We start from the raw sequence: 115343 nt of genomic DNA, 5'->3' as shown, positions 1-115343 counted from the left end.
GTCCTCCTCAACACCGACGCGATAGACAATTCGGCCGGCGTGGACTGCTCGGACCACGAGGTCAACATCAAGATCTTCATCGACCGGATGATCGCCGCCGGGAAGATGGGGCCTGCTGAACGTGCGGGCTTCCTGCGTTCCCTGACCGATGAGGTAAGCCGCCTGGTCCTGGCAAACAACAGGGACCAGAACGTCCTCCTGTTCAACGACCGGCACCAGGCACTGGAGCTGAGTCCCGGCTTTGAGCGGATCATGGACTGGCTCGAGAACGCCGCGGACTTGGACCGCGGCTTGGAGGGGCTGCCGAGCACGGAACAACTCCAGGACCGGCTGCGGGCAGGCACCGGGCTGACCGCCCCCGAACTGTCGGTGCTTGCCGCCTACGCAAAGATCGAACTGGCCAAGGAGCTCACCGCGAGCGACCTCGCCGACGATCCCTGGTTCAAGCGGATCCTCCGAGGCTACTTTCCCCGCCAGCTGTCCGAGCGCTTCGATGCCGAACTGGACTCCCACCCCCTGCGCCGGCAGATTATCTGCACAGTAGTGGCCAACGACATGATCAACCTTGGAGGGATCACGTTCGCCTTCCGCGCCATCGAGGAAACCACGGCCACCGCCGCGGCCGTGGCCAGAGCCTTCGTGGTAGTCCGCGAGGTGTACGGCCTGCAGTGGATAACGGGCAGGATGGCCGCCCTTCCCGTCGGGTTTCCCCGCGAACACGCCGCAGAAATGGCACTGTACATGCGCAGGGCCCTGGACCGGGCAACCCGCTGGTATGTGACACACGATCATCGGGACCAGCCTATCGAGGATGCCCTTGCGAGGATCGCGCCGACTTTTGGGCTGCTGCGGACCCGGACCCTGGACTTTCTGCGCGGCTCCGATCGTGACCACACCGAGGACCGGCTGGCGCGTTGGGCCGACGTCGGGATGCCGGATGAGCTGGTACGGCGCGCCTCCGATCTGCTGGAAAGCTTCGGGCTCCTGGAGATCTCCTTGATTTCGGAACTGGTTGAAGAACCACTCACCGCGATCGCAGATCTGTACTATGCGGTTTTCCACCGGATCGGTGCGTTGAGTCTGCTGCTGCGCATCACCGACCTGCCCCGGCAGAACCGCTGGGAAGCCCTGGCCCGGGCCTCGTTGCGCGACGATGTGTACTCCGCCGTGGCAGACATGACCATTTCCGTCATGCAGACCACCCAGAGCCCTAATGCGACAGGTGCCAATGCCGTGGAACGCATTGTGGAGTGGGAACGCGGACACCATGAGCAACTGGGAAGGATCAAGGACACCTTCGCGGAGGTCACCAAACCCGGGCAGGTGGACCTCGCCTCCATCTCCGTGGCCCTGAAACTCCTGCGAACCATAGTGCGGCGGTGAGGGACCGAGCAGCGCCTACTGACTCATCTACTTAGGCGGAGCATCGGTCTGGTTGAGTCAACGTGACAGGAGCAGCGCTTCGCCCTGGCCGCCGCCGCCACACAGTGCTACCGCTGCCTTGCCGGTGCCGCGGCGCATGAGTTCGTACGCGGCGGCGACCACAACCCGCGCACCGGAGGCACCGAGAGGATGGCCAATCGCGATCGCTCCGCCGTTGACGTTGACTTTGTCCATGCCGATCCCGAGCTGTGCCGCCGAATGCAGGGCCACCGAGGCAAATGCCTCATTGATCTCCACGAAGTCCAGATCCTCCACGCTCCAGCCGGCCGTCTGGAGCGCCTTGCCGATGGCGCGGGCGGGTTTGTCCGGCAGCGAGGTGTCCGGGCCCGCTGTCTGTCCCGGGGCGCCGAGCACCGCCAGGATCTCGAGGCCGTGGGCGTCCGCATAGCCGCGGGTTGTCAGGACCGCGGCGGCCGCGCCGTCATTGAGGGGCGAAGCATTGCCGGCGGTAACCGTGCCGGTCGGGGAGAAAGCGGGCCTGAGCCTAGCGAGCGACTCCTCGTTGCTATCCGGACGTACGCCCTCGTCGGTGCCTGCCAGCTGGGGCTCGCCGCGGCGGCGCGGCACCTTGACCGGGACGATTTCCGCGTCGAAGAGCCCGGCGGCCTGGGCTGCAGCAGCGCGCTGGTGGGAGTCGGCGGCGGCTTTGTCCTGCTCGGCGCGGGAAATGCCCAGAGCGTCATTGGCACGGTCGGTGGCCAGGCCCATGGCCTCGTGATCGAAGGCGTCGGTGAGTCCGTCGTGAGCGGCCGAGTCAATCAGCATGGCGTCGCCGTAGAGGTGGCCGGTGCGGGAACCCGGCAGCAGGTGAGGGGCGTTGCTCATTGATTCCTGTCCACCGGCGACAACCACCGCGGCTTCACCGAGCCGCAGCAGCCGGTATGCGTCAATAATGGCACTGAGTCCGGACAGGCACACTTTGTTGACGGTGGCGGCGTGGGCGCTGAGCGGGATGCCTCCGGCGACGGCGGCCTGCCGGGCAGGATTCTGTCCAGCCCCGGCCTGGAGCACGTGTCCCATGATGACGGCGTCGACGGCATCGGGACGGATCTTGGCCCGGTCCAGGGCCGCGGCGATCGCGGCGGCGCCGAGCTCGACGGCGGACAACGGGGCCAGCTGCCCCATCAGCCTGCCCTGTGGCGTGCGGGCGGCTCCGACGATGACGACATCAGCATTGGTGGGTCTCATTTCTCTCCTCGGGCGGGACGGGCGGTTCGGGGCCGGGCTGGGACGGCCACGCGCAGCTCCGGATGGAAGGCGGTGCCTGCTTCCCGGTCCAGCAGTGGGGTCAGGCCGCCGGTGTGGAAGGGGTAGTTGGCGCCGAGGATCATGCACAGGTCGATCTGCTCGGGTCCGGCCACCACACCTTCGTCGAGCATGGCCGTGACTTCCTGGGCCAGTCCGGCCAGGATTCGCGCGCGGATGGCGCCGGCATCTGCCGGGTTGGACGCCGGCAGCAGGGCGGCCGCGGCAGGTGAGAGGCCGCCGTCGTCGTCCAGATAGCCGGGAAGCCCCGCGGCGACCAGCTTCGTGAGGCTGGTACTCACGGCGAACCGCTGCGGATACGCCCGTTGCATGGCCTCGCAGATATGCAGCTGCACGGCTGGGCCGATGAATTGCAGCAGTTGCAGCGGGGTCATGGGCAGGCCCAGCGGATCCAGCGAATGGTTCACGACGGCGGGATCGGCGCCGTCGTCGATCAGGGTGAGGATTTCGCTGAAGAGCCGGGTCAGCACGCGGTTCACCACGAAGCCTGCCGTGTCCGTGGCGAGAACGGCTGTCTTGCGCAGCCGCCGGGCCAGCTCGAACGCCGTCGCAAGCGTGGTTTCGTCCGTGTGTGGCGCGGTGATGATTTCCACCAATGGCAGCACGGCCACAGGGTTGAAGAAGTGGAAGCCGATCAGCCGCCCCGGGCGGGCAAGGTCGGCGCCCATGGCCTCGATGGACAGCGAGGAGGTGTTGGTCAGCAGCAGGGCGTCCGGCCGCAACAGCGGTTCAAGCTCGGCGAACACGGCGCGTTTGAGCTCCAGATCTTCGAAGACGGCCTCGATCACCACGTCGCAGTCCGCGAAGGCTGCTTTGTCTGTGCCTCCGGTGACCAGGGCGCGGACCGCCTCGGCATCGGCGGTCCCCAGGCTCCCGCGGCCCACGAGTTTGTCCAGTTGTCCGGCGGTCCACTCCAGTGCCTTGTCGATGCGCTCTTGGGACAGGTCCGTGATCCGCACCGGTACCCGCAGTTGCTGCGCGAGGACGAGGGCGAGCTGGCTGGCCATCAGCCCGGCACCCACGACGCCTACCGAGTGCACCGGCAACGGTGCCGCGGCCGGCCTGCCCGCGGGCTTCTTCGCCAACGACTGGGTGAGGTGGAAGGCGTAAATACCGGCACGGGCCTCATCGGAGAGCAGCAGCTCACCGAAAGCCCTGATCTCCGCCGCCCTTCCGGAGGTGGTGGCAGTGCCGGCGGTACCGGCGGGGGTGGCCGCCGCCGCGATCAGCTCCAGGGCGCGGTAGGGGGCGGGCGCGGCGCCGTTCAGGCGGACGTCGAGCTGGGCACGGACAGCCTCCACTGCGACGGAACCAACTACGACGGAGGGGTCCTGATCCGCGCTGCGGGCAGCGCGGGAAGGCGCCGCGGCCGTACCGGAGAGGATACCGACGGCGAAATCCAGCGATGCCGCCAGGAATCCGTCTTCCCGCAGTATGGCATCGACCAAGCCAAGCCCGGACGCGGCCCGGGCGGAGAGGTTCCTGCCCGCGAGTGAATCCGTGACCGCCAAACGGGCCGTCTGTGCGGGGCCGAGTAGCGCCAGTGTACGCGGGATGCCGCCCCAGCCAGGGACCAGACCGAGGCGGACCTCGGGAAAGCCCAGGGCCCGGACCGAGTCCGCGGCGGTGCGGTAGTCCGCATGCAGGGCAAGTTCCAGCCCGCCGCCCAACGCGGCCCCGTTGACGAACGCGAAGGTGGGCACCGGCAGCGCCGCCAGCCGGCCGAGCGCCGCCAGACCCCGGAGCGCCACGTCCTCGGCCTGCTCCGGGGTGGCAGCCTCCGTCATCGTCTTCAGGTCCGCACCGGCACAGAAAACCGGGCCTTTGCCGGTCACGGCCACCGCATCCACCCCGGACAAGTCCAGGGCGCGCACCGCGGCCTCGAACCCGGCGAGCGATGCCGGGCCCAGGGTCACGGGACGGTGGCCGGAGTTCTCCAGGGTCAGGACGGCAAAGCGGAAACCGGCATGGTCAAGATAGGCGGTACGGGTCTCGGTAACTGTTTCAGCGGCTGCGGCCCCGCGGCCCGGGACGGTTTCGCGCAAAGCCGGCTTCCCGGTCACGATGCTCCCCCGCATGCTACGAGAAGCTCGGGATGCCGGTGATCGCGCGCCCCATGATCAGCGTATGGATCTCGTCGGTGCCCTCATAGGTTCGCACGCTCTCGAGATTGTTGGCGTGCCGAAGGGGTGAGTGCTCGAGGGTGATCCCGTTTCCGCCGAGGATCGTGCGGGCGGAACGGCAGATCTCGATCGCCTGGCGGACGTTGTTGAGCTTGCCGAAGGAGATCTGCTCGGGACGCAGACGGCCGTCGTCTTTGAGCCGCCCAGTCTGGAGGGCCACGAGCGTTCCCTTCTGGATTTCCAGGACCATGTCCACCAGCTTCTGCTGGGTGAGCTGGAACGAGGCGAGCGGTTTGCCGAACTGCGTGCGCTGACTCGCGTAGGCCAAGACAGTCTCGTAAGCATCACGGGCGGCGCCCATGGCACCCCACATGATGCCGTACCTCGCTTCGTTGAGGCAGGAGAACGGACCACGGAGGCCGGCCACGCCCGGTAACGCGGCGCTGTCCGGTAGATGGACGTCCTCCATGGTGATATCGCACTGGATGGACGCACGCATCGACAGCTTCTCGGAGATCGGGGTGGCCGAGAACCCTGGCGTATCGGTCGGGACGACGAAGCCGCGGATGCCGTCCTCGGTGCAAGCCCAGATGATCGCAACATCGGCGATGGAGGCAAGACCGATCCAGCGTTTGGCTCCGTTCAGCACCCAACCTGACGCTTCACGCTCGGCCCGGGTGAGCATGTTGGCGGGGTCGCTGCCCGCAGTGGGCTCGGTGAGTCCGAAGCAGCCGATCAGCTCACCTGCGGCCATTCCAGGCAACCACCGCTGCTTGTGCTCCTCCGAACCGAACTTGGAGATTGCGCTCATGGCGAGCGAGCCCTGCACGGACACGAAGGTGCGGATGCCGGAGTCGCCGGCTTCAAGCTCCATGGCGGCGATCCCGTACTCGACGGCGCTGCGGCTGCCGCAACCGTACCCCTTCAGGTGCATGCCCAGCAGGCCGAGACTCCCTAATTCCTTGACCAGATCCTGGGGGAAGACCGCGTCTTCGTACCAGGACTTGATGTTGGGCCGGATCCGGTCGTCGACGAACTGGCGGACCTGGCTGCGCAGATCGATCTCCTGCTGGGTGAGCAGGGAGTCGATGTCGAGGTAGTCGGTGGCGAGGTCGGTCACTGGTGTGCTCCCATTGGCTGGTGGTTGAGGCTGCTGTGGCGGTGTTGCGGAGGTTCGTTGGTGGTCGGGCTGTGAAGCCAGGCGCGCACTTCTTCGGCGTGCTGCCCGAGCCGTGGTGGCCGACGATCGTAGGTGACTGGCGTTTCGGACAGTGTGATCGGGTTGGCGGCCAAGTCAACGCTGTCCTGGCCGGCCCCCACGGCGACGCGGGCGTTGAGGCCCAGCTCGCTGGCCATCGCGAAGGCACCGGCGATGTCGTTGACGGGGCCGCAGGGGACTCCGCGGGCCGACAGGACCCGGTACCAATGCTCGGCGGGATGCTCGATGGTCCGCGCCGTGATGGCCTGATCGAGTTCGTCGATGTGGGCGACACGGGCCGGGTTGCTCGCGAAACGTGGATCGTTCGCCGCCTCGGGGATTCCGAGTTCCTCACACATCAAGGCGAACTGCCGGTCGTTCCCGACCGCGATGACGACCGGCCGGTCGGAAGCCGGGAACAGCTGATAGGGCGCGATCGAAGGGTGCCTGTTCCCCAGGATGCCCGGGACCGCGCCTCCGGCGGTGTAACCGACGCTCTGGTTGACCATGCTGGACAGCAAGGTACTGAGCAGGTTGACCTCAACGAGTTGGCCCCGGCCGGTTGTCTCCCGTGCACGCAGCGCGGCCAGAACGCCAATGGCGGCGTGCAGGCCGGTCAGCACGTCGACCAGGGCGACGCCGGCCTTGACCGGTTCACCCGGGCCCGGGCCGGTCACGCTCATCAGTCCTCCCACGGCCTGCACCAGCAGGTCGTAGCCGGGCAAAGCCGCGGCGGCCTCCTTCGAGCCGAACCCGGTGATCGAGCAATACACCAACTGCGGGTTGATCGCGGCAACCTGCTCGTAGGACAACCCGTGCCGTGCCATCGTGCCCGGACGGAAGTTCTCGATCAGCACGTCAGCGCGCCGAATCAGCTCGATCAGGTCGTCGTGGTCTGCCGGGTCGGACATGTCCGCCGTGAATGATCGCTTGTTGCGGTTCACCGACAAGAAGTACGTCGCCTCGTGATCATGGGTGAACGGTGGACCCCACTGGCGGGTGTCGTCACCAAGACCCGGACGCTCTATCTTGATCACGTCGGCGCCAAGGTCACCGAACAACATTGTCGCGTAGGGTGCGGCGAGTACCCGGCTGAAGTCGGCAACGACGATCCCGGTCAGCGCGCCGAGAGCGCGATCATGCGAACTGGCGTCAGGCACTTGGTTCTCCTTCCGTTGTGATCACGACGGTGATCAATGCGTGGCCGCCCGGGCTGCGTTGTTGAACAGTGATGTCCGCACGATCAGCATGATCGCGGCCGCCACCAGGGGCAGCACGGTGACCTGCAGCAGGCCGGCTCCCTGCCAGCCAAGCATCGGGACCAGCGCCGCGAACAGCAGCCCGGAGAAGGCGGCCGATCCGTAGTAGCAGGTGACGAACAGGCCGGCGGCTCTCCCGACCTGGTGCGGTCGGACCGCCCGCTGGATCGCGCTGTTGGTGTTGGGGAAGAAGACACCGGTACCGAACACACCCATCAGGCAGGCGAAGACGCACTGCCAGACGAACGAGGCCTGCACCACGTAGATCAGCACACCGATCACCGCCATCACGACCAGGGAAATGATCAAAAGGATCCGCTGGTTGATCCGGTCGCCTATCCAGCCCCCGAACAGGCCGGCCAGTCCTCCCAGGCCCACGAAGCTGAGCGCCAGCGCGGACTGACCGGTGGACACGTGAAGTTGAGTGGTCAGGAAGGTCGGATACAGACCAAGAAACCCGTAGAGAGCGAGGGCGCCGCAGCCGGAGGCAGCGGCAATCGCCAAGGAGTTGCGGTTGTAGGCTTTGGCCGGCATGTAGTCGTAGGAACCTTCGACGCCGGTCAAGCTGATCGCCCGCTCGGTGAACTTGCGGCTGACGGTCAACGCGGCCACCAAAGCGACCAGCAGGCCGAGCAGCCCGAAGATGATGAACGGGGACCGCCACGATCCGAACTGGCCGGTGAACGTGACACCGAGCGGCGGACCGAATATGGCACCCAGTCCGAACGCGAAGCCCAAGACCCCCAGGGCGAGGCCGCGACGGTTGTGGAAAAACGCGCCGACAGCGGCGAAAAGGGCCGCGGCCTGCATCCCCTCACCCAGCCCCGAGATGATCCGGTAGAGGGCCATGTCGCCCCACGAGGACGCCAGCGGGGTAGCCAGGGTTCCTAGGGAGTAGATCACGATGCTGAACACCAGGACGGTTTTGCGCGAGAACCGCTCGACCAGGAACCCGGCGGGGATGCCCGCGACCGCCATCCCGAGGGTGAAGATCGTGGCCAGCAGTCCACCGGACTGCAGGGTGAACCCGTACTCGTTGCTGATCGTGGTCAGCAGGGGCGGGAAGACCTGCCGGTCCATCGCATTGAGCATGAACGTGAACGCCAGCACCCCGAGCGAGACGGCGGCGACGGCCTTGGTGGCTTTGCCTTCGGGGTTGTTCTTCACCCGGGATGGCGCCGGGCTGGCGGGGATCGCGTCCACGGAGATCGCATCCATAGGCTCGGGGTACGTGGGTACGGCGTGCTCAACGGCGGAACCGACTACACCGGCTGCACGGGGGGTCCGGCTGGCACCGGAAGGGATCGGGTGGGACATCATTGTCTCCTAGTTGAGAGGGGATTGTGTTCGCATGGCTGAGGATCGAGCACTGATGTGATCGGGGCCGACCTCGCGCCGGCACACCGGCCGGGTTGTCCGAAGCACGTCCTCGAAGGGTGGAACGGGTGTGCGCTGCGTACTTGTGCTAACGATAGCATGCCGTAAGCCAGGGTCAAGAGGGATCTTTCCGAAGGTCCTGACAACGTCCGGCGGCAGCTGGACAAGGGGATGCCCGGACTTACCGCTATCCCTCAAAGGGCGGGAATCGCAGTATTCCGGGTGAGCCGGCCCGCCCCGGCCGTGACACCAAGGCCCCGGCACCTTCTTGACCGCGCCCAAAACCGTGCTATCGTTAGCACTGGAATGACGGGTCGGCTCGGATTGCATCAGTGCCCGGTCCTAGGCCATTCGCCGTATACGATGATCAGCTAACAGACTTGCGTCAGGAGGAACGATGGTCACGACAAAGGATATCGCTGCACACCTGCAGCTGTCGGTCTCCACCGTCGGACGGGCGCTGGTCGACGACACCCGCATCAGTGAGCAGACCAAGGCCCGCGTCCGTCAGGCGGCCTCCGAGCTGGGCTACGTGGGCAACCACGCGGCCCGGATGATGCGGGGCGCCCCGAGCAATGTCGTGGGGCTGGTCATCCCCGACATCCGCAACAGCTTCTACTTCACCATCGCCCACGAGCTGTCCGCGATCATGGCCGCCGAGGACTACCAGCTGATGCTGGCCGAGACGTTCGACGATCGCCTCATCGAGCGCCGCCACCTGCGCGAGCTGTCCGCCAGCCGCGCGGCGGGCGTGGTGATCGCACCGACCCCGAGCCCACACGGTGACTCGGTCAACCTGCTGCGGGGCATGCCGCATGTCCAGCTGCTGCGCAGGCACGCGTCATTGGGCGCGCAGTGGTTCGGTCTCGATGATCACCGGGCCCTGCACGATGCCACGACGCATCTGCTCGATCTCGGCCATACCCGGATCGCCTACATCGGTGCTCCGGCTGACCTGCCGACCGGCCGGGAGCGACTCGAGGGCTACCGCCAGGCGCTCCGTGACCGGGGAGTTTCGCCACGCTCCAACCAGGTCGAACTTGGCGCCCCGGCCTCGCCCGAGCATGCTCGCGAGGCGGTGCGTCAGTTGCTGAACCGGCCGAGCCCGCCGACCGCTGTCGTCCTTGGGTCCGTCCTGCACACCGTCGGCGCCTTGGATGGCTTGCTGGAAATGGGCGTCGACGTTCCCACCGAGCTGTCCGTTGTCGGCTTCGGCGATCAGAGCGGGTTCTCCTGGTGGGGACCCGGACTCACCACTATCAGTCTCCCCATCGGCGACGTGGCCACCTCCTGCGGACTCTGGTTCATCCGCCGACTCAACAACCCGCCGACCGGCAACGATCCTTACGAGTCGGTGTCGGTGGGTTGGCTCGTACGGCGCGGCAGCACCGCTGCACCGCCGGCGGCGACGCGCCAGCGTTCCGCCTGAACCGCACTACCCAACAACAGATGCACGCCTGCGAGCGTACCAAAACAAAAAATTGCTAACGATAGCACCACCCTTGTGCCCATTGGAGGACATCTTGCTACCACCGGTCGATCTGCGCCCACCGTTCAACATCAGCCGAACCAGCCACCTGCGACTAAACGTCGCCGACCTGGCGGCGAGTCGCGACTTCTACACCAAGGTCCTCGGCCTTGTGGTTAGCGAGGAGGACGAGTCGACGGTCTACCTGCGCGGCCTGGCCGAGGCCTGTCACCACAGCCTCGTGCTGGAGAAAACCCGCGACGGCGGCACGGCCCGCCGGATCGGATTCCGCGTTTTCTTCGAGGAGGACCTGGACGAGGCCTACCGCTACTTCCGCGACCGCGAACTCCCTGCCGAGTGGGTGCAAATGCCGCACCAGGGCCGCACGCTGCACGTGTCCGATCCGGTCGGGACGCCGCTGGAGCTGTGCGCCACGATGGAGACCCGGCCCCGGCTGCACATCAATTTCGAGCAGTACCAGGGGGCCCGCGCCCAGCGGCTGGACCACTTCCAGCTGCTCACACCCGACGTCTATGAGTTGTGTGCGTTCTACAGCGCCCTGGGGTTCCGCAACTCGGAGTACCTGGAGCACGGCGACGAGCTGATCGGTGCCTTCATGTACCGCAAGGGCACCTGCCTGGACCTGGCCATGGTGACCGGCGACGGTCCCAGTCTGCACCATTTCGCCTACACCGTCTCCGAGAGCCATGACATCTTCACCGCCTGTGACTTCGCCGGCATCATGGGCTACGGAGACGGGGTCGAACGCGGCCCGGGCCGGCACGGGCCGGGCGGGATGCTCTTCGCCTACCTTCGCGATCCGGACGGCCACCGTGTGGAGGTCTTCAACAGCCACTACCAGACCATCGACATCGAGACCGAGCCGGTGCGCTGGGACGCCGAAGCGGTCAGCACCAACGCTCGCTGGGGACTCCCTGCCCTGGAGAAGTGGTACTTCGAGGCCTCGGCCTTCGTCGACATCCCCCTGAAGTCCCCGGCCGTTCCTCCTGCGCCAATGACGCTGGAGAAGTTCCTGGCCAACCCCCAACCCCGCTGAAGCCCGACCCTGCTGAAGCCCAGCCCCGCTGACCCCCAACCTGACTGGAGTATATACATCATGTCCCGAGTCCCCTCCCTGTCCCGCGACGACGCCGCTTCGGTCCACCAGCAGCCGCTGTGGAACCGCCTCGAGGCCGAGCGCAAGGTACCTACCGCCAACATCTTCCGTGCACTGGCGAACGCCCCGGTCCTGCTCGACGCATTCCTGTCCTACGCCAACGCCTTGCGTGACGGCTCACAGCTGAGCCCGAAGCTGCGCGAGCTGGCGATCTTGTCGGTCGGCCACACCACCGGCTCGGAGTACGAGATCGCCCACCACCAGTCCCACGGCCACAAGGCCGGACTCACCGACGAGCAGCTTGCCGCCGTTGCTGACGGCGAGAGCTCGGAGCTGTTCGACGACGGCGAACGTGCCGTAATTGCCCTCGCGCGCGAGTCAACCACCAAAGTGCAGGTGTCCGACGCCACCTGGGCAGCCGCGGCCGGGCACCTCGACGACCAGCAGATGGTGGAGCTCGCGCTGACCATCGCCTGGTACAACTCCGGCGTACGGATCATGGGCCTGCTCGACATCGAGCTTGAGGAGAGCTACCGCAAGTAGCTCCCCCACGGACCCACTCCCCCACAACGACAACCCTTTTCCTAGAAGGAGCCCGTCAATGGCGACGATGCGCGCAGCCCGGCTGCACAAGATCGGCGAACCCATGTCGATTGACACCATCGAGGTACCCAAGCCCCGAGCTACAGACGTACTGGTCAGGGTCAAGGCCGTCGGCATTGTGCCGAACATGGCCAACGTGATCAACAACTGGCCAACCTGGTTCCCCCACCAGCCCATCCCTGCTTTCCCGGCGATCTTCGGGCTCGATCCCAGCGGCGTGGTGGAGGAGGTCGGAGAGTCGGTCATCAACGTCAAGCCCGGTGACCGTGTGTACGTGAGCCCGATGCGTTCGTGCGGCAGCTGCTACGCCTGCTCCGCGGGCACCCCCAGCCGCTGCCGCTACTACACCCTCAACGGGTACTTCAGCACCTCTCGCGACGGCCAGCGGATCTTCGATCTCTACCCCTACGGCGGGTTCAGCGAGTTCATGACCGCGCCGCAGCAGGCTCTGGTCAAGATCCCTGACAATCTGCCGTTCGAACTTGCCGCCCGTTTCGGCTACATCGGCACCGCCTACGGGGCGCTCCGTCTGGCCGGCGCCGGACCGGGAACCGTGGCCTTAATCGACGGCATCACCGGCACGCTCGGCGTGGCATCGACTGTGCTCTGCTTGAGCATGGGCGTGGCCAAGATCCTGGGCACCGGCCGCAACGAGGAGCTGCTTGAACGGGTGAAAGCCCTCTCACCGCGCAGGATCGAGGTCTTGAAGCTTGGAGAGCAGTCGACCGCGGAGTGGACCAAAGCCCGGACTCGTGGCGACGGAGCCCACTTTGTGATCAGCGCTCTCGGGGCCCGAGCCGACGCGGCTACCATGGTCGACTCCATGCACGGAGTCCGGCGCGGCGGCCGCGTGGTCAACGTCGGGGGGGTCGCCGACGAGGTCCCGGTCGACATGAAATGGCTGATGGACGAGCAGGTGCAGATCATCGGCTCGAACTGGTTCACCGCGGCCCAAGGTCAGGAAATGGCCGACATGATCGAGACCGGCACCCTCGACCTTAAGTACCTGGAGACCGAGGCGTTCCCATTGTCGGAGGTCAACACCGCAATCTCCGGACGGCTGAAGGATCCGCGCGGCGGCTTCAGCAACTACGTCGTCACCCTCTGACGACACGGACAGTCTGACGACAGTCAAGCACGGACGACGGCGGTGGCCGGCAGATCTGCCGGCCACCGCCGTCGTTCCCCATCACAAGGAGTTAGGCGCCGACGCCGGTGAGCACGAATGCCACCGTCGCCGGCGCCTTCGTCTTGTTCCGCCAGGCATGCCGGGCGGCGAGCTGCACGACAGTGTCGCCGGGCGTCAGCCGCACCTGCGCGCCGTCGTCCAGCTCGAGCCACACCTCCCCTTCCAGCACCACCCCGTAGTCGACGCTGCGGGTGCGGTGCATCCCGTCCGGCTCGAACACCTCAGCCAGATCCGGCGCGTAGGTGGCCAGCTCCTGACCGGCCGCGGCCGGATCGAAATCCGGGCTCTTCACCACGGAGTCGGGGGCGTAACGCACGATCACGAAGCTTGCACCGCCGGGGCCAGGGACCACCGGGCCGTGATTGTCGGTGGGCTCCGCGTCGGGTGGCATGGTCGACGGCGCCCCGGGGGTGAACCAGACCCGGATCTGAGCCTGCCCCGGCATGGTCTCGAAGTCGTGGCTGTGGGGTACCGCCCCGTCCGAGACGAACACCGACTTCCCCGCGCCGTCCGTGCCGGTGACTACTCTTCGTACTGTCACTTCGGTTCCTCTCAACGAATTTATGCGATCGTTAGCACTATCCCTCGACCAGACTGCCCTGTCAATGGGCCACCCTGTGAGCCGCCCCTGACAACGCGGGCGAGCCTGCAGCTCGAGAGGGGTGAAATCCCAAACCCGCTATGCTATCGTTAGCACATGCTTGAAGATGACGGCAGACAAGCCGACCTTGCCCCCACGGGGATCGTGTTGGCCCAGACAGCTCACGCGGTGGAGACGACGGCGGTCTGGCTGGTCCATCGCGACCGCGCCCTCCCACTGCGGACCTGGGCGGCGGACTGGGCGTGCGCAAGGTTCGCCTCAATCACCGAACTAATCCGGCAGTGGGGCGCCCACCACGCCGAGCTTCGACGACTGACCGAGTCTCCACAGACTGCCGAGGCGATCGCCGAGCACGGCCTGCCGGCCGGCACGCTGCTGTTTGAGGCACCGCTGCGGCCCGCACAGCTGTTCTGCACCATCGGCAACTATCGGCGGCAAGCCATCGAGGCTGCCGTCGACGGCGCTGACCCGGGCGACGCCGATCGCGTGCGCGCCGCCATGGCGCAGGCTTTGATGCAGCGACGCCGCGACGGCAGCCCCTACATCTGTCTGACCAGCATCGACCGGGTCGGCACCCCTCTGGGTGAACTGGAGCTGGATCCGGACGTGGACACCCTGGACTGGGAGGTCGAGATCGGTGCCGTCATCGGCGGGTCCGGCTCCCGGCTAACACCGTCCGAGGCGCACGCTGCCATCGCCGGCTACTGCGTGGTCAATGACCTGACGATCCGCTCCCGCGTCATCCGGCCGGACCTGCCCGCCCTAGGCAGCGACTGGTTGCAGTGCAAGAGCTTGCGGGGATCACTCCCTCTCGGACCGTGGTTCGTTCCCGCTTGGCAGGTCCCCGACCCCTCCGGCCTGCGGCTGCGGCTGTCGCTCAACGACACACTCATGCAAGATGACACCGCCGACGACATGGTGTTCAGCATTCCCGAACAGCTCTCGTACCTGTCCCAACACATCCGGCTTCGCCCCGGCGACCTGCTGTGCACCGGCTCCCCCGCCGGATTCGGCCTCCACCACGGCCGCTTTCTGCGCGCCGGAGACACCGTCAAGGCGTCGGTGACCGGGCTCGGCGAACAGATCACGCGGTGCGTGGACCAGACATTCCATCAAAACCGATCCTCACCAAACCCGGCCGTTCCAGACCGGACCACGAAAAAGGAGCACGCGTCATGACCCCACAGCAGACCGTCCTGCTGACCGACCGGGCCTGGCCCGACGACAGCATCGAACGAGGCATCCTCGAAGGCGCCGGCTTCCGCCTCGTCGTCGGCCCGGCCGACCCGGCACCGGTCGAGACCATCGACGCCCTGGTCGCCGAACACCAGCCCGCCGCCATCCTCACCTGCTGGGCCACCGTGTCCGCTAAAGCGATCGTGTCCTCGGCCCCGCTGCGCGTCGTCGCTCGGATGGGGGTGGGCCTGGACAACATCGCAGTGTCCGCCGCCACCGATTGCGGTGTGCAGGTCACAAACGTCCCGGACTACTGCGTCGCGGAGGTCTCCGATCACGCCGTCGGGCTGGCCTTGGCCTGGACCCGCGGCCTGGTCGCCGCCGACCGCGAGGTCCGTGCCGGCAGATGGAACCCCGCCGGGGTGCGGCTACGGCGCCTGTCCACCCTGACCTGCGGTGTCGTCGGATACGGCCGGATCGGCAGAGCCACTGCGGCCAAGCTGCGGGCGCTCGGAGCCCGCGTCGTGATCAGCGACCCGCACCCTCCGGCCGACACCGGCGGCATCGAGGTAATGCCCCTTGACGGCCTCCTCGCCGCCAGCGATATTGTCGTCCTGCACGCGCCGCTGATGCCGCACACCCATCATTTGATCGGCGAACGGGAGCTAGCTCTGTTGCCGACGGGCGCCTTCGTGATCAACGTCAGCCGCGGCGGACTGATCGACACGGACGCCCTGCTCGCCTCCCTGCAAACCGGGCATCTCGGCGGAGCAGGCCTGGACGTCTTGGAAGAGGAGCCGACGGTTCCCGCCGAGCTTTTGGCCCACCCCGGGGTGATCGTCACCCCGCACATCGCCTTCGCCTCCGACGCGTCGGTCATCGACTTGCGCCGCAGCGCCGCCGAGGAAGTCGTCCGCGTCCTGCACGGCGAACCAGCTCGCTACCCCTGCAACACCCCGTCCCCCCTGACCACAGGAGTGTCCTCTTGAGCACCATCCGCACCGTTCACGGCCGCCAGATCTTCGACTCCCGCGGCCGCCCGACCGTCGAGGTCGACATCGTCCTCGACACCGGCGCCATGGCCCGCGCCTCCGTGCCCTCCGGAGCCTCAACCGGCACCCACGAGGCCCACGAGCTGCGCGACGGCGACCGGTCGGTGTTCGACGGCCTCGGCGTCACCGCCGCAGTCGACCACGTGAACGGCGAGATCGCAACCGCGCTGCGCAGCCTCGACGTGGAAGACCAGCGGACCATCGATGAGCGACTGCGGGACTTGGACGGGACCCCTACGCTGTCGCGGCTCGGCGCCAACGCCATCCTCGGCACCTCACTGGCGGTCTGCCGCGCCTCCGCCGCGGCCAGGGGGCTGCCGCTGTACCGGCGGATCGCCCAGCTCGCCGACGTCGACGAGCCGGTGCTGCCCATGCCGATGGTCAACATCCTTTCCGGCGGCCTCCACGCCGGCCGCGGCATGGACGTCCAGGATTTCCTGGCCGTACCGGTCGCGGCCACCTCCACACTCGAAGCGATCCAGCTCACCTCCCGCGTCCGGGCAGCTGCCGCCACCCTCTGCGCGGAACGGGGACTGCCGACCCTGCTGGCCGACGAGGGCGGCCTGAGCCCGGCCTGCCGCACCAGCGAGGAAGCCCTCGAGCTGATCACCCAATCCATCGAGGCCGCAGGTCTTCAGCCCGGCACCGACATCGCCATCGCCATCGACGTCGCAGCGACCTCCCTGTACGACAGCAACGCCGGTGACTACCACCTGCGCCGGCAGGAACGGCATCTCAGCACCGCCGAGATGATCGACATGGTGTCGTCCTGGGTCGACCGCTTCGCGATCGTCTCGATCGAGGACCCGCTCGACGAGGAGGACTGGGAAGGCTGGCAGGCGCTGACCAAGCGCCTGGGACATCGGATCAGGTTGATCGGCGACGATCTGTTCACCACCAACAGCCAACGGCTCGCCAAGGGCATCGCCCGCGGCGTTGCCAACGGCGTCCTGGTCAAGGTCAACCAGAACGGCACACTGACCGGCACCCTCGACGTGGTCGCCGAGGCGCGCGCCGCCGGCTACGCCCCGGTGGTGTCAGCCCGATCCGGGGAGACCGAGGACGACTTCCTGGCCGACCTCGCTGTCGGGACCGCGTCCGGGCAGATCAAGATCGGGTCCGTGCGGAACTCCGAGCGACTGGCCAAATACAACCAGCTGGTGCGCATCGCCGAAGACTCCACCCTGGGCTTCAGTAATCTGCCCATGCTGGCCCCGTCCGCGGTGTCTGTCCAGTGAGCGGCGCCGAGCCCGAAGCCCGCGTGCAGGATTTCCTGCTCCGCCACGGACTGATGCGGCCATCGGAGACTGCGATACTGACCCCCCTGACCGGTGGCGTGAGCTCGGACCTTTGGCAGGTGGACCTCCCGGGTCGCACCCTCTGCGTGAAGGGAGCGCTGGCGCAGCTGAAGGTCGCGCAGGAGTGGCTCGCGCCCACCTCCCGCAACCGGGTCGAGTACGAGTGGCTGCTGTTCGCCGGCACCGTCGCTCCCACGCAGGTCCCGCAGGTGTTCGCCTACGACGAGCAGGCCGGACTGTTCGCGATGCAATTCCTCCCGCCCAAGGACTACCCGGTCTGGAAGGCCCAGCTCCTTGGCGGGCACGTCGACCCGGCCGTCGCGCACGCCGTCGGCGACCTGGTCGGCAGGCTGCACGCAGCGAGCGCCAAGAACCCCTCTGCCCAGGGCACGTTCGCCACCGACGACAACTTCTACGCCCTACGCATCGAGCCGTACTTCCGGGTCACCGCCCGGGCGAATCCCGACCTGGCCGACCGGATCGAGGGGCTCGCCGCGGTGACCGCGGGCACGCACCTGGCGGTGGTGCACGGTGACGTCAGCCCCAAGAACATTCTTCTCGGTCCGCACGGTCCGGTTTTGCTCGACGCCGAGTGCGGCTGGTTCGGTGACCCGGCGTTCGATCTCGCGTTCTGCCTGAACCACCTGCTGCTCAAGGCGATCATTCTGCCGGACCACACTGAGCGGCTGTACCGCTCCGCCCGCCTGCTGCTGGACAGCTACGCCCGACACATCGACTGGGAACTGCCGGCGGACCTGATGGGACGCGTCGCGGCTCTTGTGCCGCTGCTCGCGCTGGCCCGCGTCGACGGCGCCTCCCCGGTGGAGTACCTGTCACCCCCGCAACGCGATCAGGTGCGCGCCCTCGCCCGGGACCTGATGTCTCGGCCCACCGGGACCATCGAAGCGATCGTCGACGGCTGGATGTTGACGGTCAGTGCGGCCACCGCTGGCACGACACAAATCAACACGGCGCAAATCAAGGAGCAGACCCCGTGACGTTCTCACTGTCCACCGTCCGGATCGATGGAACGCCCACCCCCGTGATCCGACTCCCTGACGGCCCCCTGTACCGGCTCGCCGACCTCGCCCCCGAGATACTGGCTACCGATCCGGCAGCCGGGCTGATGACCGTCTTCGCCAACTGGGAAACCGCCGAGCCCGTACTATTCGCAGCCGTCGAAGCCCTCTCGAGCAGTGCAGTCGGTCCGGTCGACGAGCCGACCGAGCCTGAGGACTGGCTCACCCCGCTGCGATACCCGAACAAGGTCATCTGCACCGGCGCCAACTACTACGACCACGTCATTAACGATGGTGGCCACACGGGCTTCTCGAAAGAGGACAACATCCCGGTCTTCTTCCTCAAACCGCCCACCACCACCCTCGTCGGCCAGGGCCGATCCGTCCACTACCCCACCCAGACCGAGAAGTTCGACTACGAGCTCGAACTGGCATTCGTCATCGGCCGACGCGGCCGGCACATTCCGGTGGACCGGGCCCGTGAGCACATCGCCGGCTACACGATCGCTCTGGATCTCTCTGCCCGCGACTGGCAGCGCCACCCCAAGCACCTCGTCAGGTTCGACCTTTTCGGTGGCAAGGTCTTCGACGACAGCTGTCCGCTCGGGCCCGGCATCGTGCCTGCCCGCTTCATCGACGACACCAACCTGCAGCTGCAGTTCTGGCTCAACGGCGAACTCCGACAGAACGCCAACACCTCCGACCTGATCTGGCCGGTGCCCGAGCTGGTCTCCCGGATCAGCGAGCACGTAACTCTCGAACCGGGCGACATTGTGCTCACCGGCACCCCCGCCGGGGTCGGACTCAGCACCGGGACCTGGATGCACGTCGGCGACCAGCTCAATGGGCAGATCAGCGGCCTCGGATCGATCAGCGTCCAGATCATCTCCGCCGACACCGACCGGCCGAGCTGACCCTCCCCGCCGGCGCACATCACCGAGTGCGGACCGCCCACACCAAGCCAGACACGAAGGAGCACACCATGAAAGCAGCCGTTCTGACCCAAACCGGAACTAAGCCCGTCTACGCAGATTTTCCCGATCCCCAGCCCGGCACCGGACATGTCGTCGTCGACGTCACCGCGGCCGGCGTCCACCATCTTGACCTGGCCAAGGCCTCCGGCGCCTATGGCGACCCGGGCACTCTACCGTACGTGATCGGGGCCGACGGCGTAGGCCGGACCGCCACCGGCCGCCGGGTCTTCTTCACCTCACCGGTGGCGCCCCACGGCACCTGGGCCGAGCGCACGCTCGTCGCCGAGCACGACCTGCTCGACCTCGCCGACGGCGTCGACGACATTACCGCGGCCGCGCTCGGCAACACCGGACTGGCCGCCTGGCTTGCCCTCACCTGGCGCGCGGACCTTCAGCCCGGCCAGAACGTGTTGGTGCTCGGCGCGACCGGCGCTCTCGGATCGGTCGCCGTCCAGCTCGCCAAAGCCCTCGGCGCGGCCAAGGTGGTCGCCGCCGACCGGGACCCCGAGCGGCTCGCCCGCTCCCGCGAGCACGGCGCCGACGCCACGGTGACGATTTCACCGGACACGGACCTGGCGGGCGCCTTCCGCGACGCCTCCGGTGGCCACGGCTTCGATATCATCATCGACCCGGTCTGGGGCGACCCGGCCCTCGCGGCTATGCACGTCGCCGCACGGGGCGCCCGTCACATCCAGATCGGCCAATCCGCCGCCGCAACCATCGAGCTGCCCGCCAGCATCGTCCGAGGAGCACGCCTGGAGCTCCTCGGGTTCGCCCACGTCGACCCGCCGGTCCACGTCCGCCGAGACGCTTACCTGAAACTAACCGAGCTCGCCGCCACCGGCGCACTGACCGTCGACACGACTCCGCTCCCGCTCGCCGACTGCCAGCGGGCTTGGGAGCTGCAGCAGCAAGGCGCCCCCCGCAAGCTCGTCTTAACCCCTTAACCCCATAACCCCGATCAGAAGAAGAAACACAATGATTGACCAGAAGATGAGTTATGCCGTAAAGGTCAGGATCGCCCATCGCAAGGAGCTCGAGAACAAGCTCGACCGGGCCGTCGTGGGAGCAATTCGGGAAGCTCTCAAGGAGCCCGGGCGCGGCGTGCTGGTGACCCGACATGACCACCAGACGTTCACCGTGGAGCTTTCCCACGAGGTTCCACACGGGACCATCTCCGAATTAGCCCTCTACCCATCCGTCTGAGAGCCCGTAGAGGAAAAAGACACCTCCACACAATCCACGGTGCGCTCACTCACTTAACACACACCGCATGTCTCGCGGACCCATCGAGTGCTCCGTTCTACGTGCATCTATCAAGGAGACGCGATGTCCGATTCACGCATTGAGGAAAACAAGGAAGATACCGACGAACTGTCCGTGAGGGCCCTGCTCGAGGAAGAGTTCAGAGCCGTGTTTGGTGGCATCACGCCGGTCGCCACTGCCTGGGCCGGCCTGACATTCAGCTGACCCCCGCACGTCAATCCAGACGCGCGGCGCCCGGCGTCGGAATCCTGCACGGCAGCGAACACCGGCGCCAGGATTTCTAGTCAGGAGTCTGCAAAGTTAATCTTCTGGTCGGGGTGGTGCGGGTCGTTCGCCACTGGCAAATGCGGTGAGGCGGTCGAGCATCTCCTCGTTTGTCAGTAACTTCCGGCGTCCTTCGTCCCGCCGACGTGCAGGTTCCGATCGTGTGCGGCGGCCGCCTGATTTCCCCCGGGGACGTCATCGTCGCCGACGATGACGGTGTCTGCGTAGTCAGGCGCGAGGACGCGCCCACTGTGCTCGACGCGGCCATGCGCCGAGAGGCCGATGAGGAGCAGAAACGCACGCTCTACGCCCAGGGCGACTTAAGAGGTTCCGCCGTTTGGTGGCGGGTCGGTGTGCGTCATTAAGCAGCGGGGGCACGTCATTAACGGACAAAGCAGGCACGAATCCTGTTAAACACGGATTGTCTAGAAACGCGTTTAGCTCAGGAAGTTCGTGCCTGCCCTCCCATCATCCGTCATGAAACCGCTCTGGGCCCAATTCGAGGCCCTGATCCCACCCGTACGCCGCGAGCACCCGCTGGGGTGCCACCGGCCCCGGATCCCGGATCACATCGTCTTCGGGAAACTCGTCCAGGTCCTGGTGCTCGGTGCAGCCTACGAGAAAATCGCCGACACCACCTGTTCGGCCACCACGATCCGGCGCCGGCGCGACGAGTGGATCGCCGCGGGCGTCTTCGAGGACCTCGAACAGATCTGCCTTCAGGCCTACGACCGCATCGTGGGGATCGAGTTCGAGGACCTCGCCGTGGACGGGTGCCTGGTCAAGGCCCCCTGCGGCGGCGAGGCCGCGGGCCGGTCCCCGGTGGACCGCGGAAAACAAGGCACCAAACGCTCCGTCCTGGTAGACGGGAAAGGCATCCCGCTCGGTGTCGTGGTGGCCCCGGCGAACCGACACGACTCACCACTGCTGCGACCAACCCTGGAAAAGCTGTGCCGGTTCGGGTTCCACCTGCCCACCACCATCACGGTGCACCTGGACGCCGGCTACGACTCCCGCAAGACCCGCGAGCTGCTCGCCGAACTCGGGTGCACCGCCGAGATCGCCACCAAAGGCAAGCCGGCACCGATCCAAGTAGGCAAACGCTGGGTCGTCGAACGCACCAACTCCTGGCACAACCGCGGCTTCAGGAAACTGGCCATCTGCACCGAACGACGCACCGCCGTGATCAACGCGCTGATCGGACTAGCCAACAGCATCATCGTCATCCGCAGAATCATCCGCGAAGCCTGGACCACCCACCGCTGGGACACCAGACCAAACCGCAGACCCTGACCAATCGGCGGATCCTCTAAGTCTTGACCTTCAGGACGGTATGCGCGCGCGTCTGGAAGCCAAGGGACTGCGATACCTGCCCTAGACACCGCAGGAGCTGGCCTGCAGGTGGGAGGTTGCGTGCTGTGTCGTTGTGGCTGCAATGCAGCGGCAGGCGCCGGTAGCATCCGAGGATGGAACCCACAGACGCGCAAATCCGTGTCCATTTCGGCAGGAACCTGGCGGACAAGGGGGCCTGGCGGCAGGCCACCACCCTTATCGCCACGGGAGAACTGACGGCACGCTGACTCGAACGGACGAGCGAGTACCAGGCGGCCACCTTCACAACCCGCTACGACGACGAAACGGGTCCGATCGCGGGCGAACTGGCCAGCCTCAACAGGAACGGACTGGGTGCTGCGCGGGCCCAACGGAGCCTCCGCCGGCCGGGCGTCCTCGTTCCCTTCCCCCGCCTCTCTGGACTCGCTGCCGCGGAATCCGAAAACGCTCCTGGAGGACACCTACAAAAAGACTGCCAGGCAGGGCCAGTCGGTTGAGGGCCAGGCACTGGTGTTCATCGCAGACCTCCTGCGCACGGGAGTCGTGCCGGGCGAACTCAGAGCCGCACTGTATAAGGCAGCAGCCCTGATACCTGGGGTGACAGTGACCGATGAACAAGCCGCCCTTGATGGGTACAAGGGCATAGCCATCGGCCGGGTCGAGAACGCTTCGCACATCCCCCAGGACATCATCATCGATCCCAAAACCGGGATGCCGATCGGTGAACGCCAGGTTCTCACTGAACCACTCGGGGAAGTGCCCGCAGGTCGCCGTAGTATCGGCCGAAAATCGGGCGGATATGGCTGGGGTAGGCTTCTGAGCTGGGAATTTGTGGGCTCGTTGGAGGTCGTTCTTGGCTACGCAGGTGCTCTCGGATGAAGAGCTCGATCGGCTTCGGGGGTTTCCGGAGATCGGCAGGGACGAGCTGTACCGGTTCTTCACTCTGACCCCGGCGGATGTCGCGTTCCTCGACCCGGGCCGGGGGCGCGGGCCGGGTGACCGGCTCGGCTTGGCGGTGGCATTGTGCACGTTGCCGTGGCTGGGGTTCGTTCCGGACAAGGTGTCTTGCGCCCCGCCCGTGGCGGTGGCCCGGCTGGCTGAGCAGCTCGGCGTCGACCCCGACGAGTTGCGGTCGTACGGGCGGCGGGCAAAGACCCGGACCGAGCACCTGCGGCTGGTCGCGAAATATCTGGGCTGGCGGCTGCCCACCACGATGGAATTCAAGGAGCTGGACGAGTTCCTGCTGGCCCGGGCGTTGGAGCACGACTCGCCGACCTTGCTGTTCCGGCTGGGATGTGAGTACTTGATCTCGGCACGGGTGCTCAGGCCCGGGCCGGTGACCGTGCTCGAACGGGTCGGGCATGCTCGCACCGAGGCGCAGCGGGAGACGTTCGACCGCCTGGCGGCCGAGTTTACCGACGCCCGGTGCACCGCGCTGGACGCGCTGCTGGTGACCGACCCCGGGATCGGCATGACCCGGTTGCGGTGGCTGTCGACAGGCCCCGTCGAGGCATCCCCGGCCGCGGTGAAAGCCGAGGTCGCCAAGCTGGAATTCCTGCGCGGCCTGGGCGCGGACACCCTCGACTTGTCGGGTGCTTCCGGCCGAGCGGCGTCGATTCCTTACCACGGTCGGGCGCCGGTTGACCGCACAGGCGCTGGAACGACGCGATCCGCAACGCCGCTACCCGATCCTGCTTACGGCGCTGGGACAGTCGGCTACCGATGTGCTCGATGAGGTCGTGCAGCTCTTTGACCAGGCCGTCTCCGCACGGGAAAGCAAGGCCGGGCGGACGATGCGCGACGCACTGGCCGAACGGGGCAAAGCCGGGGAGGACCGGCAGGCCCTGCTGGCCATCATCACCGACCCGGCCGTGCCCGATGAGCAGATCGGCGGGTTGATCCGTGGCGACCGGATCGGGTGGCCCCGCCTGCGGGCCGCGGTGGCGCAGGCCGTTCCGCGGTTGCCGCGCGATTACGGGCACCTGGCGGCTTTGGACGGCTCCTACGGGTATCTGCGGCAGTTCACCCCGCAGGTCCTGGCAGCGGTGACGTTCGCCGGCGGCACCGCCGCGGCCGGACTGCTCGATGCTGTGGATATCCTGCGCGGACTCAACGCCACCGGCGCCCGCCGCGTCCCTGCCGATGCGCCGGCCGGGTTCGTGCCCGCGCGGTGGCGCGGCTACCTGGAGACCGCGGCCGCGTCCGGCAACACCAGCGCCTACCGGCACTACTGGGAGCTGTGCACGCTGCTGGCCCTGCGCGACGGACTGCGCAGCGGGGATGTGTTCGTGCCGGGCTCGCGCCGCTACTCCGACCCGGCCGCCTACCTGCTCACCCCGGAAAAGTGGGGGTTGCAGCGCACGGAGTTCTGTCAGCTGGTGGGCAAGGCCGCCGACCCCGCGCGTGCGCTGGCCGCGGCCGAGGACGAACTGGGCGAGGCGCTCGGGCAGCTTGAGGTGGTCCTAGCCGCCGGAGACGGACCGGTGCGCCTGGACGAGGACGGTGATCTGGTGATCTCGCCGCTGTCGGCAGAGGACGTGCCGGCCGAGGCGACGGTGTTAAAGGCGGAGCTGACCCAGATGCTGCCGTTCGCGCCGATCGTGTCGTTGCTGATCGAGCTCGACAAGCGCATCGGCTACCTGGACTGCTTCACGCACGCCGGGGGCAAGCAGGCCCGTAGCCCGGAGTTGAAGCGGAACCTGATCGCAGTGCTGATCAGCAACTCCACCAACCTCGGACTCACGCGGATGGCTGACGCGTGCGGGATCTCCTACGACGTGTTGGCCTGGACCGCCGAGTGGTACGTCCGGGAGGAGACGCTGCGCGCAGCGAACCTGGCGCTCATCGACTACCACCAACGGCTGCCGCTGGCCCCGGTGTTCGGCACCGGCACCCTGTCCTCATCCGACGGCCAGCGCTTCCCGACCCGCGGCAAGTCCATCACCGCCAGGGCCCTGAGCAGGTATTTCGCGAACGAAGGGCTCTCAACGTACACGCACGTAACCGACCAGCACACCACCCACGGCACGAAGGTCATCGTCGCCACGAAACGCGAGGCCCATTACGTTCTCGATGAAATCCTGGGGAACGCAACCGACATTCCCATCACCGAGCACGCAACGGACACGCACGGGGTGACGCTGGTCAACTTCGCCCTGTTCGACCTGCTCGGACTCCAGCTCTCGCCCCGCATCCGGGATTTGGGCAAGATCACCCTCACCCGCATGGGATCCCGCCCGCAGGCCGATGCCGGATACCCGAACGCCGGGCCGCTGCTGACACGCAAACTGAACACCGGCCTGATCACCGAGCACTACGATGATCTGCTGCGCCTGGCCGGGTCGCTGAAATTCGGGCACGCCACCTCGTCCCTGCTGGTCGGCAAGCTCTCCGCCTCCGGCAGGCAGAACGCGCTGGCGGCGGCCCTGAAAGAGTACGGGGCGCTGCCGGACCATCTACGCCGCCCGCTACCTGGCCGACCCTGCCTACCGGCGCAAGATCTCCCGGCAGTTGAACAAGGGAGAGTCCCTCCACGCACTCAAACGGGACCTGCTCTACGCGCACGAGGGCGCCATCCGGGCCCGGCACCTGGAGCAGCAGAGCGAGCAGGCATGGTCGCTGACCTTGGTCACGAACGCCGTCGTCGCGTGGACCACGGAGTACTACGGCCTGGCCGTCGAGTCGATGCGGACTGCGGGGCGGCGCATTGATGACGAGCTGCTGACCCATATCTCCCCGGCACACAGCGAGAACATCAACTTCTTCGGATCCATCGACGTCGACATCGAAGGTGAGCTGGCCCAACTCGGGCCCACAGGCTACCGGCCGTTGCGGCTGCGCGACACGTTATTCTGACATGCGGGGTCGTGGGGCGGTGCGGGCGTTCAGTCGGTGTCGGGGCGGGTGGCGAGGATGTAGTCGGCCGCGGCAGGTCCGGTCATGGCCAGGCCGCTGTGGTGGACATCGATGCGGCGGCGGCGCATGGCAACCCGGAATTCGGTGTCCGGTATCGGGTTTATTTTGTGGAGCAGGCACCAGCTGATGTACAGGCCGTAGAAGCTCTCCGGGCCCACCAAGCTGGGCCGCCTCGGGATCCCGGATGGTTGCTTCGCTGAGGAATTGTTGAAAGTGCGAGGTAACCATGGCTCACCCTTTCTGAACATCACTTGTTGCAATCGTGTACCGGATTCCTGCGAACCGCGTCCGGGCGGTTTGTTTCGACGGAATCTACCACGCCCGGGGGCCCAGGGGTCGCCTGGGTGAAGGCTGAGATCGCGAAGATGGAGTTCCTGCGCTGCCTGGGCGCAACCGCAGTGGACTTGTCGGTTTTGCCGGCCGAGCGGCGTCGATTCCTGGCAACGATGGGCCGCTGAATGACCACCCAATCGTAGGCCCGGCGCGAGCCGGAGCGCCGCTACCCGATCCTGTTGTGAATTCCGTAGCGATCCTCCTCGGGCCGGTTCCCGCGTCGAAGGTTTCAGCGGCCACCATTTATCTCTGCTTTGTCCTCTGCTGCACTTTGGCCTGCTCAACAAGTTCGGCCATCCACGGTCGGTGCCCGCGGTGGAACACCATGCCCTCCGGCAGCCCGTGGACTGAAGCCCTGGAACCGGCAACGTCGATGGTGATCCGCCCCCCGGCCAGAGGCGCGTTTTTGATGTGCAGGCCGCCGTAGGTTTTCGGGAGTGCCGGGTCCATCCACAGGCCGCCTTGGGATACGTGCGCGTCATAGCGCATCAGGCTCGTCACCAGATGAATCGGTGTGGTCGCTGCCCACGCCTGCGGCGAGCACGCCGTCGGATAGGGCACAGGTGCGGCTAAATGCTCCCGACCAAAGCCGCAGAACAGCTCCGGCAAGCGGCCGCCGGAGTACTCGGCCGCTTCCAGCAGGGCGGTCGCGATCCGCTGCGCTTGCTCCACGAACCCGTAGCGCATCAACGCGAGCGTGATAATTGCATTGTCGTGCGGCCATACCGATCCGTTGTGGTAGCTGGCGGGATTGTAAGCGCCCATGTCGCTGGCCAGGGTCCGCAAGCCCCAGCCGCTGAACATCTCCGGGGACATCAGCCGTTCAACCACCTGTGGGGCCTTGTCCTCATCCACCAGGCCGAGCCACAGGCAGTGGCCCATGTTGGACGCGCATGCGTCGACCTGTCGCTTCTTGCCATCGAGGGCGATGGCGTAGTAGCCGCGCTCGGGGATCCAGAACTGCTCGTTGAACTTTTTCTTCAATTGCGCCGCCCGGCCGACGAGTTCGCCCGCGAACGCCGCGTCACCGGCGTCGTACGCCATCCAGGCGCGGGCCATGTACGCGGCGTAGACATATGCCTGCACTTCGCAGAGCGCGATCGGCGGCTCCGCCAGGGTCCCGTCGGCGAAGTTGATCCCGTCCCAGGAGTCCTTCCAGCCCTGGTTGATCAGACCCTGGTCATTGAGGCGCTCATACTCGACGAACCCGTCGCCGTCCTTATCCCCGTAGTCCCGGATCCACGCCAGCGCCCGGTCCGCGTGCGGCAGGAGCGCCGCGATGGTGTCCTTGGCGAATCCCCAGCGGCTGACCGCCCCCAGCACCACCACAAACAGCGGGGTGGCGTCGACGCTGCCGTAGTAGGCGGACTTGCCACCCAGGGACAGTCCGCTGGAGACACCGAGCCTGACCTCGTGCAGGATCTTGCCCGGTTCCTCCTCGCTCATCGGATCCACCACGGTGCCTTGGCGGTCCGCCAGCGTCTGAAGCGTCCCCAGGGCCAGAGAGGGGTCCACCGGCAGCGCCATATGCGAGGCCAACAGCGAGTCCCGGCCGAACAGGGTCATGAACCAGGGCGCCCCGGCGGCCACCACCACACGGTCCGGATGGTTCGGATCCTCGATGCGCAGGGCGCCCAGGTCGTCATAGCTGCGCCGCAACGTCCGTTCGATGGAGCGGTTTCCCATCTGCAGCACCGGGATTTTGGCCACCCACTCCTGCCGGCGCCGGTCACTCGGGGACAGCTCACCGGCGGCCGGATGCACAAACAGCATTCCGGGGTTGATTCCGTCAACGAGGGGCACCACGCTGACCGCCGTGCTCCACTGCCCGTGGGGCGGGACAACCACCCGGTACGTCAGGGCCTCAGCCGTGACATCGGCCCCCGCCGCTTGGATGACGACGCCCTTCCGGGTATCCTGCCACGCTGCCCGGATGGTCAGCGCGTCGCGATGCGGAGATCGGGTCTCATCCCAGCGCCGCAGGATCCGCGCCTCTTTCACCTCGAAAAGGTCCGCGAAATCGGACTCGATGCTCAGGGAAACAACGCATTCCGCAGGATCCAGGCCATAGTTCCGTACCGTGATCTGCTCCAGGATCCCCGCGCCCACCTCGCGCAGCCGATCCACGAGCAGCGGGCTGTCCGCGTACCCGTCCAAGCGGGCAACACGGGAGACAAACAGCGCCCGGTACGGCTCCTTCGTCTCCGCAGCCAACGGCTCCAGCCCGCGACCATTTATGGTCAGGCTCCAGCCGGACAGGATGCGGGTGTCCTCGAAGAAAACCCCGTGCGGAGATTCAGGATGGATATCGCCGTTCGGCGACGAGATACAGAAGGACGTGCCCTCCACCAAAGTGACAGTCCCGGCACCTAACGGCCCAGCGGCCGTATCAGCGTTCCACCCTGCCATCCAAGCTCCTTGACGAGAAGGCCTGAGACACCCAGCGCCCAACGCCGCCTTCATGGTTTTAATGGACGCTACGCCGGTCTTCCCCCTAGCGCCAGAGAAGCCCCGGTCCCGGTGCGACATCGAGAGGGTGCATTTCAGGTCGGGAGCCGAGGGACGGGCCGGGCGGAAGTAACGAGGCACCCACGAGAGCGAACGCGCATCGGTTGGCCGGACAGGTCGCCTCGAGGTGTCGGTTTGCGACCCGGCCTTGTCGCTGACCGGATGTCCACTTGTTGGGTTTCCAGGCTGTCCAGCCGGGGTAGGGCTTTCGGTCCACCCGGGGCCGTGTTGGGCAGGCTGGCCGGTTCGTCGGGACTGTCCGGTTGTCCAGTGAAAAGACACCTTCACAGTGATCGCTTCGAAGCATGCATCCTGGGAGCGGAACCGGTGCGTGGAGTCGGATCATCGCTAGCCCATCGCTGACCCGGATACTGCAAGAAAGAGATCTATGGGCCGGCAGCCAGGGCTGAGAAGCGCATGACTTTCAGGGTGCCCAGACTGCCGAAGGATGACGGGTGCTTACGCGGGAGGGATTCGGTCGCGAACCGTGGGATACCGCGCGGGTTCGCGCAGACCTATGGCCCTTCCGGCAGGTCATGACGCTGGGGCTGTACTGTTTCCGTAAGGTGGTGTTTGGGGATGCGGTCGCGGTCATAGCTGATGTCCGTGTAGCCGTGAGGCTCCGGTTTGCCTGACAGGCTGAGATTTACGAAGATGATCTCTTCGATTGTGAGGATGCTTTGCCGGGTGATCATGTTTCGGACCTCCGCCCGCATGGTCAGAGACGTCCTCCCGAAGCGGGTGGCCGTCAATCCCATCTCAATCAGGTCCCCCTGTACGGCAGAACTAACAAAATTGATCTCCGAGATGTATTTGGTGACTGCACGGCCGTTGCCCAACTGCAGGATGGCATAAATCGCGGCTTCCTCATCAATCCACTTCAGCAGGCTTCCGCCAAAGAGCGTCCCGTTAGCATTTAGGTCTTCCGGGCGGACCCATTTGCGGGTTCGGAAAGTGATGTCAGCAGATTCCATAACCTGACCCTAACTGAGACGGGGCGCCGGGTCCCCGAACGCTCGGAAGGCTGCCCTGGTCATGTCCTGCCACCCCATCCGATGAGAGCCCTCGAATCATGTTTGCGGACCCCGGATTCCGGCTGTTGATGGATTTGGCAGATGTTCGCGACGCATCGCTCGTAAAACAGTTTGCATTGTGTATTTGTGTTCGCAGGATAGGAGATCTCTATTCGCAGGGTTGGCGCAAGACCGTGATCGGCGGTCCAGGCTCCACAGAAGACGATTCTTACCTCAGCAGTTCAACGTCGGAAACGAGTTCGATATGGGAGAGCATCGCTTCCGCTGCGGCATCCGGGTCCTGCACTCGGATTGCATCGGCAATCTTGCGGTGGGAGGCGAGGGACTGCTCCGGGCGTCCTGGCTGGCCCAGGGATTCCATACGGGTCTCCAGAATCATTTCTGCGATGAAGGTCATGAGTTGGGCCATGACCGCGGAATGGGCTGCCGCCGTGACCGCCTGATGGAACAGTTCGTCACCCTGCAGGCCCCGTCCGCCTCCTGCGATGTCGACGGCCATCGCTTCCAACGCTGAGTCGATGGCATCGAGATCGGCATCGGTGCGCCGGATCGCGGCGAGGCCTGCGAGCTTCACTTCGAGCGTACTTCTCGCCTCAACGATTTCCGGAAGCCTGTTCCGATGCTCCCTGAGGCTCTTGATCACTGTGGCAATCCTGGGCCGGTGCACGAGCACGGCTCCGGTGCCGTGCTGCACGTCGATGACTCCTAGAACCTCCAACGCCACCAGGGCCTGGACCAGGGTGGCCCTGGACACACCGAGCCTCTCCGCCAAGTCCCTTTCCGCCGGCAACAGATCCCCTGGGCCCAACTGTTGGACCTCTATATAGTCCAGCAGCTGTTTCACAAGCTGCTCATAGAGACGCGGCCTGGGGACGCGGCTTAAAGGCTCTGCCGCCCGGTTTTCTTTCACTGTGCCCCCTCGAATACAACGTCTTGACACAAGTCTACACGGAGGAGTATTGACAAGGTCACCAGCTGTACTAGAGGATAGTCCAGTGAGCCAGTGCTTCGGGTCACATTTTTTTCACTCCGGAGGAACAAAGATGTTCGCTGATCGGTCTCCAGGCCCCGACCCTGTCCGTGCTTATGGGCCGGGGAGCTGGCGGCGGTGCGCTGGCATTGCTGTTGTCCCCTTTCCGCCGGAAGGGGCCAGCGGCATTGTCCACCGCAGCACCGAGTTTGCCCCCGCCTGTCCGCCGCCCAGGGTGGGTGTGACCGTCGCATCGCTCTCTGCCGATGGTCACGTCGACGACATCGTCGACGAACGCCACGACGCCGGTACGAACGTTCCACCCTGTCCGGCACCAATGTGGACATCCTGCTTCCCCAAAGGATCAGGAAGTATCGCGAACCAGGACACCGGGACCGGCGGCGGTACCACGACCACCGTCGTCCCCAACCGCGTAACCGACGGCTCCGGCGAATCCCGGGACTGTAGAGCGGGAGACTCGCCCGTATGCCGCCCCCGAATGGCGGTCGGGACCATAACCAAAGTGGAATCAGCATCCACCACCGTAGAAGGAGACATCACATGACGCAGAAACAGAATCAGCAGACCATGGCGCTGGACGCCAGGAACCTGGAGCTTGAGTGGGCTGCCGACCCGCGTTGGGAAGGCGTCACCCGCGATTACTCGGCCACCGACGTCGTCCGCCTCCGCGGCCGCGTCTCCGAAGAACACACCCTGGCCAGGCGCGGCTCCGAGAAGTTGTGGAAGCAACTCACGGAAGAGCACAAAGAAGGCAAGTACACCAACGCCCTCGGTGCCCTGACCGGTAACCAGGCCGTCCAGCAGGTCAAAGCCGGGCTGCGGGCGATCTACCTTTCCGGTTGGCAGGTAGCCGCCGACGCCAACAATTCCGGCCACACCTACCCGGACCAGTCGCTCTACCCGGCCAACTCGGTCCCCACCGTCGTCCGCCGCATCAACAACGCCCTGCTCCGCGCCGACCAGATCGAATTCTCCGAAGGCATCCAGACCGTCGAGGACTGGCTGGTCCCGATCGTCGCCGACGCCGAAGCCGGCTTCGGCGGCCCCCTGAACGCCTACGAACTCATGAAATCCATGATCCAGGCCGGCGCCTCGGGCGTGCACTGGGAAGACCAGCTCGCTTCCGAGAAGAAGTGCGGCCACCTCGGCGGCAAGGTGCTCATCCCCACCCAGCAGCACGTCCGGACCCTGAACGCCGCCCGTCTCGCGGCCGACGTCGCGGGCACCCCTTCGGTGATCATCGCCCGCACCGACGCCGAGGCAGCCACCCTGATTACCTCCGACGTCGACGAGCGCGACCAGGAATTCACCACAGGCGAACGCACGGCTGAGGGCTTCTACAAGGTCCGCAACGGCATCGAACCCTGCATCGCCCGCGCCAAGGCCTACGCCCCGTATTCGGACCTCATCTGGATGGAAACGGGCACCCCGGACCTTGAGCTTGCCCGCAAGTTCGCCGAGTCCGTCAAGGCCGAGTTCCCGGATCAGATGCTCTCCTACAACTGCTCGCCGTCGTTCAACTGGCGCAAGCACCTGGACGACGCCACGATCGCGAAGTTCCAGCGCGAACTCGGCGCCATGGGCTTCACCTTTCAGTTCATCACCCTGGCCGGCTTCCACGCCCTGAACTACTCGATGTTCGACCTCGCCCACGGCTACGCCCGTGAAGGCATGAGTGCCTACGTCGAACTCCAGGAAAAGGAATTCGCCTCCGAGTCCCGCGGCTACACCGCAACCAAGCACCAGCGCGAAGTCGGCACCGGCTACTTCGACGACATTGCTACTGCGCTCAACCCGAACGCATCCACCCTGGCCCTGGTGGGATCCACCGAAGAAGGCCAGTTCCACTAACGGCCCCTCCGTCCCGTCCCGGTCCCGCCCCTGCGGCCAAGGCGACCTGGTTTCAGGCCTTGGCCGCAGGGCCATCCAAACTCCACCCGAATCAGGAGCGCCCTCCATGAATAGCTTCACCGACACCTTCACCCTTAACGGGGTTACGTTGACTGCCCAGCCCATCGGCCGCCAAAGCGAAGTCCTCACACCCGATGCCCTCGAGTTCGTGGCACGGCTGCATCTCGCAACGGAAGACCGGCTTTCCGGGCTGATGCAGCTACGGGAGGAGAAACAGCAACAGGTTTCCACAGGTCAGGATCCGCGTTTCCTTCCCGAGACCGCGTGGATCCGCAATGACCCGAACTGGCGTGTCGCTCCTCCGGCCCCGGGCCTGGAGGACCGCCGCGTGGAGATCACCGGGCCGGTTGACCGGAAGATGACCATCAACGCGCTGAACTCCGGCGCCAAGGTCTGGCTGGCCGACATGGAAGACTCCTCCACCCCGACCTGGCGCAACGTCATCCAGGGCCAGCTGAACCTCACGGACGCCCTGGAACGCCGCATCGACTTCACCTCGCCCGAGGGCAAGGAATACAAGCTCCGTGCCGCCGGGGATCTGCCGACCATCGTGGTGCGGCCGCGCGGCTGGCACCTGCCCGAGAAGCACATGCTCATCGACGGGAAGCCCGTCGCCGGTGGCGTGGTGGACTTCGGTTTGTTCTTCTTCCACAACGCCCGCCGCCTGCTCGCCCAGGGCAAAGGCCCGTACTTCTACCTGCCCAAGATCGAGAACCACCTGGAGGCCCGCCTCTGGAACGACATCTTCATCCAGGCCCAGGACCTCCTCGGTATCCCGCAGGGCACCATCCGCGCCACGGTCCTGATCGAGACCATCACCGCGGCGTTCGAAATGGAAGAGATCCTGTACGAGCTGCGCGATCACGCCTCGGGCCTGAACGCCGGCCGCTGGGACTACATCTTCTCCGTGATCAAGAACTTCCGCACCCGCGGCCCCCGCTTCGTGCTGCCGGACCGCGCCCAGGTCTCCATGACCGCCCCGTTCATGCGCTCCTACACCGAGCAACTGGTTAGGGCGTGCCACCGCCGCGGCGCCATGGCGATCGGCGGCATGGCCGCGGCCGTTCCCAACCGCAAGGACGAGGCTGCCAACACGGCAGCGTTCGAAAAGGTCCGTGCGGACAAGACCCGCGAAGCCGGCGACGGCTTCGACGGTTCCTGGGTTGCGCACCCGGACCTGGTTCCGTTGTGCCGCGAAGTGTTCGACGGCGTACTCGGCGATCGTCCGAACCAGCAGGACCGGCTGCGTGAGGACGTCGCACCGGATGACCTTGCGCTGCTGGACGTGGCAGCCACCCGCGGCACCATCACCGAGGCGGGCATCCGGACCAACATCGAGGTGGGCATCCGGTACATCGAGTCCTGGCTGCGCGGCAACGGCGCCGTCGCCATCCACAACCTCATGGAAGACGCCGCCACCGCGGAAATCTCCCGCTCCCAGCTCTGGCAATGGATCCACACCGGAGCCATCACCCAGACGGGAATGGTCATCACCAGGACGTGGATCCTCGAAACCATCAACGGGGAATTTGCCAAACTGGAACGCTCCAGTGGGGACCGCTTCGTCGATGCCCGGGACATTTTCGAAGAAGTGACCCTCGGGCAGGATTTCGTCCCCTTCCTCACCGTCCCGGCCTACGCCCGATATCTGCACGAGGACAGGGGTCGCGAGTCCGCCGACCCCGTCGACTAGAAGGGGCCTGAACCGTGTCTTCGGTCGGATTCCCGCACTCCGTCGCAACAGGAAGCCCGAAAGCCGGGCGCAGGGAGTCCGGCCGATTCGGTGGACGTATCACGATTGCGATCCGATCTGCCGGCACATGTTCCACGTATCGTCCGCCGATGGGCGATACGTGGGGCACGAGCCCACGGTGCTCCTGTTTCCGCGCTGATCTCCCTCACCGAACAGCGGTCGTCCTGCTCTCCCTGCAGCGGGCATGCCTGCCCAGGACCGCCACTCCAACGGAAGGCAGTCCTGAACCGCCCATGCAACGAAAGCCACATCCTGCCTCACCGCCGAGCTAGACAAGGGGCCACAACATCAGAAGAAAGGAATACTCATGCAACGGACAATAGCCATTGCGCACCTTCAACCGCATCCAACCCCCGGCGCCCGGCAATGCAACTCCGGCCATGGGAAAGCCACGTTCGTCGCAGACTGGACCGCGCTCAAAAGAGGCGACCGGATCTGGATCCGCCACAAGGGACAAACCACCGTGACCGGGAGCGTCGACGATCGAACATACGACGGAAATATCCTCTGGGCCCTTCCGCACGGCACATCAGAACGCAAAATGTACCACCGCAGCGACGGGGATGAAGTCTGGAGTCCTCAGGAACCGGCTCAGGCCGCAACCCAGCTTCAACTCTCTGCTCGACGCCGCCCAGACCTGACAGAGCCGGACGCCATAGCACCAGCCACTCGAAAGTGAGACCCAAATGATCAAGATGACCTCCGACTCCGTTGTGGAAGTCACCGCCAATACACGAAAGGCACTCGAAAAGGAGCTGGACAACGCCGTCGACATCCTCTCTCGACAAGCTCGGGAGCTGGGTCGACAGGGCATCATGGTTACGCGACACAGCTACACGACATTCACTGTCGCTATCAGCGAAGACGTCCCGTATGGACGGACCGAGGAACGAGAGCAGTGGCGGCCGACACCCTAGTGCTGCCCCGCCGCTGCCAAACGGGTTTCCTGGGCTCGTAAGGTCCCCTTGGACGCCACCCGGTTCGCCAGGCCGCCACAAGGACCGCGCTTTGGCTCCGGTGCATGTACCTGGCGCCCTCGCAGAGCATGGCAAGTGGGACGGAGAATTCGCCCTCTCGTAAGTTCAGGACGGCTTCCTCTACGCGTAACGTGGCCCTCCGTAACGCCCGGCCCGGCCCATTCGTAGGTGCGATCGATCTCAAATGAGACCTCCTCAAATGTTGGTTTGGAGACCGTCGAAATGTCATCCAAACAAACTGAATTGGATGTTCTCGCCCCAGGGGGCATCTGTAGTGGGCCCCACCCCAAGACTTCCGTGGATCGAGATTGATCGGTTGTGACCGGTCCTAGGTATGTCAGCCTGATCCAGAACCTGTGGCCAGATCGTAAATCAAAGCCTCAGCGGTTTCCCGGTCAGAGAGCCCCTGCAACGTCTGCAACACCAGCACCGACCCGACCACCGGCGCCGGAACTGAAGGCCGGCCCCGCCGCGATGGAAAGAGGTCCTCCATCATGGAATCCGGGAAGAGACGTCCCCGATGCTTGGCCAGAAAGGCGAAGACACTGGCCGGAGCCAGCAACTCTTCGGCCAGCGCCTCCACATCCAAATACCCGCGTTGTTCGTCCTCCCGTCTCCTTGCCGTGTGGGTCGCGCGGCGTAAGGGGGCATGGGGGCGGACGGAGGAAGCCGCCAAGGCCCTGCCTTGGCGGCCCTGTTCCTGTCGAAGAGCTGTTATCCAAGTAGCCCGTTATCCTGCGACAGGCGCCGCGACCTGACTGTAGAAGTGGTGGATGTCGGCCGAAAGTGCCTCCGGCGACTCGTGGGCCGCGTAGTGGCCATGGTCCGGATACGCGGTCCAGGCCACGATGTTGCTGTGGTCACGCTGGGCGAAGCGCCGGATCGACTGGAAATCCCTGCCGCCCGCGGCGAGGGCGACAGGCACCGTGGTTGGTCCTTCCGGGCGTTCCTGGGACTTGGCCATCTCGTAATAGAACCGCACCGACGACGCCAGGGTCCGGGTGAACCAGTAGACGGCTACGTTGGCCACAATGAAGTCGTCGTCGAGTTCGTCGCCGAAGAGCTGGCTGTTCCAGCCAAGTAGGCCTGCCGGAGAATCAGCGAGGGCATGGGCCAGTGTCTGCGGAGCCTGGGACTGCAGCTGGTTGAAGGCGCCCATGTTCTGCCAGAACCAGTTCAAATGCTCGATCGCGGCTTCTTCCTCAGGCGTCAGATCGGTAAATTCGACCGGATCGCCGGTGGGGAAGGAGAAAAGCTGCGTGACGTGGACACCAGCGACGTGCGTGGGGTCGATGCGTCCGACTTCCGGCGAGATGATGGACCCGCCGTCATTCCCCACCGCCCCGTACCGTTCGTAGCCAAGCCGCGACATGAGTTCCACCCAGGCCTTGGCCACGCGATACTGGTCCCAGCCACGCTCCGTTGTGGGGCCTGAGAAGCCAAACCCGGGCGTCGACGGAACTACCACGTCGTAACCGGCAGCGACAAGAGGTTCGATGATGTCAAGGTATTCCACAACCGAACCGGGCCAACCATGGGTGAGGATGAGCCCCGTTGCACCCGCTTTGCCGCTTCGGACGTGCAGGAAGTGGATGTTCTGGCCATCGATTTCTGTGGTGAACTGCGGGTAACTGTTCAGCCTGGCCTCGAAGGCACGCCAGTCGAAGCCGTTGCGCCAGTGGGCCGCGAGCCGCTGGACCCGCTCCACCGGAACTCCATAGTCGGCCCCGGAGTCCGGGATCTGATCCGCCCAGAGGGTCCGGTCCAGCCTCACATTGAGGTCATCCAGCTCCGACTGGGGAATATTAACCCGGAACGGACGGATGCTGCTGTTGCTGACTTCCGTTGATGCCTTTTCCATGTCTACTGCTCTCCTTGGCCGAGGGCCTTGCTACCGGATTGAAACGGAACGGTTTATTCCGTTCTGGTTAACCATAACGGAACGAAGCATTCCGTTCAAGTGTTATTCTTTAAACCATGAGCACTTCACAGGAACTGGCGGGATCAGCCTCCGGCCAAGACGCGACTGCGGGCCTTAGCGGCCGCAGGGCCGAGGCCGTCCGGAATGACCAGTCCATCCTGGCCGCGGCTCGGGCCGTCTTCATGCAGAATCCGCAGGCGCCCGTTGCTGCGGTGGCGAAGGCGGCGGGCGTGGGCATCTCCGCGTTATACCGCCGTTATCCAGGAAAGGAGCAGCTGCTGCAAAAGCTTTGTGCTGACGGGCTCAGGACATTCATCTCGGTTGCCGAGCGGCATTCGGATGCACAGCCGGACCCCTTCACGGCGCTCAAGGAGTTTGTCCGGGGCATCGTCGATGCGGACGTGCATGCACTGACCGTCAAACTAGCGGGAACCTTCACGCCAACCCCGGAGCTCGGCGAGCTATCCTCTCAGGCAGGCATTCTGGGCGGGGAGATATTCAACCGCGCCCTCGAGGCCGGAACGCTGCGGGCAGATGCCGATGCCAACGACATCCCCATGATCTTTGAACAGCTCACCGCCATTCGGCTTCTCGACCATGCACGCACAGCAGCCCTCCGCCACCGTTATCTGGACGTTCTGATGGACGGGCTCCGCGCCAACCCGGCTGCGGGCACTCTCTCAGCGCCGCCTCCCAGCAACGTGGAGCTCGGCGAGCGTTGGGTACCCCGCCCGGGGTCCTGACGCGGTCCACGTCCTCCCGCCGCTACGAGGCGTGCCTGGTGCAGCTGCTTCGAAGCTCCACCGGCGGAAGTTAACTAAGGATCAGACCGGCCCTAGTAGCCCGGATGAGCAGGCTCGTGGACGCCCTCCCAACCACGCGCGGACGTTCCTGTTCCGATGTTCGAACTCCAAGCCAGGGGGCTCGCGGCCGGCCGGACGTCAGCCTGGCCACAGGTTCCTATGAAGCAGGCCGCCTCGAGACATACCCCTCCCTACGGATACAGTGCGGCCACGGGGAGAATCGTGTCGCGGAAATCTCAGACAGTTTTGGGTGAACCGGCACCTTGAGCACTGTTCCAGTTCCAAGGTTCTCTCGGGGTCCGACAGGACTCCGGCAAGTAATGGACATCGTTTGTGCACGTCAGGCAGGTCGGGCGCCACTCTGCCGTGGGCCACGGGTGTGGTCCTTGTGATTACAGCCGTCGGAGGCCCGGTAGTCCTGAAGCTGTCGTACCGTGCTCATGTGGGTGAGGGGTCTGGGCGTCATAGGCCGATGGCGCGGAGTTGGAAGTCGTTGGGAACCGAGAAGCTTACGAGGTGGAGCCGGTGCTCGCCTTTGACGGAGACTGCGGCGTGTGCCGCTCCGTCGGCGAGGAGGGCAAAGTCGAGGATGTCGCCGGGTTTGGGTTTCGGTCGTGGGCCTCCGTCTGTGAAGTCCATGGTGAAGATGCGGTCGTTCCCCGTGGTGTCCTGGGCTTCCAGGTACAGCGTCGTGCCGCTCTTGGACTGCGTCCGGCCCCGGACGGTGGCGAGGAGTTCCTGCCATGGCGTCTCTTGGGAGAACAGGCGCTTTGTGTTGCGGTAGGACAATGCCGATAACAGCAGGAATAGGCCCAGGAACCCGGCCATGATGGAGGCGATGATGGCTATGACCTTCCATTCATTCTCCCGGGGGTACCCGTGCCCGAGGACGGCGACGTCACCTGGGTTGTCGGAGTTGAGAGCGAGCTGGACCTGCGTGCCGGGTTGGAGGGCTGCCTTGCAGGCTTTGCCGGAGTCGATGGTGGTGTGCTGCTGCTGCCCGCCCAGGGTGTAAGCAATGCCGAGAGTACACAAGTAGTCGCCGCCCTTGTTGCGGTAGGGCTGCTGGCTCGTCACGGTGCCGCCCGTGCGGACGGACCCGGCTGTGAAGGGCGCCAGTGCCGCGCTGAGTCCGAACCCGGCGGCGATCACCACAGCGGTGAGGGCAACGGCGAACGCCGCCACGGTCAGCCGCATCCTTCGACGCAAGGAACTGCCCGGCCAAGCCGGCGTCTGGTGCGCCAGGTGCGGGCTGGCCTTCAGGTGAACACTGTCCGGCAGCGCGACAGACCAGGACTCCTCGCCACCGACCATTTCGCGCGACGACGGCAGTACCTCGCCGACGGGCTCAACGGGCACATCGTTCCCCTGCCGATCCTTCATTCCCCCACCTCTCGTAGAACCACGGGCAGTCTATTCCACGGGTGCCGGGGCCCGGCGGGGCACGCCGCGCCCCCTCAAGACCACCGGTGCCGGCCTTCGAGCGCATGGATCGGTATTTCCCGGTGGGTCAGCAACCTTCAATGACACTTTCGGTTTACTAACTGGTAGGTTGTCGGAATTGGGGGCGCAGTGGGCGCTCCGCGCGCTGAAACGGACTTCCCTGATGAGTGGTTACTACCCGCAGAACAATGACCTGCCGCAATCGTACGGGCCGATGGCGTCGCTCTCTTCCCCGGAGATGAAGCGCCTACGCTCGCTGCGGACCACGGTCGGGGTCTCGTGCCTGATCCTCACCGCCGGGGCCGGGTTCTACACGGGCCTTGACCTGTCTTTGCTAAGTCGCTTCGGCGGCGCCACGGACATGGTCTTCGCTACGTCCGCTGCAGGCTACGCTGCCGCTGCCGCCGCCTACCTCGGAATCGGCATCTGGGTGCTCGTCACCCGGAAGACGACGTCGAAGGCTCCACTAATTGCCGCGGCGGCGGTCGCCTGCATTGCCGCGGTCCTTCTGCTGCTGGGGCTGGTGACGTCCCCTGCCGGGAACCATGCACCGCAATACGGCAGCCTCACGGTGAACCTCCTGATGTTCATGCGCGCCATCACGGCCCTGCGTATCCGGCCGGTTCCCGTCGCCGCACCCGCCGCGCGGTTCTAAGGGAAGCCAATGTTCGCACGGGCAAACCCGCAAGAAACTGCGCAACTCATCGGGCGGATTCTCACAGCCGCCGCAGTTGCCCTCACGGCAGCGGGCTGCACCTATGTCGCACCGGCAGCCCAGCCCAACAACCCAACCCCGGCGGTGTCTGGAGCGTCGACTCCCGGTCCGACCCCGACCTCAGTGGCCGCCTCGTGGGGTGCCCCGTTGTCGGGCCGGTTCATTAGCCAGGGCACCCGGACTGTCGGCGTCGTGCACATCGCGGGAACAGCAACGGGTGCCACCCTCACGCTGGAGGGCGTTTCAACAACCCCGAACCCGGATTTGAAGATCATCCTCAATGAAGGAGCCCTGTCCAAAGACACATCAGGGGACATGGTGGTCCAAGACCCGAAGTTCATAGACCTCGGAGCCCAGTTGAAACCCGGGCCCGGCTCCCAAACTTTCGAGCTGCCCCCGTCCCCGCCCTTCACAATCCGAAGCGTCACGATCATGGACCCGCGGACGCACATCGCCTACGGGACAGCCGACCTGACCCCCGACCCGACCATCAGGTAACCGCCGCTTTGCTCAACAGGCGTTTGACGAGCGGAAAACGTGGAGGGCGCATCACGACCGGTTGGAATTACCCAACCGTCGTCATTGGCGTGGTGCTCATGCTCCGGTTCTTTGCGGTCGCTCTTCAGTTGAGACAACTGGGGCAATTGAAACTCGACACCGACGAATCAATTTCCGCGGGCACTCTTCTGCCCATTTGACGTGAGCTGAGAGCGTCTGGTTTCTTCGTTGCGGACAGCGAGAACGCCAACCCATCCGCAACGAAGAAACCAGACACGAAGCACTTCGTGCACCACACAGCACAGCGGGCACGGGCCGGGACTGATCCCGGCCCGTGCCCCGGCCGGGCTTACATTATGAGAACAGAAAGCCCGCACGCCACCGGCATCCCTCGTTGGTCAATCCTCCAGGTGTGGACATGGGCGGGAGGCCGTCGCACTTGATGCGTTGCCGGGCAACGACGCCAGGGTTCGACGGACGGCCTGAGTGAGGAATCACCGTGTTCCTACTACTTGGATACCTCCGTCCGGAAAGGCGGAGACGCCCGGAGCGAACGGAAGATAGACTTGCCCAGATGCGCTGTCTACAGCCACTGAATGTGCGTTAGCGCCGGTCGGTAATGTATAGCTGAGGGCATGGGTGGCCCCGTCCACAACTCCAAGGGACGGCACCTGCCCGGTCGCTGAGGAGACTCCACCGGGAACCCAATGGCGTCCTGACAAGAAGTACTTGTTTGAAGCGGCGTCATAATCCACTTGATCCTCGCCGGCGAAGGGAACCTTGGCAAGGGTTGCAAGGGAGGACCTGTCGAGAATGAGAGACGTCAGGGCTTTCCCCGCAGGCGGGTCGCAGCCGATCAGCATTTCATTGTTCGGCCCCAAGACCATGCCGGTCGGATTGCAGTCGCCGAGCGGGGCTGACCTGCTGACGGCTGGAGCACCGGCGACCACCGAGCTGGCGGGAATGGCGTCGATTTGACCGTGCGGGTTGGTGGGGGTGCCGTCGTTGTTGATGTTGAAGGTCTTGGACTTGGCGTCATACTTGCAATCTTCAAGGCCGACTGAATCTTTGAAGTCGAGGTGTCCGACGATGGTTTGTGTTTTCGTGGAAATGAAGGTTACAAAGGGCGGCGAGTCTCCCGGACTGGCGAACATGGCGAGGTTGTCATCGGGATCGTAGCAGCCTTCATCAACACGGAAGCCGTTCGCACTGACGGGAATGTTTTTCGTTACTTTCTGCGTGGCAGTATCAACCACCTTCACTGAATTGACATCTCCGACATATATCGTTCCGGCGCCCGGGACTGCGACGATTCCGTCAGGGCCCGAGGTGTCAGGGTCCTTTCCGTTTCCGGCGAAACCGCCGGTGATCTGTGCCTCCAGCTTGTTGGTCTTGGTGTCGATGACATCAACGGACTTGTTGTTGCGGTCCGTAACGTAGTACTTACCTGCTTCGACGGCGCCGATGTCGAAGCTGAAGGGCGGGGTTTTCGAATTAGGCACGGCAATGGTTGCAACGGTACGGGGCGTTGAGTTCCCCTTGTCTCCGACCGCACCGGCAGCAGTATTTCCGCTGCCGCACCCAGTCAGTGCAATTGAGCCTGCGACGAGCAACGCGGATAGAATTCTGATCTTCAAAAGATTCTCCTTGTTCATGGATCTGCAAAGCCGTTCTTTTGCCCTGCAAATTTCTTGCGGAGGCTGCATGCTCCTTTCTTCATGGATCACTGCAGGTCGTCATAGACCGCTGCAGGGTGAAGCGGAAGTCCGACCGAAATGTCCGCCCGGTCGCCAACCCGGGTTGGCGCAGGGTAATAAGGTCTGACCCGCGCTGGAAGACCGCCTCTCCTCGGCCAGGACTTCCTTTTCCGGATGGTCGAATTTGTGGTGTGTCGTCGGGGCGTTTTCGTTCAAGATCCGGCCTGTCCAGTGCGCGGTCCAACTGGTGCCGGTCGATTTCACTGGTCCAGATGCCGCCGCCCGTCCCTGATGGCTTAGCCCCGGGGGTGCCGGGTTTCACGACGCGGAGTTGTCGCCGGATCTGCCGGGCAGCCAGCGGAGAGGCTTGCGTTTCTGCCTAGTGTCGGGGGCTGTGGCGGTGCAGGAAGGAGTTCACTCGCCAGGCGAATTCCTGCGGGTCGGATGCGGGGCCTTGTGGCGCATGCCGGGCGGGTTGAGCCACCGGGCTCAACCCAAGATCCACGGCGGCTTTGGAGGCCCGTAGTGATGCGCCTGATAGAGCGTCCCAGCGGGTGAGGAGTTCTCTTAGTGCCGCGTCGATGTCGTCGTCAGCTACCACTGTGGTGATGAGGCCGATGTCGTTGGCTTGCTGGGCGGTCAGCAATCGTCCTCCGTAGAGCAGGTCTTTGGTCCTCGACGGGCCGATCCGTAGTGACATCCGGTTGGCGAAGGTCGCTGGCACCAGGAGCCCGAGCCGGGCGATGGGCATGCCGATTTTGGCGGAGTGGTTCATGAGTTGAAGGTCGCAGGCCAGTGCGAGTTGGCATCCTGCCCCGGTTGCGAAGCCTTCCACTGCGGCGACGGTGGGGACGGGAAGATCTTCGATGGCTTGCAGGGCTGCTTCCATGCCGGCGAAGCTGGCGCTGACAGTGTCGGGGGAGGCGCCTTCCCATTCCCGCAGGTCCGAGCCGGAACAGAACACACCTCCCCGGCCCCTGACGACAACGGCTTTGAGCGCTTCGTGTTCTGCCAGTGAGGTGGCGGCGCGTTCCAGGGTTTCCCATTCCTGCTGTCCGAGGGCGTTGAAGCGTTGGCCTGTTCCGATGGTCAGGGTCGCCACGGACCCGGAGTCGTCGAGGGTCATGGTGTCCAGCCCTGCCGGGCTCGGTGCGGTCATTGGACTGCACCGGCCTCGCGCAAGGAGGCAATGCGGTTTGTGTTGAAGCCAAGGCCGGACAGGATGTCATCGGTGTGTTGGCCCAGCAGGGGTGGGGCGGTCCTGATGGAGGCGGGGGTGCGGGTGAGCCGGACCGGGCAGCCGACCATTTTCAGTGCCCCGACGGTGGGGTGCTGCAGTTCGGCCACCATGCCTCGTGCGATGACCTGGGGGTCTTTGAGGGCCTGGTCGACGGTCTGGATGGGGCCGACTGGTACGCCGGCCAGGTCGAGGGCCTGTACCCATTCGTCGGTGGTCCGGGTGAGCATGATCTCCTCGAGGAGGGGGATGAGGGTGGTGCGGTGCGCGACTCTGGACGGGTTGCTCGCGAACCGTTCGGCGGCGGCCAGATCTGTGCGGTTCAGGGCGGTGGTGAAGCGTCTCCATAATCTGTCGTTTCCTACGGCGACCATGACGAATCCGTCGGCGGTGGCGAATGCCTGGTAGGGGGCGATGGTGGGGTGCGCCGAGCCGTAGCGTTGGGGTGTCTGGCCGCTGGCAAAGTACCCGCTGGAAACATAGGTCAGCCAGGACACGGAGCCGTCGAGCAGGCTGATGTCGACCCACTGGCCGGCCCCGGTGCGCTTTTTCTCGTGCAGTGCGGCCAGGATGCCGATGGTGGCCCACATGCCGGCGACGAGATCGGCGCTGCTGACGCCGACCCTGACGGGCGGGCCGTCTGCTTCGCCGGTCACGCTCATGATGCCGCTGCGGGCCTGGGCGATCGCGTCGTAGCCGGGACGCAGGGCATCCGGGCCGGTCTGTCCGTAGCCGCTGATGGACGCGTAAACGAGTCCCGGGTTCTGCGTGGAGAGTTCTTCGTAGCCCAGGCCCAGGCGGGCCGCGGTCCCGGGGCGGAAATTCTCCACCAACACATCCGCTTTCAGGGCCAGTTGGCGTACGGCGGCCAGGCCTTCGGCTGACTTGAGGTCCACTGCGAGGCTGCGCTTGTTGCGGTTGACGGAGAGGAAGTAGGCCGCTTCTTCGCCTTGGAAGGGCGGGCCCCACTGGCGGGTGTCATCGCCCTGGCCGGGCTGTTCGATTTTGATCACGTCAGCGCCGAGGTCCGCCAGCGTCATGGTGGCGAAGGGGCCGGAGAGTATCCGGGTCAGGTCCAGCACCAATAGGTCCTGCAGGGCTCCGCCGGGTCCCTCCTCGGAGGGGGCACCAAGGGGGCGCAGGTCCTGGACGCTTTCTTCTTGGATGCTCATGCGGGGTTTCCTACGGTTTTCCGGGCGGTGGCGGCCAGGGCGTGCGCGGCCTTGGGCAGCAGGATCAGGGCGGCCATGCTGATGACGGTGCAGATGATGATGTAGATGGAGATTGCCGTGGAATCCCCGTAGTGCTCCAGAAGGGCGGCGGCAATCAGGGGCGCCGGGCCGCCGGCAACGACGCTGGCGAGCTGGTAGCCCATGCCCGCACCCGTGTAGCGGATGTCTGGATCGAAACTCTCCGCAATCAGTGCTGCCTGCGGTCCGTACTGGATGTCGTGCAGGAGCAGGCTCACGACGACGGCGATTCCGACCAGGAGTGCGTTGCCGGTGTTGAGGAGCCCGAAGTAGGGGAAAGCGAACAGTGCGGTCAGGACGATGCCGGTCCCGTACACCCGGCGGCGGCCGAAGCGGTCCGAGAGCCGCCCGAACACGGGGATGCTGATCAGTCCCAGTGCTGCCGCGATGAGGGTGTCATCCAGGATGGAGTTGCTGTTCAATTTCAGATGCTTGACGGCGTAGGTGAGCACGAAGGTGATGAACAGGTAGAACGGGGCCTGCTCCGAGGTGCGCAGCAGGGCCGAGAGCAGGATCGCCTTGGGTTGGCGCCTGATGGCTTCCAGTACCGGGTTCTTGATCACCTTGTTGGACAGGCGGACGGCCTCGAATTCCGGGCTCTCGACGACGCGCAGCCGCACGAACATGCCGACGCCGATCAGCAGAATGCTCAGGATGAAGGGAATCCTCCAACCAAAAGCGGCGAATCCTTCTGTGCCCGTGACTGCCGAGGTGAGACGCACAACTCCCGTGGACAGAACAAGGCCCAGCGGCACGCCGATCTGCGGCCAACTGGCGGACAGGCCCCGTCTCTTCTGGTTTCCCCATTCCATGCTGAGCAGGACGGATCCTCCCCATTCTCCGCCGACGCCGATGCCCTGGATGATCCGCAGCAGCACCAGCAGGATGGGAGCGGCGACACCGATGCTCTGATATGTGGGAAGGAGTCCGATCAGTACGGTGCCGAAGGCCATCAGGAACAGGGTTGCCATCAGCGTGGTCTTACGGCCGATGCGGTCACCGTAGTGGCCGAAGATCGCAGCTCCGACCGGACGTGCCACGAAGCCGACAAACTGGGTGCCGAAGGCCGCCAGAATGCCGGCAAAGGCGGATTGGCCCGGAAAGAACAGCTGCGGAAAAACCAAGGCAGCCGCCGTTCCGTAAAGGAAAAAGTCGTACCACTCAATTGTTGTTCCAACCACGCTGGCCACGGTCGCACGCCGTACGGCCTGCTCCCGGGTCACTTGTTGAACAGTCATCATCACTCCATTGGTCTGACGTTCCGGGCGTGGTGCCCGGTAGGGGTATTTGGGTTGGCCAGGCGTCTAAGAAGAAATCATCACAACGGTCCCCGGCGGGCAGCTTGGCCTGCGGGGACCGGAAGCCGATCAAATACCCCGAACAGGAACGCCATCGCCGGAACGAATATCGATATGACGCGACCGGTCATCGTTGTTCCTCCACGGAAGGATCTGATGTGATGTCGATTACAATATCACTGGACTAGCCTCTAGTACAGAGAGTCACCTTGTCAACATTCCTCCGTGTATTTCTTCTTACCCAGAGGACTATGTGAGGACGCAGAGTGCCGAGAGTTGCACCCCCTGACCGATCGGCACGTGTTTTCCAGACTTCGCCGCGCCTCAGCTCGTGCGCGCCGCCGCCTCGGCGCCCGCGTGGCCTCTCCACACTGCACTTCCATAGAAGATTCACCCTGGTCGGCCGAGCCAGCCCAGGTAGTCGCCGTCCAGCTCGCCAAAGCCCTCGGCGCGGCCAAGGTGGTCGCCGCCGACCGGAATCCCGACCTGCTCACCCGCTCCCGCAGGAACGGCGCCGACGCCTGCAGAGAGGGTTTTGCCCATCTACTCACCGCGCCGGGACTACTCCAACTGGACCTGCTGGGGCAGCACGATATCGCACCGATCTCCGGCTTCGTCTGAATGACCAGATGATACGCTCGGGAGCGTCAGTACAAGTCAGGAAAGCTCGGAAGGCTTCGGCCATAGCCGACGATGGGAACCGATTCGAGATGGTAGTGCACGATAAGCAGAATCGGACTTCCGTGCGACGTGTGACGCTCGAGGATGTCGCCAAACAGGCTGGTGTGTCACGTGCGATGGCTTCCCTTGTCATTCGGGAAGAGCCCGGCCCAACCTCCATGACTCGCCTCCGGGTTCTGGCCGCCGCCCGAATGCTCAACTACAGGCCGGACCGCCGTGCCAGGTCCTTGGCCAGCCCGACGTCTCGCCTGATTGGCGTGACATTCGGCGGAGCCGGCCACTTCCACTTCGATCTCCTCGAAGGCCTCTACGCGGCGGCTGCCGATCATGGATACGACCTCATCCTCAGTGCCGTCACCCCGGAACGGGGCGAACAACAGGCGCTGGATTCACTTGCCGACTTCAGGTTCGACGGTCTCATCATGCTCGGACCGCCCGTGGCGCATCCGGCCATGGCCGGGACCATTCCCATGACAGTAATGGGCTGGAGTGTCGATCACGAGTCCGTCGATGTCGTCCGGACCTCCGACGAACACGGAATGGCCTTGGCGGTGAACCATCTCGCCGATCTTGGGCATCGGCGCATCGCCCATTTGGACGGCGGTCGTGGCCTCGTCGCCAACGCGCGCCGCGAGGCGTACATCAAGGCCATGGGACGGCGTGGACTTAGCGGGGAAACTATGGTGGTCTCCGGCGGGGAAGATTCCCTTGACGGGCTCAGGGCGGCGGGAGAATTACTTGCCGTGGCCGAATTGCCGACGGCGGTGGTCGCTTTCAACGACGATACGGCGGCAGCTGCCGTGAGCCTCTTCGCCCGCGAAGGAATCGACGTCCCGGGCAGCATCTCGGTCGTTGGGTGGGACGACAGCCATCTCGCCCACAATCCTGCCTTCGACCTCACCAGCGTTGCCCAGCGGCCGCACGAGATGGCCCGTGCCGCCATCGAGCGGATCGTCGCCCGATGCGATGGCTCGGATGTTCAGGGGCGGGAAATCGTCCTCGAGCCAACACTCGTCGTCCGTTCGAGCACGGGGCGCCCCAGGGTGATGCACCGCTGATTGACCTCTGCTCGACGCTTGGAGCCGCCTAAGGTCGTCGACGACTCTCGCGAGTCTTGGGGGCGCGGATAGCTTTCGGGGGTCCCCGTGTCTCAAGCCTGCTCGGTTCAGATATGGCCCCCGCTCCTAGCTGATGGCCGGCGCGCTCCAGCCTCAACAGCACTCCGCCGGGACCTATCCCGGCCATTTCGCCTCCAGACGCGCAGAGATCGCGTTCATCTGCCCCTAAGGCGCTCCTCCGCACTGCGGCGGATAAGCACTGGGGAGCCGCCCACCCCAAAGCTTGGCGGCTGCCGCGTGTTTGTCAAGGCCTCCTTCAAGCGTCGCCCCCGGTCCAATCGAGATTGATCGTAAGAGCGCTCCAAATTGTTCTAACAAAGTATTGACATCGGCCATAGCTATGCGCCATTGTGTGATGGGCGCCACATTGGAACGCCTTGGATTTGGACCGCTCCATAAATCGGTCCGGCTCTGTGAAAGGGAATATCTGATGACGATGAAGTCAATCGCCCGAATGGCAAGGAACCGCCGGGTCATGGCCGCAGCAGCGGTACTCGCCGTACTGGCGACGAGCGCGTGCTCCCAGTCCGGTAACGCGTCCGGCTCGAACAGCGGCGCGGCCGCGGGAGGAAACGGCAAGGCCAAGATCTTCGTCATCGGGGGCAAGTCTGATGACCCGTTCTGGTCAAAGGTCAAGCGCGGCGTCGACGACGCAGGCAAGGTCGTGCAGGCCCAGGGCGGCTCAGTGACATTCCTCGGCCCGCAAAACTACGATAACCTCGGCCCCGACGCGGCCAAGCTGATCGAATCGGCGCTGAGCCAGGGCGCGACGGCGGTCATCGCCCCGGACTGGGTGCCCGACGCCGAAGATGCGGCCCTCAAGCACGTGACGGACCAGAAGATCCCGCTCATCATCTACAACGCCGGAGGCCTCCAGGCCGCAGACAAGGCAGGCGCGATCAACTACGTCGGCAGCGAGGAGTACACCGCCGGCTCGGCCGGCGGCAAGTACCTCGGCCAGCACAGCGTCAAGCACTCCCTATGCGTTAACACCCTCCCTGGTTCGACGAACACCGAGGACCGGTGCCGCGGCATTGCAGACGGCATCAAGGCCAACGGCGGAACCTCAACCGAGCTGCCGCTGCCCTCCTCCCAGTTCGGCAACCAGACCGCCGTCGCCCAAGCGATCAAGGCGGCGGTGCTCAAGGATCCCAGCATCGACTCGGTCGTCACGATCGCCACCTCTGACGCCGGCAGCGCGGTCAGCGCGGTGCAGCAGGCGAACCTGACCGGGAAGGTCAAGCCGGCGACCTTCGACATGGACACCGCGACGCTGAACAACATCAAGAACGGGACCGTCCTGTTCGCGATCGACCAGCAGCCTTACATGCAGGGCTACCTCTCGGTGTCCATGGCCAACTCCTATGCTTCATATGGCCTCAACCTCCCCCAACGTCCCATCCTGACCGGCCCTGCGATTATCGACTCGCAGAACGTTAACCAGGTCCTCGCCGGCGACCAGGCCGGCGTCCGCTAACGACGAGCCGGGCCCTGAACCCACAGGGCCCGGCTCCCGACTCCCGGGCGCGTCAAAGCCGTCGCGTCCCGTATTGAAGGTGGTAATCCAACCATGGCAGTTAACATGACCCACGGCCCGTCCGAGGTCTCCGCCAAACGCAAGGCGCGAACAGCGCCTGCGGTATCCTTGTCCTTCCTCCGTCGGCCCGAGGCCGGTGCGCTCATCGGCACGCTGGCGGTCTTCGTGTTCTTTGCCATCTTCGGCGGAGCACAATTCCTCTCCAGCGGCGGCTCGGCCAGCTGGCTCAATGTCGCCGCCGAGCTCGGCATCGTCGCCATCCCGGTCGGCCTCCTCATGATCGCGGGCGAACTTGACCTCTCGGTCGGCTCAGTGATCGCCGCAAGCTCGATGACCACCGCGATCGTCTCCGGCTATTGGGGCCTGCCTACGATCGTCGGCATCGTCGCCGCCCTCGTCGTCGGCGGCGCAATCGGGTTTGTCAACGGGCTCCTCGTCACCAAGACCAACGTGCCGTCCTTCGTCGTCACCTTGGCGACGAACTTCGGCCTCGCAGGCATCACCTTGGGCTTCTCCCGAGTCATCACCGGCACCACCAGCGTCTCGCTCAACCCCGATGAATGGGCAAAAGGCCTGTTCGGCACCCTCATCGCGGGCCAGTTCGAGGTCGCCATCTTCTGGTGGATCGCCGTCGTCCTGGGGGTCGGGTGGTTCCTTCACTTCGCCCCCCGCGGGAACTGGATCGTCGCCGTCGGAGGTGACACGATCAGCGCCCGCTCCACAGGCATTCCCGTCGAGAAAGTCAAGATCGGGCTCTACATGAGCTCGGCGCTGGGCGCGTCGCTCGTGGGCGTGATCCAGACGATCCTCTACAACGGCGCCCAGGTCGCCAACGGCCAGGCGTTCGTATTCAACTCGATCATCGCCGTCGTTGTCGGCGGCGTGCTCCTTACCGGCGGCTACGGATCGGTGGTCGGCGTAGTACTCGGAACCCTCACGTTCGCGATCGTCAGCCAGGGCATCTACTACACCGGCTGGAACTCCGACTGGGCAGCACTCATCCTCGGCATACTGCTGCTCGTTGCGGTTCTCATGAACAACACCTTCCGGAAGATGGCCCTGTCCTCCGGCACCCCGAAGAAGAAGGCCTGACCAAATGAATGCCCCATTCCTGAAGCTGACCGACGTCTGCAAGTCGTTCGGCTCAACCCAGGTTCTCAACGACATCTCCCTCGAGGTCAAGCGCGGTGAGGTCCTCTGCCTGCTCGGAGACAACGGCGCCGGCAAGTCCACCCTGATCAAGGTGCTCTCGGGCTTCCACGAGCCGACCTCGGGAACCATGGACGTCGAGGGCGAGCGTGTCGTGTTCAAGAGCCCCCGGGACGCCAGCGACCGCGGGATCGCCACGGTCCACCAGTTCGGCGGGACCTTCCCCCTGATGAGCATCGGCCGATGCTTCTTCGTCGGCGCCGAGCCCAAGAAGGGGTGGGGACCCTTCAAGCGCTTCGACCGCAAGTTCGCAGGCGAGGTCGCCGTGCGCGAGATGCGGAGCCTCGGCATCACCCGCATCACCGACGGGGACCGCCTTGTCGGCGGCCTCTCCGGCGGCGAGCGGCAGGCCCTTGCCATTGGCCGCGCCGTGCACTTCGGCGCAAAGCTACTCATCCTTGACGAACCCACCGCTGCGCTCGGCGTCAAGGAGGCGACCCACGTCCTGCGCATCATCATGCAGGCGCGCCAGCAAGGCCTTGCCGTCATTCTCGTGACCCACAACGTCACGCACGCGATGAAAGTCGGAGACCACTTCGCCGTCCTCATCCACGGTGCACTGGCCGCCGACTTCCGTAAGGGCGAGCGCACCCGCGAGGAGATCACCGACCTCATGGCCGGGGGCGAGGCCATGGCCGAGCTCGAAGCCGAGATCTCCGCCTTTGAGCAGGCCCACGACGGACACGCACCTGAACCAGAGGACCTCGAAAGGATTCTGAACGAGAAATGAGCCCAAGCGTCCCGGAGCCGGGCCGGCAAGACCGGCCGATCCGATCAATCGCGCCGTCCCGGCTCCGGGACTCACGGCATCAGGAGGGCTCGGCAGTACAGAGCCCAAAGAGGACATCCTCTGGTCATTCCAAGAGGATCGAAGCCACCGTCGCGCCGCAGCGGGGAGCAACCCGAGCAACCGTCCCGGATAGCCGCGGCTCCGATCGGGAAAAGGAAGGAGGCGCGCCCGTTCTCGGCCCGAGCCTACTTTTCAGCCCCGCCAAGCTCCACCTCCTGTCCCTCCTTCTGGAGGGGCTGGACACGGTCGGCGCCTTTGCAGCAGCGCTGGGTATCTCGCCGTCCAGCATCTATCAGCACCTGGCCGCGCTGCATGGGCGGGGCTTCGTGATCAGCTCCGCCCACGGGCGGAGCAAGACCTACACATTTGCTCCCGCCGTCGACCAGATCGCCCTGCGGCGTGCGCTGCTCGACGCGACTCGGGACGGCACCGCCACGCGGAGCGGAGCCGACCACTTGAACCACCTGCGCGACTGGGCCGCTGCCTCAGCCGCTTCCTGAGCTTCCGCGCGCTCGAACCCCAGGGGAAGACATCAGGCCCAACGAGAATTGCCTAATCCGCGAACACACCACAAAACCGGCCGGATCCCATGGTGCCACTGGGACCGACCGACGAAGGGCAGCCTGACGTCCCCTGCATGCACTCCCCATGGATGTTCGTACCCGTCCCGGCAAGCGTGTCCGGAGGCCGGGCCTTGCGCCCGCAGCGGACAGCATTGCCGGCAGGCGGGCGGGAAAGGAACACCGTGGAAGAAGCGAAGTCGGAGCGAGCCGGGTGCCGTGCCGTATACCCGCTGAACGCTCTTGTGCGCGCCGCAGCGGGCGCCAGCCACACAACGGTGCCCGCCATCGGCCAGGCCCTCGCTGTAGGCGAACAGGACGTATACCTCCCAGCCTTGATGGCCGGTGCCACCATTCTGGCGCAGGCCGAATTCCGGGACCGTCCCGAAGGGCTCAGCCTCGCCATCCTCGACCGAGCAGAGCAGATCCTGCACGACACAGTCCACCTCCGCCCAGGGCCGGCCGAACCAGTGGGCCCACGGTTTCATGTCTCATGCTGCATAGACGAAGAACCTAGTATTGAAACCGATCCGGCCCCGGGTCCCGTCACCAGGCCTGGGCCAGGCTGAGATTCACCTGACCTCGCACGTCAACCGGGACACCCGATGCCCGACGTCGGACCTGGACCGCCGCGAAGACCGGCGCCGGACTTCAAACTAGGAGTCTGCAAAATCATTCTTCTGGCCGGGGTGGTGCGGGTCGTTCTCCGCTGGCAAAAGCTGTGAGGCGTTCGAGCATGTCCTCGTTTGCCAGTGACTTCCGGCGCGCTTCGTCCTCCAACGGAAGGCCTTCGGCAAGTCCGTAGCCGCCCGATTCCAAGACCAACTGACGGTCTCCACGGAGGCTTTCCTGCGGGTAGGTTGCGATGTGCTTGGCGAGGGTAATGGCCCGGCTCAGCGCTTGGCCGGTGGGGACGGTTTCTTGGACGAATCCGATTTCACGTGCACGGTTCGCATCGATGCGGATCCCGGATTCCATGAGCCAGAGGGCGTTGCCCAGCCCGACGATTCGTGGCAGCCGCTGGGTGCCCCCGTCGAAGAACGGAACACCCCAGCGGCGGTTTAGTGCGCCGAACTCCGAGTGCGCCTCGGCGATGCGGAAGTCACACCAGGCCGCGAGTTCAAGACCGCCAGCGAAGCAGTACCCGTTGATGGCCGCGATGGTGACCTTGCCCGGGTCGAGTTTGGCGAAGCCCATCGGGCCTACCGAGTCGCAGAACGGTTCATTCCCGAGAAGGCTTGGAATGTCCTTGAGGTCGGCCCCGGCGCAGAACGAAGTCGGACCACTGCCGGTGATGACGAGCACATGCGACTGGTCATTGTTTTTGAATCTGCCGATCGCGGCCGCCAGTGCGACAGCGGTTTCGGAGTTCACGGCGTTGTGTGCCTCCGGGCGGTCGATGGTCAGTATGGTGACGGCTCCGTCACTCTCTTCGTTTACGGTCACGGTTGACTCCTCTGGTGTTGGCATGGGTGAGCAGAATAAGCCTGGTTTGACGTCGGGTATCCCTGACTCCCCACCTGCGAGTTGCGGCAGGAGGCATTGACCCTACTCTTCGATCTCTCCCCCGATGGAGCGGAGGTGCTGCCGGAAGGTCACGTCCGGGTTCGCGTCCCGGGCTACGAGGTATTCCGCCAGGCGCGCCTGATTCCGGAATGGGGTGCCCGTCAGCATGCGTGCCGCCTGCGCTCGTTCCGTATCCCGGATGGAGGCCGCGGCGTCAGCCACCTCCCGGGCCCGGGCCAGCGGTACAAACACGACACCATCGTCATCGCCGAGGACGAAGTCTTCCGCGGTCACTTCGTGCGGGCCGACCATCGCAGAGGTCTGGGCTTCGGGATGACGGGGGTCGAGGCGTTGGGGCCCGACAGGCAGGGAACCCTGGCTGAACACGGGGAGCCGGATGGTCCTGAGCTCGGACGCATCGCGGTGCAGTCCCCAGATAGCAATCCCGGACAGGCCGGCGCGGCTTGCTTCGAGTGCCACCAAGTCCCCGACGCAGGCTTCATCCTGCCTGCCGTCGTTGTCCACCACCAGGACATCCCCGGGTTCGGCGCGGTCGATCGCCTCCAGGAAAACGTCGACGCTCCCGGTGTGTCGGGCCGGTAGAACACGACCCACCAGATGGCTTCCCGTCCAGAGCGGGGCGGTTCCCGCGGGGGCGCACCGGACCGCGATGCCGAGGCGCATGCAAGCATCGGCCACGTGAGGGGTCGTGAGGTCCAGATAGGTTCGGTGGAGCAGTTCTGAATGCAAGGCTAGGGTCTCCAAAGCTTCTTGGTTGTGGACGATGGCAGCGGGCTCAACAGCTTTCGGCAAGCCTACGATTTCCAGTGGAGTACCTGTTCCATCAGCAGGACCACTCCGATGAGCATCATGGCAGCCCCGGAAAACCGGGACACCGTGCGGGCAGCGGTGGGCCGGGCCCGCAACACCACTCGGGCCCCGGCCCCCACACCGGTATAGATGACTGCGCAACTGGCAACGTGCACCAGTCCAAGTGCCACGATCTGCCCGGCGACAGGCCACGAATTATGCGGGTTCGTGAACTGCGGCAAGAGCGCGAGGAACAGGAGAAAGACCTTGGGGTTCAGGCCGCTGATCCCGGCGCCCTTCAGTGCCTGCCGGGCCCAGCCGCCCTCCGCGTGATCCACACCTGCCTGCGGGACCGACGGGTGCCTGAACATCCCCAGACCCAGCCACACCAGGTACACTGACCCGACGACTGTCAGGACGGTCAGCACCACGGGCGAACCGGCGACCAAGGCACCCACCCCCGCCGCGACCACCACAGTAGCCGCCACGTGTCCGGTCAGGAGCCCGGCGACAGCCGGCACGACGCTCCGGTGTCTGAGCCCGGCCGAGATCGCGTAAGCCCAGTCCGCACCTGGTGTCACCACGAACAGAAACGACACCGCCCAAAACGCGGCCACTGTCCCGAACGGCATGTGTTCTCCTTAGCACTGAAGGATCCCAGATCGTCTGGGCCTTTAGGAAAGCTTAGGAAATTCAGGCCCAAATGTGTTTCCAAGTTCTTTGGGATAGACAGCGTTTTGAGGGAGAATTTTCCCCATGGACAGTCTGGATAGGAAGATTCTTGCCGAGCTGCAGAGGGACGGTCGTCTCTCGCTGACCGACTTGGCTGAGCGCGTAGGCCTGAGCCTGTCCCCTTGCCACCGTCGACTCCGAGCATTGGAGGAATCCGGCGCCATCAGCGGATACCGGGCACAACTGGACGCCGAGGCTCTTGGCCTCACATTCGAGGCGTTGGTTTTCGTCACGATGCGCGACGGAGACCGCGACACCGTCGCCGCCTTCGAAACAGCCGTCGCCAATGTGGCCAACATCCTAAGAGCACAGCGTCTCTTCGGCGACCCCGACTATCTGCTCCAAGTAGTCGCCCGCGACATACGAGACTTCCAGCGACTCTACGATGAACAGCTCTCCGCTCTCCCCGGTGTACAGCGTCTGAGTTCGACATTGGTCATGAAAAACGTCGTAGAAAACCAGCCACTACCACTCTGAAATAGCCCTAGCCTGGCCGGCAGGCCTGGCGGAAGGCCTGGCGGAAGGCCTGGCGGAACTGATGTCGGGCCCAGACCCGCTGCGACGTTGGCTAGAAAGCAATGACAACGCCACCTCCAGGCCAGGATCCTCGGACGGCCGGGATCCAGATCCTCATCCGGCGCCGGCTGCTCACGCCCTGCTCCTCCAAAACGTGTTCGCACCAAGCGGATCGCCGAATTCAGATGCGCGAGAATATCCGTCGGCCCACGCCCGCGCGGATCTGAGCATCGAGAGAGGAAGATCCCGCGGCTCAGACTTCCGCTCGAGCGGCGCGATTGAACTCGATCAAAGTCCACTGAGGGGGTGGTGGAGTCAGATTCGCGTGAGAAGCTCGTCGATCATCTGCCGAACTTCCATCGTCGGCTGGCCGGTAAGCCGGCGGAAGACTTGGGCGACCTCCTGACCGAGGTCGAACGAGGGATCCACCAGCCACTGCCCTTGCAGGCCGCTCCATGCCGCCATCATCTGGCGCGCAGCGGAGTGCGGTTCGATGCCCGGGTCGGCGAACCCTTCGGACTGCCGGCGCTTCATTATCGCGGCAAACTCCTTGATCGCCCGCTCGTTGTGGTGCTTCATGTACTCGTGGGCGGGGTGTTCCGGGTTCGCCGCCTCTGCCCCTAGCGCCATGAATAGCCGGACGGTGGCCTGATCCTGCATGGCCGTCTGGGCCAGCCGCGCAGGCACCCAGCCCATATCCCTTGACCCCTCGCCGTCGGAGAGTGCCTCCGCGCTTAGCCTGTCTCCGCTTTCCTCGTCTGCCAGTTCCATGGCCGCTACGAGGATGTGGTCGCGCGTCGGGAAGTGGTAAAGCATCGAGGTTTCGCTGGTCTTCGCCCTGGCCGCGACCTCGGCCGTTGTCAAAGCCCGGTGCCCTTTCTCGAGGACGATATCCAGGGCCGCTCTCGCAACGGCAGCCCGCCGCTCAGCAGTCTTCGCGTATTGCCGGCGGGGTCGTATAGCTTCATCTTCCATACGGCCCAGAATAGTCTCAATATCGAGTGACCCACAAGATTAGCTCAGTTTCATTGAGACGACTATCACAATCTCTCGGTCCTTGACAAAGGAAAAACTCTAGTTCACTCTGATTGCAGGATCCGCATCAAAGAAAAAGCACCGCGGGGCCCTCGGCCCAGCGTCTGCCGCACGAAGTGCCCGCGGGTGCAATAAGCACCGCCATTCTGATGTCGGAACAAAATTCAAAGGTGTCGCCCCTCCCGCCGAAGAAGCGCTGCAGGTGGCTGCCATGACCTACTAAGGACAAAGGAGTCTTCCAATGCCAACCTTCAGACCTATCGAAGAGTTGACGGAGGGGCCGTCGGCCGACGCAGTCGCCGATTCGGCCGTCGCCCGCGCGGAGCCAAACGAGCCACAGAAAAAGTTGAAGGCGGGCTATCTGGTTTTGCTCGCGCTGGCGTACTTCGGAGCCGCGATGGCCGGACTTGTTCCGAGCGCATACTCTCTAACTCTTCGCGTCCAGCAACTGGCGCCGGGGCACGAGGAGGTCCTAGGCTTCCTCACGAGCATCGGCTCGTTTGCGGTTGTCATCTTGAACCCCCTTCTCGGCATGCTCAGTGACCGCACACAGAGCCGGCTGGGGCGGCGAAGGCCGTACATGATCGGTGGAACTTTACTCGGGCTGGTCGGTCTTTTGATCATCGCAGTGGCGCCCACGATTGTCATCGTCGGCATCGGCTGGGTCATTGCCACCGTCTCCTTGGGCATGGTCCTGGGCGCAGCCACCTTCATCCAGGCCGACCTTCTTCCGGAAAGCCAGCGCGGCCGTGTTTCTGGTCTGATCGGCCTGACCGCACAGATCGCACCCGTAGTCGGTGTGCTGCTCGCATCAAGGTTCACCTCGGACAACCTCCTGTTGTTCATGATCCCCGGAGTCATCGCTCTCCTTTTCGTTGGAACCTTCCTGATCTTCACAAAGGACGACTACAAGGCACCAGTCACGCAGCTTCAGCGACTTACCTTGCCCCAAATCTTCCGCTCCTACGTCTTCAACCCGCGCCAGAGCCCCGACTTCTCGTGGAACTGGATGGGCCGCTTCCTGTTCTTCTCGGGCCTGTTCATCAACACGACTTTCTCGGCGTTCTTCTACTCGCAGCGGCTCGGCATCCCGGTTGCAGCGGTCGCAGGGGTCACTGCAATCCTCGGCATCCTCGGTGTCGGGGTGGCCACAGGCGGGTCCGTGCTCAGCGGCTACCTCTCTGACAAGTTCCGCCGGCGCAGGCTCTTTGTCCTGATCGGTGCCGCGTTGTTCGCGTGCGGTGCCGGAGTCGAGGCCTTCGCTTCATCGTTCCCGGTCCTCGCCGTCGGCTCCATTCTCATGAGCCTCGCGATGGCGGCCTTCTTCGCTGTCGACCAGGCAATCTGCATCGAAAGCCTCCCGAACCGGGATGAAGCGGGACGCTACTTTGGAATCCTGGGGTTCTCCCAGAAAATCCCGAGTGCCATCGCCCCGCTCATCGCAACGGGGCTGGTCTCGATAGGGGCGACTTCAAACTACAAGAACTACACTCTGGCCTACCTGATCGGCGGCATGCTCGGACTCGCCGGCGGAATGATCGTCTTCTTCAAGGTCAGATCCATCCACTGAGCGCGGACGGTTTGGCGGAGTGGTTTTATTAGCTAAAGGTCACAGGCCGCCTCGAGTTGACATCCTGCCCCGGTCACGAATCCATCTACCGCGGGCGCGGTGGGACCGGGATATCGTCGACGGCCAATCGTCCTACTTCCATGCGGGCAGCTCGGGCCGTCTCGAGGAGGCGCCTTCCCATCCCTGAGGTCGGAGCCGGAACGGCGAATGGCTGCCGCAGGACTACGTGCAACGGGGTGGCTACTACACGGTGGAGTGGGCTGCCAATATCGATCGAAGCTAAACACCGACGAACACTCTTCGGAAGCGAGGAGACCTCGCATTGCAATACAGACAATCATCCGCGATCGTCTGCAGCCATCCCAACTCATCATCCCGGTCATTCCTCCACGAATTCGACCGTACCTATGCGACAGGAGCTCAATTGATTATGGCGAGCGAGTCCGCAATACGAATGGCCCGCCAACACAGCCTTGGTGACCTACCCCGCCGCACAGCCGAGAGAACACCCGACAAATTGGCGCTCGTCGACGGCGAGATGCATCTGACGTTTAGAGACTTCGACGACGCGATCAACCGGGTTTCGAATGCACTCACTGAACGCGGACTCAGCCACGGAGACCGTTGCGCCGTGCTGGCACGCAACTGCTGGGAGTTCGCAGTCCTTTCTTTCGCAACCGCGCGACTCGGCATGGTTCTAGTGCCGATCAACTTCATGCTCAACGCCGAAGAAATCGCCTTCATCCTCGCGCATAGCGAAGCTGTGGCATTTGTGGTCCAAGACGATCTGACCGTCATAGCTGCGTCGGCGCTGGAGCACTGTTCGGAACCCGCGCTGGTGCGGGCTACGTTTGGCGGCAATGCCGTTGAGGGGTGGGAACCGTTTGCGGCATGGACCTCGCACGGTGACGCAACGCCGGTGCTTGTCGACGTTGCCGACGACGACCCAGTGCGTTTGATGTACACGAGTGGCACCGAGTCGCGGCCAAAGGGAGTCCTTGTCACGAGCAGATCTCTCCTCTGGCAGTACGCCACCTGCGTGATCGAGGGTGAGATGGTCTCAGAGGACATCGACCTTCACTCTCTGCCGATGTACCACTGCGCACAGATGGACTGCTTTCTGGGGCCGGACATCTACGTCGGTTCCACCAGCGTCATCACGCAAGGGCCGGAACCCTCGACGCTCTTGCGCCTTATCGAACAGCATCGAGTGACGAAGTTCTTCGCGCCCCCCACCGTGTGGATTGCGCTTCTTCGAAGTCCGCATTTCGATTCGGCCGATCTAAGCTCACTGCGAAAGGGGTACTACGGCGCATCTGCGATGCCCGTGGAGATCTTACGTGAAATCGCGATTCGGCTCCCGAACGTACGATTATGGAACTTCTATGGTCAGACGGAAATGTCCCCGCTCGCCACGATCTTGAAGCCGGAAGAGCAGATGGAATTCGCGGGAGCCGCGGGCCGGCCATCGATAAACGTCGAGACAAAAGTAGTAGACGACGGCGACCGGCCGGTTCGACCGGGCGAAATCGGCGAGATTGTGCATCGCAGTCCGCACGCCATGCTCGGCTACTACAAGGACCACGGGAAGACAGACGATGCGTTCCGCAACGGGTGGTTTCATACCGGCGATCTGGGAGTCTTCGACAAACACGGCATCCTGCGGGTTGTCGACCGCAAAAAGGACATGATCAAAACCGGCGGGGAAAACGTATCCAGCCGCGAGGTGGAGGAAGCGATATACCTCCTGGACAGCGTTGCCGAAGTTGCCGTCTTCGGCGTCGCGCATCCTCGGTGGATCGAAGCTGTGACCGCAGTCGTTGTCGCGCGTCCAGGCGTCGGGCTTACCGCCGCTGCCGTCATCGAGCATGCGCGGCGACACCTCGCTGGATACAAGACGCCCAAACAGGTATTCATAGCGGACGTGCTCCCAAAAAATCCGAGCGGCAAGATCCTGAAGCGCGAGTTGAGGGAGACTTTCTCAGCCAACGCGATACAGCCCTGAGACCGTGAAATATGTGTGACGCCTGCCGGCACGAAAACGCCGCCTATCCCGGCGGCGGCCTCCTGACCTTGGAGGCGGGCAGGTCGAGCAGAAAGACGCCCCTCCTCATCGCGATCAAACGGCGGGTTGCCGGACTGCCCCGCCCCCAATGCCTACCGGTGATGGACGCTGGCTTGTCGTTCTTCGGCGAAGTTTTCCTTGCCAGAGCTGCTAGAGCCTTTCGATGATAGTGGCGTTAGCCATGCCGCCGCCTTCGCACATCGTCTGCAACCCGTACCGACCGCCAGTCGCCTCAAGGTAGGTGAGCATCGTGCCGAGAAGGCGCGTGCCCGATGATCCCAGTGCGTGTCCGAGTGCGATCGCTCCGCCCCACGGGTTGAGCCGATCAGGGTCGGCCTCGAATTCGGTCAGCCACGCCAGCGGGACTGACGCGAAAGCCTCATTGACCTCATATGCGTCCAGGTCTGCGAACGCCAGACCGGAACGGTCCAGGATGCGGCGCGTCGCAGGGATTGGGCCCGTAAGCATGTACAGCGGGTCGTCCGCAACCACCGCGAAGCTATGGAAGTATCCGCGCGGGGTAAGCCCGAGCGCCGCGGCCCGCCGCTCGCTCATGATGAGGACCGCCGACGCGCCATCCGTCAATGGTGACGAATTCCCGGGGGTTACCGACCACTGGATGTCGGGATATCTGCCGGCTATCTCCCGGTCATAGAACGATGGGCAAAGTCCGGCTAGTCCCTCCGGCGTCGTGTCGGCGCGAACTGTCTCATCCCTCACATGTTCGTACGCTAAACCTTCCTGATCGCTCACGGTCACCGGAATTACAGCAGAGTCGAACCGGCCCTCATCCATCGCTTGCGCGGCCCGGCGGTGTGATTCAACCGAGAAGGCATCGAGTCGCTCCCGGCCGAAGCCCCATTTCGAGGCGATAAGCTCGGCGGAGATGCCCTGGCCCACAAGGCCTTCGGGGTAGCGCGCCAGCAAGCCGGGAGAGAAGGGCTGACCGCCCGTCGAGGCCGAGCCCAGGGGAACCCTGCTCATGGATTCCACACCGCCAGCGATGACGATGTCGTAGGCTCCGGCCATGACGCCCTGAGCAGCAAAGTGGGCGGCCTGCTGGCTCGAACCACACTGTCGATCTATCGTCGTAGCGGGCACGGTCTCGTCAAACCCGGCAGCCAGCACGGCACCTCGGGCGATATTCATGCTTTGGTCCCCGGCCTGACTCACGGTACCCCACAGGACGTCGTCGATTTGAGCTGACTCGAGTCCGTTACGCTCCAGCAGCGCGCGAAGCACATGAGCTGACAAATCGACCGGATGTACTCCCGCCAGGGCCCCGCCCTGCTTCCCACGACCTGTCGCAGTGCGGACGACGTCGACGATAACCGCTCGATTCATGTTGCTCCTTTGTGTCGGTGGGATCAGAAAGACATTTCCCGCACCGTCTACGGTGTTGGTTGTCCATGACGCTCTCCGATACCTGATCGGATGATGCGCGGATTGAATGAACGAATTGTGAGGATGCCACGAAGAGGGTGTTGGCCGGACCATACTGGCGCAATTAAGCGCCAGTTCACCAATGGCCTGCGAACGCCGGGTGGCAGGGCTCCTGGCGCGAGGATTGCACCGGCACCCATGTTCCGCAACGGCCCGCACGTTTTCCTGGTGGCCCGGCTGACGTCGGGATGGTTGATGACACGCGAGACCGTCCGGTAGGAACCTTGGCCCGCGCCGCTACGTCCTTCAGGCGTGGCAGGCGCCGGTCAATGCTGTTAGCCATGCGAGGGACCCTCGGTGGCAGGACAAGGTGGTGTCCAGACGCCCATGGCCGCGAAGTGGGACGTAAGGGAGTGCGGACGTTATCTCAGATCCGGCACTTCTCATGGGTGAAACCGAAAGGCACCTCTGTGGTCGTCTCAACCGTGAAGTACGCATACCCGTGACGAGTCACCAAAACGCCCATGCGGCCGTCTCTCATTGCCAGCTGTTCAGCAGCACGGATTGCCGAGTCGAGATTGTCCGCCAACGGTTCCTTGTCGTCCCCCGTGATTGTGAGAATCATGTGTTTTCCTGGCTGCATTGTCGTCACCCTATGTTCCTTATTGATTCACCGGCGTCGTCTGGCGCGCGCCGCCGGCCCAAGCTGTTTCCGTATCTCGTCGAGCGTGCGGAACACTGCGATCGTGTCGGATGCCGGGTGGACCGGGTGTTCCATATTGCCCGCCAGGATTCCCTGCGTCACGGCACGAAGCATGGGCACATAACCGTTGCCTTCCCGGGCATAAACGATGCGCTCGGGCGCACTCAGCATGCGTTCCGAGGTGTCCGCATGGATTTCGAGCGAGGTCGTCGCCCAGAAGAACGGGGGCAGCACCATCCAACCGCTTGTGCCGCTCACAGAGGCAGTTGGTTCGACGAACTCAGCCATCGATGCTGCGCCATAGGCGCGGCCTCCACCGGCGAATTCCAGCGTGAAGTGCTCGTCGACGTCCAGTCCATCCGGCCTCAGGGTTCCACTCGCGCTCAGAGACGAAGGTTCCCCGAGGATGGCATGGGCAAGCGTGACTGGATAGATGCCCTGGTCCAGGAGTGCGCCGCCGCTGCGGGCCGGATCCCATTTGCTCCTGCCATCCTTAGGCATGGGCATCCCGAAGGCCGCCCTGACCGCCCGCGGTTCGCCGATGCGCCCGGCGGCGATCTCCTCGCGCAGCCGCGTGAAGGCAGGATTGAACTTCATCCACATCGCCTCCATTAGGAAACGGCCCTCGGTGGCGGCCAACTCGAACAATTCCGTCACCTGCCCGGCATTCATCGCGATGGGCTTCTCGACCAGCACGTGCTTGCCCGCCAGCAGCGTCCGCTTCGCTATCGCAAAGTGTGTTGCGATGGGCGTGGCAACATAGACCGCATCAACCGATCCGTCTGCCAACACGGCTTCGATCTCACCGGTCGAGGCCGGGATGTCGAACTCCGCGGCGAAGGCCGCAGCCTTCTCTGCATCCCGGCTCTGCACCACCACGACATCGGCGCCAACGCACGATTGCAGGTCGGGGACCACGCTCCGGGAAATCGTTCCAGTCCCGATAACGGCCCACCTAATATTCGGTTGCTCCTTGCCGTTAGAGGCCGATGTCATCTCTGTCACCCCTTCAGCGGCTGGTGGTCAGGGCCGTGGGTAGCGCGCCGTCGCGGGCGACCTGGCCGAACCAGGCCAGGCTCGGCTTGGGCCGGCGCTCGAACGTCTCACGGTCAACGGCGATCAGCCCGAACGTCGGCGCCCAGTGGCCCCACTCATAGTTATCCAACGCGCTCCAGTGCAGATACCCCCGCACATCGATGCCCTCGCCCATGCACGCAAAGAGGTGCTCCAGCGCCGTCGTGGTGTACTCGATCCGGCGACCGTCATCGGCCGTCGCGATACCGTTCTCGGTCACCATGACCGGCACCCCGCCGGTTACCTCCCACGCGTGGCGCACCGCAATACCCAACGCATCGGGACGGTACGCGTTGCCCACGAGCGTGTTCTCCGGGTGGACGGGGTGGGGCACGATCCCCTCAGCCGTGACGTCCTGGCTGGTGTAGGACTGCACCCCGATGAAATCATCACCCCGGGCACCCTCAAGGAAAATGTCCTCACGGATGTAGCGGACCTCCGCCAGCTTCTCCTCCCCTCCGGGGCGTGCGACCAGAGCCTGGTTAGCCACCGACCAGCCCACCGCCGCGCCGGTGCGCTCCCGGATGATGCCCCGCACCGCGTGGTGCGCCTCCACGAGCCGGCGCGCCACATCGGCCTCCGGGTCCGGCAGCACCGGGCGGGCATCGCCCTCAACGGTGGGACTCATCCAATCCGTCTCTTCTTCCTGCCCCTGCGCCTGCTCCATTGCCCGAGCCATCGTCGTCATCAGGGCCAGCATGTTCGGCTCGTTCATGGTCAGGACCCACTTCACGTCATGCAGGATCTCCGTCACGGCCTCCACATAGAAACGGAACCGCTCGATCGCCCCGTCCGCCATCCAGCCGCCCTCCTCGGCGAACCACCGGGGACTGGTGAAGTGGTGCAAGGTCACAACCGGGGTCAGCCCGAGTCGCTGCGCCGTCTCGATCATCCGCCGGTAATGGGCAAGCTCGGCCCGGGAAATATGACCGGGTGCCGGCTCGATCCGGGCCCACTCGATACTGAAGCGATACGAATTCAGCCCGGCACCGGCCAGCAACGCCATGTCCTCCGCATAACGGTGGTAGCTGTCCACAGCGTCGCCGCTGCGCTCCATCCCGGGCTGCTTCTGCTCACTGTCCCAAAAATCACTATTGACATTGTTCCCCTCAATCTGGTGCGCGGCAGTCGCCGCCCCCCACAGGAAACCATCAGGCAAGATCGTCGTCATTGAGAAGCCCTTTCGCAGCTCAGCATGAATCTCGAAACCGGTTGCTAAAACCTACCACAAAATAGAAAGCCATTGCTAGATTCACCGGGACTTCGCGACACATTCTGCGCCTACAGTGCCCGTTCCGACCCGCTCCTTCGGCGATTGGACACTTACCATTACTGGGTCTTTGGCTTGCTGTTGCCGATGCTTGTCCACCGTGCCCGAAGCGTGTGCGCTGCAGCCTTCGGCTTGCGATCCCGCGTGAATACGCCCTTTTTGTTGCCGTCGACACGATGAATCGCAGGCCCCGTTTCGAAGTCGGCGAAGTTCCACACTTGCTCACCGACCATGGCAGGAATCCGATCGAAGACCCTGTGGTTCATCTCGAGGAAGGCACTCTGATACTCCTCCGACCAGGGCCGGTCCCAAACTGAGTGCATGCCGGTGAGGGTGTCGGCGCCGTACTCGGACATCATCATGGGCTTACCGAACTTCTCCGCCCACCGTTGCAGCTCGCTCTCGAGGCGAGGTTCGGCGGACGCGAGATCGGCGATGTCGATGTACCAGCCGTAGTAGCGGTTGATCGAGAGCACGTCGAAGAGATCAGCTATCTTGTCGGTGTCCGGCATCGCGAACATGACGATCGCGTACGTCAACGGTCGGGTTGGGTCGAGTTCACGGGCGAGCTTGACCAACGGCTCGAAGTATTCACGCGCACCTTCTTCGTTCGAAGACGGCTCGTTGGCGATGGACCACATCACCACACTGGGGTGGTTCTTGTCCCGAGTAATCAGCTCCCTGAGGTGCTGGGCGTGCGCTGCCTGAGTCTCGGCGCCGTACGTCTCCGGCGAGAAGGTGGGCTTCTGCGGCATTCCGGTGAGGCCTGCGACAACAGCCAGGTTGAGTCCAACGGCCGCGGTCTCGTTGATCACGACAATGCCCTGGCGGTCCGCGAACTCAAGAACTTCTTCCGCATAGGGATAGTGCGAGGTGCGGAATGAGTTTGCACCCGCCCATTCCATCAGCTGAAAATCGTGCACAAGGTAGGCATCGTCATGACCCTTGCCCCGGACTGCGGTGTCTTCATGCTTGCCGAAGCCGGTGAAGTAGAACGGCTCGCCGTTGATGAGGAACTCTGCGCCTCGCACCTCGACAGTGCGCACACCCACGGCGAGCGGATAGGAGTCGACGACGGCACCGCCCTGGTGGAGTTCGACGTCGAGCGTGTAGAGGTATGCCGAGCCCGGCTGCCACAGTGTGACGTCCTGGACGTGGAGTACACCAGAGTCACCCGAACCCTCGGCAACCACGGTTCCCGATTCATCTGTCAGCCGGACGTGGACGTCTGCGTCGCCGGTGGTCTCGACTGTGTAGTCGACTGCTCCGACCGTGCCTTCGTAAGTCGTAGTAACCGTTACGTCGGCCACCCGTACGGCTGGGACACTGACGAGCGAGACTGACCGGGCAAGGCCGGCATAATTGTAGAAGTCGTGCGAATAGCTCTGCGTTCGCTTCCCGTTCGCCGCCACAGTGATGGTTCCGGGGGGAACGGTGACATTCGTGAGCTCATTATTGACAGCAACCGTGAGACGCACCTCTGTGCCTGCCTGGGCGACCTCGGTGATGTCGATCTCGAAGGGTGTGTAACCTCCGACATGGCCACCCACAAGCACGTCGTTGACGTACACGCGGGCCTCATGGGTCGCCGCGTCAAAGCGCAGGAAATGGCGGTCCCCGCTCCACGAGCGAGGGATTCTGACCTGTCGCTGGTACCAGACCCAGCCAACATGATTTCGAATCGCGGAATCGACGAACAGGTCGTTGTAACTGGACGGGACAGCCGCTTCCAGCTTCGTGTCCAGCAGTGATGCCCATGGCTGCCTATTGACGGATGCGTCGGTGGCAAAGCGCCAGAGACCGTCCAGGCTGAGCAGTTCGCGGGTGGCGGTGGTTCGGGGCTTCAACATTTGGGTCCTCCAGGATGGTGGCGGCTAAACCCGCCATGACTTGAACTGCTTTGGGATGGAAGCCGGCACATAGTTTGCCGGGCTAGGGTGAATGACGAACGCCCACAGAGATGGTGAGCCCGCCAGCAACGGCGAGCATAGCCGAGAACAGACACAGTGCCGTGAAGTTCTGCTCACCCGCGGAGGATCCGAGAGCGAGGATGACCGGTGCCAGAATCGGTGCAACGACGCCGGGGATCTTCTGCGAGAACGCCGTGATGGCCATGTATCTGCCGGCTTGAGTCTCGCGGTGTGGCAGCACATCGAGAACGAGTGCCTGCCCGACCGAAGAAAAGACGGCGATACCCAGAGAGTTCACCACACTGCCCACTAGAAGCCAGGTGAGCTCGTGCGCGAAGGCAGATATGACCGCTCCCCCAGCGAAGACAATCACGGCAACAACAATGTAGGGCCGGCGACGGTGCATTCGGTCGCTGAGCCAACCCGCCCCGACGGAACCGAGGGTGGCCGAGATGATGCTGAGAGCCGAGGTGAGGCCAATGACAGACGCCACGCCTGAAACGGGGAGCCCGAGTCTCTGGGCGAAGAAGTACACGGTGAAGCTCGTGGTCAGCGTGAGGCCTAGGAAGAAGATGAAGCGCCCCGCCCAGGCCCACGCGAAGTCGGGAAACTCTCGCGGGGAGAAGGTGTAGCTTCTGAACACATGGCCGATGGAAAGGCTCTCCGTATGGGTAAAGCGCCGCGAGTCAGTCTCTGGGGCACCGAAAACGAACAACACAATTAGAACGGTGCCGATGGCGGCGGGGACGAGGAACACCAGAAGGATTTGCTTGCCCATGAGTCCGACCAGAAGTATCCCAATGACCGGGGCAAGCTGCATCGTCATCCCTGTGAGGCCGGAGACTCTTCCCCGCTGGTGCTCGGGAAGCTGATCCGCCTGCCAGTTGCCGATCGATCCGGCGGCGGTGCCCCAACCTATGGTCGACAACACCCAAGCGAGTCCGAGCACTGGAATCGATGGCGCGTAGGCCATGACGGGCACCGAGGAGAGGCCCACGAAGACTCCGATCACTGTGTACGGACGTCGCCTACCCCAACGTGATCTTGTGTGATCGCTCAAAACACCGCTAACCGGCGCAAACACAAGGCTCGCCGCAGAGCCGATGCCTAGGATGTACCCAAGCACGTCTGCACGGTTCGGGGCGAGATCTTCCAAGCGCAGGGCGAGTGAGTACGCCATGGGAACAATCATCGCCATCCCGCAGCCAAAAGTCGCAAGCAGGAGAAGGAGCACTGTTCGCCGCGGCACCCTCACCAGGCCATGAACGGGCGAAAGCACCTCCACTGGACTCATGGCGCGCCCAGCCCGAGGGTCCAGTTCCATGAATAGTGGCTGCTCGACAGCCTGTGCAGGGGACGCGTATCGGGGCCGAGCAGCGCAGTCCCCACACCTCGATGTGCAACATCGAGGTGGACCACAGTGACCTCGGATTCAGGGAGTTTCCACCAGTGCGTGGCAGCCTCGAGCTGCTCAACCGTATGCCGTGAGGCGCTGAATGACACCGGCGCATCCGTCTCCACCCGGGCGAATCCGGGCGCCCCAATGAACTCAAGTGATGTGGTGCCCCCGCGTGTCCCGTTCTCTTGCGGCCGCACGTAGGGAACGGCCAGGCTCTCGACGGTTCCCGACCAATTCCCCAGCAACGCTGCATCCCTGCGGTCCGGGTAGTTTTCCCACGGACCAAGCCCCACCCACGACACATCCCGGAACCCCGGGACCAGGGTGAACTCGATGCCCACGCGCAGTCCGTCCCTGGTGTCCGGCGGCAATGTCACATCCTCCGCGAAGAAATATCCTCCGTCTATCGCGGAAATGGTGCGTCGATGTATCACCGGGTCCCCGAACGCAGTTCGGTAGCCCAGAACTGTCTGGGTTCCCGATCCGGCCTCCTGGACCTCGGCACTCTCCAACTCGAGGGAAAAGAACCCGGAACGGATGAATCGCTGGTCGAGGGAGAAGGACTTGTCGTTGTCCACCAGCGCCCGCCACAGGCAGAGCCGGGGAGGAACGGCCAACAGTGGATGTGCGATATCGCCTGACGCGTCAACGTGCGCCGGGCCTTTCGGCATCGCTAGAACCGGGATGGTGCGGGGAAGCGCGACCTGCAGCACAGCGGCTTCTGTCCCGGCGGGCCCCCACGGAGCATCCTCCTTGAGTGTCAGGGTCAGTGTGACACCGAGCGCGTCCGGTTTCCGGGCGTGCAGCGCAACGTGTGCAGGCAGCTCAATGTCAGCTTCGGCACCTGCAGGGACGTCAGCAGTCGCCACAGTGGTTTCTCCAAGCGGACCTGCCGCTGTATCAACATGTACGGTGAGCGTAAAGGCTCGCAGGTCGGCAAAGGTCTGACGATTGCGCAGCCGTAAGCGGCCGGCTCGGGCCAGCTCGCCGCTGGACACAATCTTCACAGGGCTGAAGATCCCGCGCGCCTCCAAGAGCGCCGGTTTGGGCCGCAGGTCAGCAAAGACGATGCCATTCAACACCGTGGCACCGTTGGTGGGGGCGTCACCGAAGTCTCCCCCGTACCGGAATCGGCCATCGCCGTCGGGGTCCAGGGCATGGTCCATGAATTCCCAGATGAACCCGCCTTGCAGGCCCGGCAGGCGTTCGAACAATTTCCAGTATTCGGCCAGCCCACCGGTCGAATTTCCCTGCGAATACGCATACTCCGAGAGGATCACAGGCCTGTCGGCCCGCTCATCCCGCGCAATGGATTCAAGGCTGGCGAATGAGGCATACATCGGGCAGATGATGTCGGACGCTGCGTGCCCTCCATGCCAGTTGGTCGAGACCGCGCCCTCATAGTGGACTGGCCGGGTGGGATCGGCTTTCCGCACCCAGGCTGCGGCGGCGTCATGGGAGGCCCCATAGCCTGACTCATTCCCGAGCGACCAGGCGATCACGCATGGATGGTTTCTGTCACGGCGAACCATCCGCGCCACACGATCGACGATTTCCGTCAGATAGTGAGGGTTGTCGGCGATGGTCGACGCAAAAGCGTGACCCTCGACGTCGGCCTCGTCCACGACGTAGAAGCCGAGCTCGTCGCACAGGTCCAGGAAGGCAGGATCATTCGGGTAATGCGCCGTCCGAATGGCATTCACGTTGTGGCGCTTCAGGAGCGACAATTCCGCCAGCATGCGCTCGCGAGAGAGCACGCGCCCTGTCCGCGGATCAAAATCATGCCGCGCCACCCCCTGGACCATGATCCTCCGGCCATTCACGAGCAGGTCGCGCCCGACGATGGCCACACGGCGGAAACCGACGCGCATGCCAGTACTGTCGACAACGGAGCCGTCCGCGTTGATGAGCTCCACGGTCAGATCATAAAGGGCGGGAATCTCGGCGGACCATGGCTCAACGGCCAGGTTCTCCATCGTGATGATGGCAGTGCCGGCCGCTGAAACCGGCCCTTGGTGCGCCTGGCCGAACATATCCGCAGTCGCCCGGAACTCCGGCGGCGTCGGGGCACTCGCGGCCGTGATGCTCAGGAGGTCCATAAAATCGTCGGGAAGCCGCTGCTCGGGCCGCACGGATCGGTCTGTGGCAGGCGGCGGCAGGGTCGGGGCGAGAATCCGCCCGGATACCGGAACCACGTGGGACGTTTCGAGGAACCGCACCCGAACGTCGTGGCCAGTTTCGGCCAGCGCAGCGAGGGTGTCCGCCTCGGCGAGGATTTCGAGTCGGCCCAGCCCGCTCTCAGAGTCCCAATCCGCGACGATCAGCAGGTCCGAGAGCCGCACCTTCGGGACCACAATCAGTCCCACCGACCGGCTGATTCCCGACTGCCACCACTGGTCCTGGTCCTCGAGGTAGCTCGCCGAGGACCACTTCGCAACGCGAAGTTCAAGCTGGTTGGCGCCCTCGACGAGGTGGTCCGTAATGTCGAACTCCGCCGCCAAATGGGAGTCGGAACTGCTTCCGATGGCTTTGCCGTTCACCAGGACGCGCAGGTGGCCCTCCGCTGCCCCTACGTGAAGGATGACACTTTCATCCACCCCGCGGTCAACCTCGAACTGGCGCCGGTATACGCCTATGGGGTTGTCCGCAGGAATGATGGGGGGAACCTCGTCGAAGGGCATCGGGACGTTCGTATAACTCGGCCTGTCTTGAGCGGACGTCATTGTCCATAGACTCGGAACGGTGACCTTGGTCCAGACGGTAGCTGGCTCGGGGGACAAATCGTTCGTAAGCGCAAAGTCCCACGTTCCATCCAGTTCGATCGAGAACGAGCGCTGTAAGGCATTCATCGCAAGTCGGCCGACGGCGTGGAATCCTGAATAGTCAATTGTCATGCTGCGTCCTCGCACATTTCCTGAAACTGGGAATCGATTGCTAACTTGCCGTAGAGTATCATGAAATTAGAAAGCACTTACTAGATTCGGGAGATATGAGATGCAAGAACGCAAACGCGGATCCTATGCGAAGTCCGCCGAGGTTCGCAGGGGCATCGTGGAGGCCTGCATGTCGACCTTCGGCGAGTCGGGTTTCCATGGCGCCTCCATGGCGGAGATCGCGCGGCGGGCGGAAGTGAGCCATACCGGGCTCCTGCATCATTTCCCCCGCAAGGAGGATCTCCTTAGCGCCGTCTTGCAGCTGCAGGATGAGCGAAGCGCCGAAGTCCTTGAGGCCTATACCAAGTCCGGCCTGCAAGGGGATCCGATTCTGATGCTTCGAGGCATGGTCGTCTCGCTGGATACGCGAGTGCGCCTGGTCGGTCTGACCGAGCTCGCCGCAGTTCTGACTGCCGAAGCGTCCAACCCGGCGCATCCGGCACATGAACATTTTCGTGATCGTTATGCGACGATTCGCCGCTTTATGACCCGTATCTTCCAGGAGCTGGCAAATCGTGGCGAATTGGACTCCAGGACGCCCCCGGCCATCCTCGCCGCGACGACCATCGCCGTTTTGGAGGGCTTGCAGACGCAGTGGCTCTACGATCGGGACGGCGTTGACGTCGATGGTGCAATCAGCGAATACCTCGCAGGGATCATTCCGCGCTTCGGGACCTCGGAAGCAATAACGGTTCGTGAGGGCCAGAAGTAAGACTGATGGCAATCGCCGTCGGCCACCCCAAGGGCTGATCCGCCGCGACAGCCGCTTAGTCGCCGTCTGGGGTATCACCCACCGGGGACCGACCGATAACTGAATCGGCCGGTCCCGCAGCGGGCTGTACACCATACTCAACTACCGGGTCGGAGCCGTCGTCTGTGCCGCCGCCGCCACCCACGCCGCTTCGATGAAGTTCCGGACGGTTTCGACCTGTTCGTGATCCTCCGGTGCGTGGCCTCCGAATCCCCCGTGTGGAGCCGCCTCGAAGACGTGGAGTTCGGCGTGAACGCCGGCTTTCAGAAGCTTGCGATGCAATCTCACCGTGTCGGAGAGCAGGAAGTCCCTCGTGCCGGAGATGAGGATGGTGGGCGGGAACTCTGCCGTGAACTCGCCCAGGAGCGGCGAGATATAGGGGTTGAGTACGTCGTCGTTGGTGGCGTAGAAGTCCGCCAGGGCGCCGAGTCCGTCGGAGGTCATTGCGAAGCGCTCCGTCTCGTGGGTGTCACCGGACATCGTAAAATCCACTGCCGGCGAATAGAGAACCGCCGCGGCTGGCAGCGGGAGTCCTTCGTCGCGTGCACGCAACAGCAGCGCAGCGGTGAGGTTAGCACCGCCCGAGACCCCACCAACAATGATCTGTTCAGGCCTGCGGATCTTGAGCAATTCGCGGTAGACCGTCATGCAGTCGTCGAGTCCTGCTGGGAACGGGTGGTCCGGGAGCATCCGGTAGTCCATGCCCCAGACGCGAACTCCGTAGCACCCGGCGGCGAATCGCGTGGACGTCTCTGCGAAAACTCCGCCGCCTTCGGTCATCCCCCCGCCGTGGATGTTGAAATAGATCCGTTCGTCGTCTGCGTTGTGGCCCTCTGGAGTGGCTACATACGCGACCGCCGTTCCGAACTCGAGCCGTTCAAGCTCGCTCTGCCTTTCGGGTATGACAAGGCCTGAAGTTGCCAGGGCAATCGCGGTGATTGTCCCGTCGTCGGCGGCCGCGCGCTGGGCTTTGAAGGCCGCCCAGCCTTCCACATCGCTCGGGTCCAGCATGGTTTGCGCCGGGAGCACTGCGTGCATCGCCAGAGCAGCCTGCGCCTCGGGGCTGATGGTGGACGGGAACGGGATGTTGCGTTCTGCCATGTGGGTGCTTGTCGGCATGGCGCCGCCAAATGGTGATTGCATGCTCATGTCTGCTCTCCTTTAGTGTTGGTGCCGGCTCTGGCGTCAGTGGGCAAGGATCCGGGCCGGATTGTCGACGACGAGCTGTCGATAGACTTCGTCGCCGAATCCGAGTTGTTTGAGCATCGGTGGCACAAACTGACCAAATTTCGTGAATCCGTAATAGCCGTAGGACTTCCCGTGGGACTTGGTGCCGTTGTCATGGCCCATGACGATGTGCGAGCCGTAGCCCGCGCGCAACAAATCCACGAGCCCCTTCAAACGGTCGTAGTCGCTTGGAAGTATCGAGACGGTAGATGACCAAGAGTCGAAGCCAATGTTGACACCATGGTCCAGGACGGCGCGCTGCAGCTCGGTGGACACGTTAAGAGCGACGGACATGTCGTTGACATAGCTTTCCAGGGCACCCCACGGACGCAGGAACGAATCCATATGAATCATGACGAGCCGATCGGGAATCATCCCGGTCGAAAGGGCGATTTCCAATCCGGTGAGAACCTGGGCGTGTGACATGGGGAATGCCGTATGGACATGCAAACTCAGCCCGGTTTCGGCGCTCACCCGTCCGAGTGCCCGAAGTGTCCTGACCTCTATCTCATGTAGCTCGGCCGCGGGGTCCGTGGCTGAGAGGGCGCACTTGAGGAATCCAGGCCGGAGGCTCGTTGCACCCACGCCCCGCGTGACTTCCTTGGTGAAGAAGGCCACCAGATCGTCCTCGCTGTAGTTCAGAAATTCTGCTGGCCGCGCGTCGGCGACGTACAGTCCCGTCGCGAAGACCACGTGCACGTCTGCTTTTTCCGATGCCGGCAGCAGGTCACGGACATCCCCGCGGAGTCCGATCGGCGATGCGTCACACACCGCATTTCCACCGATCTGCTTGAAATAGCCCAGCTCCGCTGCCGTGTACTCAATGTCCCCAGCAGTCACGCATTCCGGGGAGGAGGCGTAGCCACCATCGCGTAGGAACGCCATGTTGTCCGGCCGCAGGGCGAGCAACTCCGGGGAGATCTTGGGGGCACCATATCGGGCCATGAGGGCCGCCATCAACGAGAAGTCCGCATTTAAGTGCTCGTGCATTGATGTGTAGCCAAGTTCCTCGGGCGCTATGTCGCCCCGAACTGTCGTGATAATACTCATGTTCTCTCCTCGCTTTTAGTGTTACCCGTGTTGCGCACGGAAAAGTTTGCGCTCTGCACGGCGCTTTTGCTGTGTGACCGGATCGGCAACCGGCGCCGCTAGGAGCAGTTGCTGAGTGTATGGGTGCTCGGGGGCGCGCGTCACAACTTCGGCGGCTCCAGTCTCGACGATGTCCCCGCGGTATACGACGCTCACGCGGTGGCTGATGTGGCGGACCACCGCTAGATCGTGCGACACGAAGAGGTAGGAGACTCCGGTGCGGCGCTGGATGTCGATCAACAGTTCCAATACCCGCGCCTGCGTGGACAGATCGAGTGCGGATACCGGTTCGTCGCATACGATCAGACGCGGTTCCGGCGCAAGGGCCCGCGCGATCGCGACGCGTTGACGCTGGCCTCCGCTGAACTCCCTCGGGATGCGGTCTGCCGCGTCTCTTGGCAGGCCCACTTGATCAAGCAACTCCTGCACCCGGCGACGCGCATCGTGCCGGCTCGCCCCCTGTACGATCAGCGGCTCACTGAGGATGTCACCGACGGTGAGTGAGGGGCTGAGCGATGAATAGGGGTCCTGGAAGATGACCTGCAGGTCCTTCGCCAATGCACGGCGCGTAGCGGCATCGGCGTGTGTGACATCTCGCCCATCGAAGTGGATCGTACCGCCTCTGGGCTTTACAAGGCCCAGCACAGCTCGGCCGATCGTTGACTTGCCAGAGCCGGATTCGCCAACCACCCCGAGAGTCTCCCCACGGCCGATGGCCAAGGAGATGCCGTGCAGCACCTCATATGACCGACGACGAAGTCCACGACCCTGGTAAGTGACTCGAAGGTCACGCACGTCCAGTAGAGCGGTCATCGTTTTGCACCTCCAGCTAGTTCCAAGGTCTCAACCGGAGGATCTTTCCGATGGGACGTCTCGTCAAGAATTGCGTTGAGGAGCTTCTGCGTGTATTCATGCTGAGGCTCCCGGAACACATCGAACACATCTCCGGTCTCGACGATCTGCCCGCCATGCATCACACTGATGCGACTGCATATGTCGGCGACCACACCGAAGTTATGCGTGACGAGCAGAACTGCCATTCCCAATTCCTCTTGTAGATCGCGCAGCAGGTCCAGTATTTCGGCCTGGACGGTGACATCCAGCGCAGTCGTCGGTTCGTCGGCGATCAGCAATTTCGGGTTGCTAGCCACGGCACCTGCGATCAGAACGCGCTGCGCCATGCCGCCCGAAATCTGGTGCGGGTAGGCCCCGAACGTTCGGATCGGTTCGGGGATTCCCACACGTGCGAGCAGAGAAAGCGCACGTTCCTTTGCCGCCCTCGCCGAGACGCCAGTCGCAGCTCGAATGCCCTCAACCAGTTGGGCTCCGACCGTGTACACAGGGTCCAGGTTCGACATCGGCTCCTGCGGAATGTAGGCGATCTGTTTCCCTCGGATCCTTCGCAAGTCAGTCTCCGTCATGCCGATCAATTCACGCCCACCAACGCGGATTGAACCGCTTCGGACGACAGCCTCAGGGGGTAGCACTCCCAGGATTGCAAACGCAGTCTGTGTCTTTCCCGATCCGGATTCGCCGACAAGCCCCAGTGTCTCTGCGGCCTCGATCCGAAGGTTTACGCCGTGTACGACGTCGTTGAGTGAGCCGTCGGGCCTGGGGTAGGCGATGACCAGATCTGTAACTTCCAGGAATGGAACTCCTTCGTTTCCGGAGGGCTTACCTACAGTCGAAATCTTGTTCTGCCCAGCGGCTCCGGCCTTTGCGTCAACCTTCTGGCCAATCTTTGCCGGCTTCGGCTGTGCTCCCTGCATCGCGTCCCGCAATGCGTTGCCGAAGAGAACCAGTGCCGCGTTGATGATGCCAAGCAAGAGGCTGGGCCAGATGTATTGCAACGGATCAATGTAGAGGTTGCGGAATCCATCGTTGATCATTGCGCCAAAGCTGGGCGTCTCTTTTGAACCGACGCCAAGGAAGGCAAGCCCTGCCTGGATGCTGATCGCTGACCCTGCCATGAAGGCCGCCGCGATGATGACAGGGCCGCGCACCGCCGAAAAGACGTGACGGACGAGGATGCGGATCGTGCTAACGCCAGAAACCCGGGCTGCATCGATGTAGAGCTCCGACTTCACGCCCACGACTTGGTTCCGCACGATGCGGTAGATGCCAGGTGACAGCATCACACCAAAGATTGCCATTGTGATCCGAAAATCACCGCCAGTGATGGGCAGAAGCAGGATCAGCACGAGCATTCCAGGGAACGTCATGATGAGGGCAAAAACCCACTCCGTGATGCCCCGGAGTCGGTCGAAGTACCCCCCGACAAGCCCGAACACCGAACCAATGCCGATCGCAATAGTTGTGGAGATCACCGCGGTGATGGAGCTGGTGTTGATCGAATGGAGGAGTCGTGACCAGATATCACGTCCGTACTGATCCGTGCCCAGTGGATACCCCGGAGAGTTGAACGGTGAATTGATGCTCTCCAGCCGCACTGTGTTGGGCCCGTGCCCGGTTATCCACGGAGCAAGAACGCCGAGGAGGACAATAATGAAGATGACCCCACCTGCAATGGAAGACTGTGGATCCTTCAACAGCTTTTTCCAGAGCGGTGTGCGGCCCTTGGCCGCCGGCAGCGCTGACTGTTCAGTTGCGGTGTCGTTGCTCAATAGACTCGTGCCTTCGGGTTAAGCCAGCCGATTCCCAAGTCGGCCAGAAGATTGACAGTGATTGTCATGAGGGTTCCAAACACAGCGAGTCCCATGATCACCGGAATATCACCAATCAGCGCTGAGTTGAATGAAAACGTCCCGAACCCTGGCAGGGCGAATACCTGCTCAATAATGAGCGCGGAACCAAACATGGCAAGGAACTCAAGGGAGAAGACAGTCAGGGCCGGACCGGCCGAGTTGCGGAGCGCGTGGCGCAGGATGATCGAGTTCGTCGGGATGCCCCGCGTGCGAAGGGTCCGTACGTAATCCTTGCGCAGTTCATCGATCATGCTCCCTCGCACTTGCGAGGCGATGTTGGCAGCGCCACCAATGGAAAGCACCGTGACCGGAATCACCACCGAGGCCAGCCACAGACCAGGGTCTTCGGAGAATGGCGTGAAGCCTGTCGCCGGCAACCACCCGAGATTGACCGCAAAGACTACGACGAGCGCAATCGCCACCAGCAGGCCGGGCACGAAATGGCCGACAAGCATGATCCCCTGGGTGATCTTGTCAGCTGCGCCCGCGCGGCTGGCCGCGAACACACCCAGCACGACGGCGCTGAGGGTCGAGATGATCAGTGCTGGCAGGACAACTGAGAGGGTGACGCCGAGCCGGGCGAAGACGGCCCCCGACACGGGTTCCTGCGTAAACAAGGACACCCCGAAGTCACCGTGGAGCACGTTCCAGAGCCACTCGCCGTACTGGACCATGAGCGGCCTGTCAAAGCCCAGCTGGACCTTCACAGCGGCGATGGACTCCGGCGTCGCTGCCTGTCCCAGTCGGCTCGAGACGATACTCTCGAAGGAAAAGCTGAGAAGCCAAAATGTAATAAAGGTCATGACCAACGTGAGCACGAGGCCGACTCCTATGCGCCGCAAGGCAAAAGAGAGCATAAGTTTCTCCGAATCAAAAGGGAGGATCCGGGTGCGCGCCGCCGTCAAGGGCCGCGCACCCGATCCTGCGCATTAGGCTGCGACGGCGAATACGCGCAGGCTGCTCAAGTTCATCGGCGAGGTACCGACATACTTGTATCCCGGTGCGGCCGCAAAGAGCTGTCCGTTGAAGGCCAGAGGCGCGTCCCACGCGTTCTCCACGGCGAAGGTGTTGATCTTCTCGTAGATCGCGGCCTGGCGGTCAGGGTCGATGGTGATTGCTGATTCGGCAACCAACGGCGCGAGCCGCGGGTCCTCGACATGGAATGGATTGAGGTAACCCTTGGGCGTGAAGTGGCTGTTGATAATGGTCGCACCAGGGGAGACTCCATCGACCCAGAGGATCATCGGGTAGGAGGCGGAGGTGATAGCCTTGCTCGTCTCCTGGGGTGGGATGGGGTTCCAAGTGACCCTGATGCCGATATCTGCCAGAGCCTGGGTGATCAAGGGCTCGAAGGTAGGCGTGTAGACGAGGCTCGGCATCTTGACATCGAAGCCGTTCGCATAGCCGGCCTCCGCAAGCAGCTTGCGCGCGCCTTCGGGGTCGTGAGGGTACAGCGAATCCAGCTTCTTGACCGATCCCGGGAAGAAGGGAAAGAACAGCTGGGACGTGGGCGTTCCCAATCCCGCAAGTGCCGACTTGCCGATGGCATCGCGGTCGAATGCCATGTTGATCGCTTTACGAACACGAAGATCGGCCAGCGCTGGCTGGATCGTTCCCGCACGGTCGGCGATGAGCAGTTGGAAGACCGAGGTAACGTCCAGTTTGGTGAATGTGAAGTTCTGCTTCTTGAACGACTCTTGCGACGTAGGGGCGATGGTCGATACGTCAATCTGGCCTGAACGCAGGGCGTTCTCGACGGCTGTGGTGTCGGCCATAACCTTGAGAGTCACGTTGGCGAAGGGGAAGGTAGCGGCGCCCCAGTAGTCGTCCCGACGCTTGAGCACATAGGTTGCCCCTGCCGTGGTCTTGGCCGTGTCGAGGGTGTAGGGACCGCTGCCCACCGGGTTGAGCTTCGTTGAGGCATCCCTGGCAGTGGCGGCATCACTGATGATGCCACACCGCGCCGTGAGGTAGCGCAAGAGGTTCGGGTCCGGCGTGGTCAGTTTGATGACAACCGTGGCGTCATCAGGCGCGTCTACCGACGCAATGTTCAAAGCCTGGAATTGTCCCGGGCCAGGCGTGGTTTTGATCCGCTCGAGGGAGAATTTCACGTCCTTGCTTGTCGGAACCTTCCCATTTGAGAAGAGCAAGCCCTCGCGCAAGGTGAGGGTGAGTGTCTTCCCATCTTTGGAGTAGTCGAACGATTTTGCGGCGTTCGGAACGATCTTCCCCTCCGCGCTTGTCAGGAGCAGGGTGTCGTAGATCGAGCTCCAAAGGAATGAGTCGCTGCCCTCCGAGAGCGCGACCGGGTCAAGCGAACCAGGCTGCTGCATGATGGAAATACTGAGGTCTTGCTTCTTGGCAACCCTGCTGGCAGCGCCACCTTTGGGGCTGCAGGCTGTGAGTGCGAACGCAGTGGTCGCGAGCATACCTGCGACCACTTGGCGCCGGGAAAACGTTCCTATTGTTTTGTTTTGCTGCATGTGAGCTCCTTCGGTCAAGACACGCTTTTGTCGAGGAGATTCCTCGTCACTAACGCGAGTTAACTGTGATTTTGATTACTTGTCAATCGGTTGCCGTGAATTGTTGTCAGCGCCGTAACATCCGTACACGAGTGTTTCAAGTCACGGGCTGCCCGGAGCACCCAAGGGCTGCAGGGCGCGCTCAATGGACAGCCCTGAGGGGGCGTGAACACATCCCTCTGGGAAGGTCACACGTCCGACGCCGGCACGACGTCGACCCGTGGCTCGTGCGTGTGAGCCGGACTACTCGTCGTATCGGAGTCCGTGTCCGAATGTGAAGAGTGGATCCACAGTGTCGAAAGGAACGTCTTCTCGACTCCCCTCGACCGCCGCCATCGATCTCGGAAGGTCGAAAGGCAGCTTGCCGAGTGGCTTCGCGGCACCGAAGAGCACGTCAACAAACGGCGCGTCGTCGGTCCCGTATGAGCCAGCGAGAACCAGCGCCTTCAACGGGGTCAAGATCGCCGGGCGCTCAAGGAATACATCTACAACCGTCGGAACGAGCTCGGCTATCGCATTGACATGCGCCACCACTTCCGCATCGAACTCGAGACTGCCCATGTGCATGGAGCCCAGGAACCCGCGAGCGGGATCGGCCCCTGACGGCGCGGTGAGCCGCAGGACAGCGACATCCGCTTCCTCCGGGGACTCGACAACCGCGGCCACACCGTCGAATGCGGCAACGTCCATTCCTTCGGCATATACCTTGATTCCGGGTCGAAGCGGAAGCAGTTCGTCGCTCGGCTTACCGTTCTTCAAGAGCGTCACGGATGATTGTTGCGCGCGGCGGCCCGCCTCAACGTTTTCGGGCGAACCGATGACGATCGCGGCCGCCGATTCTTCGACGAAGCGCCCACCATCGAAAAGACCCAGGCGGAACTTCTCCCGCAGGAGGCGCCGAACCGACTCATCCAGGCGGGACTCCGGAATTCGTCCGGCCTTCACGACGCCGAGGAGCACATCGGTTCCGTTCTCGCCGCCGAACTGGTCAACCTCTGCACCTGGCGCGCCCAACGCGGCTCTGTTGTGAGGTCGATCTGGGGATGCAGGGCAAGCCGGATCCCGCCGGCCATGTACTCCCGTCGGGTCACGTCGCCAAATTGTTCCGCGACCGCCTCGTCCCCGATCGCGGCGATGCCGATCGGCTCTGGCCAGCGGGAGAACGCCGCGGACTCATTGCCTGTCAACGGATTATCGGTCACTGCGTGCCGGGGGTCGGACGAAACAGTCACGGGGATTCCCAGGGGGTGTTCCAACGCTATCCGCTGCACGCGGTTGTGCCATTCAGCCAACTCGCGCCCTGACTTCGGCGAACCCTGAAGGAGGAACGCCGTGATGTGACGGTCACGGATCAATTCTCCAGCGGCAGGGCGTCCGTATTGGTCCCGGGACTCGGGATTGGCCAGCCCGGTGGAAGAGTGGAAGATCAGTCCAACCTTGTCATCCAGAGTCATGCGGGAGAGCAGATCGGAGACGCGCGCCTCGACCTCAAGCGCCGCGTCGCTGTAGGGGTAATCCGCCATCAGGGATCCTTTCCAATTGGTCTGCCGGAAGGTCAGCAAGCAAAGGCTCGACGCGTCCTGCAGTTCAAATAGTTCAATGAATGGCTGACAACCGATTGCCAAAAAGGGTCAGCCGATGCTTCCAAAGTGCATCTCACGCGCGAACGCGCGATTGCCTCTGGGTAACGGCGTGCTGGAGGGGCAAACCTCGCACAAACCGCGCAACTTCGTCGGCGACGAGATCCCCGAGCGCGAAGCACTCCGTGCCCCCGGCGCCCGCCGCGTGGCCCGTATGCAACACGTAGGGCAGATGGAAAAGCGGTGAATCACGCTCGGGCGGCTCGGGCCAGGTGACGTCAAGGATCGCAACGAGATCGGGACGTTGGCCCAGCGCGTCGACTAACTCAGGTTCACGGAGAATGGCACCCCGCGACGTATTGGTCAGCGCGGCCCCCGCGAGCGGCGCATGGACGCCGACAACGGCCGACTGCGCCCGCCGCCCATTTTCCAGATCTCCCCCGGCAAGATGCAGATCCAAACCCAATTCAATCGATTCGAGGCCGGATTCACAGGCAAGATCGATCTCGTGCGCTTGGAGGGTGACCGGACAAAGCCCAGCCCGTGGGCGTGCCGGCGCACCGCGACCCGATGCCAGACCAGTTGGATGCTGCACTTCGTTGTACCTCCAGGATTGCGACGCCAACAGGCTTGGGCACCCCACGAGAAACACTCTACAGGGATAAGCGTACATATGTGTACGATTCTTTCGGCGCGGCACGGTCAGTCCCCGATCGCCCAGTAAGGAGGCCCCGTGTCACACGACTCATCCCCGACGCGATCGGCTCTGCGCGAGCTCGGCTCGCTGACTCACCCACCCGGTCAGTTCGATCACAGGAACGCGCCCTCCGGCGTCGGCGTGTAGCGAAAGGAGCGCAGCACCGCCGACTCTGCTTTCCCGGTTACCGGTTCGACGCCGACGACGCGTCCGGTGAAGCCGCCGGCGACCTCGGTGGTGAAGTAGCGACCGTCCACCGTGACGAGCGACTGCCAGCCGCCCGCCCCCTCTACCCCCAGTTCGACGAGGTCGGGGGCGCTGGCCCCCATCGGCCCGGGCGCGGGGATACGGACGCGAATGCCCACCGTCACCGGGCCGGACAGCGGGCGGGGGATGCTGGCCAAAACGGTGTCGACAGGCCCGATGACCACGCGCGCGTCGACGGATATTTCGCCTAGCTCCACCGCGGCCCAATGGGACTCATCCATTCTGATCACAAGCCGCCCAGAGCTTCCGCGCAGGTCGGCCGTTGCGGTCCATGACGGGTGTTGCGGGCGGATGGCGAGCAGTGCCCGTATGCCAGGGCGATCAGCAGGCGTGACCACGACGATTCCGTCGCTCACCCGGCGCGTGATTTCCCCCGGGTGGATGCCGGGGGCGATCCAGCGCGGGTCCAGCACGCCATCCGCGAAGTCTTCAAGAAACTCGGCCGTCTGATCCGGAACCGTGTACCGGTCTTCGTCGATGAGGGGCCACCCGTCTCGCCAGGTGACGCCGGCGAGGAACGTTTCACGGCCGTTCGCGTGGAACCGTGGCGTCCGCCCCCGAGGTCTGACGCCCAGATAGACGACCGCCCATTCGCCGGTGGGCGTCTCGACGAAGTCGGCGTGACCTGTGTTCTGCACTGGATGCGCCGTGCTCCTGCGGGTCAGGATCGGGTTGGCCGGGTTGTTCTCGAACGGTCCATCGAGCGACCGCGAACGGGCGATGGTGACCATGTGCCCGCGATCCGTGCCGCCCTCAGCAAGAAGCAGATACCACCACTGGCCACGTCGAAAGATGTGTGGAGCTTCCGCATGAGCCAAACCGGATCCGCCCGAGATTCGTCGCGGCGGCGAGAGGAGTCTGCCGCTGTCCGGATCGATCTTGGCCTGCATGATCTGTGTCTCACCAAAGCCTGCCGACCACGTGATGTGGCAGGTGCCGTTGTCGTCCCACACGAGGTCGGGATCGATCCCCACCGCCTCTGGCACGTGCACCGGGATGCTCCAGGGCCCTCGCGGATCAGTCGCCGAGGTGATGATGTGGCCGGACGTAAACTCGTTCACGTTCGTCGTCGTCATCCAGAACCGGCCGTCGTGAAAACGGATGGTGGGCGCGTAGATGCCTGATCCACCCTGCGAACCATTGAGGCTCAACATTTCAGGGCGATCCAAGACACTGCCGATCTGCTCCCAGTGGAGCAGATCGCGGCTGTGGAAGATCGGGACCCCCGGCAGATACTCGAAAGACGAGGCCACGAGATAGTAGTCTTCGCCCGCCCGGCAGATCGAAGGGTCTGGGTGGAATCCGGGCAGGATCGGCGTGATTGACATCAGGCCTCCACCATAAGGGTCGTTGTCCTAAGGTCAGCGGAACTGCGCCCCACCGAGATCGTGAACGAGCCCGGCTCGGCGACATGCTCGGTCAACTCGACATTCCAGAACGCGAGCTGCGCCGGCTCGATGGTGAACCGCACGGTCATCGTCGCGCCCGGCTCGAGGGTCACACGTTCGAAGCCACGCAGTTCGATCTCGGGCCGCGGAACCGAAGAGACGTCGTCGCGAATGTACATTTGCACGACCTCGCTCCCCGAGCGGTCCCCGATGTTGCTGACTTCGACGCTGACCACCGCCGATTCGCCGAGCCGGATGCCGGAACTCTCAAGCACAGGTTCCGAAATGTCGAATGTCGAATAGCCCAAGCCATGGCCGAACGGGTAGAGCGGAGTCCGCTCTACCTCGACGTATGGATACAAGTTCGCCGAGGTGTGACGGTTGTAGTAGACCGGGAGTGAGCCGGCCGAGCGCGGAATGGAGACGGGCAGGCGCCCGCCGGGCTCTTGGCTACCGAAAAGCACCTCGGCCACCGCGCGGCCTCCCTCCTGGCCCAGGTACCAACCTTCGAGGAGCGCATTGGCCTTCTCGGCAAGCCGGGTGACGGCCAGAGGACGACCGTTGATGAGTAGGGCGACAACCGGCACGCCCACATCGAGAAGCGCCTCGACCAATTCGTCTTGCTGCCCGAAGAGTCCCAGCTCGCTCCGATCTCCGGGGTAAGCGGCCCGGGTGGTTTCCCGCGTGATCGCGGGGTGGTCACCCACCACGAGCACGACGACATCCGATCGACGCGCGACGTCGACGGCCTCCGCGATGCGACGCCGGTTCTCCTCGGCATCCTCCGGCACGATCGGCATACGGCCCGGGCCGTATACACCGGCGTCATTCGCGATGAGCCGCACACCTTCCGCGTACTCGACAATCACAGACGTGCCGCCGATTGCCTCACGGATGCCTGCGAGCACGCTGACCCCCGAGTCGGTCTCGCCCGAGTAGTTGCCGTAGTACACCTGATCAGCGTTGGGCCCAATGACGCCAACTCGGAGAGCCTGTGACGGGCTGAGCGGGAGCACGCCGTCGTTGCTGAGTAGTGTGAGGGAGCGGACTGCTGCTAGGTGCGCGAGATCGCGGGCCTCGGGATCGTTGTATTCAACGTTCTCCAAGCGCGCAGTCGGTCGGTCGAAGAGTCCGGCCTCGAACTTGAGCGCAAGCAACCGCGACACGGCCGCATCGACGAGTGCCTCGTCGACACGCCCCATCCGAACCTCGGCAGCAAGCTCCGCGTAGCCATCACCGTCCGCGAGATCAGCATCGACACCGGCGCGCAGGGCGATCCCGGCTGCCTCCCCCAGGTCGGCCGCGACCCGGTGATTGGAGACAAGACGCTCGATAGCACCGTAGTCGCTCAGATAGGCACCCTCGAAGCCGAGCAGTTCACGGCCGATGCGCTGCAGCAGGTCGCGGCTGGCATGGGCCGGCATCCCCCCGACCTCGTTGTACGACGGCATAATGAATGCCGGATCTGCCTCTCGCACGACGTCGGCAAAAGGAATGAGGTATGTCTCGCGCAGGGAACGCTCATTCGCTGGCGCAGGAGAAACGTTGACACCGCCCTCGGGTGTGGCGTGCACGAAGTGCTTCAAGGTTGCGAACATGCGGTCCTCGGCCAAGGGGCGGGAGCGGCCCTGCAGGCCGCGCACGACGGCGACCCCCATCCGGCCCGCCAGGAACGGGTCTTCACTGAAGAACTCCTCAACCCGCCCGTACCTCGGGTCGCGGGCAAGATCGAGCACCGGGCTGAGCGAGATCAGTGACCCGACAGAGCGGGCTTCGCGCGCCACGACGGTGAAAATCTTTTCAACCAGGTCCTCGTCCCAGGTGCTCGCCAGCGCAGGGGGAATCGGAAAGACGGTCGCCCCGGCTGCGACGAACCCGTGGCCGGTCTCGTCGTGGAAGAAGGCAGGGATTCCGAGCCGAGTGTTCTGCAGGAGATGCTCCTGCATCTCATTCACGAACTGGATCGACTCTTCGCGGCTTCGATGCCAGCGTTGTTGCATGAACCCCTCCATACCCATCGCATCGACGGGGCGGCCGATGAATCCGATGCCGTCGGGGAACACGTCACGGGCCTTGTCGGCGTCGATGCGCCCTTCGGGTGTCACGAACCTGAATTTCGCGACCCAAAGTGATCGCAGTTGCGCGACCTTCTCATCGAGAGTCATCCGTTGAACGAGGTCGGCGACCCGGTCTTCGATCGGCTGGGTGGCGTCCTTATACATCGGCACGTGGTACGTGGGGTTTTTCATGGTTTTCCTCCTGCTGCATCCGCGCAGCGAAACAATCAAATGGGGGTAGCTAGCGTCGGCGTCCGATAGCTGTTGGCTCTACGGGCTGAATTTGGCTTCTCTATGAGCTCTGGTCGTTTCACCCACCGTCCCCGTCGATGCCAGCTCATGAAATCCAGGACCCAATTCGTGCTCTCCCCCGTGGGGTGTGCGCACCACAGCAGCTGTTCCGGCGGGCACATCTACCGTGATCTGGAAGGCGCCGTCGGTCATCGTCCATTGAGTGCGGATCAGACCGAAGGGCGACAGCAACTCCGCCGGGCAAGCGTCAATTCCTTCCCCTGGAACCGGTGCAATCAAGAATCGTGAGTAACCGGGTTCGAGCGGTCGCAGCCCGGCGACCTACTCATGCAGGAACGTAATGACGGCGCCCTTGGAGTAGTGGTTGAGCAAGTCATGTGTCTGCCTTGACCTTTAGTGGTTGGAAACCGGCACGCCGGGCAGCGCACCGTCGCGGGCCACCTGCCCGAGCCAGGCCAGGCTCGGCTTCGGGCGGCGCTCGAACGTCTCACGGTCAACGGCGATCAGCCCGAACGTCGGCGCCCAGTGGCCCCACTCATAGTTATCCAGCGCACTCCAGTGCAGGTACCCCCGCACATCGATGCCCTCCCCCATGCACCCAAACAGGTGCTCCAGCGCCGTGGCCGTGTACGCGATCCGCCGCGTGTCATCGGCGGTGGCGATGCCGTTCTCGGTCACCATCACCGGCACTCCCCCGGTCACCTCCCACGCGTGGCGCACGGCGATGCCCAGCGCATCGGGCCGGTACGCGTTGCCCACGAGCGTGTTCTCAGGGTGGACGGGGTGGGGCACGACCCCCTCAGCCGTGACGTCCTGGCTGGTATAGGACTGCACCCCGATGAAGTCATCACCCCGGGCACCCTCAAGAAAAATGTCCTCACGGATGTAGCGGACCTCCGCCAGCTTCTCCTCCCCGCCGGGGCGCGCCACCAGGGCCTGGTTCGCGACCGACCAGCCCACGGCGGCGCCGGTGCGCTCCCGGACAATGCCCCGCACCGCGTGGTGCGCCTCCACGAGCCGGCGCGCCACATCAGCCTCCGGGTCCGGCAGCACCGGGCGGGCATCACCTTCAACGGTCGGACTCATCCATTCCGTCTCCTCACGCTCCCCCCGGGCCCCGGCCATCGCACGCGCCATCGTCGTCATCAGGGCCAGCATGTTCGGCTCGTTCATGGTCAGGACCCACTTCACGTCATGCAGGATCTCCGTCACGGCCTCCACATAGAAACGGAACCGCTCGATCGCCCCATCCGCCATCCAGCCGCCCTCCTCGGCGAACCACCGGGGACTGGTGAAGTGGTGCAAGGTCACAACCGGGGTCAGCCCGAGCCGCTGCGCCGTCTCGATCATCCCCCGGTAATGCGCCAACTCGGCCAAGGAGATATGCCCGGGCGCAGGCTCGATCCGGGCCCACTCGATACTGAAGCGATACGAATTCAGCCCCGCACCGGCCAGCAACCCCATGTCCTCCGCAAAGCGGTGGTAACTGTCCACCGCGTCGCCGCTGCGCTCCATCCCGGGCTGCTTCTGCTCACTGTCCCAAAAATCACTATTGACATTGTTCCCCTCAATCTGGTGCGCGGCAGTCGCCGCCCCCCACAGGAAACCATCGGGCAGGGTCGTCGTCATTGGGTAGCCTTTCGCAGCTCAGCATGAATCTCGAAACCGGTTGCTAAAAACTATCACAAAATAGCAAGACCTTGCTAGATTCGTTGGCAGGTCCCACAAACAACTTCGTCCCGATTCCATCGAGGCGTTTCCACCCGCCGTCAGCCACGTCCTCACTCACAGCAGAGACAGCTAGGCCGCTACTCCCCCGCAGTGCGGAACAGAGCCCGGTGCAGCATTCCTCGCACCCTGGGAATGAGATCCATCTGGCCCGATTCCCGAATTTCGTTTAGCGCCCCCGAATGCATGGCGAATGAAATCATCAGGTCTTCAAGGCGAACCCCTCGGTGCACGATTCCGGCTTCCAGGCCTCGCTCAAACAAAGGCTCGAACGCTGCACTCGTCCTCGACGACAGCTCCTTCAACCACTCCATGTTTGCTGTCGTGAGCATTTGAGCAAGGCCGCGGTCAGCCTGCTGCTCCCCCAACACGAAGTCGTACAACGCGACAACCCCACTTTCACTGGAATGCAGTTCGGCCGCTTTGTTCTCAATCAACGACACGTTGGCTTCGTACACCACGGCAGCAAGTTCTTCGCGAGTCGCGAAATTGCGATACAGCGTTGTACGACTGACGTTCGCCGCCTGCGCGATCTCTTCAAGAGGAACGTCGTGGCCATGCTCTGCAAAGGCCGCGCGGGCGGCTGCCACCACCCGCCCTCTATTGCGTGCCGCATCGCTGCGGAGTTCCCGAACATTGCTCTCAACCATGCTGAAAGACTACCTCGGCGATTCGTTCATGAGTGCACGTTTAATTGCTGTGCACGTGGGGCTTTCAGCAGGCCTTTGCCAAAAACAGATTCACCCGGCTGGGATGAACGGGTCGGAGAGCTCACGAGCAATCGCTGTCACCGTGGTTGGCGAACTCAAATCCGCGCAGCAAGCCTCCGAGCCGCCGGTTGGATTCCGATCGACCACTACCAATAGCGCGGAAGCAGTTACCGGAGGATGCAAAAGAGAGGCCTGTACTCCAGATATGTCGATGAACCGGTGACGCGGCTCTGTCGCATCGGTCATGGCTTGAGCTACAACTCGTTCAGCTACGGCGATCTCGAATTGGGCGCAGCCGAGGTAGACATCGTTGACAAGGTCATCGAAACTACCGCAGAATCGCCTGCGGCCTCCGCAACTTCACCAACTTCAGACTCAGATGCCTACTCGCAGCCGGCGGCCATCGCCCCTACCGGATCAAACAGACCAACCATGCCCAATTGCGAGGGGCCGATTGCATCCGGCCGCACTTGCAGTCCACTTTCATCGGAAATGCGATGGATCCGGGAAGCGGGAGGAGCAATACTTCGAAAATATCCGTAGCAGCCAGGAACAAACTGAAAGCAACTTCTAGTCCGCAGCCAATCCTGTCGCGCCGAAGAACCATTTCGACCATTCAGCCGTAGTTGGCTCAAGTTCCTTGGACCACCTGGGTTGCGCCCCAACGTTAGCGATACATAATCAGCGGACCAAACTCACTCTGTTGCCAGCGTTCTCACCAGCCGCCGTACTCCGAGATACTTGCCTGCAGTCAGGTACGCTTTTGCCGTGGCGTGTCGCCACAGCCATGCCTAGAGGCTTGGAGCATGAGGAGGGAGAAATCAAGAATGCGCGTCACCAGCTCCGATGTAGCTCGTGCGAGCGGGGTCTCACGCACGACAGTGAGCTTCGTACTCAACAACACCCCCTCCCATACCATCCCCACCGCCACTCGCGAGCGCGTGCTGCACGCTGCGCGGGAGTTGGGCTATGTGCCGAGCACCGCTGGCCTTGCCTTGGCAAAAGGGCGCACGGATATCGCCTTGCTCAATCTCGGCTCCGTTCCTCTGAGTGAATACCAGGCGGGATTATTTGCCGCTGCATTCTCGAATCGCCTCGCCGAGGCTGGTGCAACGGTGGTGGTGCATGGGTCCGGCGGAAGCGACAAAGCTGCCCTATTGCGCCTCGTCCGCGCGACGCAACCTTTCGCCGTTGTCTCTTTTGCGGAAGACCTCAACGACGTTGAGAAACAGATGCGCAACTCTGGAGTTCAGTTGATCGAAGGCATCGACTTCAACACCGGTCGCAGCGAAATTTTCTGGATGAAAGAAGCCGCGGAACTGCAGTTGCGTCACCTGCACGAGCGAGGTCATCGGCACGTTTCATTCGTCCACACTGAGCGACCTGAGCTTCGGGAGATGAGCGAACAGAAGGCTGCCATCGCCGAGCAATGTGCGGGCACTATGGGCATCGAATTCACCTCGCCGCTGGCTGTCGGCGTCGATCGTGAATCGACGAGCCAGACGATCAAACAGTGGCGCGAACAAAATCCACAGGCCTCAGCGATCATTTGCTTCAACGACGACGTCGCACTCGCGATGCTTGGCTCACTGCGGGACAACGGCATCCAAGTACCGTCGGAAATTGCTGTAATCGGCACCGATGACATTCCGCTTGCTCAGTATGCGATCCCCGGAGTCACGACACTTAGGGTTGATACCGCTCTTGGAGCAACGCGTGTTGCCACAAGCCTGCTTCGAGCCATGGGGCAGAAGATTCCGTTGCAAGAGTTCTCGCACGTCTTCACCTTGGTCGTGCGTGGCACCACCTGACTCGGTGACCCCTATGGCGCCTTCCGCGCCTAAGCCGAATCAGGGCATGTTCGAATGCGACACTGAAGCCTTCGTTGCACCTTGACCCGCACCGCCGAATATTCTCCCAGACGGTGGGCGAAATGCACGTAACGTCGTCAATTGGCCCATTCGCCTGCGCGATGGACATGCGAATGTCGCCGTGCTGGTCGGCCGCGGTTGTGCACCCGCCCCAAGCGAGAACCCAACCGACGACCGCTGCACGAGAGAGAAAATGACGGGGAACCTGGATCCCTCGTGAAGAGCCATAAACCGTGGGCTGATCTTCCAAACTTCTTCTCCAGATCTTGGGGTTCATGGCCTGAATTTTACGGAAGTTCCGCCTGGGCATGGTCCAGCGGCAGCGGCCTACGACCTTGAATTGTGTTACCGTACACACTTGTACGTTTATTCAAGCAGTGGTGCGGCGAGGACGCTCCGGGCCACCAAGACAGGGAGATTCCAATGGAGGGACTTGAAGGCAAGGTCATCGTGTTCGCTGGGGCAGGAGGGATTGCGACCGCCGCAGCGGCGTTGCTGGGGACTGGCGGAGCATCTGTCGTCGTCGGCGATGTCTCGCTCGAATCGGCTACCCGCACTGTCCAAGCCGCGACGGGCGCCGGGTCAAGCGGCCTCGCGACAAGCCTGGACATCTCGAACGAGGCCCAGGTCAAGGATCTAATTGACCTGGCGATAGGCGTGTATGGACGCATCGATGGTTTGTTCAATGTCGCCGCGAATATTCATCCGGACGAGGTCGCGAAGGATACGACAATCGTAGACATCGATCTCGCCACGTGGCAGCGAACCATTGACGTCAATCTAACCGGATATCTGCTGACCATGCGCCACGCCATCCCGCACATCGTTGCGGCGGGCGGCGGATCTGTGGTGAACACCGTCTCGGAGGCCGCTTATGCGGGCATGGACGACAAGATCGCCTACTCCGCGACAAAGGCCGGTGTTACAGCATTGACCCGGCATGCCGCCAGGAAATACGGAAAGTCCGGCATCCGGGCCAACGCCATCTCCCCCGGCATGATTCTCACGGAACAGACCAGGGCCAACCTTCCGGAGCATTTTCAGGAGGCCATTCTGAAAACGACTCCTGCCCCGCGCCACGGCAAGCCGGAGGATATCGGCGCAACCGTCGCCTTTCTCATGTCCGACCTCTCCGAGTGGATCACCGGGCAGGTGCTCTCCGTCAATGGCGGCACGATGATGCGCGCGTAGAACGTACGCGTCAACTACACCGCGAAGTAAGATCGATGTAGGCAGTAGCCGTCACCGGCCGATACTAGCTCAGCATCCTTGACGCCAAGGATCCCGTCGCGGGAAGTGCTGACATCGTTGTTCCAATCAAGGCGTGCGGCCTGCGCGAGTCCGACCCGCACAGCTGGCAGCAAGGACACATCCTGCAAGGGCAGTCGAATCGCGGCAGGGCCACGAGCCAGCCGGCAAAGTCGTCAACGTTGGTTTCGATGTCAAGAGGATCGCCGTAGGCGACCACGAGGTAAGCAACCCGATGACTGTTGCCGACGCAATCATCGGCGGGGGCGGACCGCAGGATGCACTGAGTGGGTCGTCATCACCTTCAGCCGAGGCCTTGAACCGGGCAGCACCCCATGGCAGCGGCCCGGTTCGTCGCACACCCATTTCCGCCGATAGTCCCTCTCCGCCACTGACTAAAGTACGGATTCCCACGGACTCATCGGTTCGGCACTCTCACCTTCACAGTTCTTTCGAGGGTGCTAACATTTTGATTAGTACGCTTAGATGTACTTGCGTACTCAATTACGTTTCAACAGTACTGGAGACACTGATGAGCAGTGACAGCCCCCAACCACCCATCCCTTCAACGATCAGCCAACAGGCGCAGGCCATCCTCGCGATGCCGGCGCAGGAGCAGCCAGAATGGCCGCAGGACAAAGAAGCCCTGGCTGCAATGTTCGACATGATTAATGCATCTATTCCACCCGAATCCGCCGGCCCGATGGTTTCATCACTTTACGGCGCAGCAGATACAGGGGTCCCCTGTGAGAGCGAACTGGTCAAGGTCAACGACGTCTCCGTATATGTCTGCACCCCCGAGGGCGTCTCAACCGACGACCCACGTGTCTTCATGACAATTCATGGCGCATGGACCTACGGTGCCGGACACCTGTCCCGTCTCGGAGGAGAGATGGTGGCGGGCGGTCTCGGAGTCCGTACCTGGTCCGTTGACTACCGGATGCCTCCTCGGCATCCCTTTCCGGCACCCCTCGATGACTGCGTCGCCGTGTACCGCAAGGTTCTCGAAGACCATCGGCCCGAGGACATCATCATCGGGGGGATGTCCGGCGGCGCGAACCTGACTACCGCGACTATCCTCCGCGCCCGGGAGGAGGGACTCCCGCTGCCAGCGGGCGCGGTCATTCATTCGCCCCCGATCGACCTCACCATGTCTGGAGATTCGTACAACATTAACGCGGCAGGAGACACCACATATACGAGCGACGGGTTGGAGAAGGTCTTCCGCCTATACCTCAACGGCCATGACCGCACGGACCCCTACGTTTCGCCACTCTTCGGCGACTTTACTCGCGGTTTTCCGCCGAGCCTGCTTACAGCAGGAACTCGCGACTTCCTGCTCTCGGACACCGTGCGGCTGCACCGCAAGCTACGCGCAGCCGGTGTCCCGGCCGAACTGCACGTTTGGGAAGCGGCCCCCCATTTCCTGTTCATGGGCACTGCACCTGAGGACCTTGAGCGGGTCCATGAAACTCGACGTTGGGTGGAAGAACGCTTCGCGGCGAAACATGCGTAGGCTTTTCCCCACGCATCAACATGGGCTCGGGGCCTAGTCACATCATGAAGCGCGGTGGTCAGCGTACCAGCGGGTCACTGACCACCGTCGCATGCTCAAACACCGTTCGGGACCCAGGTGCGCACGCGATGGACGCCCGCTGGGTTCTCGGTGTGTTCAGCATGGCGGAATGGCAGACGGTTGCGTGCAAGTGAGTTCTTTAGGATGCAACGGATGGGCGCACCGAGAGGCCATTGACGATCAGTTCACCGAGCTCGGAGAATGCCTCACCCGCCGTCAGCCCCGTTGCCTCCAGGAGTTCTCCGGATTGCACTCCGTCGATGAGCATGGCAACGGCCAACGCAGCCAAGGCCGCGTCTGCTTTCCGGAAGGAGCCTGCGAGTACGCCCTCTTCGATGAGCTGGCGCACGCGCCGCGCAGCTGCACTGGAATTAAGCCTGTAGATCTCTGCCGTCGGCTGGTAGCCCACCATATCCATATAGAACGCCACGGAATTGCGACGCATGGCTGTGCCGACACCGTCGAGGTACTTGGTCACTTTCCTTGCCGGATCGGTTTCCTTCGCCAGCTCCGCCTCGATGGTTGCCGTAGCACGTGCGAAGAAGTGACGGGTCACCGCCTGGATGATCTGCTCCCTTGAACTGGCGATGGAGTAGATCGTTGACTTTGAACAGTGCAGCCTGCGGCAACATTCCTCGATCGTCAAGGTGCTGAAGCCCTCGGCGAGGAAGAAGTCCTCCAGCCGGTCCAGGAGCTCTGTGCGCCGGGCGTCAGCGGCGGCGGATCGACCCTGCGGCTGGCGCCTCACGTCGACTGCCGCAGAGTCGAGGTATTCATCCGACCAGTTTCTCATATAGCCTTCCCCGACCAGGACTCCGGTCGCCGGGCGGCGTGCCCCTATCCGGGCGCCTAGGAAGAATGTGGCGCCCCGAGGATGAGCGCGTCACCTTGGCCACCGCCACCGCACAATGCCGCGGCACCGAACCCGGACCCGCGACGGCGCATCTCCATGGCGAGGTGAAGAACAAGCCTCGCTCCGGAGGCACCGAGCGGATGCCCGATGGCAAGAGCTCCCCCGTTGACGTTGACGCGGTCAAGGCCGACTCCCAGATCCGCCGCGGCCGTGAGCGGCACCGAGGCGAACGCCTCATTGATCTCGAGGATGTCGAGGTCATCCGTCGAGAGTGATGTTGTGCGCAGTGCCGCGCGAATTGCGTCGGACGGTTGGCGTGGCAGGCTCGAATCAGGTCCCGCCACCATCCCATGGGCGTGGATTTCCGCAATCCACTCCAGGCCGAGCTGCTGTGCCATCGTCTTGCTGGCGAGCACGAGCGCGCAGGCGCCATCCGTCATCGGCGATGACGTTCCCGCCGTGATCACGCCGTCGGCCGCGAATGCCGGCCTCAGCCGGGCCAGCGATTCACTGGTTGCGTCTGCCCGGATCGACTCGTCGCGCGCCAGGGGAATATCGGCGTCGGACAGCACCTCGTCGTCCATCGCACCTGACTCCCACGCAGCGGCCGCCCGTAGGTGGCTCTCGACGGCGAACTCCTCCATGGCTTTTCTGCTGAGTCCATCGGACTGCGCCGATGCATCGGCAAGAACGCCCATCGACTCCCCTGTCCATTCATCGGTGAGTCCGTCGTGTTGCAGGTGGTCGCTCACGTCGATGGCACCGAACTTCGATGCCTTTCGGGGAAACAGACGAGGGGCGAGGGACATGGATTCCTGGCCGCCTGCTACGACGAGTCCGGCGGCACCGCTGCCGATCAGCGCAGACGCGAGAATGATCGATTGGATGCCGGACAAACAGACCTTGTTCACACTCAATGCCGGTACGTTCATGGGGATGCCGGCCCGCACGGCTGCAATCCTCGCGGGCATTTGGCCGGCACCTGCGCTAAGCACCTGACCCATGACGACATAGTCAATCAAGCTGGGATCGAGCCCGCTGCGGGCCAGCGCGGAACGGATCGCTCTGGAGCCGAGGTCCGTGCTGCTGAGGCCCGAGGCCGAGCCGAGAAATGAACCGAAGACGGTGCGGGCTCCCCCGAGGATGACTGTTGTTGCCATACCGTTCCTCTTTTCGGCGCCGATCATCGGATCGAAGATCCGATCGAGATCCCGCCATCGATGTCAAGTACTGTGCCGGTGATATAGCCTGCCGCCTCGGATGCGAGGAAGGCTGCACCCTCCGCGACGTCAGAGGGCCGGCCTGTGTGTCTCATGGGGATCTTCTTTGTGAGCAGCTCGCGCGCCCTGGCGTCCATTGAGGCGAGCATCGGAGTCTCGATGAGCCCCGGCGCGATCGCATTGACGGTGATACCGTCGCGCGCGCCTTCCAGGGCGAGTGCACGGGTCAGACCCACGATGCCGGCCTTGGCTGCCACGTAGTTCGCTTGCCCGAAGTTTCCTCGCCAGGACATCGACGCGAACGAGATGATTCGCCCGTACCCGTTTCGCCTCATTCCCGGAAATACGGCCCTCGCGCAGGTGAAAGCCCCCGTCAGGCTCACATCAAGCACGGCGTGCCAGTCCTCATCGGTAATATTCTCAACGCGGTTGTCCCTGATGATCCCGGCGTTGTTGACCAGAACATCAATCCGGCCATTGCGCCCGGTGACGGCGTCCACCCATTCCCGCACTTGCGCAGAGTCAGTCACGTCGACCACATCCCCGCTGACTGCCACACCATAGTCCGAACCCAGCGAGTCAACACAGGCGGACAGGGAATCCCCATTGACGTCGATAAGTGCGAGTGAAGCACCTTCTGCGGCGAAACGCTCGGCCATGGCTCGGCCGAGTCCTTGGGCGCCTCCGGTAATCGCGACGGTTCGACCGGCGAAACGTGCCAGGTCTTCATCCAGAATGCTCAAACCAAACTCTCCTTCGTTTGTGATGCACGCATCTGCGAGCGGCTTTCCAGGAATTTCCGCAAAGTGGTTGGCACGTCGCTTTCTTCCCAGTTCTCTCCGAACTCATGCAGCTCGCGTTCAAGTCCCTCGGCCGTCCCCAGGCCAGCGATGTCGACGAGAAGCCTTTTCAGCCGCCGCTGGGCGGGGCCACTTTTGGCCGCGAGCTTCGCGGCAACCTTGGCCGCCTCGAGCTCGAGGTTCCCGCGTTCGACGACGGCATGAATCCATCCGGACGCCGCCAGGTGCTCGGCAGTAGCGGGTTCGCCGGTAAGGTGCAGCCAGCGGGCAGCGCCGCGGCCAATCGCCCGCTCCAACCGCACGCTCGATCCTCCGGCAGGAATCAGCATATTGTTCAGGTGTCCGTCACCAATGAGCGTGCCGTGGGCCGCCAGCACAACGTCGCAGACCAGTGCGAGCTCGAGACCACCGGCGATCGCGTGCCCGTGAAGGGCCGCGATCCATGGCTTCGAGCTCCTCTCGATCGCGGTGAAGCACTCGGAGAGCGCCGTCAAGAAGCCCACTGGGCCGCGCTGACCGCCCTCCCTCAGGAAGTGTCGAAAGTCGCCACCGGCGCAGAAGGAGGTTCCCTCCCCCACGAGCACGACGACGTCCGTCGCAGGGTCCTGCTCGATGTCCTCGAGCTGGGAGCGAAGGGCGTTGATGAGTTCATCGTTCAGGGCATTGCGTTGCCCTGGCCGGTTTAGACGCAGCCAACGCACCGAACCCTTTTGCTCGGCGATCAGGACAGATGAATTCATGGCTTCTCCTTTGCAGCGAACTCGGCTTTTCGTTGCTCCCGCAGGACGAACCGCTGAACCTTGCCACTGGGCGTCTTGGGCAGGGATTCGACAAAATGCACGGCTCGCGGATAGGCATGGGCGCTGTATCCATTCTTGATCGCCCCCTGAATCTCGGAGGCGAGGGCGTCAGATCCAAACTCGCCTGGGCGGAGCACAATGAATGCCTCGACGACTTCGCCGCGGATTTCATCCGGGGCTGCGACGACAGCACACTCGGCGACTTGCGGAAGCTGGCTGATGACCGACTCGATCTCAAACGGTCCGATGCGGTAGCCCGCCATGATGATGACATCATCGTCGCGGGAGGAGAAGCGGAAGTCACCGTTTGCTTCGTGCTTTCCGAGATCGCCGAGAAGGTAGTACCTGCCATCGCCGGCGAACCGGGAGGCCGCCTGCGTAGGATCCTGATACCCCCTGAATGTCATCATGAGCGACTCAGCGCTGTCGATCGCGATCCGGCCCACGGTTCCATCCGGCACGATGTTATCGTCATCGCCGAGAACGACGGCGGTCCACCCGGGCAACGGCTGCCCCATCGATCCTTCACTGATTTCGCGGGCAAGATCCGGATGGTGGTGATTGGCGAAGATCATTCCAACTTCGGTTTGGCCGTAGTGGTCGTGCACGGCGAGCCCGAATTTGGCCAGGGTCCAGTGGTTGATGTCGGGCGTCAGAGGCTCACCTGCGCTGGAGAGCCGCTTGAGCTGAAACCCGGATTCCGGGGTGTCCTCCGCGTTCTTCAGTGCACGGTAGACGGTGGGGGCGGCGGAGAAATTCGTCACGCCCAGGTCGCGGATAACGGCCCATGTCGACTCTGCCCGGAATCCTCCCGACTGCAGAATGTTTCCGCTTGCAGAGGCCAAGGGCGCGATGATGCCAGCGTAGAGGCCATAGGCCCATCCCGGATCGGCAGCACACCAATAGCGATCATCGGGGGTCACACCGAGCGCGAATTCAAGGTAGCCGACCCAGCCAGCGACGTGGCGCAGTGGATGGATGACCCCTTTCGGATTGCCTGTCGTCCCCGAAGTGAACATATGCACGATCGGAGCGTCTCCGCCCTGGACGTAACGAGGCGCGTCGTGCCCGTTGACATGCTGAATGAGATCGGCAAAGCGGAGCCCCGACTCATGCTCCGACGCGCCTACCGTGACAGTGGTCCATGAAGCATCCGGCACCAACTCGGCGCTCGCGGCGATCTTGGGAAGTTGTTCGAGATTCGTCACGACAACTTTCACATCGGCGTGTTCAAGTCGGTAGGAAATCGCCTTCGGTGCGAAGGCAGTGAACAAAGGCACGTACACCGCTCCGAGGCGCCACGCTGCCAACATCGTTGTGACGATCTCCACGCCCTTCCCGAGCAACGAAGCCACCCTGTCGCCCGGCCCGACACCGAGCGCGCGGAACGATGCCGCCAGCGCGATCGAATCCTGCCGGAGCTGGCCATACGTAAGGTCACGGAAACCGTCGTCGGTCCCAATGGTGAACGCCACGGCGTCAGGAGGATGCCTGTCGCAGAACAACCAGGCCGCGCTCGCCCGGGGCGAGCCGAATTCTTCGAGCAGTCGCGCGACCCGCTGGTCAACTGAAGTCATGTCAATCACCTTTGATCAAGTAGTTGGAGTCCGAGTCACCCGGACGGCATCTTACGAAAACGATAAGCAGGGTCAGTACGTATCTAAGTTCTAGCGTACTCTTAGTGGTATTCACAACTCCCAGCAAACCGATTACGGGAATCGATAGACCCTTGGTGGGACCGAATGGTCAGAATTTTCGGATGACATGAGGAAAGGAGCGAAGTGCCGGAGGAAATTCCAGTTGTCGCCCCGGCTGCCAATGGTGGTCGAAGGCCAAGGCCGACGATCAACGACATAGCTCGACTCGCCGAGGTTAATCCATCGACCGTTTCACGGGCACTCAACCGCCCCGGACGGGTCAACGCGAGGACGGAAGAACGGATTCGCAAGGTAGCGGCTGACCTGAACTACACACTGAACCCGATGGCCCGCGCATTGCCAACAGGTCGCTCAAACACACTGGGACTGATCCTCTCGGATATCACCAACCCAGCCTATTTCGGGCTCGTCCGCGGAGCCCAGCGTGTCGCTATGGCAGAGGGATTCACGCTTGTGCTCGCGGAGTCGCAAGAGTCTCCGCAGCGCGAGCTGGAGAAGGCCCAGCGAATCCTCCGCTCCGTCGATGGCCTTGTTCTTGTAGGCACGCGGCTCTCTGATGAGGAAATTCAGGCTCTGCGCGCGTCGAAACCCCTCGTTCTGATCAACCGGGAGGTATCAGGCGTTCCAGCCGTGGTTCCCGATATCGCGCCTGGAATCCGTGACGCGCTTGCACATCTCGCGGAGATCGGACACCGCTCCTTGGCTTTCGTCTCCGGTCCCAGCCATTCTTGGATTAGCCGCAGGCGTTGGGACCACATCATGGGCGAGGCGTTAAGCCTCGGGATGTCGATCGTAGAGATCGGCCCGAAGGCCCCGAGTGTTGATGGCGGACGGGACTGCATCACACGCGTCTTGGCTTCCGGAGTCACGACGGTCATCACTTACAACGACCTCATGGCGATTGGGCTGCTCAATGCCTGCCGGGAGCACGACGTCGACGTTCCCGGCCGTCTCAGCATCATCGGGTTCGACGACATCTTTGGATCTGACTTCACATCCCCGCCGATCACCACGATCCGCACGCCGTTTGGCCGCGCCGGCGATGTGGCAATGCGTCGGCTGGTTGCCGCTGTCACCGCGAAGGCATCGTCCGAACAGCCCAATCTCTCCACCGAGTTCGTATTGCGCGGCTCGACGGCACGACCCGGGCAACGAAGGGCCTTCATCCCCTTCCAACCACCCACCACGGCTACCGGCGACACCCGCACTGCGCCATTTCCAGCATCAACGCCGAGCAGCACACCTGTCGTCGAGGACGACGGCGGCGATACCAGGTGGACGGTGGCATGAGCTACTTCTTCGGCGTTGATGAGCCGACCGACTATCGAGCCCGACTGCATCCGCATCAGCCTTATGGTCCTCCGCATGGTGGATCAATCTGTCCAACACGGCGTATCGGCAGTCCCAGAGGTCACCGCGTTGACCCACCAAGACCGCTGCCCCACCGGTGACGATGGCAAAGGTTTTCGAACTCATTCATGGCGCACATCCCTCTCAGAGCCGGGGGTCGACGTGCATCCTCGGGCCCCTGTCCCGCGCCTTGAGCGCCATGGCGGCAAATTCAGGCGAATGAGGCGAGCGCCCCATCAGGTGCAGCTCCGCTCCGAACGAGCAAGCGAACCAGGCCCGCTTGGGACTTCGTCATGAAGATCGGCTTGTACGAGTCCTTCATCTGGCAGGGAAAGAATGAGCCGGAGGCGGTCGGCTGGACGCTCGAGGCTTCCGCCAATCCGGAATCTAATGTCGCAGGGGCCCGTCTTGTTCTCAAGGTCACCTTCTTTCGGCAGGCCGTTGAATAAGTGTGCACTCGTGTACACTTAACTCCGAACAGCGACGAAATCGGTGACCATCCGATTCGCAGACTACGACGTAATTCCGCGGAGGATGCCTTGAAGGTAGCGACAATCACAGGACCCGGACAGCTGGAGATCATCGAGGCGGCGATCCCCGAAATCGGCCCGGCAGACGTGTTAGTCCGCATGAAGGCATGCGGCATCTGCGGAGCGGACCCGCATGCGCTCGCGGAGGGGGGTATCCCCGCGGGGCGACCCTCAACTCCGATCGGGCACGAACCGGCCGCCGAGGTCGTAGAGGTGGGCGTCGACGTGACATCTATCGCCGTCGGCGACCGCATCGTCTTCGATCCGACCAAGGTCGCGGACTCCATCACAGGAGGAGGCGGTCCCCAGGGCGCGCTCAGCGAGTACGTCGCCGTGAGGGGTGCGGTCGCGGGAGAGAACGTCTACGTGTTCCCCGAGCACGTGCCGTGGCACGTCGCCGCACTCTGCGAGCCGATCGCCGTGGCACGCCGCTGCGTGGATCGCACCCAGCCGAAGCCGGAACATCGAGTCGTCGTCTTTGGAGCCGGCCCAGTCGGCCTCGGCGCACTGCTGGCTTTCAAGAGTCACGGCGTAGCGCATGTTACCGTAGCCGACGTTCAGGCGAATCGCCTCGACAAGGCACTTCGACTTGGCGCGGACGCGGTGATCAATTCGGCGGAGGAGGACGTCCGTACCCGCCTCGTGGAGCTCCACGGCTCGGCGACCGACGCATTTGGGCGCCAGGGACTCCCAGGGACCGACATCTATTTGGACGCTGCAGGCGTGCCTGCAGTGCTCGAGACCGTTCTCGCGGGTCCGAAACTGGGGGCAGTGCTAGGCATCGTGGCGATCCATCGACAGCCAGTTCCGGTCGACTTCCAGATGCTCATTCCATCGGAACTGACCATCGTCCACTCGATGGGTCACCCGAGCGAGATGGCACTCGTCATGAAAGACATCGCAGAGAACACAGATAAGTATGCCGCGATCGTCAGCGATGTCTTCCCATACTCGCAACTGGGTGAGGCCATCGACTTGGCGGGCCGCCCCGGCGCGACCGACAAGGTCGTCGTCGAATTCGACTGACGAGCCTCTGAGCATCTCGCGGCCGCGCCCTTCTTCGAAGTAGGCGTGCTGAAGCACCCGGGCCACTCGCTCGAACGCGCCATCGCGACCTGCTGCGTCGCTGCCGTCCAGGGCGCCTTGGGCCATCGCGAAGGCGAGCATGATGTCGGAGAGGTCGATGCTGCGACGGACTATTCCCGCGCGCAGCCCGGTCCCGGGGAGCGGAGCTCGCGTCGACCCGATCCGACAGCGACTTCAACCAGCTGAGATCGGCGCGGAGCAGCATTCGGGCCGGTGCCCTCTCGCCCTCGAGCATCTGCAGCATGGCCTGAAAAAACGACGCCTGCGACGAGGCTCGGCATCGCGGACGGCGAAAAGGCAAAGGACCCCAACGCGCTCGCGCTCATCGAGTCGGCCGGATCGACGGGCTGTTCAATGCCGCCGCCGACATCAACCCACGCGAGGTCGTGCTCGACACCGATATTGTGAACATCGACCTCGAATCGCGGCAACGAAGCCCGTATCACGGCACCGACACCGCACGTCGCTCGGAAGTACAGCAAACAAGAGGTGTGGGCGAGCGCCGCATCCCTCGGAATGATCCCCACCCAACAGACCGAAGCAAACTCCCCCAGATTCAGCGAACAGACCCTCGCGGCGACTCCCACCGGGATGATGTGGACCAGCGGACATCGGCGCTACCGCTACGTTTCTCCTGTCGGATCTGTCGGGCTGGATTACCGGACAAGTCATCTCCGTGAACGGCGGAACGGCCATGACCCTTATTCCGCAGATGCGAACACAGCCGCCGGTTCGAACGCGGAAGGGGCGGCGCACGAATGCCCGCCCCTTGGATGGATCTTCTTGGCCCGCGCTCTCCGCGAGTCCCGTCCGCAGACGAAAGGAGTTCTGTACACGTCCAACACCGCGCCCACACGTTCGGACCGAAGGGGTACGGAGCTTCAGCGTCACTCACGAGTGGCTTGGCGACCATCGCTGCGCACCGCCGGTCTGAGAGGACGCGTTCGATCTCGCTCTGGACTTCGGAAACGACGCCTCCAGTGGCGCCCAGGGCCAGCGCCGTGGTCGTCAAGTTGTTACGGGAACCCCCTGGGCCATGAAGTCCGACCACCCTTCCGAATCACTTTCGGGTCCATCATCGTCTGGGGCGCGAGTGCCCCGTACTTCGCGAGGCGGCCTGCGCCTCAGAGCTGATGGTGGAGGGGGAACGGGACGTCCTATTCCCCCACGTGGGTGCTCGTCGGCACCGTGCCCCCGAAGGGGGATTGCATGCTCATGCCGCGCCTTCCCAGTCCGTAAAGTGCCCCTATCAGTGGGCAAGCATCCGCGACGGGTTGTCGATGACGAGCTTACGATAGACCTCGTCGTCGAACCCGAGTTGTTTGAGGATGGGCGGCACGAACTGACCGAACCTCGTGAACCCGTAGAAGCCGTACGACTTGCCGTGAGACTTCGTGCCGTTGTCGTGCCCCAAGACGATTTGAGAGCCGTAGCCCGCGCGCAACAAGTCGACGAGTCCCTTCACTCGGTCGTGGTCGCTGGGAAGGATCGACACGGTCGACGACCACGAGTCAAAGCCGATATTGACCCCATGGTCGAGGACCTTCCGTTGCAGATCAGTCGAGACGTTCAAGGCGACTGACATGTCTGCGACGTAAGAGTCCATCGCGCCCCACGGTCGCAAGAAGGAATCCATGTGGATCATGACAAGCCGATCGGCAGACATCCCTGTCGACAGCGCGATCTCTACGCCGGCAAGAACCTGAGCGTTCGACATGGGGAACGCCGTGTGAATATGCAAGCTCAGACCGGTCTCGGCACTCACCCGACCCAGTGCACGGACTGTCCTGACCTCGATCTCCTGCAGGTCAGCGGTGGGATCCGTGACTGAGAGTGCGCACTTGAGAAAACCAGGGCGGATCCCCGTCTCCCCTACGCCCTCCTTGACCTCCTTGGTGAAGAAGGCCACCTGCTCATCTTCACTGAGGTCTTGGAAGGCTTGAGGACGCGCGTCGGCAACATAGAGTCCCGTTGCGAAGACCACGTGCACGTCCGCCTTCTCGGAGGCCGCTAGCAGATCGCGCACATCTCCGCGGAGCCCGATCGGCGATGCATCACACACAGCATTCCCACCGATCTGCTTGAAGTAGCCCAGCTCAGCAGCCGTGTACTCGACATCTCCTAGGGTCACGCACTCTTGCGAAGCCGCGTACCCGCCGTCGCGGAGGAATGCCATGTTGTCCGGCCGCAAAGCGAGCATCTCTGCGGGAATCTGGGCAGCACCGTATCTAGCCATGAGTGCCGCCATCAAGGAGAAATCGGCGTTGAGATGCTCATGCATCGTCGTGTAGCCCAGTTGCTCAGGCGCAATGTCTCCGCGGACCGTCGTAATGCTGCTCATTTGTCTACCTCTCTGTGGACGAGTACCGAATTCCGATTAATCGTACATCAATGTACGGAATCGATTCGGGCAGTTCACCCCCCCTGGAAAACGCTTGCCTTTAAGTTACCACTGTGGTTCACTTTTTTGACGGTATTTGGTGTGAGGTGACACACGGTCCGGTGCGGCACCGCTGCCGCACCTCCGCTTAGACGAAGGAGTCGAACAAAAATGCAGGACAAAATGACACTGAGGCCCGGGAACGATGACAGTGGGGTCGGACTCAAGATGCAGCCGGTTACGGCCGGCACCGCTGCCGGTCCGGAGGACGAGGCGATGCCTGTTGGCCACCCGCAACTCATGCCCCTAAGTTGGCGGCACATCCTATTCATCGTGTTGGCCAATTTCGGGGTGTCGATGGCGTACATCGTCCCGCTCACGTATTCGCTCGCGTTGCGGATAGATCAGCTGGCGCCAGGCCATGAGGAAGTGCTGGGCTACGCGACTGGGATCGCATCCGGCATTATCGTCTTGACGGCTCCGTTGTTTGGAGTGTGGAGTGACCGAACGCGTTCTCGGTTGGGTCGACGCCGTCCCTTCATGATTGGTGGGGCGATCGTGGGCTTTGCCGCTCTGCTTGTCATCGCGGTCGCACCGAACGTCGTCGTGGTCTGCGCCGCGTGGGTCTTCGCGAACTTGGGATGGGGTAGCGCCATCTCGGCAATCCAAAACGTTCAAGCTGACCGTCTCCCCGATAGCCAGCGCGGCAAAGTCAGCGGCCTGGTGGGTCTGGCGAGCCAGATCGCCCCCGTTCTCGGGGTCAGCATCGCCTACGCAATGGGCCGCAACATCCTGCTGATTTTCGTTGTTCCCGGTCTCATCGGCATCGCGTTCCTCCTGTTCTTCCTGATCTCCGGCGGGGAGAAAGATTCGCGCCATTTGGAGACCCGCACCGAACCCATCACCGGGCGGATGCTTTTCGGCAAGTACTTCTTCAACGCACGTGCTTATCCTGATTTCGCCTGGAATCTCCTCGGTCGCTTCGTTTTCTTTCTGGGCCTCTACGCGAACACGACGTTCTCGACTTTCTTCTATGCCCAGCGACTCAATCTTCCCGTGGGGGAAGTCGCCGGGACGGTGGCGATAGTCGGTATCCTCGGCATCATTGCGGCCTCACTTGGCGCCATTGGCGCAGGATTTTTCTCAGACAAGCTGCGCCGCCGCAAGCTCTTCACCATGTTCGGTGCCGTTTTGTTCGCAGTGGGCGCGGTTGTTGAGGCATTCGCGCATTCGTTCCCGTCCCTTGTCGCCGGCGCGCTCCTCATGAACCTGGCAATCGCGGTCTTCAACGCCGTCGATCAGGCGATCGTCCTGACCGTGTTGCCGAATCGCACTGAGACGGGCCGATACATGGCGATTGTCACATTCGCCCAGAAGATCCCGAGCGCGATAGCGCCCCTAGTAGCCACGCTCATCATCACAATCGGCTCCGTCGGAGGCGAAAAGAACTACACCATCCTCTATCTCATGGGCGGCGTCCTCGCTTTAATTGGCGGCCTCATCGTTCTCACCAAAGTGAAGTCGGTCCGCTAAGTGGAAGCACGAGAACGGACTATGCATGACCTTTCATGGCCACCACAAGCCCCTGAGCTCGCCACGATCATCAGCGCCTGGGCCTGTGCTCCCTCCTCACATCCAACCATCGGTGACTGGCGCCGATCAGGATGGCATCGGGGCGTGGGTGCCCCGGGTACGACATCGCAGAGTGTGTTTGACGGCTCGCACCACGGCATCAGACCCGACGACAAGAAAGACCAGGCGGAGGCCATGCAGGCCGCCCTTGACGAACTGGGCGCTTCCGGCGGGGGCGTACTCCAACTGGCGGAAGGGCGCTACATGCTCAGCCGACCCGTATTCATTTGTCACTCCAACGTCGTCCTTCGCGGTGCCGGTAAGCATAGGACGACTCTCGAGTTCCCACATCCGCTCGAAGATGTCCTCGGCCGTGCGCTCGGTCCCGACGGGATCTCGAGCGGATGGTCTTGGAACGGCGGCCAGGTGTTCGTGATCGCCCGGGAGCGACTCGAACAGTCCCAGCGGTCCGACTGGGCAACCACGGACGGCCACACAGAGGGGTGGCTGGCCGGCGAGCTACTCGCCAATGTCGGTCCGGCACCACGGGGAGCACAGGTGATCAGCGTTGAGGACACCTCGAAACTCGTGGCGGGCGATATGGTGCTACTCGACGTCGAGATCGGGCAGGACTACGCGACCCTGCGCCATATGGCCGGCGACGTCGCCGGGGCCCGAACTTATGACTGGGAAGGGCGGGCATCAATGATCGCCGGTCCCGAACGCTTCAGCGACTTCAGAACCTGGAGCTGGCCAGTCAAGGTCGTAGAGGTCCTTTCACCCCGGACGATCCGGCTCGAACAGCCACTCAAGACAGACATCGGAGATGGCACACCTGCCCGGCTCCGAGACCTCGGGCCGACAGTGCACGACAGCGGCGTCGAAGGCCTTACTATCGAAAACGCGCTGCGGGCGCAGACGACGCACAATCTCAATCCAGGTTCGAATGGCCTCTGCTTCCAAGCCGTCTACGACTGCTGGGCGACCGACGTGCACGTTGTCAACGCTGACTGCGCATACAGTCTCACCTCAGCGAAATCCTGCACGTTATCGGGCATTTCAGCGGGGGGCCGATCACTCCACCACTTCGTCGCTTGCCGCACCCAATCCCACGACAACCTAATAGAAGACTTCGAACTCGAGGAATTCTCAACGCCCGCGGTCAGGGGCAGCTATTTCCACGGCCTCAACGTCGAGGGACTCTCGAGCGGGAACGTGTACCGCCGGGGCGTTCTGCATACTGGAACGTTCGACTCGCACCGAGCCCTGCCTTTCGAAAACCTCAGGACGGATATCACCATCACCAACAAGGACGCGGTCCCTGGAGGGGCCCTCACGGCAGGTCCATACTTCGGGGCACGGACGGTGAACTGGGGCGTGGCCGTGACCAACGGCAACAACCTCTGCATCGACGTCTCAGATGTTTCCCCGCGGTCCATCACCGCCGGCATCACAGGCCTGAGCAAGCCGGGCTCCATCCTGCCCCAGGCAGGCATGGACTTCGCGGGCGACCTTGAGTCAGAAACCCTCGCGTTCGGCGTCGACCTGGGCGAAGTTCGCGATCTCCTGGAGGTGCAACGTGCAACTGCACCCATCGCTTAGCGAATCATCCCCTGAACTCCGCCACCGACCGCGGGTCGGCCTGTGCTCGGTGACGTTCAGAAAGCACGAACCCCAAACCGTGATCGACCTCGCTGTCGAAGCCGGACTGGAATCGATCGAGTGGGGTTCAGACGTGCACGTGTCCGCCGGGAACCTCAAGCTCGCCGCCCGCGTCGGAGCACAGACACGCGCCGCCGGGCTCACCGTCGCATCCTACGGATCATATTTTCGCTTCCCCTGGTCCGACCCTCCGGGCGAACAGGTCAACGACATCATCGATACCGCTGTCGCTCTGGGAGCGCCCCGCATCCGCGTCTGGGCGGGGCCGACAGGCTCCGCACATCCAGACTCCGAGGAGCGAGCACGCACAACTCAGGCTCTGGCGGAGATGCACCGGAAAGCTTCCCGCGCCGGGCTGGAGACCGCCATCGAATTCCACCTCGGCACCCTCACTGACACTGTCGATTCCACCCTGCGCCTACTTGAGGACCTTGACACAGATGGGGCTTCCGCCTACTGGCAACCCCGCATCGGCGCGACAGATCTTGAAGCCATAGAGGACCTAAGGCGGTTGGGCGACCTGGTCTCGACGGTACATGTCTTCTCCTGGGGAGCCCAGTTCGAACGGCATCTGCTCGACACCCGCGAGGAGATGTGGCGGGAGGTCACGCGCAGTGTGGTAAGCCTGCCGCGAGTCACGGACCTGCTGCTGGAGTTTCTTCCCAACGACGACGATGCCCTGCTTGAACCTGAAACAAGACAACTGAAGGGTTGGCTCGACGAAGCAATGGAACGGATCTCCCAGTGAAACCGAAGATCGCACTCTTGGCCATTCATCCCGCGGTCGTGGAAATGGTGCTGGACCCCGCGGCGCTTAAAGACATGGAAAAGACAGTCGAGCTGCGACGCGCAACCCCCGAGCTGTGGAAGTCCGGATGGCGCCCGGATCCCGACGTCGAAGTCCTCGTGACAGGCTGGGGCACGCCAAAGCTCGACGACCAGGCCCTCAGGGGGATGCCCCGGCTCACCGGCGTCTTTCACGCGGCCGGATCTGTGCGGGACCTCGTCTCGGAGGAGGTATGGTCCCGCGGCCTAGCCGTAGTCAGCGCAGCGGACGCCAATAATGAGCGGGTCGCTGATTTCGTGGCCGCACAGATCCTGCTTGCGCTTAAGGGAACGCACAGGGCGCGGGCGTTCATGCGTGAACAGCGCCGGCTTCCGGGATTCGCGGCAGGACCAGGGTCGGACAGACAAACGATCGGTCTTGTGTCGTTCGGCTCAATCGCCCGCAAGGTTCGTGAACGGCTGCGCAGCCTCAACGCCGACGTCGTGGTCTGGGACCCTTACGTTTCGGACGAGGACCTCGCGTCCGCCGGTGTGCGCCGAACGGACAACCTCGCCGAGCTCTTTGGAGCGTGCGCTGTAGTAAGCGTGCACGCCCCGCTCATTCCCGGCGTCACCGAGAAGATGATCGGCCGCGAACTTATCGATGCCATGCCCCGCGGTGCGACTCTCCTTAACACGTCGAGGGGAGCGATTCTGGACGAGTCAGCGATAATCCAAGTCCTCCAGGAGCGCCTGGATTTATTCGCGATCCTCGATGTGACCTGGCCTGAGCCGCCGGCGGATGACTCGCCGCTCTACGATTTGCCGAACGTGCTGCTGACCGGCCATACGGCCGGGGCCGTAGGGTCGGAATGCCGAGCACTCGGGCGCCTCGTCGCGGACGAGGTCGCCCGTTTCGCCAGCGGAGCACCACTTCGGCACGCGATCTCCCGAGACGAAGCTGCCATCCGTGCGTAGGGATTCCGACCTCTGCCTTGTTACGGATATGCGCAGCCCCCTCGAGGTGGAAGGCCGTGCCCACAGGATCAGGTCGCTCGACCGGTGGGCGACTCCGTCGCCGCAGATGGCGGGGACGCAGCCCACCGCCTTCGGCGATATCGACGTCGGCAGGAGACCTTTGCGCGTCATCCGACGCCCAGCCTCACGCGGCTTGGCGAGGTAGCCCGCGACCTTGAGCCTTCAGACTTCGGTGGAGTTTACGATAACAGGACCGGCGCTCATGTTTGGACCTCTCCGAGAGGGAGAGGCCGGACATCGTCGAATATGCTAGGAGAGGAAGGCAGAGTGCAGCTAGCTCGCCATCGAAAGGAACAAACGGTCGCCCAATGGCGGATGCAGACCCAAGGGCCCGGCGAACGCGGGCGGGAGGCAGCAGATGACTAACATGTCGGCAACCAGATCTTCATCTCGCCGTGGCGCACTGCTCGACGCCGTCATTGCAAGCGTTGCAGAACATGGTTTCGAACGATCATCGCTTCGTGACATCGCGGCCAGGGCCGGCATGACGCACGTGGGTCTTCTTCGTCATTTCCCCGGCAAGGCTGAGCTGCTGATCACCGCTCTAGAGGACCAGGAAGAGCGAGAACGACTCGAACTTGAGCGGGCTATTTCAGGCGGCGCGAGCGACACGGAAGCGATGGCGCTACTGCTAGAAATTCTCACCCGAGATCGGGAGGCAACGAAGAACTGGTTAGCGCTGGCCATCGCGTCAAGTGACCCGGAACATCCCGCGCACGCATTCTTCCGGCACCGGCAAGACGGGTTTCGCAGGGTGGTTGCGGAATTCTCCAGGCGCGCGGACACCCCCAACGTGGGGATGTTTGACCCTACGACCCGGGCCACTCTCTTGATTGCAGTGGTCGACGGGCTTCGACTCCAGTGGCTCATTGACCCCACGATTGATGCGGCCGCGGCAGCCAGCCGATTCAGCGACCTGATCCTTCGGTCACGCACTTCTCAGCCTTAACGGGCAAACATTCTCCGCAGACGAGAATTGGAGCCGAGCTGTGAGGATTCGGGCCTCACAGCAGCCCGAGTCAAACTCGCCCAGACGCCCCGCGCATCCTGCGATTTTCGGCGGCATGGGACGATCCTGAGGATGGGAAGTGCTCTCCACGAGGGCATACCTTGCGAAAGCCTTTTACCCAGGAACGCAACTACGAAAGGATCGAGTGAACACATGAAACTCGAATTCTTCGAGCCGGCGGAGGCTGCCACGGTGCTCAAGTGTTCCGAGGCGTGGCTGCGCGAAGGAGCGGCCAAAGGCGAGTTCCCCCATGTCGTGTGGGGCTTGAGTTCTAGCGATCGACTCTTCTATGTCTGTCAAGCCGCTTCCTGGACCTTTTTCGCCAGAGCCGCGGCATTCAAGATCCGGAACACACGACGGGCTAGATATCGCTTGACGCAGCGTCGGATCTCTTTGCCAGTTTTGCCCTCGGCACGACGTTTCTCGACGTATTCACACGTTTCAGAGTCGTAGGTCATCCTGGTGATCGCAGCCATGTGAAGGGCGCTGTTGAGCCTTCTATCGCCTCCACGGTTCAGCCGATGCCGAACCGTGTTCCCCGACGATGCAGGGATGGGATTCACGCCCGCTAGACAGGCGAAGGCAGCTTCGCTATGGACCCGTCCCTCATGCGACCACGCCACCAAACATTTCGCCGCGGTCACCGCCTGGAAGCCCTTCTCCTCGAGCAGAGGTGCGGCCTCGCTAACCTTGACCAGCTCGTCCAACTGCTTTTCATTGGTTTTCAGCTGTCCCTCCAAGTCCAGGATGTGCTTGGCTAGGCGGACCGCCTCGGCGCGGGCGATACTCAAAGCCAGTTCTTCCTCGCGTTCACGCCACCGGGAGACCTCCTCGATCTGGACTGGGGTGAGCTTCTTGCGGGCGTCGATACCGAGGTCGTTGCTGCGTACCAAAGCGTTCAAGGCATTGATCGAACGGGTGCGGTCCTTGCTCATGGATTCGCGAGCGGTGACTAGGATCCGCAAGCCCTGGCGGATCCCTTCATTCACGCGGGGACGACGCAGTTTTTCAACTGGTAGGGGCAGCGCCGCCATGGCCATTCGGTGGGCGTCCAAGGCGTCGGTTTTACCGACGCCGCGGTTCTTCTTGGCATCCATGCGCGGGGCTTCGGCGACTGGGAATCCATGGGTTGCCACGGTGCCCGCGAGGATCGCGCCGTAGGAGGCGGCGCCTTCGATCGCCCACAGGGTATCGGCGTCGGCGTTGGTGCGGCGTGCGACCCATTTGATGGCTCGGTTGATCCCGGCCGTGGTGGTGGGAAACTGCTGGGTATCCAGCAGTGCACCGTTGGTGGTGTCGAGGATGGCGTAGACGTGGTTGCGGGCGTGAGTGTCGACACCGACGACAAATGGGTGAGAATGCGCGACGATAGACAAGGCGGTCACCGTACTTTTCCTTTGTGATGGACTTGGGTGGCGGCCGTTGCAGGCCGGTACCAGTCCGGGTAGGAATCACGTCGGAACAGCACTGTGATGGGTCACGCCCCGAGGGGTGGACAATCTTCTAATCAAGCTACCGAGGTGGGCCGGACGGGTACCGGCCACCCAGCCCCGTGGACGGACAAGTCGACCGAATGACACCCTGAGGGTCAGTTGCAACATGAGTCACTTCCACCGGTGGAACGGCCGGTACCTATCCTGCCAGCTAGTCCCAGACCAGCTACAAGCAAGTCTCACAGTTGCAACACCCCCGAATAATCGGGAGTCGCAACACCATGGAATCACCATCGAAAAATAGTCCTTCCTTAAAGAAAAAATCTCCTCTACCGGAAGAACCGGCGTCGACGGCCGGGGCGCAGGGAACCCGTTCCTACCAGTCCCACCCCCGTGCGCAAAGACAGGATTTCCTGTCCGCTGTTGAGCGGTTGGGAAGTGTTGCCGCCGCGGCCAAGGAGCTCGGCATTAACCGGAGCACCTGCCAGAAGTGGGCGAACGCTGCCGGGATCAGGCCGCTCCGCCAGTACAGCCAGGCGGACAAGGACCACTTCTATGCCGTTCTGGACAGGACGGGCACCATCACCGCGGCTGCCCAGGAGCTGGGATTGAACATCAGCACCGCGCACAACTGGGCCGGCAAGGTCAATCCTGCCAGGAGAAAACCACCGGCCACGAGAACCGGGAAGCCTGATCCGGCGCAACGCCACCCACCGGCGGTCATTGAGGAGTTCCTGGGCCTGCTGCGCGAAATCGGCAACGTCAGCGCGACAGCCCGGCAACTGGGCCTGAACCACTCCACCTGCTACAACTGGTCCAGGGCCGCCGGTCTGGTCTCCGTCAGTACGCGAGGCCCATCAGCGAAGCAGCTTCACTACCTGCGCCTGCGCCAGGAAGGAACCGGCCGGAGGGACGCCGCCCTCGCCGTCGGCGCCAGCAAACCGAGCTCCTACAACTGGGACCGGCAACAAGCTGCAAAGGACACGGCCGCGGCCCAAGGCCAGGCCGCGGATCTGCCGTATAAACAGGAAGTGAGAACTACATTCGCGCAACCTCCGGCCCCTGCAGCGGCACCAGAGCTGACGGCAGCGGCGGTGCCGAAGCTGCCAGCCTCAGTGACGGAGCCGGTACCCGCTGCGGTGGTATTGGAAGCTCTGGAGCAGCCCATCAGCGCCCGCTACCTGTCCCTGCAGGAGCGGGAGAGGATCGCGGATCTGCGGTCCCACGGGACCTCAATGCAGGCGATCGGCAGGGCGCTGGGCCGGTCCGTGGGCACCATCAGCCGGGAGATCAAACGCAACAGCCACCCGGTGCTGGGTTACCGGCCCTACGGTGCTCACCGGGCCGCCACGGCCGCCCGGGCACTGCCGAAGGACAGTAAGCTGGCAGAACCCGGGGAACTGCACGACTACGTGAAGACCAAGCTCCTCACCCGCTGGTCCCCGGAACAGATTTCGAAGCTGCTGATCAAGGAATTTCCCGATGACAAGCAGATGCGCGTGAGCACCGAAACGATCTACCAGGCCCTCTACTTTCAGGCCCGCGGCGGGCTCAAACGCGAGGTCAAAGAGGCCCTGCGCAGCGGCCGGACCCGCCGCAAGCAGCACAGGAATCCCGAGGAAGGCACCAGTCGTTTCCGGGACCCGATGATCAACATTTCCGAACGTCCCGCCGAGGTCGAAGACCGCGCCGTCCCAGGCCATTGGGAAGGGGACTTAGTGACCGGAGCCTACAACCAGTCGGCCATTGCGACGCTGGTTGAACGTACCACCCGCTACGTGATGTTGGTGCACCTGCCGGTGGACCATACAGCCGAGTCGGTCCGCGACGGGCTGATCAAGACCATGTCCACTCTGCCGGCGCACCTGCGGGGATCCCTGACTTGGGATCAGGGCGCCGAAATGGCCAAGCACAGGGCTTTCAGCATCGCCACCGACATGGACGTCTACTTCTGCGACCCCGCCAGTCCCTGGCAACGCGGATCCAACGAGAACACGAACGGTCTGCTGCGCCAATATTTCCCCAAAGGTACTGACCTGAACGCCTACGGGCCAGAGGACCTCGAGCACGTCGCCCAGGAACTCAACGCACGACCACGCAAGACACTGGACTGGGACACCCCAGCCGAGCGTCTACGTGATTTACTGATAGCCAGCTAAGCACGGGTGTTGCAACGACTCCTGGAATTCAAGATGCTGTTCAAAAATGCTTGCCGCCACCGGTCAAAACCCTGCCGCGAACGGTCAGTCGGATTTTCCGACTCCGGTCAGTTTAAAGTTGCCGCTTACACTGCTGTGACGTGCAGGGCCCACTGTTCACGGTTTGGCGAGGTGCCGGTAGATTGTTGGCCGGGTGACGCCGAATTCCTGGGCGATGTGCTCGACGGTATGTGCACGTTTCCCGTCGGGGCCTTTTTCGTCATACATTTCGCGGGCCAGTCTGACCTGTCGAGGTCCGAGTTTTGGTTTCTGCCCCCCGGTCCGGCCCCGTGCACGGGCGGCGGCGAGGCCGTCGCGGGTACGTTCGGACATCAGGGCGTGTTCGAACTCGGCGATCGAGCCGAGGATCTGGAAAAACATCCTGCCGATGGCGGTGGACGTGTCGATGCCCTGATCCAGGACAACCAGGTCAACACCACGCACCTGCAGCGTGTTGGATAAGTCGATGAGGTTTTCCAGCGACCGCCCGAGTCGGTCGAGTTTGGTGACGACGAGCTGATCACCCGCCCGGTTGGCCGAGAGCAGCGCTTTGTCGAGTTCGGGCCTGCGGGCGAGCTTTCCGGAGGCTGTGTCAATGAAGATCTGTTCGCAGCCGGCCGCTGTCAAGGCGTCGTGCTGGGCTTCGGGGTGCTGGTCATGGGTTGAAACCCGTCCGTATCCGATTCGCATTCCCAAAACGTATCAGTAACCCGGCTGGACGTTACATAGGAGGGTACACGCCAAGCATTACAAATCAGACCGCGCGCTTCCGCACTTCTTCGAACTCGAGTTTGAGTGTCTCGCGAACGATCGTTACCGGACGCCCCACAGGCTTAGCGTCGGATGTTCGACTAATTCACGAGCCACCCCTCATTGACTTACAGGGGGTGGCTCGTGAATTAGTCGAATATCCGACGTTAGCGGTCTTTCGGGATGCCGCTCAGCGTCAGCGTGTGATCCCTGAAACGGGCACCCGGCTCCAAAGCGCATAACTCCGCGACAGCCCGCCGCATGGCGGCTGCAGCGGTCAACGCGAGGCTGCCGGCACCAAAATCCATAGCACGACGGTCTCCTCGTCGGTGGTATTGACCCAGCTGTGCGGCTCACGGCCGGGAAAGGACATTGCGTCTCCAGCTGCCAGTTCGATCTGACCGTTCGCGAGAATAAAGATGAGCCGGCCCCGAGCGATGTACAGCACCTCGACCTCACAGTCCACCGCGTACAGAGCAGACTCTCCGCTGCCGTGCGGTTCGATGACTGACTGGATGACCTGCACCCGTTGTTCCGGACGGGCGGTCAGCAGTCGTTCCACGATGCCCTCACCTCCCATGGAAATGCGCGGGCCCTGGCCGGACCTCGTCAGGTGGGTCTCCGGGAGACGAAACAGGTCCCCTATGGAAACCGAGAGGATCTGGCATAGGGCCACCAATGTCGTTACGCTCGGTGAGCCCAGGTCCCGCTCAAGTCTGCTGAGGAATCCCTTCGTCAGCCCGACCGCTTCTGCCACTTCACCGATCGTCATCCGCTGTGCCTGGCGGGCCGCACGGATCCGGGAACCGATGGCCAGGGGCGTGTTGCTCGGTTCGACGGGCAGTGCCTTCATGACGTCATCCTTTCTGTGGTCAGGCAACCGGTCGGTCTCATTCGTGGGCCGCCTCGCGGGCCGAAGAACCTAATGAATGCGACGAATGATTCCTTCGGGCTTTTCCCGCACACCGTGGACGACAGGAACGGTCCCGAGCGCCTGCACAGATCGCCAGGTCACCAGCTGCTCGCCGCACCCCGGAACCGGCGACCGTGCACAGCCTGGGGGAAAGGCCGTGTTGGTAGTTTGAGTCCGTCTTGGGTAGATCGTGGAGGCGAGGGTCACGGGAAAGCGAGGAACTGGTGAGGGCATGGAGAGGGTCCCCGGCCGGAGCCGAAGGTGGAGATCCTAGCTGGGGGCGAATTCGTCGTGCTCTTGGGTCCAGCCGTACGCGACGTCCGGGCTCACGGCGACCGTGAACGTTGTGGGGCTGTGGCGGGTGACCTTGACCCCGTGGCGGCCTTGCTGCAAGGCGTGGCTTTGGGCGGAATCCACCGCGTGGTTGAGTTTCTGCTCGATGCTCTGGGGTGTGAAGGCCCTGATGTGGGTCATGTGCCCGTTGTCGGCTGACGTCATGGTCGACATTCCTCGCTGGGGGTGTTGGGCCCCGGGTCAATGACGTTTTC

At 63.5% G+C, this 115343-nt stretch carries 98 protein-coding genes and 1 pseudogene (1 of these 99 running past the window's edge); 47 read left to right on the top strand and 52 right to left on the bottom strand.

Going from position 1 to position 115343, the window contains the following annotated elements; translation table 11 throughout:
* A protein-coding gene (locus NFJ07_RS02635) for an NAD-glutamate dehydrogenase (protein WP_269992293.1) crosses the window boundary here: on the top strand, window positions 1-1383 show its end. The gene continues 3459 nt to the left of window position 1, outside the view; only the last 1383 of its 4842 coding nucleotides appear in the window; its start codon lies off the left edge, out of view; the stop codon is at window positions 1381-1383.
* Window positions 1384-1440: 57 nt separating this feature from the next.
* On the opposite strand, the gene NFJ07_RS02630 is transcribed toward NFJ07_RS02635, so the two are convergent.
* Genes NFJ07_RS02630 through NFJ07_RS02610 form a run of 5 tightly spaced genes read right to left on the bottom strand, consistent with a single transcriptional unit; the run spans window position 1441 to window position 8606 of the window.
* The gene (locus NFJ07_RS02630; RefSeq protein ID WP_269992291.1) at window positions 1441-2631 is read right to left on the bottom strand and encodes an acetyl-CoA C-acetyltransferase; all 1191 of its coding nucleotides are present in this window, start codon (window positions 2629-2631) and stop codon (window positions 1441-1443) included.
* Window positions 2628-4772: a 3-hydroxyacyl-CoA dehydrogenase NAD-binding domain-containing protein gene (locus tag NFJ07_RS02625; RefSeq protein ID WP_269992289.1), complete on the bottom strand. Its 2145-nt coding sequence runs from the start codon at window positions 4770-4772 to the stop codon at window positions 2628-2630. Before NFJ07_RS02625 ends, NFJ07_RS02630 begins: the two co-directional genes overlap by 4 nt.
* 16 nt (window positions 4773-4788) lie before the next feature.
* Entirely contained in the window at window positions 4789-5952 is a 1164-nt protein-coding gene (locus NFJ07_RS02620; RefSeq protein ID WP_269992288.1) for an acyl-CoA dehydrogenase family protein, read from the bottom strand.
* Window positions 5949-7190, bottom strand: a complete 1242-nt coding sequence (locus NFJ07_RS02615) for a CaiB/BaiF CoA transferase family protein (protein WP_269992286.1) — start codon at window positions 7188-7190, stop codon at window positions 5949-5951. Before NFJ07_RS02615 ends, NFJ07_RS02620 begins: the two co-directional genes overlap by 4 nt.
* A gap of 33 nt (window positions 7191-7223) precedes the next feature.
* Window positions 7224-8606, bottom strand: a complete 1383-nt coding sequence (locus NFJ07_RS02610; protein WP_269992284.1) for an MFS transporter — start codon at window positions 8604-8606, stop codon at window positions 7224-7226.
* Window positions 8607-9063: 457 nt separating this feature from the next.
* Here NFJ07_RS02610 and NFJ07_RS02605 point away from each other — a divergent pair, with 457 nt between their 5' ends.
* The 4 genes from NFJ07_RS02605 to NFJ07_RS02590 all read left to right on the top strand — a co-directional run bounded on the left by NFJ07_RS02605 (window position 9064) and on the right by NFJ07_RS02590 (window position 12962).
* Window positions 9064-10095 carry a LacI family DNA-binding transcriptional regulator gene (locus tag NFJ07_RS02605; RefSeq protein ID WP_269992283.1) on the top strand — a complete coding sequence of 344 codons (1032 nt, stop codon included), beginning with the start codon at window positions 9064-9066 and terminating at the stop codon, window positions 10093-10095.
* Window positions 10096-10189: 94 nt separating this feature from the next.
* Entirely contained in the window at window positions 10190-11191 is a 1002-nt protein-coding gene (locus NFJ07_RS02600) for a VOC family protein (RefSeq protein WP_269992281.1), read from the top strand.
* 60 nt (window positions 11192-11251) lie between these two features.
* Window positions 11252-11794: a carboxymuconolactone decarboxylase family protein gene (locus tag NFJ07_RS02595; protein WP_269992280.1), complete on the top strand. Its 543-nt coding sequence runs from the start codon at window positions 11252-11254 to the stop codon at window positions 11792-11794.
* Between the two features lie 58 nt (window positions 11795-11852).
* Window positions 11853-12962: an alcohol dehydrogenase catalytic domain-containing protein gene (locus tag NFJ07_RS02590; RefSeq protein WP_269992278.1), complete on the top strand. Its 1110-nt coding sequence runs from the start codon at window positions 11853-11855 to the stop codon at window positions 12960-12962.
* Window positions 12963-13053: 91 nt separating this feature from the next.
* Here the strand turns inward: NFJ07_RS02590 and NFJ07_RS02585 are convergent, their stop codons facing one another.
* Window positions 13054-13584: a cupin domain-containing protein gene (locus NFJ07_RS02585; RefSeq protein WP_269992277.1), complete on the bottom strand. Its 531-nt coding sequence runs from the start codon at window positions 13582-13584 to the stop codon at window positions 13054-13056.
* Window positions 13585-13740: 156 nt separating this feature from the next.
* Between NFJ07_RS02585 and NFJ07_RS02580 the strand changes: the two genes are divergently transcribed.
* The 13 genes and pseudogenes from NFJ07_RS02580 to NFJ07_RS02520 all read left to right on the top strand — a co-directional run bounded on the left by NFJ07_RS02580 (window position 13741) and on the right by NFJ07_RS02520 (window position 25880).
* Window positions 13741-14823, top strand: coding sequence for a fumarylacetoacetate hydrolase family protein (locus NFJ07_RS02580; RefSeq protein ID WP_269992275.1), 1083 nt, complete (start codon window positions 13741-13743; stop codon window positions 14821-14823).
* Entirely contained in the window at window positions 14820-15809 is a 990-nt protein-coding gene (locus NFJ07_RS02575) for a C-terminal binding protein (RefSeq protein WP_269992273.1), read from the top strand. Before NFJ07_RS02580 ends, NFJ07_RS02575 begins: the two co-directional genes overlap by 4 nt.
* Window positions 15806-17110 (top strand): phosphopyruvate hydratase, encoded by a 1305-nt coding sequence (gene eno / locus NFJ07_RS02570; RefSeq protein WP_269992272.1) that lies wholly within the window; start codon window positions 15806-15808, stop codon window positions 17108-17110. The genes NFJ07_RS02575 and eno overlap by 4 nt, the downstream gene beginning before the upstream one ends.
* Entirely contained in the window at window positions 17107-18168 is a 1062-nt protein-coding gene (locus NFJ07_RS02565) for a phosphotransferase family protein (protein ID WP_269992269.1), read from the top strand. Before eno ends, NFJ07_RS02565 begins: the two co-directional genes overlap by 4 nt.
* On the top strand, window positions 18165-19103 hold the full coding sequence (locus NFJ07_RS02560) for a fumarylacetoacetate hydrolase family protein (RefSeq protein ID WP_269992267.1): 939 nt from the start codon (window positions 18165-18167) through the stop codon (window positions 19101-19103). Before NFJ07_RS02565 ends, NFJ07_RS02560 begins: the two co-directional genes overlap by 4 nt.
* Before the next feature lie 68 nt (window positions 19104-19171).
* Window positions 19172-20110 (top strand): quinone oxidoreductase family protein, encoded by a 939-nt coding sequence (locus NFJ07_RS02555; protein ID WP_269992266.1) that lies wholly within the window; start codon window positions 19172-19174, stop codon window positions 20108-20110.
* A gap of 31 nt (window positions 20111-20141) precedes the next feature.
* Window positions 20142-20369, top strand: a complete 228-nt coding sequence (locus NFJ07_RS02550) for a hypothetical protein (RefSeq protein ID WP_269992265.1) — start codon at window positions 20142-20144, stop codon at window positions 20367-20369.
* Between the two features lie 123 nt (window positions 20370-20492).
* On the top strand, window positions 20493-20633 hold the full coding sequence (locus NFJ07_RS02545) for a hypothetical protein (RefSeq protein ID WP_269992264.1): 141 nt from the start codon (window positions 20493-20495) through the stop codon (window positions 20631-20633).
* Between the two features lie 170 nt (window positions 20634-20803).
* Entirely contained in the window at window positions 20804-21058 is a 255-nt protein-coding gene (locus NFJ07_RS02540; RefSeq protein WP_269992262.1) for a hypothetical protein, read from the top strand.
* Window positions 21059-21146: 88 nt separating this feature from the next.
* Window positions 21147-21986, top strand: coding sequence for an IS5 family transposase (locus NFJ07_RS02535; protein WP_269992261.1), 840 nt, complete (start codon window positions 21147-21149; stop codon window positions 21984-21986).
* Window positions 21987-22379: 393 nt separating this feature from the next.
* A complete protein-coding gene (locus tag NFJ07_RS02530) occupies window positions 22380-22904 on the top strand; it encodes a hypothetical protein (protein WP_269992260.1) in 525 nt (174 codons plus the stop codon).
* Window positions 22879-23760, top strand: coding sequence for a DUF4158 domain-containing protein (locus NFJ07_RS02525; protein ID WP_269992259.1), 882 nt, complete (start codon window positions 22879-22881; stop codon window positions 23758-23760). Before NFJ07_RS02530 ends, NFJ07_RS02525 begins: the two co-directional genes overlap by 26 nt.
* A pseudogene (locus tag NFJ07_RS02520) lies at window positions 23666-25880 on the top strand (Tn3 family transposase). The gene NFJ07_RS02525 and the pseudogene NFJ07_RS02520 overlap by 95 nt, the downstream one beginning before the upstream one ends.
* A gap of 29 nt (window positions 25881-25909) precedes the next feature.
* Here the strand turns inward: NFJ07_RS02520 and NFJ07_RS02515 are convergent.
* The 4 genes from NFJ07_RS02515 to NFJ07_RS02500 all read right to left on the bottom strand — a co-directional run bounded on the left by NFJ07_RS02515 (window position 25910) and on the right by NFJ07_RS02500 (window position 30725).
* Window positions 25910-26101, bottom strand: coding sequence for a hypothetical protein (locus NFJ07_RS02515; RefSeq protein WP_269992258.1), 192 nt, complete (start codon window positions 26099-26101; stop codon window positions 25910-25912).
* 415 nt (window positions 26102-26516) lie between these two features.
* Complete coding sequence (locus NFJ07_RS02510) at window positions 26517-28682, bottom strand: amylo-alpha-1,6-glucosidase (protein ID WP_269992257.1); 2166 nt, start codon at window positions 28680-28682, stop codon at window positions 26517-26519.
* Window positions 28683-29296: 614 nt separating this feature from the next.
* Window positions 29297-29755 carry an acyl-CoA thioesterase gene (locus tag NFJ07_RS02505; protein WP_269992256.1) on the bottom strand — a complete coding sequence of 153 codons (459 nt, stop codon included), beginning with the start codon at window positions 29753-29755 and terminating at the stop codon, window positions 29297-29299.
* 268 nt (window positions 29756-30023) lie between these two features.
* On the bottom strand, window positions 30024-30725 hold the full coding sequence (locus NFJ07_RS02500) for a FadR/GntR family transcriptional regulator (RefSeq protein ID WP_269992254.1): 702 nt from the start codon (window positions 30723-30725) through the stop codon (window positions 30024-30026).
* 621 nt (window positions 30726-31346) lie between these two features.
* On the opposite strand from NFJ07_RS02500, the gene aceA reads away from it, so the two are divergent.
* From aceA to NFJ07_RS02480, 3 genes are all read left to right on the top strand, one after another.
* Window positions 31347-32657 carry an isocitrate lyase gene (aceA, locus tag NFJ07_RS02490; RefSeq protein ID WP_269992252.1) on the top strand — a complete coding sequence of 437 codons (1311 nt, stop codon included), beginning with the start codon at window positions 31347-31349 and terminating at the stop codon, window positions 32655-32657.
* Window positions 32658-32763: 106 nt separating this feature from the next.
* Window positions 32764-34410, top strand: coding sequence for a malate synthase A (gene aceB, locus NFJ07_RS02485; protein WP_269992250.1), 1647 nt, complete (start codon window positions 32764-32766; stop codon window positions 34408-34410).
* Between the two features lie 746 nt (window positions 34411-35156).
* A complete protein-coding gene (locus NFJ07_RS02480; protein ID WP_269992248.1) occupies window positions 35157-35387 on the top strand; it encodes a hypothetical protein in 231 nt (76 codons plus the stop codon).
* A 397-nt stretch (window positions 35388-35784) separates the two neighbouring features.
* Here NFJ07_RS02480 and NFJ07_RS02475 read toward each other — a convergent pair whose 3' ends face one another.
* Together NFJ07_RS02475 and NFJ07_RS02470 are read right to left on the bottom strand one after the other, a co-directional pair.
* The gene (locus tag NFJ07_RS02475; RefSeq protein ID WP_442865271.1) at window positions 35785-36030 is read right to left on the bottom strand and encodes a transposase; all 246 of its coding nucleotides are present in this window, start codon (window positions 36028-36030) and stop codon (window positions 35785-35787) included.
* 147 nt (window positions 36031-36177) lie between these two features.
* Complete coding sequence (locus NFJ07_RS02470; protein ID WP_269992247.1) at window positions 36178-37308, bottom strand: epoxide hydrolase family protein; 1131 nt, start codon at window positions 37306-37308, stop codon at window positions 36178-36180.
* A 116-nt stretch (window positions 37309-37424) separates the two neighbouring features.
* Here NFJ07_RS02470 and NFJ07_RS02465 point away from each other — a divergent pair, with 116 nt between their 5' ends.
* A complete protein-coding gene (locus tag NFJ07_RS02465) occupies window positions 37425-38111 on the top strand; it encodes a TetR/AcrR family transcriptional regulator (protein ID WP_269992245.1) in 687 nt (228 codons plus the stop codon).
* Between the two features lie 522 nt (window positions 38112-38633).
* Here NFJ07_RS02465 and NFJ07_RS02460 read toward each other — a convergent pair.
* A complete protein-coding gene (locus tag NFJ07_RS02460) occupies window positions 38634-39554 on the bottom strand; it encodes a DUF3592 domain-containing protein (RefSeq protein WP_269992244.1) in 921 nt (306 codons plus the stop codon).
* Window positions 39555-39777: 223 nt separating this feature from the next.
* Here NFJ07_RS02460 and NFJ07_RS02455 point away from each other — a divergent pair, with 223 nt between their 5' ends.
* Window positions 39778-40269: a hypothetical protein gene (locus tag NFJ07_RS02455; protein WP_269992243.1), complete on the top strand. Its 492-nt coding sequence runs from the start codon at window positions 39778-39780 to the stop codon at window positions 40267-40269.
* Window positions 40270-40278: 9 nt separating this feature from the next.
* The gene (locus tag NFJ07_RS02450) at window positions 40279-40827 is read left to right on the top strand and encodes a hypothetical protein (protein ID WP_269992242.1); all 549 of its coding nucleotides are present in this window, start codon (window positions 40279-40281) and stop codon (window positions 40825-40827) included.
* A 494-nt stretch (window positions 40828-41321) separates the two neighbouring features.
* Here the strand turns inward: NFJ07_RS02450 and NFJ07_RS02445 are convergent, their stop codons facing one another.
* From NFJ07_RS02445 to NFJ07_RS02430, 4 genes are all read right to left on the bottom strand, one after another.
* Window positions 41322-42554: a YncE family protein gene (locus NFJ07_RS02445; protein WP_269992241.1), complete on the bottom strand. Its 1233-nt coding sequence runs from the start codon at window positions 42552-42554 to the stop codon at window positions 41322-41324.
* A 349-nt stretch (window positions 42555-42903) separates the two neighbouring features.
* Window positions 42904-43683 (bottom strand): enoyl-CoA hydratase/isomerase family protein, encoded by a 780-nt coding sequence (locus tag NFJ07_RS02440; protein ID WP_269992240.1) that lies wholly within the window; start codon window positions 43681-43683, stop codon window positions 42904-42906.
* Window positions 43680-44933: a CaiB/BaiF CoA transferase family protein gene (locus NFJ07_RS02435; protein ID WP_269992239.1), complete on the bottom strand. Its 1254-nt coding sequence runs from the start codon at window positions 44931-44933 to the stop codon at window positions 43680-43682. The genes NFJ07_RS02440 and NFJ07_RS02435 overlap by 4 nt, the downstream gene beginning before the upstream one ends.
* Window positions 44930-46249 carry an MFS transporter gene (locus tag NFJ07_RS02430; RefSeq protein WP_269992238.1) on the bottom strand — a complete coding sequence of 440 codons (1320 nt, stop codon included), beginning with the start codon at window positions 46247-46249 and terminating at the stop codon, window positions 44930-44932. The genes NFJ07_RS02435 and NFJ07_RS02430 overlap by 4 nt, the downstream gene beginning before the upstream one ends.
* A gap of 360 nt (window positions 46250-46609) precedes the next feature.
* On the opposite strand from NFJ07_RS02430, the gene NFJ07_RS02425 reads away from it, so the two are divergent.
* From NFJ07_RS02425 to NFJ07_RS02395, 7 genes are all read left to right on the top strand, one after another.
* Entirely contained in the window at window positions 46610-46930 is a 321-nt protein-coding gene (locus NFJ07_RS02425; RefSeq protein ID WP_269992237.1) for a hypothetical protein, read from the top strand.
* Between the two features lie 131 nt (window positions 46931-47061).
* Window positions 47062-48048, top strand: coding sequence for a LacI family DNA-binding transcriptional regulator (locus NFJ07_RS02420; RefSeq protein ID WP_269992235.1), 987 nt, complete (start codon window positions 47062-47064; stop codon window positions 48046-48048).
* A 490-nt stretch (window positions 48049-48538) separates the two neighbouring features.
* Entirely contained in the window at window positions 48539-49585 is a 1047-nt protein-coding gene (locus NFJ07_RS02415) for a sugar ABC transporter substrate-binding protein (RefSeq protein WP_269992233.1), read from the top strand.
* Between the two features lie 93 nt (window positions 49586-49678).
* A complete protein-coding gene (locus NFJ07_RS02410) occupies window positions 49679-50737 on the top strand; it encodes an ABC transporter permease (RefSeq protein WP_269992232.1) in 1059 nt (352 codons plus the stop codon).
* 4 nt (window positions 50738-50741) lie between these two features.
* On the top strand, window positions 50742-51584 hold the full coding sequence (locus tag NFJ07_RS02405; protein ID WP_269992230.1) for an ATP-binding cassette domain-containing protein: 843 nt from the start codon (window positions 50742-50744) through the stop codon (window positions 51582-51584).
* Window positions 51581-52144 (top strand): ArsR/SmtB family transcription factor, encoded by a 564-nt coding sequence (locus tag NFJ07_RS02400; protein WP_269992228.1) that lies wholly within the window; start codon window positions 51581-51583, stop codon window positions 52142-52144. Before NFJ07_RS02405 ends, NFJ07_RS02400 begins: the two co-directional genes overlap by 4 nt.
* A 245-nt stretch (window positions 52145-52389) precedes the next feature.
* Window positions 52390-52773: a hypothetical protein gene (locus NFJ07_RS02395; RefSeq protein WP_269992226.1), complete on the top strand. Its 384-nt coding sequence runs from the start codon at window positions 52390-52392 to the stop codon at window positions 52771-52773.
* Window positions 52774-52876: 103 nt separating this feature from the next.
* Here the strand turns inward: NFJ07_RS02395 and NFJ07_RS02390 are convergent, their stop codons facing one another.
* The 3 genes from NFJ07_RS02390 to NFJ07_RS02380 form a co-directional block, all read right to left on the bottom strand.
* Window positions 52877-53650 (bottom strand): enoyl-CoA hydratase-related protein, encoded by a 774-nt coding sequence (locus NFJ07_RS02390; protein WP_269992224.1) that lies wholly within the window; start codon window positions 53648-53650, stop codon window positions 52877-52879.
* Between the two features lie 102 nt (window positions 53651-53752).
* Window positions 53753-54460 carry an RraA family protein gene (locus NFJ07_RS02385; protein ID WP_269992223.1) on the bottom strand — a complete coding sequence of 236 codons (708 nt, stop codon included), beginning with the start codon at window positions 54458-54460 and terminating at the stop codon, window positions 53753-53755.
* A 65-nt stretch (window positions 54461-54525) separates the two neighbouring features.
* Window positions 54526-55152, bottom strand: coding sequence for a LysE family translocator (locus tag NFJ07_RS02380; protein ID WP_269992222.1), 627 nt, complete (start codon window positions 55150-55152; stop codon window positions 54526-54528).
* A gap of 124 nt (window positions 55153-55276) precedes the next feature.
* On the opposite strand from NFJ07_RS02380, the gene NFJ07_RS02375 reads away from it, so the two are divergent.
* Window positions 55277-55729, top strand: coding sequence for an Lrp/AsnC family transcriptional regulator (locus NFJ07_RS02375; protein ID WP_269992221.1), 453 nt, complete (start codon window positions 55277-55279; stop codon window positions 55727-55729).
* Window positions 55730-56083: 354 nt separating this feature from the next.
* Here NFJ07_RS02375 and NFJ07_RS02370 read toward each other — a convergent pair whose 3' ends face one another.
* A complete protein-coding gene (locus NFJ07_RS02370; protein ID WP_269992219.1) occupies window positions 56084-56743 on the bottom strand; it encodes a TetR/AcrR family transcriptional regulator in 660 nt (219 codons plus the stop codon).
* Between the two features lie 301 nt (window positions 56744-57044).
* On the opposite strand from NFJ07_RS02370, the gene NFJ07_RS02365 reads away from it, so the two are divergent.
* Window positions 57045-58373, top strand: coding sequence for an MFS transporter (locus NFJ07_RS02365; RefSeq protein ID WP_269992218.1), 1329 nt, complete (start codon window positions 57045-57047; stop codon window positions 58371-58373).
* A gap of 430 nt (window positions 58374-58803) precedes the next feature.
* A complete protein-coding gene (locus NFJ07_RS02360) occupies window positions 58804-60378 on the top strand; it encodes a fatty acyl-CoA synthetase (protein WP_269992663.1) in 1575 nt (524 codons plus the stop codon).
* Window positions 60379-60588: 210 nt separating this feature from the next.
* Here the strand turns inward: NFJ07_RS02360 and NFJ07_RS02355 are convergent, their stop codons facing one another.
* The 7 genes from NFJ07_RS02355 to NFJ07_RS02325 form a co-directional block, all read right to left on the bottom strand.
* Window positions 60589-61782 (bottom strand): thiolase family protein, encoded by a 1194-nt coding sequence (locus NFJ07_RS02355; RefSeq protein WP_269992216.1) that lies wholly within the window; start codon window positions 61780-61782, stop codon window positions 60589-60591.
* Between the two features lie 466 nt (window positions 61783-62248).
* Complete coding sequence (locus tag NFJ07_RS02350) at window positions 62249-62446, bottom strand: hypothetical protein (protein ID WP_269992215.1); 198 nt, start codon at window positions 62444-62446, stop codon at window positions 62249-62251.
* A 45-nt stretch (window positions 62447-62491) separates the two neighbouring features.
* Window positions 62492-63520 carry a Gfo/Idh/MocA family protein gene (locus NFJ07_RS02345; RefSeq protein ID WP_269992213.1) on the bottom strand — a complete coding sequence of 343 codons (1029 nt, stop codon included), beginning with the start codon at window positions 63518-63520 and terminating at the stop codon, window positions 62492-62494.
* Window positions 63521-63533: 13 nt separating this feature from the next.
* The gene (locus tag NFJ07_RS02340) at window positions 63534-64769 is read right to left on the bottom strand and encodes a glycoside hydrolase family 1 protein (protein WP_269992211.1); all 1236 of its coding nucleotides are present in this window, start codon (window positions 64767-64769) and stop codon (window positions 63534-63536) included.
* Between the two features lie 158 nt (window positions 64770-64927).
* The gene (uidA, locus tag NFJ07_RS02335) at window positions 64928-66718 is read right to left on the bottom strand and encodes a beta-glucuronidase (RefSeq protein ID WP_269992209.1); all 1791 of its coding nucleotides are present in this window, start codon (window positions 66716-66718) and stop codon (window positions 64928-64930) included.
* An 82-nt stretch (window positions 66719-66800) separates the two neighbouring features.
* On the bottom strand, window positions 66801-68072 hold the full coding sequence (locus NFJ07_RS02330) for an MFS transporter (protein WP_269992661.1): 1272 nt from the start codon (window positions 68070-68072) through the stop codon (window positions 66801-66803).
* Complete coding sequence (locus tag NFJ07_RS02325; protein ID WP_269992208.1) at window positions 68069-71071, bottom strand: glycoside hydrolase family 2 TIM barrel-domain containing protein; 3003 nt, start codon at window positions 71069-71071, stop codon at window positions 68069-68071. The genes NFJ07_RS02330 and NFJ07_RS02325 overlap by 4 nt, the downstream gene beginning before the upstream one ends.
* Before the next feature lie 100 nt (window positions 71072-71171).
* On the opposite strand from NFJ07_RS02325, the gene NFJ07_RS02320 reads away from it, so the two are divergent.
* Complete coding sequence (locus NFJ07_RS02320; RefSeq protein WP_269992207.1) at window positions 71172-71822, top strand: TetR/AcrR family transcriptional regulator; 651 nt, start codon at window positions 71172-71174, stop codon at window positions 71820-71822.
* A gap of 141 nt (window positions 71823-71963) precedes the next feature.
* Here NFJ07_RS02320 and NFJ07_RS02315 read toward each other — a convergent pair whose 3' ends face one another.
* From NFJ07_RS02315 to NFJ07_RS02255, 14 genes are all read right to left on the bottom strand, one after another.
* Entirely contained in the window at window positions 71964-73010 is a 1047-nt protein-coding gene (locus tag NFJ07_RS02315) for an alpha/beta hydrolase (protein ID WP_269992206.1), read from the bottom strand.
* Between the two features lie 36 nt (window positions 73011-73046).
* On the bottom strand, window positions 73047-74138 hold the full coding sequence (locus tag NFJ07_RS02310) for a phosphotriesterase family protein (protein ID WP_269992204.1): 1092 nt from the start codon (window positions 74136-74138) through the stop codon (window positions 73047-73049).
* Window positions 74139-74159: 21 nt separating this feature from the next.
* Complete coding sequence (locus tag NFJ07_RS02305; protein ID WP_269992203.1) at window positions 74160-74990, bottom strand: ATP-binding cassette domain-containing protein; 831 nt, start codon at window positions 74988-74990, stop codon at window positions 74160-74162.
* Entirely contained in the window at window positions 74987-76801 is a 1815-nt protein-coding gene (locus tag NFJ07_RS02300) for a dipeptide/oligopeptide/nickel ABC transporter permease/ATP-binding protein (RefSeq protein ID WP_269992202.1), read from the bottom strand. Before NFJ07_RS02300 ends, NFJ07_RS02305 begins: the two co-directional genes overlap by 4 nt.
* Entirely contained in the window at window positions 76798-77739 is a 942-nt protein-coding gene (locus NFJ07_RS02295; protein WP_269992201.1) for an ABC transporter permease, read from the bottom strand. Before NFJ07_RS02295 ends, NFJ07_RS02300 begins: the two co-directional genes overlap by 4 nt.
* 72 nt (window positions 77740-77811) lie before the next feature.
* Complete coding sequence (locus NFJ07_RS02290; protein WP_269992200.1) at window positions 77812-79365, bottom strand: ABC transporter substrate-binding protein; 1554 nt, start codon at window positions 79363-79365, stop codon at window positions 77812-77814.
* Between the two features lie 282 nt (window positions 79366-79647).
* Entirely contained in the window at window positions 79648-80418 is a 771-nt protein-coding gene (locus tag NFJ07_RS02285) for a glycoside hydrolase family 3 C-terminal domain-containing protein (RefSeq protein ID WP_269992198.1), read from the bottom strand.
* Entirely contained in the window at window positions 80346-80927 is a 582-nt protein-coding gene (locus NFJ07_RS02280) for a glycoside hydrolase family 3 N-terminal domain-containing protein (protein WP_269992196.1), read from the bottom strand. Before NFJ07_RS02280 ends, NFJ07_RS02285 begins: the two co-directional genes overlap by 73 nt.
* Before the next feature lie 133 nt (window positions 80928-81060).
* Window positions 81061-81579 carry an NAD(P)-dependent oxidoreductase gene (locus NFJ07_RS02275; RefSeq protein WP_269992195.1) on the bottom strand — a complete coding sequence of 173 codons (519 nt, stop codon included), beginning with the start codon at window positions 81577-81579 and terminating at the stop codon, window positions 81061-81063.
* Between the two features lie 215 nt (window positions 81580-81794).
* Window positions 81795-83276, bottom strand: coding sequence for a glycoside hydrolase family 43 protein (locus NFJ07_RS02270; protein WP_269992194.1), 1482 nt, complete (start codon window positions 83274-83276; stop codon window positions 81795-81797).
* The gene (locus tag NFJ07_RS02265; protein WP_269992193.1) at window positions 83276-85585 is read right to left on the bottom strand and encodes a glycoside hydrolase family 3 N-terminal domain-containing protein; all 2310 of its coding nucleotides are present in this window, start codon (window positions 85583-85585) and stop codon (window positions 83276-83278) included. The genes NFJ07_RS02270 and NFJ07_RS02265 overlap by 1 nt, the downstream gene beginning before the upstream one ends.
* A 78-nt stretch (window positions 85586-85663) precedes the next feature.
* Window positions 85664-85957, bottom strand: a complete 294-nt coding sequence (locus NFJ07_RS25995; RefSeq protein ID WP_442865280.1) for an alpha-L-rhamnosidase C-terminal domain-containing protein — start codon at window positions 85955-85957, stop codon at window positions 85664-85666.
* 81 nt (window positions 85958-86038) lie between these two features.
* A complete protein-coding gene (locus NFJ07_RS02260; protein ID WP_269992192.1) occupies window positions 86039-87274 on the bottom strand; it encodes a family 1 glycosylhydrolase in 1236 nt (411 codons plus the stop codon).
* A gap of 179 nt (window positions 87275-87453) precedes the next feature.
* Window positions 87454-88023, bottom strand: coding sequence for a TetR/AcrR family transcriptional regulator (locus NFJ07_RS02255; protein ID WP_269992191.1), 570 nt, complete (start codon window positions 88021-88023; stop codon window positions 87454-87456).
* Window positions 88024-88910: 887 nt separating this feature from the next.
* Here NFJ07_RS02255 and NFJ07_RS02250 point away from each other — a divergent pair.
* The 3 genes from NFJ07_RS02250 to NFJ07_RS02240 all read left to right on the top strand — a co-directional run bounded on the left by NFJ07_RS02250 (window position 88911) and on the right by NFJ07_RS02240 (window position 92718).
* On the top strand, window positions 88911-89894 hold the full coding sequence (locus NFJ07_RS02250) for a LacI family DNA-binding transcriptional regulator (protein WP_269992189.1): 984 nt from the start codon (window positions 88911-88913) through the stop codon (window positions 89892-89894).
* A gap of 483 nt (window positions 89895-90377) precedes the next feature.
* On the top strand, window positions 90378-91145 hold the full coding sequence (locus NFJ07_RS02245) for an SDR family NAD(P)-dependent oxidoreductase (protein ID WP_269992187.1): 768 nt from the start codon (window positions 90378-90380) through the stop codon (window positions 91143-91145).
* A 589-nt stretch (window positions 91146-91734) separates the two neighbouring features.
* A complete protein-coding gene (locus tag NFJ07_RS02240; RefSeq protein ID WP_269992186.1) occupies window positions 91735-92718 on the top strand; it encodes an alpha/beta hydrolase in 984 nt (327 codons plus the stop codon).
* Between the two features lie 199 nt (window positions 92719-92917).
* Here the strand turns inward: NFJ07_RS02240 and NFJ07_RS02235 are convergent, their stop codons facing one another.
* From NFJ07_RS02235 to NFJ07_RS02215, 5 genes are read right to left on the bottom strand one after another with little or no spacing between them, the layout of a single operon-like run.
* Window positions 92918-93571: a TetR/AcrR family transcriptional regulator gene (locus NFJ07_RS02235; protein WP_269992185.1), complete on the bottom strand. Its 654-nt coding sequence runs from the start codon at window positions 93569-93571 to the stop codon at window positions 92918-92920.
* 56 nt (window positions 93572-93627) lie between these two features.
* Window positions 93628-94791, bottom strand: coding sequence for an acetyl-CoA C-acyltransferase (locus tag NFJ07_RS02230; RefSeq protein WP_269992183.1), 1164 nt, complete (start codon window positions 94789-94791; stop codon window positions 93628-93630).
* A 23-nt stretch (window positions 94792-94814) separates the two neighbouring features.
* Window positions 94815-95594 carry an SDR family oxidoreductase gene (locus NFJ07_RS02225; protein ID WP_269992180.1) on the bottom strand — a complete coding sequence of 260 codons (780 nt, stop codon included), beginning with the start codon at window positions 95592-95594 and terminating at the stop codon, window positions 94815-94817.
* The gene (locus tag NFJ07_RS02220) at window positions 95591-96391 is read right to left on the bottom strand and encodes an enoyl-CoA hydratase/isomerase family protein (RefSeq protein WP_269992179.1); all 801 of its coding nucleotides are present in this window, start codon (window positions 96389-96391) and stop codon (window positions 95591-95593) included. The genes NFJ07_RS02225 and NFJ07_RS02220 overlap by 4 nt, the downstream gene beginning before the upstream one ends.
* On the bottom strand, window positions 96388-98028 hold the full coding sequence (locus NFJ07_RS02215; RefSeq protein ID WP_269992178.1) for an AMP-binding protein: 1641 nt from the start codon (window positions 98026-98028) through the stop codon (window positions 96388-96390). Before NFJ07_RS02215 ends, NFJ07_RS02220 begins: the two co-directional genes overlap by 4 nt.
* 204 nt (window positions 98029-98232) lie before the next feature.
* Between NFJ07_RS02215 and NFJ07_RS02210 the strand changes: the two genes are divergently transcribed.
* The 3 genes from NFJ07_RS02210 to NFJ07_RS02200 all read left to right on the top strand — a co-directional run bounded on the left by NFJ07_RS02210 (window position 98233) and on the right by NFJ07_RS02200 (window position 101015).
* The gene (locus NFJ07_RS02210) at window positions 98233-99399 is read left to right on the top strand and encodes a LacI family DNA-binding transcriptional regulator (RefSeq protein WP_269992176.1); all 1167 of its coding nucleotides are present in this window, start codon (window positions 98233-98235) and stop codon (window positions 99397-99399) included.
* Window positions 99400-99752: 353 nt separating this feature from the next.
* Entirely contained in the window at window positions 99753-99908 is a 156-nt protein-coding gene (locus NFJ07_RS02205; protein ID WP_269992174.1) for a hypothetical protein, read from the top strand.
* Window positions 99909-99998: 90 nt separating this feature from the next.
* The gene (locus NFJ07_RS02200) at window positions 99999-101015 is read left to right on the top strand and encodes a zinc-dependent alcohol dehydrogenase (protein WP_269992173.1); all 1017 of its coding nucleotides are present in this window, start codon (window positions 99999-100001) and stop codon (window positions 101013-101015) included.
* A 1309-nt stretch (window positions 101016-102324) separates the two neighbouring features.
* Here the strand turns inward: NFJ07_RS02200 and NFJ07_RS02195 are convergent.
* Window positions 102325-103416: a phosphotriesterase family protein gene (locus tag NFJ07_RS02195; RefSeq protein ID WP_269992172.1), complete on the bottom strand. Its 1092-nt coding sequence runs from the start codon at window positions 103414-103416 to the stop codon at window positions 102325-102327.
* 210 nt (window positions 103417-103626) lie between these two features.
* On the opposite strand from NFJ07_RS02195, the gene NFJ07_RS02190 reads away from it, so the two are divergent.
* The 5 genes from NFJ07_RS02190 (at window position 103627) to NFJ07_RS02170 (ending at window position 109441) form a co-directional block, all read left to right on the top strand.
* On the top strand, window positions 103627-104988 hold the full coding sequence (locus NFJ07_RS02190; protein ID WP_269992171.1) for an MFS transporter: 1362 nt from the start codon (window positions 103627-103629) through the stop codon (window positions 104986-104988).
* A 234-nt stretch (window positions 104989-105222) separates the two neighbouring features.
* Complete coding sequence (locus NFJ07_RS02185; protein ID WP_442865269.1) at window positions 105223-106629, top strand: hypothetical protein; 1407 nt, start codon at window positions 105223-105225, stop codon at window positions 106627-106629.
* 49 nt (window positions 106630-106678) lie between these two features.
* A complete protein-coding gene (locus tag NFJ07_RS02180) occupies window positions 106679-107437 on the top strand; it encodes a sugar phosphate isomerase/epimerase family protein (protein ID WP_269992168.1) in 759 nt (252 codons plus the stop codon).
* The gene (locus NFJ07_RS02175) at window positions 107434-108432 is read left to right on the top strand and encodes a hydroxyacid dehydrogenase (RefSeq protein ID WP_269992167.1); all 999 of its coding nucleotides are present in this window, start codon (window positions 107434-107436) and stop codon (window positions 108430-108432) included. Before NFJ07_RS02180 ends, NFJ07_RS02175 begins: the two co-directional genes overlap by 4 nt.
* Before the next feature lie 427 nt (window positions 108433-108859).
* Window positions 108860-109441, top strand: coding sequence for a TetR/AcrR family transcriptional regulator (locus NFJ07_RS02170; RefSeq protein WP_269992165.1), 582 nt, complete (start codon window positions 108860-108862; stop codon window positions 109439-109441).
* 356 nt (window positions 109442-109797) lie between these two features.
* Here NFJ07_RS02170 and NFJ07_RS02165 read toward each other — a convergent pair whose 3' ends face one another.
* Window positions 109798-110886 (bottom strand): IS110 family transposase, encoded by a 1089-nt coding sequence (locus NFJ07_RS02165; RefSeq protein ID WP_269992163.1) that lies wholly within the window; start codon window positions 110884-110886, stop codon window positions 109798-109800.
* A 932-nt stretch (window positions 110887-111818) separates the two neighbouring features.
* Between NFJ07_RS02165 and NFJ07_RS02160 the strand changes: the two genes are divergently transcribed.
* A complete protein-coding gene (locus tag NFJ07_RS02160) occupies window positions 111819-113093 on the top strand; it encodes an IS30 family transposase (protein ID WP_442865279.1) in 1275 nt (424 codons plus the stop codon).
* Between the two features lie 156 nt (window positions 113094-113249).
* On the opposite strand, the gene NFJ07_RS02155 is transcribed toward NFJ07_RS02160, so the two are convergent.
* The 3 genes from NFJ07_RS02155 to NFJ07_RS02145 all read right to left on the bottom strand — a co-directional run bounded on the left by NFJ07_RS02155 (window position 113250) and on the right by NFJ07_RS02145 (window position 115293).
* Window positions 113250-113822, bottom strand: coding sequence for a recombinase family protein (locus NFJ07_RS02155; protein WP_269992161.1), 573 nt, complete (start codon window positions 113820-113822; stop codon window positions 113250-113252).
* 337 nt (window positions 113823-114159) lie between these two features.
* Window positions 114160-114735 carry a helix-turn-helix domain-containing protein gene (locus NFJ07_RS02150; protein ID WP_269992159.1) on the bottom strand — a complete coding sequence of 192 codons (576 nt, stop codon included), beginning with the start codon at window positions 114733-114735 and terminating at the stop codon, window positions 114160-114162.
* A 330-nt stretch (window positions 114736-115065) separates the two neighbouring features.
* Window positions 115066-115293 carry a hypothetical protein gene (locus NFJ07_RS02145; RefSeq protein ID WP_269992158.1) on the bottom strand — a complete coding sequence of 76 codons (228 nt, stop codon included), beginning with the start codon at window positions 115291-115293 and terminating at the stop codon, window positions 115066-115068.
* Window positions 115294-115343: the final 50 nt, after the last annotated feature.

The organism is Arthrobacter sp. B2a2-09 (assembly GCF_027587375.1).
GTDB lineage: Bacteria > Actinomycetota > Actinomycetes > Actinomycetales > Micrococcaceae > Arthrobacter.
This window is presented reverse-complemented; position numbering and strand designations above follow the sequence as displayed.

Bases quoted from the DNA above. Each gene is read 5' to 3' on its own strand.
- NFJ07_RS02455 (WP_269992243.1), top strand. From the start codon at position 39,778: ATGAGTGGTTACTACCCGCAGAACAATGACCTGCCGCAATCGTACGGG.
- NFJ07_RS02265 (WP_269992193.1), bottom strand. From the start codon at position 85,585: ATGAAAAACCCCACGTACCACGTGCCGATGTATAAGGACGCCACCCAG.
- NFJ07_RS02375 (WP_269992221.1), top strand. From the start codon at position 55,277: ATGGACAGTCTGGATAGGAAGATTCTTGCCGAGCTGCAGAGGGACGGT.
- NFJ07_RS02270 (WP_269992194.1), bottom strand. From the start codon at position 83,276: ATGTCAATCACGCCGATCCTGCCCGGATTCCACCCAGACCCTTCGATC.
- NFJ07_RS02220 (WP_269992179.1), bottom strand. From the start codon at position 96,391: ATGAATTCATCTGTCCTGATCGCCGAGCAAAAGGGTTCGGTGCGTTGG.
- NFJ07_RS02330 (WP_269992661.1), bottom strand. From the start codon at position 68,072: ATGAGTCCAGTGGAGGTGCTTTCGCCCGTTCATGGCCTGGTGAGGGTG.
- NFJ07_RS02450 (WP_269992242.1), top strand. From the start codon at position 40,279: ATGTTCGCACGGGCAAACCCGCAAGAAACTGCGCAACTCATCGGGCGG.
- NFJ07_RS02610 (WP_269992284.1), bottom strand. From the start codon at position 8,606: ATGTCCCACCCGATCCCTTCCGGTGCCAGCCGGACCCCCCGTGCAGCC.
- NFJ07_RS02595 (WP_269992280.1), top strand. From the start codon at position 11,252: ATGTCCCGAGTCCCCTCCCTGTCCCGCGACGACGCCGCTTCGGTCCAC.
- NFJ07_RS02310 (WP_269992204.1), bottom strand. From the start codon at position 74,138: ATGAGTATTATCACGACAGTTCGGGGCGACATAGCGCCCGAGGAACTT.
- NFJ07_RS02150 (WP_269992159.1), bottom strand. From the start codon at position 114,735: ATGAAGGCACTGCCCGTCGAACCGAGCAACACGCCCCTGGCCATCGGT.
- NFJ07_RS02435 (WP_269992239.1), bottom strand. From the start codon at position 44,933: ATGAGCATCCAAGAAGAAAGCGTCCAGGACCTGCGCCCCCTTGGTGCC.
- NFJ07_RS02380 (WP_269992222.1), bottom strand. From the start codon at position 55,152: ATGCCGTTCGGGACAGTGGCCGCGTTTTGGGCGGTGTCGTTTCTGTTC.
- NFJ07_RS02370 (WP_269992219.1), bottom strand. From the start codon at position 56,743: ATGGAAGATGAAGCTATACGACCCCGCCGGCAATACGCGAAGACTGCT.
- NFJ07_RS02555 (WP_269992266.1), top strand. From the start codon at position 19,172: ATGAAAGCAGCCGTTCTGACCCAAACCGGAACTAAGCCCGTCTACGCA.
- NFJ07_RS02205 (WP_269992174.1), top strand. From the start codon at position 99,753: ATGAAGATCGGCTTGTACGAGTCCTTCATCTGGCAGGGAAAGAATGAG.
- aceB (WP_269992250.1), top strand. From the start codon at position 32,764: ATGAATAGCTTCACCGACACCTTCACCCTTAACGGGGTTACGTTGACT.
- NFJ07_RS02290 (WP_269992200.1), bottom strand. From the start codon at position 79,365: ATGCAGCAAAACAAAACAATAGGAACGTTTTCCCGGCGCCAAGTGGTC.
- NFJ07_RS02230 (WP_269992183.1), bottom strand. From the start codon at position 94,791: ATGGCAACAACAGTCATCCTCGGGGGAGCCCGCACCGTCTTCGGTTCA.
- NFJ07_RS02345 (WP_269992213.1), bottom strand. From the start codon at position 63,520: ATGACATCGGCCTCTAACGGCAAGGAGCAACCGAATATTAGGTGGGCC.
- NFJ07_RS02480 (WP_269992248.1), top strand. From the start codon at position 35,157: ATGATCAAGATGACCTCCGACTCCGTTGTGGAAGTCACCGCCAATACA.
- NFJ07_RS02460 (WP_269992244.1), bottom strand. From the start codon at position 39,554: ATGAAGGATCGGCAGGGGAACGATGTGCCCGTTGAGCCCGTCGGCGAG.
- NFJ07_RS02510 (WP_269992257.1), bottom strand. From the start codon at position 28,682: ATGGCAGGGTGGAACGCTGATACGGCCGCTGGGCCGTTAGGTGCCGGG.
- NFJ07_RS02580 (WP_269992275.1), top strand. From the start codon at position 13,741: ATGCTTGAAGATGACGGCAGACAAGCCGACCTTGCCCCCACGGGGATC.
- NFJ07_RS02400 (WP_269992228.1), top strand. From the start codon at position 51,581: ATGAGCCCAAGCGTCCCGGAGCCGGGCCGGCAAGACCGGCCGATCCGA.
- NFJ07_RS02505 (WP_269992256.1), bottom strand. From the start codon at position 29,755: ATGGAATCTGCTGACATCACTTTCCGAACCCGCAAATGGGTCCGCCCG.
- NFJ07_RS02405 (WP_269992230.1), top strand. From the start codon at position 50,742: ATGAATGCCCCATTCCTGAAGCTGACCGACGTCTGCAAGTCGTTCGGC.
- NFJ07_RS02410 (WP_269992232.1), top strand. From the start codon at position 49,679: ATGGCAGTTAACATGACCCACGGCCCGTCCGAGGTCTCCGCCAAACGC.
- NFJ07_RS02260 (WP_269992192.1), bottom strand. From the start codon at position 87,274: ATGACGACGACCCTGCCCGATGGTTTCCTGTGGGGGGCGGCGACTGCC.
- NFJ07_RS02575 (WP_269992273.1), top strand. From the start codon at position 14,820: ATGACCCCACAGCAGACCGTCCTGCTGACCGACCGGGCCTGGCCCGAC.
- NFJ07_RS02215 (WP_269992178.1), bottom strand. From the start codon at position 98,028: ATGACTTCAGTTGACCAGCGGGTCGCGCGACTGCTCGAAGAATTCGGC.
- aceA (WP_269992252.1), top strand. From the start codon at position 31,347: ATGACGCAGAAACAGAATCAGCAGACCATGGCGCTGGACGCCAGGAAC.
- NFJ07_RS02195 (WP_269992172.1), bottom strand. From the start codon at position 103,416: ATGAGCAGCATTACGACGGTCCGCGGAGACATTGCGCCTGAGCAACTG.
- NFJ07_RS02545 (WP_269992264.1), top strand. From the start codon at position 20,493: ATGTCCGATTCACGCATTGAGGAAAACAAGGAAGATACCGACGAACTG.
- NFJ07_RS02235 (WP_269992185.1), bottom strand. From the start codon at position 93,571: ATGAGAAACTGGTCGGATGAATACCTCGACTCTGCGGCAGTCGACGTG.
- NFJ07_RS02325 (WP_269992208.1), bottom strand. From the start codon at position 71,071: ATGACAATTGACTATTCAGGATTCCACGCCGTCGGCCGACTTGCGATG.
- uidA (WP_269992209.1), bottom strand. From the start codon at position 66,718: ATGTTGAAGCCCCGAACCACCGCCACCCGCGAACTGCTCAGCCTGGAC.
- NFJ07_RS02250 (WP_269992189.1), top strand. From the start codon at position 88,911: ATGCGCGTCACCAGCTCCGATGTAGCTCGTGCGAGCGGGGTCTCACGC.
- NFJ07_RS02155 (WP_269992161.1), bottom strand. From the start codon at position 113,822: ATGCGAATCGGATACGGACGGGTTTCAACCCATGACCAGCACCCCGAA.
- NFJ07_RS02590 (WP_269992278.1), top strand. From the start codon at position 11,853: ATGGCGACGATGCGCGCAGCCCGGCTGCACAAGATCGGCGAACCCATG.
- NFJ07_RS02430 (WP_269992238.1), bottom strand. From the start codon at position 46,249: ATGACTGTTCAACAAGTGACCCGGGAGCAGGCCGTACGGCGTGCGACC.
- NFJ07_RS02280 (WP_269992196.1), bottom strand. From the start codon at position 80,927: ATGGCGGATTACCCCTACAGCGACGCGGCGCTTGAGGTCGAGGCGCGC.
- NFJ07_RS02245 (WP_269992187.1), top strand. From the start codon at position 90,378: ATGGAGGGACTTGAAGGCAAGGTCATCGTGTTCGCTGGGGCAGGAGGG.
- NFJ07_RS02170 (WP_269992165.1), top strand. From the start codon at position 108,860: ATGTCGGCAACCAGATCTTCATCTCGCCGTGGCGCACTGCTCGACGCC.
- NFJ07_RS02320 (WP_269992207.1), top strand. From the start codon at position 71,172: ATGCAAGAACGCAAACGCGGATCCTATGCGAAGTCCGCCGAGGTTCGC.
- NFJ07_RS02365 (WP_269992218.1), top strand. From the start codon at position 57,045: ATGCCAACCTTCAGACCTATCGAAGAGTTGACGGAGGGGCCGTCGGCC.
- NFJ07_RS02295 (WP_269992201.1), bottom strand. From the start codon at position 77,739: ATGCTCTCTTTTGCCTTGCGGCGCATAGGAGTCGGCCTCGTGCTCACG.
- NFJ07_RS02185 (WP_442865269.1), top strand. From the start codon at position 105,223: ATGCAGGCCGCCCTTGACGAACTGGGCGCTTCCGGCGGGGGCGTACTC.
- NFJ07_RS02340 (WP_269992211.1), bottom strand. From the start codon at position 64,769: ATGACGACGATCTTGCCTGATGGTTTCCTGTGGGGGGCGGCGACTGCC.
- NFJ07_RS02350 (WP_269992215.1), bottom strand. From the start codon at position 62,446: ATGATTCTCACAATCACGGGGGACGACAAGGAACCGTTGGCGGACAAT.
- NFJ07_RS02355 (WP_269992216.1), bottom strand. From the start codon at position 61,782: ATGAATCGAGCGGTTATCGTCGACGTCGTCCGCACTGCGACAGGTCGT.
- NFJ07_RS02470 (WP_269992247.1), bottom strand. From the start codon at position 37,308: ATGGAAAAGGCATCAACGGAAGTCAGCAACAGCAGCATCCGTCCGTTC.
- NFJ07_RS02315 (WP_269992206.1), bottom strand. From the start codon at position 73,010: ATGAGCATGCAATCACCATTTGGCGGCGCCATGCCGACAAGCACCCAC.
- NFJ07_RS02605 (WP_269992283.1), top strand. From the start codon at position 9,064: ATGGTCACGACAAAGGATATCGCTGCACACCTGCAGCTGTCGGTCTCC.
- NFJ07_RS02240 (WP_269992186.1), top strand. From the start codon at position 91,735: ATGAGCAGTGACAGCCCCCAACCACCCATCCCTTCAACGATCAGCCAA.
- NFJ07_RS02305 (WP_269992203.1), bottom strand. From the start codon at position 74,990: ATGACCGCTCTACTGGACGTGCGTGACCTTCGAGTCACTTACCAGGGT.
- NFJ07_RS02630 (WP_269992291.1), bottom strand. From the start codon at position 2,631: ATGAGACCCACCAATGCTGATGTCGTCATCGTCGGAGCCGCCCGCACG.
- NFJ07_RS02550 (WP_269992265.1), top strand. From the start codon at position 20,142: ATGATTGACCAGAAGATGAGTTATGCCGTAAAGGTCAGGATCGCCCAT.
- NFJ07_RS02415 (WP_269992233.1), top strand. From the start codon at position 48,539: ATGACGATGAAGTCAATCGCCCGAATGGCAAGGAACCGCCGGGTCATG.
- NFJ07_RS02190 (WP_269992171.1), top strand. From the start codon at position 103,627: ATGCAGGACAAAATGACACTGAGGCCCGGGAACGATGACAGTGGGGTC.
- NFJ07_RS02145 (WP_269992158.1), bottom strand. From the start codon at position 115,293: ATGACGTCAGCCGACAACGGGCACATGACCCACATCAGGGCCTTCACA.
- NFJ07_RS02465 (WP_269992245.1), top strand. From the start codon at position 37,425: ATGAGCACTTCACAGGAACTGGCGGGATCAGCCTCCGGCCAAGACGCG.
- NFJ07_RS02255 (WP_269992191.1), bottom strand. From the start codon at position 88,023: ATGGTTGAGAGCAATGTTCGGGAACTCCGCAGCGATGCGGCACGCAAT.
- NFJ07_RS02360 (WP_269992663.1), top strand. From the start codon at position 58,804: ATGGCGAGCGAGTCCGCAATACGAATGGCCCGCCAACACAGCCTTGGT.
- NFJ07_RS02440 (WP_269992240.1), bottom strand. From the start codon at position 43,683: ATGACCGCACCGAGCCCGGCAGGGCTGGACACCATGACCCTCGACGAC.